The sequence below is a fragment of the Streptomyces sp. NBC_01465 genome (genome assembly GCF_036227325.1).
In the GTDB taxonomy this organism is placed as follows: Bacteria; Actinomycetota; Actinomycetes; order Streptomycetales; family Streptomycetaceae; genus Streptomyces.
This window is the reverse complement of record NZ_CP109467.1, coordinates 7,485,081-7,598,366: the sequence shown is the minus strand read 5'-3', so window position 1 is coordinate 7,598,366 and position 113,286 is coordinate 7,485,081. Positions and strand designations below refer to the sequence as shown.

General features: G+C 71.2%; 102 protein-coding genes and 1 pseudogene (2 of these 103 running past the window's edge). 40 read left to right on the top strand and 63 right to left on the bottom strand.

From position 1 onward, the window contains the following. Together OG707_RS35400 and OG707_RS35395 are read left to right on the top strand one after the other, a co-directional pair. A protein-coding gene (locus tag OG707_RS35400) for a glycoside hydrolase family 2 TIM barrel-domain containing protein (RefSeq protein WP_329125764.1) crosses the window boundary here: on the top strand, positions 1-2,096 show its 3' portion. The gene continues 754 nt to the left of window position 1, outside the view; 2,096 of the gene's 2,850 nt are visible here — the last part of the coding sequence; the start codon falls outside the window, past its left edge; the stop codon is at positions 2,094-2,096. Then, the gene (locus OG707_RS35395; protein ID WP_329125762.1) at positions 2,093-3,265 is read left to right on the top strand and encodes an MFS transporter; all 1,173 of its coding nucleotides are present in this window, start codon (positions 2,093-2,095) and stop codon (positions 3,263-3,265) included. The genes OG707_RS35400 and OG707_RS35395 overlap by 4 nt, the downstream gene beginning before the upstream one ends. A 6-nt stretch (positions 3,266-3,271) precedes the next feature. Here the strand turns inward: OG707_RS35395 and OG707_RS35390 are convergent, their stop codons facing one another. The 3 genes from OG707_RS35390 to OG707_RS35380 all read right to left on the bottom strand — a co-directional run bounded on the left by OG707_RS35390 (position 3,272) and on the right by OG707_RS35380 (position 7,340). Continuing rightward, the gene (locus OG707_RS35390; RefSeq protein ID WP_329125761.1) at positions 3,272-4,693 is read right to left on the bottom strand and encodes an RICIN domain-containing protein; all 1,422 of its coding nucleotides are present in this window, start codon (positions 4,691-4,693) and stop codon (positions 3,272-3,274) included. 109 nt (positions 4,694-4,802) lie between these two features. After that, on the bottom strand, positions 4,803-6,347 hold the full coding sequence (locus OG707_RS35385) for a hypothetical protein (RefSeq protein WP_329125759.1): 1,545 nt from the start codon (positions 6,345-6,347) through the stop codon (positions 4,803-4,805). A gap of 21 nt (positions 6,348-6,368) precedes the next feature. Further along, positions 6,369-7,340, bottom strand: a complete 972-nt coding sequence (locus tag OG707_RS35380) for a GlxA family transcriptional regulator (protein ID WP_329125756.1) — start codon at positions 7,338-7,340, stop codon at positions 6,369-6,371. Between the two features lie 70 nt (positions 7,341-7,410). Between OG707_RS35380 and OG707_RS35375 the strand changes: the two genes are divergently transcribed. Further along, a complete protein-coding gene (locus OG707_RS35375) occupies positions 7,411-7,740 on the top strand; it encodes a cupin domain-containing protein (RefSeq protein ID WP_329125754.1) in 330 nt (109 codons plus the stop codon). 43 nt (positions 7,741-7,783) lie between these two features. Further along, positions 7,784-8,620, top strand: a complete 837-nt coding sequence (locus tag OG707_RS35370) for a sulfurtransferase (RefSeq protein ID WP_329125752.1) — start codon at positions 7,784-7,786, stop codon at positions 8,618-8,620. Here OG707_RS35370 and OG707_RS35365 read toward each other — a convergent pair. Next, entirely contained in the window at positions 8,613-9,446 is an 834-nt protein-coding gene (locus tag OG707_RS35365) for an SDR family oxidoreductase (RefSeq protein ID WP_329125750.1), read from the bottom strand. The two genes, OG707_RS35370 and OG707_RS35365, sit on opposite strands and share 8 nt — an antisense overlap. Positions 9,447-9,541: 95 nt before the next feature. Here OG707_RS35365 and OG707_RS35360 point away from each other — a divergent pair, with 95 nt between their 5' ends. Next, a complete protein-coding gene (locus tag OG707_RS35360) occupies positions 9,542-10,495 on the top strand; it encodes a helix-turn-helix transcriptional regulator (protein ID WP_329125748.1) in 954 nt (317 codons plus the stop codon). 10 nt (positions 10,496-10,505) lie between these two features. Here the strand turns inward: OG707_RS35360 and OG707_RS35355 are convergent, their stop codons facing one another. The 8 genes from OG707_RS35355 to OG707_RS35320 form a co-directional block, all read right to left on the bottom strand. After that, positions 10,506-10,820, bottom strand: a complete 315-nt coding sequence (locus OG707_RS35355) for an SCO5918 family protein (RefSeq protein ID WP_329125747.1) — start codon at positions 10,818-10,820, stop codon at positions 10,506-10,508. A 46-nt stretch (positions 10,821-10,866) separates the two neighbouring features. Continuing rightward, a complete protein-coding gene (locus OG707_RS35350) occupies positions 10,867-12,330 on the bottom strand; it encodes a DEAD/DEAH box helicase (protein WP_329125745.1) in 1,464 nt (487 codons plus the stop codon). 158 nt (positions 12,331-12,488) lie between these two features. Next, positions 12,489-12,692, bottom strand: a complete 204-nt coding sequence (locus OG707_RS35345; RefSeq protein WP_018536328.1) for a cold-shock protein — start codon at positions 12,690-12,692, stop codon at positions 12,489-12,491. Between the two features lie 190 nt (positions 12,693-12,882). Beyond that, positions 12,883-14,289, bottom strand: a complete 1,407-nt coding sequence (locus OG707_RS35340; RefSeq protein ID WP_329125743.1) for a sensor histidine kinase — start codon at positions 14,287-14,289, stop codon at positions 12,883-12,885. Then, positions 14,286-15,032, bottom strand: coding sequence for a response regulator transcription factor (locus tag OG707_RS35335; RefSeq protein WP_329125741.1), 747 nt, complete (start codon positions 15,030-15,032; stop codon positions 14,286-14,288). Before OG707_RS35335 ends, OG707_RS35340 begins: the two co-directional genes overlap by 4 nt. A gap of 28 nt (positions 15,033-15,060) precedes the next feature. After that, positions 15,061-17,139, bottom strand: a complete 2,079-nt coding sequence (locus tag OG707_RS35330; protein WP_329125739.1) for an ArnT family glycosyltransferase — start codon at positions 17,137-17,139, stop codon at positions 15,061-15,063. 4 nt (positions 17,140-17,143) lie between these two features. Beyond that, positions 17,144-18,397, bottom strand: coding sequence for a bifunctional glycosyltransferase family 2/GtrA family protein (locus tag OG707_RS35325; protein ID WP_329125737.1), 1,254 nt, complete (start codon positions 18,395-18,397; stop codon positions 17,144-17,146). Positions 18,398-18,475: 78 nt separating this feature from the next. Beyond that, a complete protein-coding gene (locus tag OG707_RS35320) occupies positions 18,476-19,507 on the bottom strand; it encodes an alpha/beta fold hydrolase (protein ID WP_329125735.1) in 1,032 nt (343 codons plus the stop codon). A gap of 104 nt (positions 19,508-19,611) precedes the next feature. Here OG707_RS35320 and mmuM point away from each other — a divergent pair, with 104 nt between their 5' ends. The 3 genes from mmuM (at position 19,612) to OG707_RS35305 (ending at position 22,651) form a co-directional block, all read left to right on the top strand. After that, on the top strand, positions 19,612-20,517 hold the full coding sequence (mmuM, locus tag OG707_RS35315) for a homocysteine S-methyltransferase (protein WP_329125733.1): 906 nt from the start codon (positions 19,612-19,614) through the stop codon (positions 20,515-20,517). A gap of 76 nt (positions 20,518-20,593) precedes the next feature. Then, positions 20,594-21,925 (top strand): hypothetical protein, encoded by a 1,332-nt coding sequence (locus tag OG707_RS35310; protein WP_329125731.1) that lies wholly within the window; start codon positions 20,594-20,596, stop codon positions 21,923-21,925. Positions 21,926-21,943: 18 nt separating this feature from the next. Beyond that, on the top strand, positions 21,944-22,651 hold the full coding sequence (locus OG707_RS35305; protein ID WP_329125730.1) for a hypothetical protein: 708 nt from the start codon (positions 21,944-21,946) through the stop codon (positions 22,649-22,651). Here the strand turns inward: OG707_RS35305 and OG707_RS35300 are convergent. The 3 genes from OG707_RS35300 to OG707_RS35290 form a co-directional block, all read right to left on the bottom strand. After that, positions 22,631-23,068 (bottom strand): NUDIX hydrolase, encoded by a 438-nt coding sequence (locus tag OG707_RS35300; protein ID WP_329125728.1) that lies wholly within the window; start codon positions 23,066-23,068, stop codon positions 22,631-22,633. The genes OG707_RS35305 and OG707_RS35300 overlap by 21 nt on opposite strands. Before the next feature lie 90 nt (positions 23,069-23,158). Continuing rightward, positions 23,159-24,205, bottom strand: coding sequence for a rhamnogalacturonan acetylesterase (locus OG707_RS35295; protein WP_329125726.1), 1,047 nt, complete (start codon positions 24,203-24,205; stop codon positions 23,159-23,161). A gap of 166 nt (positions 24,206-24,371) precedes the next feature. Beyond that, positions 24,372-27,308, bottom strand: coding sequence for a glycoside hydrolase family 48 protein (locus tag OG707_RS35290; protein WP_329128142.1), 2,937 nt, complete (start codon positions 27,306-27,308; stop codon positions 24,372-24,374). 241 nt (positions 27,309-27,549) lie between these two features. On the opposite strand from OG707_RS35290, the gene OG707_RS35285 reads away from it, so the two are divergent. Next, positions 27,550-29,037, top strand: coding sequence for a cellulose binding domain-containing protein (locus tag OG707_RS35285; protein WP_443071434.1), 1,488 nt, complete (start codon positions 27,550-27,552; stop codon positions 29,035-29,037). A gap of 15 nt (positions 29,038-29,052) precedes the next feature. After that, positions 29,053-30,825 (top strand): glycoside hydrolase family 6 protein, encoded by a 1,773-nt coding sequence (locus tag OG707_RS35280; RefSeq protein WP_329125724.1) that lies wholly within the window; start codon positions 29,053-29,055, stop codon positions 30,823-30,825. Here the strand turns inward: OG707_RS35280 and OG707_RS35275 are convergent. Both OG707_RS35275 and OG707_RS35270 read right to left on the bottom strand, forming a co-directional pair. Beyond that, entirely contained in the window at positions 30,810-31,604 is a 795-nt protein-coding gene (locus OG707_RS35275; RefSeq protein WP_329125722.1) for an alpha/beta fold hydrolase, read from the bottom strand. The two genes, OG707_RS35280 and OG707_RS35275, sit on opposite strands and share 16 nt — an antisense overlap. A gap of 39 nt (positions 31,605-31,643) precedes the next feature. Continuing rightward, positions 31,644-32,123, bottom strand: a complete 480-nt coding sequence (locus tag OG707_RS35270; RefSeq protein ID WP_329125719.1) for a MarR family winged helix-turn-helix transcriptional regulator — start codon at positions 32,121-32,123, stop codon at positions 31,644-31,646. 50 nt (positions 32,124-32,173) lie between these two features. Here OG707_RS35270 and pip point away from each other — a divergent pair, with 50 nt between their 5' ends. Together pip and lepB are read left to right on the top strand one after the other, a co-directional pair. After that, the gene (pip, locus tag OG707_RS35265; RefSeq protein ID WP_329125716.1) at positions 32,174-33,133 is read left to right on the top strand and encodes a prolyl aminopeptidase; all 960 of its coding nucleotides are present in this window, start codon (positions 32,174-32,176) and stop codon (positions 33,131-33,133) included. 51 nt (positions 33,134-33,184) lie between these two features. Continuing rightward, positions 33,185-33,901 (top strand): annotated as a pseudogene (gene lepB, locus OG707_RS35260) (signal peptidase I); the annotation flags it as partial. Here the strand turns inward: lepB and OG707_RS35255 are convergent. Continuing rightward, positions 33,897-34,553 (bottom strand): TetR/AcrR family transcriptional regulator, encoded by a 657-nt coding sequence (locus OG707_RS35255; protein WP_329125714.1) that lies wholly within the window; start codon positions 34,551-34,553, stop codon positions 33,897-33,899. The pseudogene lepB and the gene OG707_RS35255 overlap by 5 nt on opposite strands. 57 nt (positions 34,554-34,610) lie before the next feature. On the opposite strand from OG707_RS35255, the gene OG707_RS35250 reads away from it, so the two are divergent. Next, complete coding sequence (locus tag OG707_RS35250) at positions 34,611-36,071, top strand: MFS transporter (protein WP_329125711.1); 1,461 nt, start codon at positions 34,611-34,613, stop codon at positions 36,069-36,071. A 52-nt stretch (positions 36,072-36,123) separates the two neighbouring features. Next, positions 36,124-37,911, top strand: a complete 1,788-nt coding sequence (locus tag OG707_RS35245) for an ABC transporter ATP-binding protein (RefSeq protein ID WP_329125709.1) — start codon at positions 36,124-36,126, stop codon at positions 37,909-37,911. Here OG707_RS35245 and OG707_RS35240 read toward each other — a convergent pair. The 5 genes from OG707_RS35240 to OG707_RS35220 form a co-directional block, all read right to left on the bottom strand. Then, positions 37,903-39,105 carry an RNA polymerase sigma factor gene (locus OG707_RS35240; RefSeq protein ID WP_329125707.1) on the bottom strand — a complete coding sequence of 401 codons (1,203 nt, stop codon included), beginning with the start codon at positions 39,103-39,105 and terminating at the stop codon, positions 37,903-37,905. The two genes, OG707_RS35245 and OG707_RS35240, sit on opposite strands and share 9 nt — an antisense overlap. 17 nt (positions 39,106-39,122) lie before the next feature. Then, positions 39,123-39,470, bottom strand: a complete 348-nt coding sequence (locus OG707_RS35235; protein WP_329125705.1) for a YciI family protein — start codon at positions 39,468-39,470, stop codon at positions 39,123-39,125. Positions 39,471-39,488: 18 nt separating this feature from the next. Continuing rightward, positions 39,489-40,919, bottom strand: coding sequence for an MFS transporter (locus OG707_RS35230; protein WP_329125702.1), 1,431 nt, complete (start codon positions 40,917-40,919; stop codon positions 39,489-39,491). An 84-nt stretch (positions 40,920-41,003) separates the two neighbouring features. Further along, the gene (locus tag OG707_RS35225; protein WP_329125700.1) at positions 41,004-43,748 is read right to left on the bottom strand and encodes a carbohydrate-binding protein; all 2,745 of its coding nucleotides are present in this window, start codon (positions 43,746-43,748) and stop codon (positions 41,004-41,006) included. Then, a complete protein-coding gene (locus tag OG707_RS35220) occupies positions 43,697-45,445 on the bottom strand; it encodes a DUF2264 domain-containing protein (RefSeq protein ID WP_329125698.1) in 1,749 nt (582 codons plus the stop codon). The genes OG707_RS35225 and OG707_RS35220 overlap by 52 nt, the downstream gene beginning before the upstream one ends. 84 nt (positions 45,446-45,529) lie before the next feature. On the opposite strand from OG707_RS35220, the gene OG707_RS35215 reads away from it, so the two are divergent. After that, entirely contained in the window at positions 45,530-46,558 is a 1,029-nt protein-coding gene (locus OG707_RS35215; protein WP_329125697.1) for a LacI family DNA-binding transcriptional regulator, read from the top strand. 77 nt (positions 46,559-46,635) lie between these two features. Beyond that, entirely contained in the window at positions 46,636-48,540 is a 1,905-nt protein-coding gene (locus tag OG707_RS35210; protein WP_329125695.1) for a M64 family metallopeptidase, read from the top strand. A gap of 3 nt (positions 48,541-48,543) precedes the next feature. Here OG707_RS35210 and OG707_RS35205 read toward each other — a convergent pair whose 3' ends face one another. The 3 genes from OG707_RS35205 to tdh form a co-directional block, all read right to left on the bottom strand. Then, positions 48,544-49,458 carry a LysR family transcriptional regulator gene (locus OG707_RS35205; RefSeq protein WP_329125693.1) on the bottom strand — a complete coding sequence of 305 codons (915 nt, stop codon included), beginning with the start codon at positions 49,456-49,458 and terminating at the stop codon, positions 48,544-48,546. Then, positions 49,455-50,636 (bottom strand): glycine C-acetyltransferase, encoded by a 1,182-nt coding sequence (locus OG707_RS35200; RefSeq protein WP_329125690.1) that lies wholly within the window; start codon positions 50,634-50,636, stop codon positions 49,455-49,457. Before OG707_RS35200 ends, OG707_RS35205 begins: the two co-directional genes overlap by 4 nt. Positions 50,637-50,900: 264 nt before the next feature. Beyond that, positions 50,901-51,929 carry an L-threonine 3-dehydrogenase gene (gene tdh, locus OG707_RS35195; RefSeq protein WP_329125688.1) on the bottom strand — a complete coding sequence of 343 codons (1,029 nt, stop codon included), beginning with the start codon at positions 51,927-51,929 and terminating at the stop codon, positions 50,901-50,903. Between the two features lie 210 nt (positions 51,930-52,139). On the opposite strand from tdh, the gene OG707_RS35190 reads away from it, so the two are divergent. From OG707_RS35190 to OG707_RS35160, 7 genes are all read left to right on the top strand, one after another. Further along, positions 52,140-53,021 carry a ribonuclease HI gene (locus tag OG707_RS35190; protein ID WP_329125686.1) on the top strand — a complete coding sequence of 294 codons (882 nt, stop codon included), beginning with the start codon at positions 52,140-52,142 and terminating at the stop codon, positions 53,019-53,021. A gap of 122 nt (positions 53,022-53,143) precedes the next feature. Further along, positions 53,144-53,539 carry a ribonuclease gene (locus OG707_RS35185; RefSeq protein WP_329125684.1) on the top strand — a complete coding sequence of 132 codons (396 nt, stop codon included), beginning with the start codon at positions 53,144-53,146 and terminating at the stop codon, positions 53,537-53,539. A gap of 94 nt (positions 53,540-53,633) precedes the next feature. Further along, on the top strand, positions 53,634-53,921 hold the full coding sequence (locus OG707_RS35180; protein WP_329125682.1) for a hypothetical protein: 288 nt from the start codon (positions 53,634-53,636) through the stop codon (positions 53,919-53,921). After that, on the top strand, positions 53,918-55,486 hold the full coding sequence (locus OG707_RS35175; protein ID WP_329125680.1) for an amidase: 1,569 nt from the start codon (positions 53,918-53,920) through the stop codon (positions 55,484-55,486). The genes OG707_RS35180 and OG707_RS35175 overlap by 4 nt, the downstream gene beginning before the upstream one ends. Positions 55,487-55,773: 287 nt before the next feature. Continuing rightward, positions 55,774-55,992, top strand: a complete 219-nt coding sequence (locus tag OG707_RS35170; RefSeq protein WP_329125678.1) for a 1-deoxy-D-xylulose-5-phosphate synthase N-terminal domain-containing protein — start codon at positions 55,774-55,776, stop codon at positions 55,990-55,992. A 6-nt stretch (positions 55,993-55,998) separates the two neighbouring features. Next, positions 55,999-57,006, top strand: a complete 1,008-nt coding sequence (locus OG707_RS35165; protein ID WP_329125676.1) for a terpene synthase family protein — start codon at positions 55,999-56,001, stop codon at positions 57,004-57,006. Positions 57,007-57,025: 19 nt separating this feature from the next. Further along, positions 57,026-58,402 carry a cytochrome P450 gene (locus tag OG707_RS35160; RefSeq protein ID WP_329125674.1) on the top strand — a complete coding sequence of 459 codons (1,377 nt, stop codon included), beginning with the start codon at positions 57,026-57,028 and terminating at the stop codon, positions 58,400-58,402. Here OG707_RS35160 and OG707_RS35155 read toward each other — a convergent pair. The 5 genes from OG707_RS35155 to OG707_RS35135 all read right to left on the bottom strand — a co-directional run bounded on the left by OG707_RS35155 (position 58,399) and on the right by OG707_RS35135 (position 61,856). After that, positions 58,399-58,803 carry a YchJ family protein gene (locus OG707_RS35155; protein WP_329125672.1) on the bottom strand — a complete coding sequence of 135 codons (405 nt, stop codon included), beginning with the start codon at positions 58,801-58,803 and terminating at the stop codon, positions 58,399-58,401. The two genes, OG707_RS35160 and OG707_RS35155, sit on opposite strands and share 4 nt — an antisense overlap. Before the next feature lie 24 nt (positions 58,804-58,827). Next, positions 58,828-59,910 (bottom strand): Gfo/Idh/MocA family protein, encoded by a 1,083-nt coding sequence (locus OG707_RS35150; protein ID WP_329125669.1) that lies wholly within the window; start codon positions 59,908-59,910, stop codon positions 58,828-58,830. Beyond that, positions 59,895-60,554, bottom strand: coding sequence for a ThuA domain-containing protein (locus OG707_RS35145; protein WP_329125667.1), 660 nt, complete (start codon positions 60,552-60,554; stop codon positions 59,895-59,897). The genes OG707_RS35150 and OG707_RS35145 overlap by 16 nt, the downstream gene beginning before the upstream one ends. 52 nt (positions 60,555-60,606) lie before the next feature. Continuing rightward, positions 60,607-61,113 (bottom strand): DinB family protein, encoded by a 507-nt coding sequence (locus tag OG707_RS35140; RefSeq protein ID WP_329125665.1) that lies wholly within the window; start codon positions 61,111-61,113, stop codon positions 60,607-60,609. 131 nt (positions 61,114-61,244) lie between these two features. Then, positions 61,245-61,856, bottom strand: a complete 612-nt coding sequence (locus tag OG707_RS35135) for a TetR/AcrR family transcriptional regulator (protein WP_329125664.1) — start codon at positions 61,854-61,856, stop codon at positions 61,245-61,247. A 140-nt stretch (positions 61,857-61,996) separates the two neighbouring features. Between OG707_RS35135 and OG707_RS35130 the strand changes: the two genes are divergently transcribed. From OG707_RS35130 to OG707_RS35120, 3 genes are all read left to right on the top strand, one after another. After that, positions 61,997-62,812 carry a phosphatase PAP2 family protein gene (locus OG707_RS35130; RefSeq protein ID WP_443071433.1) on the top strand — a complete coding sequence of 272 codons (816 nt, stop codon included), beginning with the start codon at positions 61,997-61,999 and terminating at the stop codon, positions 62,810-62,812. Next, positions 62,809-63,813: a DMT family transporter gene (locus tag OG707_RS35125; protein WP_329125660.1), complete on the top strand. Its 1,005-nt coding sequence runs from the start codon at positions 62,809-62,811 to the stop codon at positions 63,811-63,813. The genes OG707_RS35130 and OG707_RS35125 overlap by 4 nt, the downstream gene beginning before the upstream one ends. 83 nt (positions 63,814-63,896) lie before the next feature. Further along, complete coding sequence (locus tag OG707_RS35120; RefSeq protein WP_329125658.1) at positions 63,897-64,859, top strand: fibronectin type III domain-containing protein; 963 nt, start codon at positions 63,897-63,899, stop codon at positions 64,857-64,859. On the opposite strand, the gene OG707_RS35115 is transcribed toward OG707_RS35120, so the two are convergent. From OG707_RS35115 to OG707_RS35090, 6 genes are read right to left on the bottom strand one after another with little or no spacing between them, the layout of a single operon-like run. Further along, entirely contained in the window at positions 64,856-65,542 is a 687-nt protein-coding gene (locus OG707_RS35115; protein ID WP_329125655.1) for a GntR family transcriptional regulator, read from the bottom strand. The genes OG707_RS35120 and OG707_RS35115 overlap by 4 nt on opposite strands. A 59-nt stretch (positions 65,543-65,601) precedes the next feature. Next, positions 65,602-66,603 (bottom strand): proline racemase family protein, encoded by a 1,002-nt coding sequence (locus OG707_RS35110; RefSeq protein WP_329125654.1) that lies wholly within the window; start codon positions 66,601-66,603, stop codon positions 65,602-65,604. Then, on the bottom strand, positions 66,603-67,496 hold the full coding sequence (locus tag OG707_RS35105; protein WP_329125651.1) for a dihydrodipicolinate synthase family protein: 894 nt from the start codon (positions 67,494-67,496) through the stop codon (positions 66,603-66,605). The genes OG707_RS35110 and OG707_RS35105 overlap by 1 nt, the downstream gene beginning before the upstream one ends. Then, positions 67,489-68,907: an FAD-dependent oxidoreductase gene (locus OG707_RS35100; RefSeq protein ID WP_329125648.1), complete on the bottom strand. Its 1,419-nt coding sequence runs from the start codon at positions 68,905-68,907 to the stop codon at positions 67,489-67,491. The genes OG707_RS35105 and OG707_RS35100 overlap by 8 nt, the downstream gene beginning before the upstream one ends. Then, positions 68,894-69,211 carry a (2Fe-2S)-binding protein gene (locus OG707_RS35095; protein ID WP_329125646.1) on the bottom strand — a complete coding sequence of 106 codons (318 nt, stop codon included), beginning with the start codon at positions 69,209-69,211 and terminating at the stop codon, positions 68,894-68,896. Before OG707_RS35095 ends, OG707_RS35100 begins: the two co-directional genes overlap by 14 nt. Further along, on the bottom strand, positions 69,208-70,374 hold the full coding sequence (locus OG707_RS35090; protein ID WP_329125643.1) for an NAD(P)/FAD-dependent oxidoreductase: 1,167 nt from the start codon (positions 70,372-70,374) through the stop codon (positions 69,208-69,210). The genes OG707_RS35095 and OG707_RS35090 overlap by 4 nt, the downstream gene beginning before the upstream one ends. A 129-nt stretch (positions 70,375-70,503) precedes the next feature. On the opposite strand from OG707_RS35090, the gene OG707_RS35085 reads away from it, so the two are divergent. Further along, positions 70,504-71,874, top strand: coding sequence for an aminopeptidase P family protein (locus OG707_RS35085; protein WP_329128137.1), 1,371 nt, complete (start codon positions 70,504-70,506; stop codon positions 71,872-71,874). 12 nt (positions 71,875-71,886) lie between these two features. On the opposite strand, the gene OG707_RS35080 is transcribed toward OG707_RS35085, so the two are convergent. From OG707_RS35080 to OG707_RS35055, 6 genes are all read right to left on the bottom strand, one after another. Continuing rightward, the gene (locus OG707_RS35080; protein WP_329125641.1) at positions 71,887-73,383 is read right to left on the bottom strand and encodes a cytochrome P450; all 1,497 of its coding nucleotides are present in this window, start codon (positions 73,381-73,383) and stop codon (positions 71,887-71,889) included. Positions 73,384-73,424: 41 nt separating this feature from the next. Continuing rightward, complete coding sequence (locus OG707_RS35075) at positions 73,425-74,039, bottom strand: GTP-binding protein (RefSeq protein ID WP_329125639.1); 615 nt, start codon at positions 74,037-74,039, stop codon at positions 73,425-73,427. Beyond that, positions 74,020-74,406 (bottom strand): DUF742 domain-containing protein, encoded by a 387-nt coding sequence (locus OG707_RS35070; RefSeq protein WP_329125637.1) that lies wholly within the window; start codon positions 74,404-74,406, stop codon positions 74,020-74,022. Before OG707_RS35070 ends, OG707_RS35075 begins: the two co-directional genes overlap by 20 nt. Further along, positions 74,403-74,810, bottom strand: coding sequence for a roadblock/LC7 domain-containing protein (locus OG707_RS35065; protein ID WP_329125635.1), 408 nt, complete (start codon positions 74,808-74,810; stop codon positions 74,403-74,405). The genes OG707_RS35070 and OG707_RS35065 overlap by 4 nt, the downstream gene beginning before the upstream one ends. After that, positions 74,807-76,411 carry a sensor histidine kinase gene (locus OG707_RS35060; protein WP_329125633.1) on the bottom strand — a complete coding sequence of 535 codons (1,605 nt, stop codon included), beginning with the start codon at positions 76,409-76,411 and terminating at the stop codon, positions 74,807-74,809. The genes OG707_RS35065 and OG707_RS35060 overlap by 4 nt, the downstream gene beginning before the upstream one ends. A gap of 262 nt (positions 76,412-76,673) precedes the next feature. Further along, on the bottom strand, positions 76,674-79,304 hold the full coding sequence (locus tag OG707_RS35055; RefSeq protein ID WP_329125631.1) for an ATP-binding protein: 2,631 nt from the start codon (positions 79,302-79,304) through the stop codon (positions 76,674-76,676). 133 nt (positions 79,305-79,437) lie between these two features. On the opposite strand from OG707_RS35055, the gene OG707_RS35050 reads away from it, so the two are divergent. Continuing rightward, a complete protein-coding gene (locus OG707_RS35050; RefSeq protein WP_329125629.1) occupies positions 79,438-80,208 on the top strand; it encodes a DUF2127 domain-containing protein in 771 nt (256 codons plus the stop codon). Here OG707_RS35050 and OG707_RS35045 read toward each other — a convergent pair. The 6 genes from OG707_RS35045 to OG707_RS35020 form a co-directional block, all read right to left on the bottom strand. Continuing rightward, on the bottom strand, positions 80,198-80,818 hold the full coding sequence (locus OG707_RS35045; RefSeq protein ID WP_329125627.1) for a histidine phosphatase family protein: 621 nt from the start codon (positions 80,816-80,818) through the stop codon (positions 80,198-80,200). The genes OG707_RS35050 and OG707_RS35045 overlap by 11 nt on opposite strands. 75 nt (positions 80,819-80,893) lie before the next feature. Then, positions 80,894-81,682, bottom strand: a complete 789-nt coding sequence (locus OG707_RS35040) for an amino acid ABC transporter ATP-binding protein (RefSeq protein ID WP_329125625.1) — start codon at positions 81,680-81,682, stop codon at positions 80,894-80,896. Next, positions 81,679-82,545, bottom strand: a complete 867-nt coding sequence (locus OG707_RS35035) for an amino acid ABC transporter permease (protein WP_329125623.1) — start codon at positions 82,543-82,545, stop codon at positions 81,679-81,681. The genes OG707_RS35040 and OG707_RS35035 overlap by 4 nt, the downstream gene beginning before the upstream one ends. After that, positions 82,542-83,417 (bottom strand): ABC transporter substrate-binding protein, encoded by an 876-nt coding sequence (locus tag OG707_RS35030; RefSeq protein ID WP_329125621.1) that lies wholly within the window; start codon positions 83,415-83,417, stop codon positions 82,542-82,544. Before OG707_RS35030 ends, OG707_RS35035 begins: the two co-directional genes overlap by 4 nt. 371 nt (positions 83,418-83,788) lie before the next feature. Next, positions 83,789-84,445: a response regulator transcription factor gene (locus tag OG707_RS35025; RefSeq protein ID WP_329125619.1), complete on the bottom strand. Its 657-nt coding sequence runs from the start codon at positions 84,443-84,445 to the stop codon at positions 83,789-83,791. Continuing rightward, positions 84,442-86,427 (bottom strand): sensor histidine kinase, encoded by a 1,986-nt coding sequence (locus OG707_RS35020; protein WP_329125617.1) that lies wholly within the window; start codon positions 86,425-86,427, stop codon positions 84,442-84,444. The genes OG707_RS35025 and OG707_RS35020 overlap by 4 nt, the downstream gene beginning before the upstream one ends. Before the next feature lie 175 nt (positions 86,428-86,602). Here OG707_RS35020 and OG707_RS35015 point away from each other — a divergent pair, with 175 nt between their 5' ends. Then, positions 86,603-87,268, top strand: a complete 666-nt coding sequence (locus OG707_RS35015; RefSeq protein WP_329125615.1) for a hypothetical protein — start codon at positions 86,603-86,605, stop codon at positions 87,266-87,268. Here OG707_RS35015 and OG707_RS35010 read toward each other — a convergent pair. After that, positions 87,235-87,531: a hypothetical protein gene (locus OG707_RS35010; protein ID WP_329125612.1), complete on the bottom strand. Its 297-nt coding sequence runs from the start codon at positions 87,529-87,531 to the stop codon at positions 87,235-87,237. The two genes, OG707_RS35015 and OG707_RS35010, sit on opposite strands and share 34 nt — an antisense overlap. A 170-nt stretch (positions 87,532-87,701) precedes the next feature. Here OG707_RS35010 and OG707_RS35005 point away from each other — a divergent pair, with 170 nt between their 5' ends. Continuing rightward, positions 87,702-89,090, top strand: coding sequence for a hypothetical protein (locus tag OG707_RS35005; protein WP_329125610.1), 1,389 nt, complete (start codon positions 87,702-87,704; stop codon positions 89,088-89,090). Here the strand turns inward: OG707_RS35005 and OG707_RS35000 are convergent. Continuing rightward, the gene (locus OG707_RS35000; protein ID WP_329125608.1) at positions 89,074-91,179 is read right to left on the bottom strand and encodes a tetratricopeptide repeat protein; all 2,106 of its coding nucleotides are present in this window, start codon (positions 91,177-91,179) and stop codon (positions 89,074-89,076) included. The genes OG707_RS35005 and OG707_RS35000 overlap by 17 nt on opposite strands. Positions 91,180-91,369: 190 nt before the next feature. Here OG707_RS35000 and OG707_RS34995 point away from each other — a divergent pair, with 190 nt between their 5' ends. Further along, positions 91,370-92,356, top strand: coding sequence for a cytochrome c oxidase assembly protein (locus tag OG707_RS34995; RefSeq protein ID WP_329125606.1), 987 nt, complete (start codon positions 91,370-91,372; stop codon positions 92,354-92,356). A gap of 15 nt (positions 92,357-92,371) precedes the next feature. Here OG707_RS34995 and OG707_RS34990 read toward each other — a convergent pair whose 3' ends face one another. Next, positions 92,372-93,016, bottom strand: a complete 645-nt coding sequence (locus tag OG707_RS34990) for a hemerythrin domain-containing protein (RefSeq protein WP_329125604.1) — start codon at positions 93,014-93,016, stop codon at positions 92,372-92,374. A gap of 172 nt (positions 93,017-93,188) precedes the next feature. Here OG707_RS34990 and qcrB (OG707_RS34985) point away from each other — a divergent pair, with 172 nt between their 5' ends. Both qcrB (OG707_RS34985) and OG707_RS34980 read left to right on the top strand, forming a co-directional pair. Further along, on the top strand, positions 93,189-94,805 hold the full coding sequence (gene qcrB / locus OG707_RS34985) for a cytochrome bc1 complex cytochrome b subunit (protein WP_329125602.1): 1,617 nt from the start codon (positions 93,189-93,191) through the stop codon (positions 94,803-94,805). Positions 94,806-94,953: 148 nt separating this feature from the next. Further along, positions 94,954-96,213, top strand: a complete 1,260-nt coding sequence (locus OG707_RS34980) for a ricin-type beta-trefoil lectin domain protein (RefSeq protein ID WP_329125600.1) — start codon at positions 94,954-94,956, stop codon at positions 96,211-96,213. Positions 96,214-96,253: 40 nt separating this feature from the next. Here OG707_RS34980 and OG707_RS34975 read toward each other — a convergent pair whose 3' ends face one another. Next, the gene (locus OG707_RS34975; RefSeq protein ID WP_329125598.1) at positions 96,254-97,180 is read right to left on the bottom strand and encodes an EamA family transporter; all 927 of its coding nucleotides are present in this window, start codon (positions 97,178-97,180) and stop codon (positions 96,254-96,256) included. Positions 97,181-97,290: 110 nt separating this feature from the next. On the opposite strand from OG707_RS34975, the gene OG707_RS34970 reads away from it, so the two are divergent. Beyond that, complete coding sequence (locus tag OG707_RS34970) at positions 97,291-97,818, top strand: MarR family winged helix-turn-helix transcriptional regulator (RefSeq protein ID WP_329125596.1); 528 nt, start codon at positions 97,291-97,293, stop codon at positions 97,816-97,818. A 26-nt stretch (positions 97,819-97,844) separates the two neighbouring features. Then, the gene (locus OG707_RS34965) at positions 97,845-98,495 is read left to right on the top strand and encodes a class I SAM-dependent methyltransferase (protein ID WP_329125594.1); all 651 of its coding nucleotides are present in this window, start codon (positions 97,845-97,847) and stop codon (positions 98,493-98,495) included. A 10-nt stretch (positions 98,496-98,505) separates the two neighbouring features. Here OG707_RS34965 and OG707_RS34960 read toward each other — a convergent pair whose 3' ends face one another. The 3 genes from OG707_RS34960 to OG707_RS34950 all read right to left on the bottom strand — a co-directional run bounded on the left by OG707_RS34960 (position 98,506) and on the right by OG707_RS34950 (position 101,918). Continuing rightward, complete coding sequence (locus tag OG707_RS34960) at positions 98,506-99,744, bottom strand: cytochrome P450 family protein (protein WP_443071432.1); 1,239 nt, start codon at positions 99,742-99,744, stop codon at positions 98,506-98,508. Beyond that, positions 99,741-100,997 carry a cytochrome P450 gene (locus tag OG707_RS34955; protein WP_329125592.1) on the bottom strand — a complete coding sequence of 419 codons (1,257 nt, stop codon included), beginning with the start codon at positions 100,995-100,997 and terminating at the stop codon, positions 99,741-99,743. Before OG707_RS34955 ends, OG707_RS34960 begins: the two co-directional genes overlap by 4 nt. A gap of 153 nt (positions 100,998-101,150) precedes the next feature. Then, positions 101,151-101,918, bottom strand: coding sequence for a YhjD/YihY/BrkB family envelope integrity protein (locus OG707_RS34950; protein WP_443071431.1), 768 nt, complete (start codon positions 101,916-101,918; stop codon positions 101,151-101,153). Positions 101,919-102,072: 154 nt separating this feature from the next. Here OG707_RS34950 and OG707_RS34945 point away from each other — a divergent pair, with 154 nt between their 5' ends. Further along, complete coding sequence (locus OG707_RS34945; RefSeq protein ID WP_329125591.1) at positions 102,073-102,522, top strand: hypothetical protein; 450 nt, start codon at positions 102,073-102,075, stop codon at positions 102,520-102,522. Between the two features lie 14 nt (positions 102,523-102,536). On the opposite strand, the gene OG707_RS34940 is transcribed toward OG707_RS34945, so the two are convergent. Further along, positions 102,537-103,331 carry a maleylpyruvate isomerase family mycothiol-dependent enzyme gene (locus OG707_RS34940; protein WP_329125589.1) on the bottom strand — a complete coding sequence of 265 codons (795 nt, stop codon included), beginning with the start codon at positions 103,329-103,331 and terminating at the stop codon, positions 102,537-102,539. Between the two features lie 222 nt (positions 103,332-103,553). On the opposite strand from OG707_RS34940, the gene OG707_RS34935 reads away from it, so the two are divergent. The 3 genes from OG707_RS34935 (at position 103,554) to OG707_RS34925 (ending at position 106,302) form a co-directional block, all read left to right on the top strand. After that, positions 103,554-104,822, top strand: coding sequence for a VWA domain-containing protein (locus OG707_RS34935; protein ID WP_329125587.1), 1,269 nt, complete (start codon positions 103,554-103,556; stop codon positions 104,820-104,822). Beyond that, on the top strand, positions 104,822-105,589 hold the full coding sequence (locus OG707_RS34930; RefSeq protein WP_329125585.1) for a hypothetical protein: 768 nt from the start codon (positions 104,822-104,824) through the stop codon (positions 105,587-105,589). Before OG707_RS34935 ends, OG707_RS34930 begins: the two co-directional genes overlap by 1 nt. Positions 105,590-105,660: 71 nt before the next feature. After that, entirely contained in the window at positions 105,661-106,302 is a 642-nt protein-coding gene (locus tag OG707_RS34925; RefSeq protein WP_329125583.1) for an Ada metal-binding domain-containing protein, read from the top strand. On the opposite strand, the gene OG707_RS34920 is transcribed toward OG707_RS34925, so the two are convergent. Both OG707_RS34920 and OG707_RS34915 read right to left on the bottom strand, forming a co-directional pair. Next, complete coding sequence (locus OG707_RS34920) at positions 106,289-107,053, bottom strand: glucose 1-dehydrogenase (RefSeq protein ID WP_329128132.1); 765 nt, start codon at positions 107,051-107,053, stop codon at positions 106,289-106,291. The two genes, OG707_RS34925 and OG707_RS34920, sit on opposite strands and share 14 nt — an antisense overlap. 26 nt (positions 107,054-107,079) lie before the next feature. Next, a complete protein-coding gene (locus OG707_RS34915; RefSeq protein ID WP_329125582.1) occupies positions 107,080-107,871 on the bottom strand; it encodes an SDR family NAD(P)-dependent oxidoreductase in 792 nt (263 codons plus the stop codon). A gap of 141 nt (positions 107,872-108,012) precedes the next feature. Here OG707_RS34915 and OG707_RS34910 point away from each other — a divergent pair, with 141 nt between their 5' ends. Further along, entirely contained in the window at positions 108,013-108,651 is a 639-nt protein-coding gene (locus OG707_RS34910; protein ID WP_329125580.1) for a TetR/AcrR family transcriptional regulator, read from the top strand. Positions 108,652-108,657: 6 nt separating this feature from the next. Here OG707_RS34910 and OG707_RS34905 read toward each other — a convergent pair whose 3' ends face one another. The 4 genes from OG707_RS34905 to frc all read right to left on the bottom strand — a co-directional run. Next, positions 108,658-109,848 carry a hypothetical protein gene (locus tag OG707_RS34905; protein ID WP_329125579.1) on the bottom strand — a complete coding sequence of 397 codons (1,191 nt, stop codon included), beginning with the start codon at positions 109,846-109,848 and terminating at the stop codon, positions 108,658-108,660. After that, positions 109,845-111,488 carry a cytochrome bc1 complex cytochrome b subunit gene (qcrB, locus tag OG707_RS34900; protein ID WP_329125578.1) on the bottom strand — a complete coding sequence of 548 codons (1,644 nt, stop codon included), beginning with the start codon at positions 111,486-111,488 and terminating at the stop codon, positions 109,845-109,847. Before qcrB (OG707_RS34900) ends, OG707_RS34905 begins: the two co-directional genes overlap by 4 nt. 61 nt (positions 111,489-111,549) lie before the next feature. Beyond that, on the bottom strand, positions 111,550-111,993 hold the full coding sequence (locus tag OG707_RS34895; RefSeq protein WP_329125577.1) for a PAS domain-containing protein: 444 nt from the start codon (positions 111,991-111,993) through the stop codon (positions 111,550-111,552). A gap of 77 nt (positions 111,994-112,070) precedes the next feature. Further along, positions 112,071-113,286 carry the 3' portion of a formyl-CoA transferase gene (frc, locus tag OG707_RS34890; RefSeq protein ID WP_329125576.1) on the bottom strand. It continues 41 nt past the right edge of the window, so only the last 1,216 of its 1,257 coding nucleotides appear in the window; the start codon falls outside the window, past its right edge; its stop codon occupies positions 112,071-112,073.

The following is a 113,286-nucleotide window of genomic DNA, read 5'->3' as shown; positions in this document are numbered from 1 at the left end:
TCGAGCCGTGGACCGCCGAGACACCGCGTCTGTACGACGGGGTGCTGGCGACGGCGGGCGAGCGGATACCGGTACGGATCGGGTTCCGTACCGTCGCCCTTGAGGACGGCCTGATCAAGGTCAACGGCCGCCGCATCCTCTTCCGCGGCGTCAACCGCCACGAGTGGCACCCCGAGAAGGGGCGCGCCCTCGACGCGGAGACGATGCGCCGCGACGTCGAGCTGATGAAGAGCCACAACATCAACGCCGTCCGCACCTCCCACTACCCGCCGCACCCCGCCTTCCTGGACCTGTGCGACGAGTACGGGCTGTGGGTGATCGACGAGTGCGATCTGGAGACCCACGGCTTCGTCGAGCAGGAGTGGCGCGACAACCCGGTCGACGACGCCCGCTGGACCCCGGCCCTCGTCGACCGCGCCTCGCGCATGGTCGAGCGCGACAAGAACCACCCCTCGGTGCTCATCTGGTCGCTCGGCAACGAGGCGGGCACGGGCCGCGGCCTGACCGCCATGGCCGAGTGGATCCGCGACCGCGATCCCGACCGGCTGATCCACTACGAGGGCGACGCGGGCTGCCGTGACACGGACGTCTACTCGCGCATGTACACCCCGCACGCCGAGGTCGAGCAGATCGGACTCGGCCTCGACGGCGGCACCGCACGACGGCGCCAACTCCCCTTCATCCTCTGCGAGTACGGACACGCCATGGGCACGGGCCCGGGCGGACTCACCGAGTACCAGCAGCTCTTCGAGGCGCACGAGCGCAACCAGGGCGGTTTCATCTGGGAGTGGATCGACCACGGCATCACGGACGAGCGCTACGGCTTCGCGTACGGCGGCGACTTCGGCGAGGAGCTCCACGACTCGAACTTCGTCTGCGACGGCCTGATCTTCCCCGACCGCACGCCCTCCCCAGGCCTGACCGAGTACAAGAAGGTCGTCGAGCCGGTACGGATCACGGGCGACGGCGAGGCGGGCACGGTCCGGATCACCAACGGATACGACTTCTCCGACCTCTCCCACCTGGCCTTCGAGTGGTCCTACCAGGTGGACGGCGAGACGATCGAGGCAGGCAGCCTCGCCGTGCCTCCCCTGGCACCCGGCGAGTCGGCCGACCTCAAGCTCCCCTCGCCGCCGGTGTCGGGCGGGGACGCCGAGGCGCACTGGACGGTGCAGGCGCAGCTCGCCGACACCCCGGAGCACACGGTCGCCTGGGGGCAGCTGCCCGCAACTCCCCGCAGCGCACTGCCTGTTGTCACCGGAAGCCGCCCCCAGCGGGACGGCGACGGGCTGATCACGCTGGGCCCGGCCACCTTCGACACCCGCACCGGCGCCCTGCGGACGGTCGGCTCCGTCGAGGTCGTCGCCCCGCGCCTGGACGTGTGGCGTGCGCCGACCGACAACGACAACGGCGCGAGCTGGCAGGGCGGCGAGCGCAACGGTCTCCTCTGGCGCGAGCTGGGTCTGCACCGGATGCAACACCGCCTGGACAGCGTGGAGTTGACGGACGAGGCGCTCATCGTCCGCACCCGGGTGGCGCCCGCCGCCCGGGACGTCGGCCTGGCGGTGGCGTACCGCTGGACCAGTGACGGCGACCGGCTGCGGCTGAGCGTCTCGGTCACGCCCGAGGGCGAGTGGAAGGTCCCGCTGCCCCGGCTCGGTGTGCGTCTGGGGCTGCCGGGGAGCACGGACGCGGTCGGCTGGTACGGGGGCGGACCCGGCGAGTCGTACCCCGACACGTCGGCGGCGTCCAGGATCGGCCGCTGGACGTCGACGGTCGACGAGCTCCAAGTCCCGTGCGTACGGCCGCAGGAGAACGGGGCGCGCTCCGACGTCCGGCGCCTGGACATCGGCGGGCTGCGCATCGAGGGCGAGCCCGAGTTCTGGTTCACCGCACGGCGCTGGACCGTCGAGCAGCTCGACGCGGCCGAGCACCTCACCGACCTGACGCCGGGCGACACCGTCTGGGTCAACCTCGACCACGCCCTGCAGGGCATCGGCTCGCAGTCCTGCGGACCCGGCGTGCTGCCCCAGCACGAACTGCACTCCGCACCGGCCGAGTTCACCTTTGTGTTCACCCCGCTGGGCGCGGTGTGACCGAGACCCTCACCGCCACCGCGGCCGGGCGGCTCTTCAGCCGTCCGGCCGCGGTGGCGTCCTGCGTGGCCTTCGTCCTCATCGGCATGGTCCAGGCGGTCTACGGTCCCGCCGTACCCGGCCTGCGCGAGGAGTTCGGGCTCTCCCCCTCCGCCGCCGGACTCGGCCTCAGCCTGCACTTCACGGGCGGCGTCGTAGGGGTCCTGGCCTTCAACTCCATCCACGCGAGGATCAGCAACAGCCGTCTGCTGAGCGCCAGTTACGCCCTGATGGCACTCGGCGCCCTCGGCGTGGCCGTGGCCCCGAACTGGCCCCTGGCACTCCTGGCCGCGTTCGTCGGCGGGCTCGGCTTCGGCGGTGTCGACTACGGACTCAACCAGCTCTTCGCGGTCGGCTTCGGCAACCGCTCCACCGCCATGCTGAACGTCCTCAACGCCCACTTCGGGATCGGCGCCGTGCTCGGCCCCGCGGTCATCGCGGCGCTGGGACCGGAGAACTACCCGTACGCCTTCGGAGCCTGCGCACTCCTGTCGGCGGTCCTGATGTGCTGCACCCGCGGCATCGGCACCGCGGAGCCGGCCCCCGCGAGCGCCGCGGCCCCCGCGAACGGGCAGCGACTGCTCTCCCGCGTCCTCGTCGGCTTCCTCGCCCTCTATATCCTCAATGTGGCCGTGGAGGCGGGCGTCGGCGGCTGGGAGCCGACCCATCTGGAGACGGTCGGCTTCACCGCGGCGGTCGCGGCGTCGGCCACCTCCGTCTACTGGCTGATGATGACGGTCGGCCGCTTCCTGGTCGTCCCCCTCACCCTCCGGTACACCCCCGAGCTCATCCTCACGGTCTGCGCGGCCGGGATGACGGCGTGCCTCCTCCTCGCCCTGATCCCGGGCGCGGCCCCGTACGCGTACGCGGGTGTCGGCCTGTTCATCGCCCCGGTCTTCCCGACCGGGCTGCCGTGGCTCAACCGGGCCCTCCCGCACGCCCGGCGCGCGGGAGCCTGGGTGATCTCCGCGTCGATGATCGGCGGGGTGGCCGCACCGCCCTTGCTGGGCAAGGGAATTGAGCTGTCCGGCATCCGTGCGGTGCCCGTACTCCTGACGGTGCTGTCGGCAGCTTCGCTGCTGGCGACGGTCTGGCTGAAGCGAGCAACGCCGACAGCACCCCAGGACTGAGAGAGGTCAACCCGCGCGCTTCCACTGCTGGTTGGTGGCGCCCGAGCAGGCGTACGTGATGATCGCGGCGGAGTTTGCCGTGGAGCCTCCGGACACATCGAGGCACTCGCCGCTCACCCGGGCGGCGAGTGCCACATATCCGGCGGAGTTCGTGGTCACCTTCCACTGCTGGTCGGTGGTACCCGCGCAGGCCTGCTGCACGACGGCGGTCGAGGTCTCGGTGAGGCAGAGCGAACTCTGCCGGCCCATCAGCCGGACGTAGCCGTCACCGGTGTCCTGGAACCAGAACTTCTGGTTCGCACCGCTGTTGCAGGTGTACTGGCCGACCGCGACGCCGTAGAGGATCGACTGGTCGGGGACGTCCACGCACTTGCCGCTGTGCCGGGCGGTCAGCGTCTCGTAGGCGGCGCTCACCCCGGCGACTGTGCCGGCCGCGGTGTCGACGGTGGTCTGCGGGTACCAGCTCATGGCCATCGAGGTCGAGGTCGGGAAGGTCAGCGGCAGCCAGACATAGCGCGAGTCGTTGACGGTCCGGCCGAAGGAGTTGCCCCACCGGTCGCCCAGGTAGAGGTACGAGGTCCCCGATGTCCCCTGGACCGGAAGGACGTACGCCGTCTGGGAGTTGAAGGCCGTCGAGTCGCCCACGTTCTGCATGGCGCTCCACGGCCCGGCGAGCGAGGTAGCGGTGGCGTACTGCTGCTGGTTGGCGCTCCAGCCCGTCGCGCCGGAGGTCAGCATGAAGTACACGCTGCCCCGCTTGAAGAGCGCCGGGGCCTCGCGGTGGCCGCCGGGCCAGGGGTTGGCGACCAGACTCGCGATGGCCGTGTAGTCGGCGGTGAGGCGGTAGATCTGCAGGTCGTAGTTCTCGTTGGCGGCGGACGCCATGTAGGCGGTGCCGTCGGTGTCGGTGAAGAGAGTGATGTCGCGCGACATATGGGTGCCGAGCGGCCGGAAGCTGCCCTTGTAGGCGTAGTTGCCGTCGACGGTCGACGAGGTGGCGACGGCAGCCCTCGCCTCGCTGTAGTCGGTGGCGCTCTCCTTGTGCATCCACATCACGAACTGCCCGGTCGTGGCGTTGTAGACGACCTTCGGGCGCTCGATGTTGGCCGTGGCCAGTTCGGGATCGGTGGCCTGGGTCAGGACGTGGTGGCGGAACTCCCAGTTCTTGAGGTCCGTGGAGCGGTAGGCGGAGACGTACTTGAAGGTGTTGTCGGTGTTGCGGTCCTCGCCGAACCAGTAGTAGTACGTACCGACCTTGATGACCCCGCCCCCGTGCGCCTGCACCAACGCCCCGCTGGTGTCGGTGACTTGTGTGCCGCTCGTGACGGTCACCGGACCGGTGGCGGCCTGCGCGGCGCCCACGGGGAAGAGGAGCATCCCCGCGAGGCCGGCACAGAGGACGAGAAGCAGTCTGCGTATACGGCTCATACAGTCTCCCCGTGAAGGACAGGACAGAGACGTGCGTTCGGCATTCCGAACGTCATCTGTTGGACCGAACGCCGAAACGGTAAGGGCGGGTCAGGAGGAGGTCAACGGGTCAGGAGATGCGGATTCGCGCGACGCCGAGCGTGGCCGTCGTGGGGGACGATCCGCTGAGGGGACCGGCGTACGAAGGAGCGACCGGGGCGTAGGCCCACGTCAGATCCCCGCCCGGCAGGACCGCGATGTCCCCGGCGATCCGCGCCCGGACGACGGTGTCGGGCGACTGGGCCTTCCCTGTCCAGTCGATCAGCCGCAGATGAGTGCCGGTGAAGGTGCCCGTGCACGTGCCGCTCGCGCACTTCGCGTGGGACAGGGACTCCCAGGAGACCAGCAGCTTGCTCTTCCCGTACGGGGCGATGTGCACATTGACGTTCTCCGTGCCCGCCGCGCCGGTCAGGAGGACCGGCTTCCCCGAGGGCGTGGACCGGTTCTTCAGGAAGGCGACCGCCACCTGGTGGGTCGGGGTCTTCGCCTTCACCGTCCAGCCCCGGCCGCTGGTGTCGGCGGCGTTCTTCTTGGCCGAGGCCGCGCCGCGTGAGGCGAACGCGGTGGCGTAGCGGCCGGTGGCGGACTTCACGATCTGTCCCGTACGGCCGGAGAAGGTGCCGCCGCAGTACCCGGCCCAGCACTGCTCGCGCTGTACGACGGGGGCGGTGTCGGGGGCGCCGATGCCGGTCGAGACGAAGAGCCCCGAGCGCCAGTCGTCGAAACAGAGCGAGGTGAACGCACCCGAGGGCTCGGCGCCCAGCGCGATGCCCTCGTTGTGACTGCACCCCCAGCTCCAACCACCCGACAGCGCGGCCCCGTTGGCGCTCACATAGGAGAGTTTGTCGCCGAAGTGCCCGTCGGCGAACCCGCCCGCGCCGTGCACGACGAAGTACGCGCCGTACTTGGTGCCGTTCCACTTCAGCTGACCGTCGAGCAGGGGCGCCGTGTCATGGCTGGAGGTACCGGTCAGCTTCCGGGTGAAGGCGCGGCCGCCGTTCCTGTAGCGGATGATCGCGGCCGCTGTCTCGCCCCACTTGTTGCTGTCCTTCACCCGGGTCAGCACGGCGAAGCCGTCATGGTGCGCGACGAGCCCGCCGACCTCCTTGGCACCCGGGACGACCGTGTCTGCCGCCACACGCCTGCCTGCGGCGGAGAGCGGGGTGACGTGGATGCCGTCGGCGGCGGGCCAGGCGATGCGCAGGGTGCCGTTGGGTGCGACGGCCGTGTCGATGCGGTTCCATTCGCGGGTGTTGTTGTAACCCGCGGAGAGATAGGGGAACTTCGCGGACAGGGCAAGGCTCGTGGTCGTCAGCCGGGAGGCGAGCGAGGCCGTGGCCGGGGCCTTGGCGGTGGGCGTCGCCGCGGCCCTGGCGGTGGCGCTCGCCGCTGCCGATACGGACGGCGGGACACTCGCGCCCGCACGGGCAGCCGCGCTCGGGGACGTGCTCCCCGACGCCGTCGCGGACGCCGCTGCCTGCGGCGCCCCTGATCCACCGGCACCGCTGAACGCGTCGGCCGTCCCGTACACCACCGCGGCCAGAGCGACGGCCCCGGCGGCGATCGCCGCCGTACGGCCCTTGGCGCGAGCGGGTTTCCGTCTGGCGTGTCTCATGCCTTCCGGTCGCCGCCGGCCTCAGGAAGGTTGCCGTGCCGGCTCCTGGAATGCCCTCCGGTAGGCGGCGGGTGTGGTGCGCAGGGCCCGGTGGAAGTGGCGCCGGAGGTTGATCGCCGAGTGCAGGCCGACGCGGGTGGCGACCGTCTCGACGGGCAGATCGGTCTGTTCGAGGAGTGCCTGTGCGGCGGCGATACGACGGTCGAGCACCCAGCGCCCCGGGCTGACACCGAGCTGGTCGTTGAAGCGCCGCGCCAGGGTGCGCGGCGAGAGCCCGGCGTGGTCGGCGAGCTCCTCGACACCGAGCTGCCCGCCCAGCCGGTCGGCGGCCCAGGCCAGGAGCGGGGCGAGCGAGTCGGGGACCCGGCCCTCGTACGGCGGCAGGTCCACGTACTGCAGCTGGCAGCCCTCACGGTGCGGCGGCATCACCATGTTGCGGGCGATCTGGGCTGCGTAGGCGGCGCCCTGGTCGGCGCGGACCAGATGGAGGCAGAGGTCGATCCCGGCGGCGCTGCCGCCGCTGGTGGCGACGTCGCCGTGGTCGATGTAGAGGACGTCCGGGTCGACCCGGACCTGCGGGGCGTGCCGGGCGAGGGCGTCCGCCAGGCGCCAGTGGGTGGCAGCGCGGCGCCCGTCGAGGAGCCCGGCCTCGGCGAGGAGGAAGGCTCCGGAGCAGATCGCGGCGATGCGCGCACCCCGGGCGTGGGCGCGGCGCAGGGCGTCGAGGACGGCGGGCGACGCGGGGGCGGTGGGTTCGTTCTTGCCGGGGACGACGACGGTGTCTGCGGAGTCGAGGGCTTCGAGACCGTGCGTGACGTTCATGTCGTAGCCCGCGAGCGTGGGGACCGGACCGGGGTGTTCCGTACAGACGCGGAAGTCGTACGCCTCCGGGATGCCGGGGGTCGCGACGCCGAAGACCTCGGCGGCGCAGCCGAGTTCGAAGGTCGACTGCGGCGGAAGGACGAGGGCGACGACCCGGTGGCGGGGGCTCATGGCACGAAAGTACTCAACGATGTCAATCGTGTCACTGGGCCGGTGGTCCGCGCCCGTCCAGGCTGGGCACATGACAACAACGGAGCACACACAGCCCCCCGTCCAGTACGTCAACATCGAGGATGCCAGGCGCAGTTCACCGGGCGAGGGCCTGTCGGTCCGCACGCTCCCCGCGACCGCTCAGGCGAGTTCCTGGGTCCTGGACTTCGCCCCCGGCAGCCGGTGGATGGAGGTCGACCACCATGTGACGGAGGAGCACTTCTACGTCCTCAGTGGCGAACTCGTCGACGGCGACCGCCTCCACCGGGCGGGCGACTACGTGGTGATGGCCGCCGGGACCAGCCACCGGCCGCACACCGAGACGGGGGCCTCGCTCCTGGTCATCAGCCTGAAGGGGTGAGGCCGTAGGATCCGCTGGCAGATCGGCGCGAGCGAGGAGAGCCATGGGAACCGACAGTCACCGCGGGAGCATTCCGGCGCTGGTCCCGGCGTCCTGGCTCGCGCCCCGGCTCGGCGAGCCGGGGCTCGTCCTCCTCGACGCCTCGGTCGGCGCGCACCGGGGCGCCGGTCTGCGGATCCCAGGAGCGCGCGCCTTTGATCTGGACGGGGCCCTGTCCGACCACACCTCGCCGCTCCCCCACACCATGCCCGACGCCGACCGGTTCACGGAGGAGATGCGCGCGCTCGGCGTCGACGACACCTCCACCGTCGTCGTCTACGACACCGTGGGCCTCTACTCGGCGGCCCGCGCCTGGTGGATGCTGCGCGCGACGGGCTTCGACCGGGTGGCCGTACTCGACGGCGGCCTGCCCGCCTGGTCCGCGGCCGGGCACCCCGTGGAGAAGAACACCGCCCAACACCCGGCACCGCGCGGCGACTTCACCGCCCGGCCCCGCCCCGGACTGATCGTCGACAGCACCGAGGTGGTGAAGGCCCTGGCCGACCCCTCCGCCGCCGTCTTCGACGCGCGCTCCCGCGACCGGTTCGCCGGTACGGCACCCGAGCCGCGCCCCGGGCTGCGCGGCGGCCACATGCCCGGGGCCGTGAACCTCCCCTTCACCGAGATCCAGCGCGAGGGGCTGATGCTCCCGGCGGAGGAACTGCGTACCGCCTTCGCCGCGCTCGCCGAGGACCGCAAGAGACTGGTGTTCAGCTGCGGTTCGGGCGTCACCGCCTGCGTCCTGGCGCTCGGCGCGGAGCTTGCGGGCTACCGCGACCTGTCCGTGTACGACGGCTCCTGGAGCGAGTGGGGCCTGCCCTCGGACCTGCCGGTCACCTGAAGGCGGCCGCACTGCGCCCGGCCCACGCGGCGAACGGGCGCGGTGCCCGGCCGAGCACGTCCTCAACCGCAGGGCTCACCCGCAGTTCGTCGTCCGTCGGCTCGCCCAGGATGGAGAGCGTCGTGTCCACCGCCGCCTCGGGCATGAACCGCACCATCTGCTCCCGCGCCTCGGCGCGGCCCAGCGCCACGAAGTGCACCGGTTCGCCGACGGCGTCCGCGATCGCCTGCACCTGTTCGCGCGGGGTGACGGGAGCCGGACCGGTGAGGACGTACGTACGGCCCGCATGCCCTCCCCCGAGCAGCACGGCGGCCGCAACGTCCGCGATGTCCTGCGGGTCGACGACGGGCAGCCCCACATCCCCGAACGGCGCTGCAGCGGCCCGCTGTTCGCGCACCGAGTCCGCCCACAGGTAGGCGTTGGAGGCGAAGCCGCCCGGCCTCAGAACCGTCCACTCAAGACCGGACCCCTGGACCGCCTCCTCGAACGCCCGCAGCTGTGCGTGGACGACGGACTGCGGCCGCGTCCCGACCCCCTGCGAGGACTGCAGCACGATACGCCGCACCCCCGCCGCCCGCACGGCCTCCACGATCTCCTTCGGATCCAGCTCCCCGCCGTCACCGGCAATCAGCAGATAGAGCGCGTCGGCCCCGTCCAGCACGGCTTTCAGATTCGCCGGGTCGGCGAGATCCGCCTGCCGGTACCGTACGCCCGCCTCCTCACGGTCCGGACGCCGCGACAGCGCCGTCACCTCCTCGCCCGCCGCCAACAGCGCCTGCACCAGCGGGCGTCCGACGTTTCCGGTGGCTCCCGTTACAACGATCATCACTGTCTCCCAGGTGGTTTCCGTTGAGCTCTGTGACCATCCTGGAAGCCAAAGTGGCCATCTTCTGGCCAGTTTCCGGAGCAGAATCGACTGCCATGAGAGCTGATCGTCTGGTGGCCGTGCTGCTGTTCCTGCAGACGCGCGGGCAGGTGACCGCGGCGGAGGTCGCGGCCGAGCTCGAGGTGTCCGCGCGGACCGCCCGGCGCGACCTCGAAGCGCTCGCGACCGCGGGCATCCCCGTCTATTCGCAGGCCGGGCGCGGCGGAGGCTGGGCGCTGGTCGGCGGGGCCCGTACCGATCTGACGGGACTGACCGCAGGCGAGTCCAGGGCGCTGTTCCTGGCCGCGGGCCCCTCCTCCGCGACACCCGAACTGCGCACAGCGCTACGGAAGTTGGTGCGCGCCCTGCCCGCCACCCTGCGCGAAGACGCCGAGGCGGCGTCGAAGGCGGGGGTGGCCGACGCCACGGACTGGTCGGGGTCCGCGCTCGCCGCGGACACTCCCCATCTCGCCGCGCTGCAGCGGGCGGTGGTGGACGGGGTGCAGGTGCGGCTGGGATACGTCAGACCCGGACAACCCACCGGTGAACGTACGGTCCATCCGCTCGGCCTCGCCTCCAAGGCGGGCACCGGCTATCTCGTCGCGGGGACCGACAAGGGTCTGCGGACGTTCCGGCTGAGCCGTGTCACCTCGGTCGAGGCGACGGGCGAGCGGGTCGAACGCCCTGAGGGTTTTGATCTCGCCACGGCCTGGCGCTCCCTGGCCGCGCGGATGGAGGACCGAATGCTGGCCGCGACGGTCCGGGCACGGGCGGGCCGGGGCACGGAGCGGATCCTGGAGGGGCTGTTCGGCGGGCGGCTGCGGACCGGAAGTACACAACCCGATGGCTGGAGGGAGATCGAGATCGACGGTCCCTCGCCGGAGATCGTGGCGGCGCAGCTCGCGGGGCTCGGGGCGCGCGTCGAGATTCTGGAGCCCCCGGCGGCCCGGGAGCGGCTCGCACGCCTCGCGTACGAGCTCGCCTCCCTCTACGGGCCGCCGGCCGGCTGAGACCGCTGGGTCAGAGCTGGTCCGGGGCCCCGAGCATCGCCGACGCGGCCTCGACCGGGCTGAGCGCGGGAGCGGGGGCCGGAACGGACGCGGCGGCCGAACGGCAGGTGAAGCCGAGGCTCGTCATCGCCCGGGTCACCTCAGCGGCGGTGAAGTCACGGCGGTCCTGCCGGGTGATGACCTCACCGACCTGCTTGACCGGGTACGTACGCCGGTTGATGATCACGGACTCCCCGGTGACCGGTTCGGGCTTCACGCCCTTCATGGCCGTCTCCACCTCGAGCTTGGTGAATTCGAAGGGGTAACGGGCGATGACGAAACGCATGGAGCCTCGCTTCAGTGACAGGAAGGAACAGGAGGGGGAACGGTGCTCATGCGGCGCGGCGGATGCGGGCCGCCTTGCGCGCCTCCGCAGTCTGGCGTGCCTCGGTGGCCTTGCGCGACTCGCCGCCCGACCGGGTACCCCGGCCGCGGAACGGCGTGCCGCCGCGCTGCTTGGGCCGGTCGTCGGAGACAGGTGCGCTGCCCCTGACGGGGACGCCCGAGGGCGCCTGGGCGCCGGTGATACGGCTCAGTTCCGCGTCGCCGGAACGGACCTGGGTGACGGTCGGCCTGATCCCGGCGTCGGACATCAGCCGGGTCATGTCGCGGCGCTGGCCGGTGGTGACGAGGGTGACGACGCTTCCGGACTCGCCGGCCCGGGCGGTCCGGCCGCCGCGGTGCAGATAGTCCTTGTGGTCGCTCGGCGGGTCGACGTTGAGGACCAGGTCGAGGTTGTCGACGTGAATACCGCGGGCGGCGACGTTGGTGGCGACCAGCGCGGTGACGCTCCCCGACTTGAACTGCGCGAGCGTACGGGTCCGCTGCGGCTGCGACTTGCCGCCGTGCAGCGCCGCTGCGCGCACCCCGCTGGCGAGCAGGTGGCGGGTGAGCTGGTCCACGGCGTGCTTGGTGTCCAGGAAGATGATCACCCGTCCGTCGCGGGCCGCGATCTCGGTGGCGACGGCGTACTTGTCCGTGCCGTGCACCTGCAGGACGTGGTGCTCCATCGTGGAGACCGCGCCCTTGGAGGGGTCGACGGAGTGGACCACCGGGTCGTTGAGGTAGCGGCGGACCAGCAGGTCGACATTGCGGTCCAGGGTCGCGGAGAACAGCATCCGCTGGCCTCCGGGACGTACGAGGTCGAGCAGCTCGGTGACCTGCGGCATGAACCCCATGTCGGCCATCTGGTCGGCCTCGTCGAGGACGGTGATGGCGACCTTGTCGAGCTTGCAGTCGCGGCGCTCGATGAGGTCCTTGAGACGGCCCGGGGTCGCCACGACGATCTCGGCGCCGGAGCGCAGCGCACCGGCCTGCCGGCCGATCGACATCCCGCCGACGACGGTCGCCATGCGCAGCTTCAGTGCCCGTGCGTACGGGGTGAGCGCGTCGGTGACCTGCTGTGCGAGCTCCCGCGTGGGGACGAGGATCAGGGCGAGGGGCTGCTTGGCATCGGCGCGCTGCCCCGCGGTCCGCTTGATCACCGCGAGCCCGAAGGCGAGGGTCTTGCCGGAGCCGGTACGGCCACGGCCCAGGACGTCGCGGCCCGCGAGGGCGTTCGGCAGGGTGGCGGCCTGGATCGGGAACGGCGTGGTCACGCCTTCGACGGTGAGCGCGGCCAGCAGGGGCGCGGGCATGTCCAGATCGGCGAAGGTGGCGGCCGGGGGAAGCCCGGGGGTGACGGTGACGGGGAGCGCGAACTCTCCCTGCGGTGCGGCGGGACGCCGCCCTGCGCCGCCCTGACCGGACCTGCGGGCACCGGGATAACGGCTGTTCGTGCGAGTGGGGCGGTTCATTTCAAGAACCCTTCCTCGATATGGCACGTATCGAGGAATTCCGGGCCGAGAACAGCGGGCCGGGGAATTGCAAGAACGAACCGGGTTTCTTTCCAGAAACAGCGAGCTGGGGCCCGCACCCGAAGGTGCGTGCCCCAGCTGCGTTGAGCGGTCAAGCCTTAGGCGGGAACAATGTTCTCCGCCTGGGGGCCCTTCTGACCCTGGGTGACGTCGAAGTTCACCTTCTGGCCTTCCTGAAGCTCACGGAAGCCCTGGGTGGCGATGTTCGAGTAGTGGGCGAAGACGTCGGGGCCGCCACCCTCCTGCTCGATGAAGCCGAAGCCCTTTTCCGCGTTGAACCACTTCACGGTGCCAGTAGCCATGTCAAATTCTCCTTCGGGGCTGTGCCCCAGAGTCCGCACTGTGCGGAACTCCGGCGTTGCCTCGTGATTGCCCCGGAAAAACAAAAGCGCCTGATGGAGAACTCCCATCAAGGCACTTGAAGTCTATGGGAACCACAACTGCAACTGCCTCGACAGTAGCACGGCGCAAGCGTCCGGGCACGGCATGTACTCACCCGATTGCGGGGAGCAGCAGGCGGAAGGTGCAGCCCGCTCCGGGCCGGGTCTCCAGCTCGAGCCTGCCGCCGTGGCCCTGGGCGATCGCGGCCGCGATGGCCAGCCCGAGGCCGCTGCCGCCGTGATCGCGGGAGCGTGCGGGGTCCACCCGGTAGAAGCGCTCGAAGACACGCTCGGCGTCCTGTGCGCCCAGCCCCGGGCCCTCGTCGGCGACCTCCACCACACTTGTCCCGTCGATGCTTCCCACCCGAACGTGTACCGGAGTGCCGGGCGGGGTGTGGGTGAGCGCGTTGGCGAGGAGGTTGTCGAGGATCTGGCGCAGCCGGTGCGGGTCGCCGTCGGCCGGTACGGAGGGAACCTCCGCGTCGGCGTCCGGGCCCAGCGGGCCCAGGTCCACCGGGTGGTCGGCCTGCCTCACCACCGCCTCGCTGACCGTGTCGGCCGCGAGAAGCGCCAGGTCGACGGGGTGTGCGCGGTAGCCGGGCTCCTCGTCGAGCCGGGCGAGGAGCAGCAGATCGTCGATGAGCAGGGCCATGCGCTCCGCGTTCTGCGCGATCAGCCGGTTCGCCTCGTCGCGCTGGTCCTTCGGCAGGTCGTCGTGGAGCAGGGCGAGCTCCGCGAAGCCCTGGACGGTGGTCAGCGGGGTGCGCAGTTCGTGGCCCGCGTCGGCGACGAAGCGGCGCAGGCGGGCCTCGGAGGATTCTCGTACGAGCAGCGCCCCCTGCAACCGCTCCAGCATGGTGTTGAGCACCTGGCCGAGCCGGCCGGTCTCGGTACGGGGGTCGGTGTCCACGAGCCGCAGGTCCAGGTCGCCTGCGGTGATGTCCTGGGCGGTGCGTTCCATCCGGGTCAGCGGGCGCAGGCCCAGGCGTACGACCCAGGCGCCGGCCGCGAGGAGGGCCAGGACGGTGGCCGCGAGGACCGTCCCGTTCAGCCAGAGCAGCCGGGAGGTGGCCCCGTCGACGGTGTCCAGGGGAAGCGCCACCGCGAAGACGGCGCCCGAGGGAGCGGTGGCGAGCAGGACCCGCCAGCGGCCGGCCCCCGAGACGGCGGGGACGGTGAACGGGCGGCCGTGCCGCAGATTCAGGTCCGTGGCGGATTCCGGGAGCCGGGGGCCCGGCTTGTCGCCCGTGGAGATGGTGGCCCGCGTCCGGTTCGTCGCGTCGTAGATCAGCAGGCGGAAGTCGGAGGGGAGGCTGTCGGAGGTGTCCAGGCCGGGCAGTCCTCCGGCCGCCATCTGTTCCACCAGCCCGAGCTGGGCGGGGACGGAGGTGATGAGCTGCTGGTCGACGCGGTCGAGGAGCCAGCCGCGCAGCGTGAGGAAACCGATGGTCTGCGCGGCGAGCACGGCTGCGGCGGCCAGCAGGGTGACGCCCAGGACCAGGCGCCGGCGCAGCGTCACCGCTCGCCCGTCCGGCCGCCGCTCTCGCGCGGCAGGCGCAGGCAGTAGCCGACGCCGCGCACGGTGTGGATGAGCGGAGGGTCGTAGCAGTCCACTTTGCGGCGCAGGTACTTCATGTACGTCTCGACGATCCGGGCGTCGCCGTTGAAGTCGTAGCGCCACACGTGGTCCAGGATCTGGAATTTGCTCAGGACCCGGTGGGGGTTGGCCAGGAGGTAGCCGAGCAGGTTGAACTCGGTGGGCGAGAGCTGGATGTACTGGCCTGCGCGGTGCACTTCGTGCGCGGCCTCGTCCCACTCCAGGTCGGCGTAGCGCAGTATGGTGCCGCCGCTCGACCCGGCGGGGGTTGCGGGGTCGGTGCGGCGGAGGATGGCGCGTACCCGCAGCAGTACCTCCTCGATGCTGAACGGTTTGGTCACGTAGTCGTCGCCGCCCGCGCTGAGCCCGGCGATCCGGTCGCCGACCTCGGCGCGGGCGGTGAGGAACAGGACCGGGGTGCGCACCCCGGCGGCCCTCAGGGTGCGGGTCACCTCGATGCCGTCCAGGTCGGGCAGCATCACATCGAGCAGCAGCAGGTCGGGGGCCGAGCGCTCGGCCTCGCGCAGGGCCTGCTGCCCGGTGCCCGCCGCGAGGACCTGGTATCCGGCGAGCCTCAGGGTGGATTCCAGGAGGGTACGGATGCCGGGGTCGTCCTCCACCACGAGGATGGTGTGGCGGGCGCCGGCGGCGGGCTGCTCGGTCATGGCGGGCCGAAGTCCCCTTTCCTCAGCGCTACTTGGGGGCGCAGTCGTAGAGCGTGCTGTCGGAGGTGCCACCGTAGGCGGAGGCGGGCACCTTCGTGCAGTGCTTGTCCATCCAGGCGGAGCGCGCGGCGGCCGTGCCCACGGGCTTACCGGTAGGGCTCATGCGCACCGCGCCCGCACCGGTGCCCGGGGACATGGCCCGGTCGGGGCGGAGGACGTAGCGCAGCTCGCCGTTCGCGGCCCATCGGGCGAGTTGCTCGACGGACGGTGCGTCGTCGGTGCCGCCGAAGCCGCCCATGCCGATGACGGTGAGGTCGGTGCTCAGGATGAGCTCGGTGGCGTTTCCGCCGTCGCCGACGGCGAGGGCGATGCGGGCCGAAGGGGCTTGCGTGCGTACGTAGTTGAGGATTCTGCTCTGGTCTTCACCGCCGGCCGGTCCTCCGTTGGCGGTCACCGACTTGCCCGGCTTGTCGCCCTGGGGTGCGGGTTGCGGGCCTGTGGCTGCGCCGCCCTTCGCGCCGGGCTCGATCTGCACCACCTTGGGCGTTCCGCCGGGCAACTTTTCGACGATCATCCCTGCGCCTCCCGACTGGAGGGGGCCCGCGTTCACCAGGGCGCCGCCTGCGGCCGCCGCGTTGCTGCCGAAGGGCACGATCGCCGACCAGACTCCGGGGGCGAGGAGGACCGCGACGACCGCGGTGCCCAGCGCGGAAGGAAGCAGCCGGGTCCAGCGCCAGGCGGCGAGGATCAGCAGGATTCCGGCGGCGGCGCCCGCTGCGGCGACCGGCCACACCAGCCAGCCGTGCCAGGTCGGCACACGCCGGATCACGACGGCCGCCCAGGCCGCCGTCCCGAGCACGGTCACCGCCCCGACGGCGCCGGGCCACCGCGCGCCCGCCCGGTGTGCCCGCACCAGCTGCGCCAGGAGGCCGCCTGCCAATGCGCCGACGGCCGGGGCGAGTTGAGTGGAGTAGTACGGGTGGAAGATGCCCCGCTGGGTGGAGAAGACCGCGGCGCAGATCAGCAGCCAGCCGCCCCAGAGCACCCAGCCCGCCGCGGCGAGGGGCTCGCCCGCCGTACCGCCGCGCCTGCGCAGGACCGCGGTGGCGACGGCGACCAGCAGGGCCGCCGCGCACACCGGGAACAGCCAGCTGATCTGGCCGGCGTTCTGGTCGTTGAAGAGCCGGGAGAGACCGGCAGGGCCGCCGAAGGTGGAGCCGTTGCTGTTGGCGGGGCCGTCGCCCTCGCCGAAGATCCGGCCGAGCCCGTTGTAGCCCATCACCAGGTCCCAGGCGGAGCCGTCCTTGCTGCCCCCGATGTACGGGTGGTCGCCCGGCCAGAGGGCGACCAGGGCCACCCACCACAGGGAGGAGGCGGCGAGTACCGCCCCTGCCGCGAGGAGCCGCCGGAGGCGCGTGAGCCACGGTCCGCCCGCGCCGATCAGCCAGGCGGCGGCGAAGACGGGTACCACCATCCAGGCGGCCAGCATCTTGGTGAGGAAGCCGCCGCCGATGAGGAAGCCGCTCGCGCACAGCCACCAGGTCGCCTCCCGGCCCCGGTCGCTCTGCAGTGCGCGGGTCAGCGCGTACGCGGCCGCCACGAGCAGCAGGACCAGCAGGGTGTCGGGGTTGTTGTCGCGGTTGATGGCGACGGTGATGGGCGTGAGGGCCAGGACGAGTGCGGCGAGCAGCGCCGCGCCCTCGCCTGCCCAGCGTCGTACGGTGCGGTGCAGCAGCGCCACCGTGGCGACGCCCTCGATGACCTGGGGCAGGATCAGCGCCCAGCCGTGCATGCCGAAGATCTTGGTGCTGAGCACCTGCGGCCACAGGGCTGCAGGGGGTTTGTCGACGGTGACGACGCCGGCCGGGTCGTAGGCGCCGAAGAGGAAGTTGGTCCAGTTGCGGCCCATGGATTTCACGGCGGCCGCGTAGTAGTCGTTGCCCCAGCCCAGGGAGGTGATCGCCCACCCGTAGAGGACCGCGGTCACGAGCAGGATCGCGGAGAGGGCGAGGGGTGCGGCCCAACGGGGCGTCGTGCGAGGGGTGTTGACGGGCGGCGGCGGGGCGGAGGAGAGGGGCGGGGACAGCACGTCGGGCTGTTCGGTCATGGTGTTACTCGCTCTCATCGGTGAAGACGGCCCGCCGCAGTACGGCGAACCGGACGACGGTCACCAGCACGGAGGCGGCGGTCAGGACGGCGGCCTCGGCGGCATGCGAGGCGGTGGGATCGGCCCTGCGCAGCAGCAGGACCGCGGCGGAGGTGACCAGATAGCCCAGGAGGAACAGCACGCCCGCGCCCAGGTGCGCACGCCGGGCGCGGGTCGCGGTGTGGCGGAACGTGAGCCTGCGGTTGGCCTCGGTGTTGAGGAGGGTGAGCACCAGCAGCGAGAGGGCGTTGGCGAGGACGGGCTGCCACCACTGCCTGAGCAGCCAGTACGCACCTGCCTGCCCGGCGGTCGACAGGACACCGATCGTCGCGAAGCACATCAGCTCCCAGGTCAGCCGCGCACGGGCGGGCGCGAGGACCGCGTCGGGGTGCTCGGCGGCCGGCCCCGGACGGCGGGGCAGTGCGACCTTCGCCGCCCCCGACGCCTTGAGGCGGGCGATGCGCCACAGGCCCTTGAGGTCGGCGCGGACGGTGGCGGCGACGTCGACCCGCGTGTCCAGGTCCTCCACCCAGTCGACCGGCACCTCGTGGATGCGCAGACCGTTGTGCTCGGCCAGGAGCAACAGTTCCGTGTCGAAGAACCACCCGTCGTCGCGCGTCACTTGGAGCAGCGGGCGCAGCACGTCGGTGCGGGCCGCCTTGAATCCGCACTGGGCGTCGCTGAACCGGGCGCCGTGACTGAGCCTGATCAGGGTGTTGTAGCAGCGGGAGATCAGTTCGCGGCGGGGGCCTCGTACGGTACGGGCCCCGGGCGCGAGCCTGGTGCCGACGGCGAGGTCGGAGTGGCCGCTGGCGAGGGGCGCGATCAGCGGCAGCAGCCCCTGCAGGCCCGTGGAGAGGTCCACGTCCATGTAGACCACGATGTCCGCGTCACTGGCCGCCCAGACCGTACGCAGGGCAAGACCGCGGCCTTTGCGGTCCAGGCGTACGACGCCGACTCCGGCCAGCTCGGCCGCGAGGCGGCGGGCCAGCAGAGGTGTGTCGTCGGTGCTGGCGTTGTCGGCCACGGTGATCCGCCAGGGAAAGGGGCACTGCTCCCTCAGCCGGGCGTGCAGGGTGCGCAGACAGCCGGGGAGCGCACGCTCCTCGTTGTGGACGGGGACGACGACCTCGACGGTCGCCGCACCCGGCGCCGCGGGGGGACGGCTCGCGGGCTGGAAGCCGCGGGCCCGGTCGGTGGTGCCGGTGGCTGGAGTCACGACGGCGACACTGTCGCCCCCGTCGGAGGAACAGCGGGGAGAATGCTGGGAATTCGCGGAGAGTCCTGAACCCGCAGGTCAGGTGGCGCTGCGCTCGCTCGCCTCCTGGTAGTCGCGCTCCACCGACCGGTTGAACGCGTCGTCGGGCTGCCCGACCTCCGTTCCCGGGCGGCCGTCGCGCAGCAGGCGCCGCCACTCCTCGACGCTCCAGTCGCCCGGGGCCGTGGAGGCGATGAACTCCTCGATCAGGGCCTGGAAGCGGTCCGGTTCGCTGTGGTGCGGGAAGTGGCCCGCCCCCTGGAAGACCGCCAGCCGGCTGCCGGGCATCGCCTCGTACGCCGTGTGCGCATGCCGTACGGGAAGGACGGAATCCCTGGCACCCCAGACCAGCAGCGTCGGGATCCCCTGGGTCAGATAGCAGCGGTCCAGCATGGTGACGACCTGGCCGCGCCAGTCGACGACCGCCCGCAGAGTACGGGTGAAGGCGCTGCGGGAGCGGGCGTCGGGCAGGGCGTCGACCAGGCCGATGAGATCGGGGGCGTCCAAACCCAGGCCGGTGTCGAGGAGTTGGAGCGCTCTTACGGCGAGGCGCACCTGCAGGCGTGAGCCGGGGAGCTTCAGCAGGGACATCACGAGGTCGGCGCCGGGCAGGGTCGCCGCCCGCAGTACGGGGGTGACCTGGCGTCCCACACCGCCGGTGCTCACCAGTACCAGGCGGTCCACGCGCTCGGGGAACTGGTAGGCGAACTGCATCGCCACACCGCCCCCGAAGGAGTGCCCGACCAGCGTCACCCGGTCGATGCCGAGGACGCCCAGGAGGTCGCGGACGCCGTTGGCGTAGGCCGCCACCGAGTAGTCGGCGCGCGGTTTGTCCGAGTGGCCGTGACCGAGGAGGTCGGGGGCGATGACCGTGTGGTGCCGGGCGAGGGGGCCGACGAGACGGGACCAGGTCGCCGAGGAGTCGCCGATGCCGTGGACCAGGAGGACGGCCGGGCCCTCCCCGGCGATCCGGAAGGCGCGGCGGTAGCCATGGACCGTACGGAAGCGCAGTGCGGTCTCCTCGGCGGCCGGGCGTGGCTGCTGGGTACGGAACGGCAGGATCAGTGCCATGGACGGCCTCCCTGTGGCGGCCACCGGTACCACCGATTCCGAGTGTAGGAAGGGCCGGGTTCGGGCGGGTTTCCGCACCGTTTCCCCGAGGTAGCGTCGTCGCCATGACCAGCACACCGGATCTCTCCCGCGCCCTCGCCGAAGGCACCGTCGTCCTGGACGGCGGGCTCTCCAACCAGCTCGAGTCCGCAGGGCACGATCTCAGCGACGCGCTGTGGTCGGCGCGGCTGCTCGCCGAGGAACCGGAGGCGATCGTCGCGGCACACCTCGCCTACTACGAGGCGGGGGCGAGTGTCGCCATCACGTCCAGCTATCAGGCCACCTTCGAGGGGTTCGCTCGGCGCGGGATCGGCCGGGGGCGGGCCGGCGAACTGATCGGCCTGAGTGTGGAGTTGGGGCGGGAGGCGGCGCAACGGGCCGGGGGCGGGCGGCCGTTGTGGGTGGCCGCGTCCGTCGGTCCTTACGGGGCGATGCTGGCCGACGGTTCGGAGTACCGGGGGCGGTACGGGCTGAGCGTGGCAGAGCTGGAGGCCTTTCACCGGCCCCGGCTCGAGGTGCTGGCGGCCGCAGGGCCCGACGTGCTGGCGCTGGAGACCGTGCCGGACGCGGACGAGGCGCGGGCGCTGCTGCGGGTGGTGCGGGGCCTCGGGGTGCCGGCGTGGCTCTCGTACAGCGTGGCCGGGGAGTTCACGCGCGCCGGGCAGCCTCTGGAGGAGGCTTTCGCGCTCGCCGCGGACGTGGAGGAGATCGTCGCGGTGGGGGTGAACTGCTGCGCTCCCGAGGACGCCGACCGTGCGGTGGAGCTGGCGGCCCGTGTCACCGGCAAACCGGTGGTGGTGTACCCGAACAGCGGGGAGAGCTGGGACGCGCAGGCGCGGGCGTGGCGCGGGGAGTCGAGCTTCTCGGCGGGACGGGTGGCGGGCTGGGAGCGGGCCGGCGCGCGGCTGATCGGTGGATGCTGCCGGGTGGGGCCGGGCGCGATCGCGGAGTTGGCGCGGCAGGTGGGCTGACGGGGCCACCCGATCAACTCCCCCGCCGCCAACTACACTTGGTGTCCGACGGCACACCGGGGGAGGTGGGGAATCTGTGACGCGATCGCCGCTGCCCGGGCAGCCGGAGCCCGTTCCCTTTCAACTCCTCGGCTGGCTGGGGCGGTTCGGGTCGCTTGCCGCGGCCTACGCGGTGTTCCAGGCTCTTGTCGGCGTCCTGCCCGACGACCTCTCCGGGGCCGTCTCCCGCTACTGCATCGCCGGGCTGGCCGGGATCGCCGTCGGCTCCGTCGCCTTTCTCTCCGGATCGCTGCTGAGGGCGCGTACGACTGCCGCCGCCGCGGTGGAGGCGGCGCGCGAGGCGCCGGGGCCGCTGCCCGCCGTGATCGAAGCCGCCTGCACGGGGCTCGCCGCAGAGCTGGTCACCGTGGACGATCCCGGGCGCGGGCATCTCACGGGGTGGCCGCACTCGCTGGGCGAGAGCGATCCTCCCGTACGGCCGACCGCGTACGGCACCGTCTACGGCCTGCTCATCAGTCTCGAACTCGGCCTGCCCGACGCCCGGTTGAAGGCGCCCGAGCTGGTCGACACCCTGTGGCGGCTGCGGCTCGACGGCGGCGGCTGGGCGGCCAGGTCACAGGGGGCGATGGCGCGGGCCGAGCTCACCTCGCTGGTCCTGGGCGCGCTCGCACGGGCGGGCGCCGATCCCGTACGTCTCGCCGAGGAGGCCGCCGTCTGCGAGACGCTCCTCACCCAGGACCGCGACCCGTCCGGCTACGACGTCAGTTTCGTCGTGTCGACCGTGATCCGCGGACTGCTCAAGGCCGCCCCGTCCGCGGCCGCACTCCCCCGGCTGCGCGACGCCCTGGTGGACGGCGCCGTCGTCGACCCGGACCGCCGCCATCTGCACGCCTGGGGCTCACGGCTGACCACGCCCCGGGGCGAGACCCTCACGCCGACCGCCGTGCACACGGCGCAGGCGATCGTGGCGCTGGAGCGCGCGGCGAAGACCCTCGGAGAGGACTCGCACACCCGCCTGGTGCGCGAGGACGGCATCCGCTGGCTGCTCAGCTGCCCGGCGGCCGAGCACACCGACTGTTCCGATCTCGCGAACAAGTACGGGGTGGTGCGCCGCCGCAGCCCCCATGACCCGGACCAGCGCGAGCAGTTGACGGTACGTCACTTCGGCGCGGCCTGGGTCGCCCGCGCCCTGATGAGCACCGGCGCGCGCGAGCTGGCCGCCGCGGACCAGCGCGAGGACGTCTGGCAGCGCCAGCTGACCGGCGCGGTCGCCGCGGTGTGGGCGCAGCAGCAGGAGGGGATATGGCGGTGGTCCGACGGCGATCTGGACCGCCCGCTGTGGATGACGTATCAAGGCCTTTCCGTACTGCGTCGGCACGCCCTCCTGGTCTACCGGCCGCACCCCTGACCGCTCCCGGGAGTCCCCATGCACGTGGCCGCCGCGCTCGACCTGCTCCACTCCGCTCTCGGCCCCGGCCGGACCCTTCCTCCGCAGGACACCGCCCGGGAGATCCTGGCCGAGCTGGCCCGGCCCGAACTCCTGCTCCCCCTCTTACGTGAACTAGCCGACGGGGACGGTGACTTGGAGCAGTGCGCCCGGCTCTCGTACCGCCACGCCCTCGGCTTCGACAAGCTGCTGCTCCTGCCGGGGAAACCGCACTTCATGCTGCGCGCCCACATCTGGCGCGCACCGGACGGCGAGGCGCCCGAGGACATCCACAACCACCGGTGCGCGATCGCCTCGTACGTGGCACTCGGCGGGGTGCGGATGGAGCTGTACGAGCAGGCCGACCGGGGAATCGCCGCGACCGGCTTCCTGGAGACCCTGGAGGGTCCCGATGAGGACTGGCGCCTGCAGCCCACGGGTGAGGCGCGGCTGCGGCGGCTGTACTCCGCCCACCATGCGACGGGCAGCGGTTACGCCCTGGCGCCGCACATGCTGCACCGGGCGCACAACGGCGGGGACGGCACCGCGGTGACGCTGTTCCTGGAGACCGAGAACGTACGGGACAGGACCCAGGTGTTCAGGACCGCGGCGAGCCCCGGCCAGACGGGACGCACGGCGAAGTCGGTCCTGTCGGTGAAGGAGTATCTGGCCGAACTGGACGCCCTGTCAGAGCTGTTGGAGCCCTGAGTCCGTGTCGAGCACCTGCTGGATGACAGTGCGGTTGTAGGCGTCCACGGGGACCGAGTCGAGCTCGTCGGGCTTCACCCAGAGGGCCTTCTGATCCGCGTGGGGCAGCCGCACCTCGGTGGTCAGCGGGCGCACCAGGAAGTTCGACTGGTGGTTCCTCACCGGGCGGCCCCGGTACTCGCTGTCGAAGTCCGAGGTCCCCGCGAGCCGTACGACCTCGCCGCGGATCCCCGTCTCTTCTTCCAGCTCGCGCAGCACGGCGGCCGCGGGCGTCTCACCGGGATCGAGCTTCCCGCAGGGCACCCCCCACACATTGGGAAGGAACCGCTCGGTCTTGCTTCGTCGTACGACAAGGACCAGGCCGTCGTCGACGACGACGGCCGCGGCCAGCCGGTTGGAGTCCACAGTGCCTCGCACAGCGGGAGGAGGGGCCGAAGCCCTGGGCGTTACTACGCTACCCGGCTCGGGCCCGGACCTCTCGCTGTGCGACGTTTGGGTACCCGATGGTTACGAAGCCGGACGCACGGCGCGGTCCGGAACCAGGTGCTGGGCGCGCAGCTCACCCAGGACGAGCTGCGCGAACGCGGCCGCGCCGGTGGCGGAGGTGTGGGTGTTGTCCTTCTTCTCGTTGTAGAGGTAGTACGCCTTGGAGCCCTCGGGGCCGAGCGACTCGACGCGGGCCTTGCTGAGGGCGGTGAGGTCGACGAGCGGGGTGTGCTGTTCTGCGGCGAGGGTGCGCATCTCGGCGGGGAGGTCGACGCCGAGGCCGTTGACGATCAGGGCGATGCCGTTGTCGAGGGTGCCCGCGGTGAACCAGCGGCGGACGATCGGGGTGACCAGGACCGGGCGGCCGCCCTTCGCCCGTATGCCTTCGATCATGGTGGTGAGGTTGGCCCGGTAGGTGTCGCGGTCGGTCTGCTTGTCGTTGTGGGCGAGCTGGATGAGGACGAGGTCGCCGTGGTGGATGCGCGTCCGGAGGGTGGCGAAGAGGAGGGGGTTGTCGAGGTAGGTCTGCGAACTCTCGCCGGAGTCCGCGTAGTTGGCGACGGAGATGCGGTCGGTGAAGTACTGCGGGAGCTCCTGGCCCCAGCCGACGTAGGGGTCGCCGGGCTGGTCGCAGACGGTCGAGTCGCCGGCGAGCAGGATCTGCGGCGTACGGACCCGGTTGACGCGGAGGCCCGCGAGCTGCGGGGCTGCGCCGTCGAAGGTGAGGTCGAGTCCCGGGGTTCCGTCGGGGCCGGTGGGCTCACCCTCGGGGGTGCGTACGTCGACGGTGAAACTGCGGCGCACGCTCTCGCCCGCCGCGTTCGGGGTCTCGGCGAGCACGGCTCTGCGGGTCTCGGCGGTGACGCGGGTGGAGCCGGCTTCCGTACCGCCGCCGAGGAGGGCCGAGACGCGGTACGTGCCGGGCGCGACGTCGAAGTGGCAGACGTACGGGGCCGTCGCGGTGCAGTGTTCGAGACCGTCCGGCCGGGGATGGGCCTGGGCGGGGACAGCGGTCAGTGCGGCTGCCGCGGTGATGGCGGCCAGCAGTGCGGTACCGGCTCGGCGCATGGCGAAGCTCCTCTGATCGACCCGATTGAAAGGTTTCAGAGGCGGACCGTACCGCGTGCGGGCAAGCGCTTTCTACTGGTGTGACGGCGAAAGTTGGGACAACGAAAGCCGGGCAGGACCGCGGGGAGGCGGTCCTGCCCGGCCCCGAACACGGAGCCCAGCGGGGCTATTCGAGGAGCTCCGCGTACGAGCCCATGGCCATGGCGATGTCGGCCTGGGCCCAGAACCGGTGGTACGTGAAGGTCGGCGCGGCGCCGCCCTGCAGATAGGCCTCGACCTTGGACCAGGCCGGGTCGTTCTTGTAGAAGGAGCGGATCGACTCGAAGGTGGAAGTGGAGTTCACCTTGTCGCCGTTGGGCATGGTGCCGGTCCAGGTGCTCGGCACGTAGACCGGGTCGTCGAAGCGGCTGTAGTCGGTACGGGTCTCGGGCACCGCGATGCCCAGAGCGTCCTGGTTGTGGTCCCACATGCCGTCGAGCAGCGCCTTCGCCGTGGTCTTCGCGGCCGCGTTGCCGGACTTGGCCGCGTAGTAGGACAGGGTCTTGGCGTACGCGGCGGCCACACCCACGTCATTGGTGTAGTCGGCGACGGTGACGTGAAGTCCCGTGTTGGCGCCCGGAGTTGTGGCGTTCCAGTTGTCGGGCGCGCCCGACCACTTCAGCGTCGAGGGGATCTGGTAAGTGCCGTCGGGGTTGATGGTCGTCTTGGAGAGCGCCCAGGCGACCCACTTGTCGAGCACGGCCTTCGCGCTCGCGTTGCCCGTCTGCTGGTAGTACTCGGCGACGCGCTCCATCGACCAGGCCTGGAAGCCGAACCACTGGTTCGACGGCGGGTCCTGGTAGACGGGTGCCTCGTCGTAGTACATCCCGTAGAAGGTCGGCGTCCCTGTCGGCGGGGTGGCGTACCTGCCCTGCCAGCTGTTGGTCGCGCCGCCGGCGATGGCGCCCTCGGACGACTGCAGCCAGCGGTAGAACTCCAGCTGACGGCCGAGGCTGGTGTTCCAGTCGGCCGCCCCGGTCGCGGACTTGGGCTTGAGGTCGGCGTAACTGCTCAGCGCGTAGGCGGCCATGGGGTTCTGGTAGCCGCCGTGGACATGGCTGGATCCGATGCGCCAGGCCCAGCCCGCCGAGGTGTCGGTGGCGCCGCCCCAGGCGTAGTACCAGGAGAGGAGGTAGCTGGAGCTGTTCTTGCCGGTGCCGGCCGGGCAGGTCGTCGGGCCGACGCAGTTGCCGATTTTCTTGAAGTACTTGTCGTACATGGCGTAGCGCAGGTAGTCGCCCATCTTGGCCGCCTTGGCGACGGTCGCGGTGACCTGACTGTCCTTGCCCTGCTGCTTGGCCCAGACGTCGGCCCAGTAGGCGGCCTGGACGGCGCGGGCGTCCGCGTCGGGGGCGTCCGTGTACTTCCACTGCTTGGAGTACGAGGAGTCCCCGGTGAAGAGGTCCAGATAGCCGTTCTTGCCGCCGTACGTGAAGTTGTCGCAGGTCGGCTGGGGGACGGTCTCCCAGACGGACTCCTGGGGGCCGCGCTGGAAGGTGTTGATGTAGGAGGGTCCCGTGGCGGTCGGGCCCGCCTCGCACTTTCCGGGCTCGTTGCCGAAGCCGTAGGTGTTGTCGACGTCCTGGATCCAGTGCATCCCGTAGACGTCGTCGGTGCCGTACGCGCTCTTCAGCTCACCGGCGATCGGGTCGCTGCCGACGGAGACGCCGGTGTCGAGCGCCGCGGGGTACTGCGAGGGGAGGTCCCACTCGGGGGCGTACGTCGCGGGCTTCGATGCGTTGTAGAAGCTGTTGGTCGGCTGATCCGCGTGGGTGGGGATCATGTACTTCTCCATGGTCGCCCACGCGGCGTTGAACTGGGTCCAGTCGCCGGAGATCCTGCCGTACACGGCCTGCAGCCAGATGAGATAGCTGTACGCCTCGGACGTCGTCTCATGGCCGTAGTCCGGGGCCTCGACGATCAGGGTCTCGACGGAGTGGTACGGGATGCCCTCGGGCGAGAAGTAGCCGTTCGCCGGGTTGGTGATCTTGGCGTAGAGGTCGAGGAAGCGCGCGTCGTACGCCTTGGTGGCGGCCAGCTCGGTCGCCGTGACGTCGGCCTTGGTGTAGCCGGGGGCTGTCACCGTGAAGGTGGCGGCTCCCGTGCCCGAAGCATTGGCGGTGACGGTCACCTTCTGGGCGGTCGACCAGTTGGCGGACGTGAAGGTGAGGGAGGCGCCCGAGGTGACGGAGAGGCCGGTGTTGCCCGAGGTGCGGGCGACCGCGGCCGTCACGTTGGCGGTGGGCTGGGAGGAGAGCTTCACGTCGAAGGTGGCCGACTTGCCCTGCTGGACGCCGAATTGGGACGGGGTGGCGACCAGGGACGGGCCGGCTGCGACCGTGATGCCGACCGGAGTCGACTCGGCGGAGGCTCCCAGGCTGTCGTACGCCTTCGCGTAGAGGGAGTAGCTGCCGGCCGGGACGTTCGCGTAGTCGAAGGTGTAGGGGGCTGTGGTGTCGGTGCCCAGCAGGGTGGTGTCGCTGTAGAACTCCATCTTGCTGATCGTCGCGCTGTCGGCCGCGGCCGCGGTGGCGGCCATCGGGACGGTGGCGCCCGCGGTGTAGACGGTGCCGGCTCCCGGGCTGGTCAGGACGGTGATGGGGGGCTGGTGGGCGCCGGTGCAGGGGGTGCCGTTGATGGCGAAGGCGGTCGGTGCGGTGTTGGTGCCGGTGTAGTTGAAGTTGGCACCGATGGAGGTCCCGGCTCCGGGGGCGAGCGTCTTGTTCCAGTCGAGGTTCTTCGCCGTGACGTTCTTGCCCGACTGGGTCCAGTTGGCGCTCCACCCACTGGTGAGCGTCTGGGTTCCGGCGTACGCGTAGGTCAGGGTCCAGCCGTCGACCGCCGTGGTGCCGCGGTTGGTGACGGCGAGGTTGGCGGTGAAGCCGCCGCCCCAGTCGTTCACCGTGTAGTCGACGCTGCACTGGACCGTCGCGGCCTGGGCCGGACTGCCGCCGGCGGCGGTCATCGCCAGCGGCAGGGAGAGTGCTGCGATCAGTGCGGTGAAGAGCCGTCTGGCTCTTCTCGTACGGGGACTTCGCGAGCGTGGTCTTCGTAAGGCAGCCATGGGGAGGGCCTCCTCGCGGTTCTTGGTGGGGGACGTCATTGGACAACTCTTGAACCAGTGGGAGCGCTCCCAAGGTGCAGGCGAGGCGAAAGAGTGTCAAGGGCTCGCACAGCGATGCAGGTGTCGAACTCATTCGATTGAGAAGTTTTTCAACTCCCCTGTACGAAAGGGGTTGTTGTGGCTAACCTCCGAACAACCAGTGGGAGCGCTTCCATTCGTCGGGAACGTAAGGACGCGCTCCATGAGCCCACCCCGCTTACCTCTTTTCGCCGCCGCCTCCACGCTCTTCGTGGCGGCGGCGGCAGCCCTGCTCCCCATGCTCAGCGCCTCCGGGGCCACCCCCGCCTGCTCCGTCGCCTACACCGTCACGAACCAGTGGGACAACGGCTTCCAGGGCAGCGTGACGATCACCAACAACGCGGCCTCCATGAGCAGTTGGAAGCTGTCGTTCGACTTCCCGGGCACCCAGAAGGTGACCCAGGGCTGGAACGCCAAGTGGTCCCAGTCCGGCACGACCGTCACCGCCGTCAATGAGTCGTACAACGGCTCGCTGGCGACGGGCGGATCCGTCACCGCCGGGTTCCTCGGCTCCTGGTCGGGCTCCAACCCCGCACCCGCCACGTTCACGCTCAACGGCGTCACCTGCAACGTGGATTCAGGGACGGATCCGCCCCCCACGCCGACACCGACCCCGACCGGCACACCCACCGATCCGGGACCCGCGTCCGCGATCCACGTCTCGGGCAACAAGCTCGTCGACGCGGCCGGCGCCGAGCGCCATCTGTACGGCGTCAACCGCTCCGGTGCCGAGTTCATGTGCGTCCAGGGCTACGGCGTCTTCGACGGCCCCGTCGACGACGCCTCGATCGCCGCGATCGCGGACTGGAAGGCCAACACGGTCCGCATTCCGCTCAACGAGGAGTGCTGGCTGGGCACTTCGAACATCGACCCGGCCTACGGTGGCACCAACTACATCAACGCCATCAAGGGGTTCGTGACCCGGCTGGAGGCCCATGGCATCACCCCGCTCCTGGAGATGCACTGGAGCTACGGCCAGTACACCGGCAACTCCTCGGGCTGCGCCGACCTCCATGCGAGCTGCCAGAAGCCGATGCCCGACGCCCAGTACGCACCGGCGTTCTGGACCTCGGTCGCCTCCACCTTCAAGGACGACCCCGCGGTCGCCTTCGACCTGTTCAACGAGCCCTATCCGGACCGCGCCACCTCCACGCTCGACCAGGCGTGGGCCTGCTGGCGCGACGGCGGGACCTGCCCGGGCATCGGCTACGAGGTGGCCGGAATGCAGGACCTGCTGGACGCGGTTCGGGGCACGGGCGCCCAGAACCTCGTGCTGGTCCCGGGCATCGCGTACTCCAACGACCTGAGGCAGTGGCTCGACCACAAGCCGACGGACCCGGCAGGGAACCTGGCCGCGGCCTGGCACTCGTACAACTTCAACACCTGCTCCTCCGCGAGCTGCTGGGACTCCCAGCTCGCACCCGTCGCCGCCCAAGTCCCCCTCGTCGCGGGCGAGATCGGCGAGAACACGTGCGCGCACGGCTACACCGACCAGGTCATGGCCTGGCTGGACGCGCACGACGCCTCGTACCTCGGCTGGACCTGGAACACCTGGGACTGCTCCTCGGGCCCGTCCCTGATCAGCAACTACGACGGCACCCCCACCGCATACGGAACCGGGCTGCGCGACCACCTGCGCGCCCTGAGCTGAAAGGAAGCACCATCGATGAGCCGCACTTCCGTACCACCCCGACGTGCCCGTACGGCACTGCTCGCCGCCGGAGCCCTGGTCCTGGCGGGCCTCGGCGCCGTGTCGGTCATGCAGTCCCCCGCCTCCGCGGCCGGCCTGCAGTGCAGCGTCGGGTACTCGGTCAACGACTGGGGCGGCGGGTTCACCGCGAACGTCTCGGTCACCAATGCCGGCACGACGGCGATCGACGGCTGGGCCCTGACCTACGCGTACTCCGGCAACCAGACGCTCACCAGCGGCTGGAGCGCCAACTGGACCCAGTCGGGCAAGAACGTCACCGTCACAAACCTCGACTGGAACAAGACCCTCGCCCCCGGCGGGTCCACGTCCTTCGGCGGCAACTTCAACTACAGCGGCACGAACACCGCACCGACCGCTTTCGCGGTCAACGGCACGCCCTGCAACGGCGGTACGTCGACGGGCAGCCCCACGCCGACGCCCACGGACAGCACGAGCCCCTCCCCCAGCCCCTCCACCTCGACGCCTCCCGCCACCGGTGACCTCGTCGACAACCCCTACGTCGGGGCCGGGGTCTATGTGGACCCCGAGTGGTCGGCCAAGGCCGCGGCCGAACCCAGCGGCACCAAGATCTCCAACCAGCCCACCGCCGTGTGGCTCGACCGGATCGCCGCGATCAACGGGGCGAACGGCTCCATGGGCCTGCGAGCTCACCTGGACGAGGCGGTCAAGCAGGCCGCGGGCAAGCCGCTCGTCGTCCAACTCGTCATCTACGACCTGCCGGGCCGCGACTGCTCCGCGCTCGCCTCCAACGGTGAGCTCGGCCCGACGGACATCGACCGCTACGAGCACGAGTACATCGACCCGATCGCCACGATCCTCTCCGACCCGGCCTACAAGGACCTGCGGATCGTCAACACGATCGAGCCGGACTCGCTCCCCAACCTCGTGACCAACGTCAGCCCGCGGCCAACGGCCACCCCTGCCTGCGACGTCATGAAGGCGAACGGCAACTACGTCACCGGTGTCGGGTACGCGCTGGCCCACCTGGGCGGCGTCGGCAACGTCTACAACTACCTCGACGCCGGACACCACGGCTGGATCGGCTGGGACGACAACTTCGCCCCGACCGCCCAGCTGATGCACCAGGCGGCCACCACTTCGGGCGCCACGGTCGACGACGTCCAGGGGGTCATCGCCAACACCGCCAACTACGGGGCCACCACCGAGCCGTACTTCACCATCGACGACACGGTGAACGGCACCTCGGTGCGCCAGTCCAAGTGGGTCGACTGGAACCGCTACGTCGACGAACAGACCTACGCGCAGGCCTTCCGTACCGCGATGGTGACCGCGGGCTTCAACTCCTCGGTCGGCGCGCTCATCGACACCTCGCGCAACGGCTGGGGCGGAGCGAACCGGCCCACGGGACCGGCGGCCAAGACCACCCTCGACGGATACGTCGACGGCAGCCGCACCGATCGCCGGTTCCACCTCGGGAACTGGTGCAACCAGTCCGGCGCGGGCATCGGGGAGCGGCCCAAGGCGGCGCCCGCCGTGGGCATCGACGCCTATGTGTGGGTAAAGCCTCCGGGCCAGTCGGACGGCGCGAGCAGCGCCATCGCCAATGACGAGGGCAAGGGGTTCGACCGGATGTGCGACCCGACGTACACGGGCAACGTCCGTAACGGCAACAGCATGTCGGGCGCGCTGCCGAACGCGCCGCTGGCAGGCCACTGGTTCTCGGCCCAGTTCCAGGAGCTCCTGAAGAACGCCTACCCGGCGCTCTGAGCACCTGAGCCGAGCGGCATGAGCTTCCTGGTCTGTTCGTCGGCCAGGAAGTCCAGCAGCAACTGACCGACCAGCGCGGGCTTCTCCAGCGGGAGCGCGTGCGAGGTGCCGGGGACGACGGCGAGCTGGGCGCCGGGCACGGCGGCGGCGAGAGCCGCGCTGTGCTCGACGCGTACGCCGTCGTCGTCCCCCTGCATCACGAGCGTGGGCATCGGCAGCGCGGCGAGCTCGGAGAACGCCAGGTCCGGCTCCGTGCGCCACATCTCGAGGAGCTTCGCGAAGACCACGGGGAAGTGACCGGGACCGTCCGGGGAGAGCGGCTCGTACTGGGGGCGGAACATCTCCTCGAGCGCCTGCTCCGAGCCCGGTCCGTGCATGAGCTCGGCGGCGGCCGGGGTGTCGCCGTCGCGGGAGACGCTCAGCCCGATCACGACCAGTTTGCGGACGAGTTCGGGCCGGTCGAGCGCGAGGCGCAGGGCGACTTTCGCTCCGTCGCTCCAGCCGATGACATGGGCGGGTCGTCCGTCGCAGAGTGTCTCGATGAGGGCTGCCGTGTCGGCGGCCATCAGGCGTGAGGTGATGGGGCCTTCGAGGTCCTGCGTACGGCCGTGACCGCGCCGCTCGGGGGCGTACACCCGGTAGTGCTCGGACAGCGCCGGGATCTGCCCCCACCAGCTGTCGGCGGTGACGCCGCCGCCGTGCAGGAGCAGGACCGGGTCGCCCGCGCCGTACGCCTCGTAGTAGGTGCGCAGACCGTTGAAGGTCCCGTACTCCCCCATGCTCAACTCCCTGTGCCGTCCGCCCGCATGCCGATCGGATCAAGTGTCCATCATGGCGTCGGCGATCCGCCGGCGCATCGGACGCCGGGCGAGGGCGTCGAGCGCCTCGCCGACGAGGCGGCTCAGGGGGTAGCCGAGTTCGGCCTCCAACTCGGCGGCGGCTGCGGTCGTGGCGGCCGATTCCGCGTCCAGCACCGGCAGGAGGGCCTCGGCCTTCGGCGTCGGGCGGGCGATGCGGCTGCGGGCGTCCGCGCCCGGTTCCAGCACCACGAGGCCTTCCTTCACCATCTGCGCCACGGTCTGGCTGGCCGCCGAGTGGGTCACTCCGGTCGCCCGGGCGAGGTCACGGATGGAGCTGGGGCCCGAGGCCGCCAACTCCCTTACGACCGGGGCGTACCGGGGCCGGAACCACTCCAGTCCCCGGTCGGCGTAGACGGCCGCGACGTCTCCGTCGAGTTGGTCGAGGAGGTGGCGCAGCCGGGTTCCCAGGAGTTCGGGGCCGGGGGCTGAGGAGGACATGACTGCTAATGTAACAGCGCTGTTGTATCTCCGTCGAAAGGGTCCTGGTCATGGCCGACCGCTATCCGCCGATCGAGCCGTACGCGCACGGAATGCTCGATGTGGGCCACGGCGACCTCGTGTACTGGGAGGCCTGCGGCAACCCCGAGGGCAAGCCCGCGCTGGTCGTCCACGGGGGCCCGGGGTCCGGCTGCTCGGCCGGGTGGCGGCAGCTCTTCGACCCCGAGCGGTACCGCGTCGTCCTCTTCGACCAGCGCAACTGCGGGCGCTCCACCCCGCACGCAGCCCACCCGGAGACGGATCTGACGCACAACACCACACATCAACTCGTCGCCGACATGGAGCAGTTGCGCGAGGATCTGGGCATCGAGCGGTGGCTGCTGCACGGCGGTTCGTGGGGGTCGACGCTGATCCTCGCGTACGCCGAGGCGCACCCGGAGCGGGTGTCGGAGATCGTCATCGCGAGTGTCACCACGACCCGGCGCTCGGAGACGGACTGGCTCTACCGGGGTGTCGGGCGGTTCTTCCCCGAGGCCTGGGACCGGTTCGCCGCCGGTGTTCCGGAGGCGGGGCGGGAGGGGGACGTCGTGGGCGCGTATGCGCGCAGGGCCGCCGATCCCGATCCCGACGTACGGGCGAGGGCGACCGCCGACTGGTGCGCCTGGGAGGACGCGGTGCTCTCGGGGGAGCCGCACGGGGCGGCGCATCCGTACGGCGACCGGCCGTCGGCGGCACGGGCCGCGCTCGTCCGTATCTGCTCCCACTACTTCTCCCACGGCGCCTGGCTGGAGGAGGGCGTCCTGCTGCGCGACGCGGGGCGGTTGAAGGGGATTCCCGGAGTGCTGATCCACGGCCGACTGGATCTGAGCAGTCCGCTGGACACCGCGTGGGAGCTGGCCCGCGCCTGGCCCGACGCCGAACTCACCGTGATCGAGGACGCCGGGCACAAGGGGAGCGACGCGACGAGCGAGCAGGTCGTCGCGGCACTGGACCGTTTCGCGCGAGGCTGAACGTCCATCGGGAACTCCCGCTCGTTAGGGAGGTGGTGGCCCGTCCCGATCATGGGCGGGCGCAGTTCGGAGCGAGGAGCGGGCGACGTGTCGGGTACCAAGGTCAAGAAGCAGCGTTCCTGGTGGAAAGAACTGCCGATTCTCATCGGCATCGCGCTGGTGCTCGCCCTGCTGATCAAGACCTTCCTGGTGCAGGCCTTCTCGATCCCCTCCGGATCGATGCAGAACACGCTGCAGGTGGGCGACCGCGTGCTGGTCGACAAGCTGACTCCGTGGTTCGGTTCGAAACCGGAGCGCGGGGAGGTCGTGGTGTTCAAGGACCCCGGCAACTGGCTGAAGGACGAGCCGACTCCGCATCCGAACTCGGTGCAGAAGGCGCTCAGCTTCATCGGGCTGATGCCGTCGGCCGACGAGAAGGACCTCATCAAGCGGGTCATCGGGGTCGCCGGGGACACCGTGGAGTGCAAGGGCACGGGTCCGGTGAAGGTCAACGGCAAGGCGCTCTACGAGCCGTACGTCTTCAAGGGCAACACCCCGTGCAGCACGGACCCGGATGGCCAGTTCAAGATCACCGTGCCAAAGGACTCGATCTGGGTGATGGGCGACCACCGCCAGGCGTCGGCGGACTCGCGCTACCACCAGCGCGGGCCCGGCGGCGGTGCGGTCCCGGTGAAGGACGTGATCGGGCGGGCGATCGTGATCGCGTGGCCGCTCGGGAACTGGTCCACGCTGCCGGTCCCCGACACGTTCGACCAGGCGGGCATCAACGGCAATTGAGCGATTCGATCGCGGCGACGGTCTGGTCGAGGACCGTCTCGTAGAGGCGCGCGTGGGCCGCGGGGAGGTGCGGGAGGAGCGGTGCCGTGGTGCGGCGTTCCTCCTCCGGGCGCAGCGCGAGGCCCTCCTGGAGTACGGCCGCGATCTCCTCGGCGGGGCTGCGGCGGGATTCGTAACTGGCGAAGCCCATGGTGGTCGAGCCGATGAGGACGACCGCCAGGGTCAGGTCCTCGTCGCTCAGGCCGAGCGGGCGCAGCACCTCCGCGAGGCGGCCCAGGGTGCGCAGGCCCACCGGCTGTCGGGTGGCCGCCATGTAGGGGAGCAACTGGGCGTACGGCAGCAGCCGTTCGCGGCTGGCGCGCATCCAGTGGCGTACCTGCTCCTGCCAGGTGTCGCCGGCCAGGGGGTCGGGCTCCAGACGGGCGATGACGTGGTCGGCCACGGCCTGGAGGAGGGTGTCGCGGTCGGGGAAGTGGCGGTAGAGCGCCATGGGCGCGGAGCCGACGGCCTCGGCGACGCGCTTGATGGTGAGCGCCGACTCCGGTTCCTGTTCCAGGAGTTCACGGGCGGCCTCGACGATCCGCTCCGGCGAGAGGCGCGGCGGGCGGCCCCTCCTGCCGGTCGTAGATTTTGTGTACGCCATACGCAAACTCTGCCAGACTTGCCGCGCCCGCAGAACGCCCGAGACGGAGGCACCGCCGTGTCCGCAGCAAGCACTGCTCCGCAGGACCTCGGGGGACCGCCGCGCGTGGACGCGGTCGTCGCCGTACTGGCCTTCGGCGGCATTGTCGTGTCGGTGATGAACACCCTGGTGGTGCCGCTCATCTCCCAACTGCCCACGCTGCTCAGCACGTCGGCGTCCGACGCCTCCTGGGCCATCACCGCGACGCTGCTCGCGGGCGCCGTCGCCACCCCGGTGATCGGGCGCCTCGGCGATATGTTCGGCAAGCGGCGGATGCTGCTGATCAGCCTCTGTGTCCTGCTCGCGGGCTCGGTCGTCTGCGCGCTCAGCGACTCGCTCGCCCCGATGGTCGTCGGCCGTGCGCTGCAGGGCTGCGGCGTCGCGGTCATCCCGCTGGGCATCAGCATCATGCGCGACGAACTGCCCGCCGAGCGCCTCGGATCCGCGATGGCGCTGATGAGTTCCTCGCTGGGGGTCGGCGGCGCCCTGGGACTGCCCGGGGCGGCGCTGCTGGCCCAGCACGCCGACTGGCACCTGCTGTTCTGGGCGTCGGCGGGGCTCGGTGCGGTGGTGATCGTCCTGGTGACCGTGTTCGTACCCGAGTCCAAGGTGCGCAGCGGCGGCCGGTTCGACGTGATCGGGGCGCTCGGTCTCTCCGTCGGTCTGGTCTGTCTGCTGCTCGCGGTCTCCAAGGGCGCGGACTGGGGCTGGGGCAGCACGCTGACGGACGGGCTCTTCAGCGTCGCGGTGATCGTCCTGCCGCTGTGGGGGCGCTGGGAACTGCGCACCGCACAGCCCCTGGTGGACCTGCGCACCACCGCGCGCCGACAGGTGCTGCTGACCAACCTGGCCTCCGTGGTCCTCGGATTCGCCATGTACGCGATGTCCCTGGTGCTGCCGCAGCTGATCCAGCTGCCGGAGGCCACCGGGTACGGGCTCGGCCGGTCGATGCTGGTGGCGGGGTTGTGCCTGGCGCCCGGCGGGCTGGTGATGATGCTGATCTCGCCGCTCTCCGCGAAGATCACGGCGACCCGGGGTCCGCGGATTTCGCTGATGCTGGGGGCCGTTGTGGTCTCCGCCGGGTACGGCATGGGCACGGTGATGCTGGACGCCGTCTGGCAGCTGGTCCTCGTCGGTTCCGTGATCGCCGCCGGGATCGGCCTCGCGTACGGCGCCATGCCCGCGCTCATCATGTCGGCGGTACCGCTCTCGGAGACCGCGTCCGCCAACGGCCTCAACAGCCTGATGCGGTCCATCGGGACCTCGTCGTCCGCCGCGGTGGTGGGGGTGGTCCTGGCGCACATGACCACGCCGTTCGGCTCGCTCTCGCTGCCTTCGGAAGCGGGATTCCGTACGGCGATGATCATCGGCTGCGGTGCTGCCGCGGCGGCGGCCGTGCTGACCGTCTTCCTGCCAGGCCGCAGCCGCCCCGCGGCAAACGCCCCGGTCGGGGCGGCCCGTGAGCACTCCGTAAAATGAACGGCATCCAAAGGGGGTTGCACGGCGGTCGGCCGCGGGTTTGGCTTCTTCCATGCAGAAACCGCTTTCCCCTCCCCCGCCGCACGGCACCCTCGACCACCGCTACCGGGGCGAACACCCGCTGCGCACCCTCGGGTATCTGCTGAGTCCCGACCGCGCCCGACTGCTGCTCGCGGTCGCCGTGTTCGTGGTCAAGCACAGCCCCGTCTGGCTGCTCCCCCTCATCACCGCCAACATCATCGATGTCGTCGTCGAGCACCAGCCGGAGTCCCGACTGTGGGCCAACGCGGGCGCGCTCCTCGTCGTCCTGCTCCTCAACTATCCGATGCACCTGCTGTACGTACGGTGCGTGGGCAGCAGTGTGCGGCGCATGGGAACCGCCCTGCGCGACGCGCTCTGCCGCCGGATGCAGCAGCTCTCCATCGGCTATCACGCACGGACCAGCGCGGGCGTTCTGCAGGCCAAGGTCGTCCGGGACGTGGAGACGATCGAGCAGGGGGTGCAGCAGTCCGCCGACATGGGGCTCGCCGCGGTGACCACCCTGGTCGGCGGGCTCGTCGTGATCGCGCTGCGGGTGCCCTCGTTCCTGCCCGTCTTCCTGGTCGTCGTCCCGCTGGCCGGTTTCCTGGTGATGCGGCTGCGCGGCCGGCTGCGCAGCCACAACGAGTCCTTCCGCCAGGAGGTGGAGCGGCTCTCCTCGCGGGTCGGCGAGATGACGAGCCTGATCCCCATCACGCGCGCCCACGGCCTGGAGCGGGCGGCGCTCGGCCGGGTCGACGGCTCGGTGCGCCAGGTGTACTTCGCCGGGCTGCGCCTGGATCTGCTCAACGGCCGCTTCGGCGCGCTCGCCTGGATCCTCCTCAACACACTTGGCGTCACCTGCCTCGCGGGCTCCGCGCTGGCCGCCTATCACCACTGGATGTCGATGACGGCGGGCGACGTCGTCATGCTCAGCGCGTTCTTCACCGTCCTGACCGGCTCCATGACGACGCTCCTGGGCCTGACTCCCGTCATCAGCAAGGCACTTGAGTCGGTGCGCTCGGCAGGTGAGGTGCTGCAGGCGCCCGACCTGGAGATCAACGCGGGGAAGGCGGAGGTCGAACAGGTCGGCGGGCGCGTCGACTTCGAGCAGGTCGGCTTCGCGTACGAGGGCGCCGACGGGCCCGCGGTCGAGGACTTCACCCTCTCGGCCCGGCTCGGCGAGACCATCGCGCTCGTCGGGGCGTCGGGTGCGGGCAAGTCGACCGTACTCAATCTGCTCATCGGTTTCATCCGGCCCACCTCGGGCCGCATCCTGCTCGACGGCACCGACATGGCCACGCTCGATCTGCGCAGCTACCGCCGTTTCCTGTCCGTCGTACCGCAGGAGTCGATCCTCTTCGAGGGCTCGATCCGCGAGAACGTCACGTACGGCATGGGCGAGGTGCCCGAGGACCGGGTGCGCGACGCGCTGCGGGACGCGAACGCCCTGGAGTTCGTCGACCGGCTGCCGCTGGGGATCGACACCGTCGTCGGGGAGCGCGGCTCACGCCTGTCCGGGGGCCAGAAGCAGCGTCTGGCCATCGCCCGCGCCCTCATCCGCGACCCGCGGGTCCTGGTGCTCGACGAGGCGACCTCCGCGCTCGACACCCGCTCGGAGGCGCTGATCCAGGAGGCACTCGCCCGGCTGGTCAGGGGCCGCACCGTGTTCGTCGTCGCGCACCGGCTCTCCACGATCGAGGGCGCCGACCGGATCGTGGTGATGGACGGCGGCCGGATCGCGGAGGTCGGTACGCACGAGGAACTGCTGAGCCACGGCGGGGCGTACGCAGGGCTGCAGCTGGCCCGGCAGTCAGGTTGAGTTCAACCGGTCGGTGAGGAAGGCCCGTTCGGCGCCGTTGCGGGTGAGGAGGAGTGCTTCCTCGTACGCGGCCCTGGCCCGGTCGCGGCAGCCGAGGCGGCGCAGGAAGTCGGCGCGGGCCGCGGCGAGGTAGCCGTACGAGGCGAGCTGCGGTTCGCCGGCGAGGAGGTCCAGGGCGCGCAGTCCGGCGGCGGGCCCTTCGGCGAATCCGACGGCGACGGCGCGGTTGAGGGCGACGACGGGGGACGGCCAGGTGCGCATCAACAGGTCGTAGAGGGCGACCAGTTCGCGCCAGTCCGTCTCCTGCTCGGAGGCCGCCTCGGAGTGCACGGCGGCGATCGCGGCCATCAGGGGGTAGCGGCCGGGCGGGCGGGTGCGCAGCGACCACCGTACGAGCCCGGCTCCCTCCTCGATCGCCTTGTGGTCCCAGAGCGTGCGGTCCTGGTCGGCGAGGAGCACGAGGCGGCCCGCGCTGTCGGTACGGGCGGCGCGACGGGCGTCGGTGAGCAGGATCAGCGCGAGAAGACCGGCGGCTTCGGCGCTCTCCGGGAGCAGGCAGTGCAGCATCCGGGCAAGGTCCTGCGCGCGCTCCAGGAGGTCGGCACGGAGGAGTTCGTCGCCGACCGGGGCCGTGTGGCCGGTCGTGAAGAGAAGGTGGACGACGTCGAGGACGGCGGTGATCCGGGCGGGGAGTTCGGCCGCGGGCGGCACCCGGTAGGGGATGCCCGCTCCGGCGATCTTCTTCTTGGCGCGGGTGATGCGGGCGGCCATCGTGGGCTCGGCGACCAGGAAGGCGCGGGCCACCTCGACCGTGGTGAGCCCGCACAACAGACGCAGGGTGAGCGCCACTTGGGCCTCGACGGCGAGCGCCGGGTGGCAGCAGGTGAAGATCAGGCGGAGCCGGTCGTCGGGGATGTCGCCGTCGTCGTCGGGCTCCTCGTGCGTCTCGTCGAGGAGCAGCAGCGGCAGGGTCCGCCGCAGTGCGGACTCCCTTCGTACGACGTCCAGGGCGCGGTTGCGGGCGACGGTGGTCAGCCAGCCGCCCGGGCTGCGCGGCACCCCGTCCTCGGGCCATTTGACCAGCGCCCTGGCGTACGCGTCCTGGACACACTCCTCGGCCAGGTCCAGGTCGCGGGTGACGCGCACCGTCGCGGCGAGCACGAAGGCCCACTCGTGACGGTGCGCGTCGGCCACGGCGCGGGCGGCGCCGTTCAGTGGAAGTCCCGGATCGGCCGCACTTCCACCCCGCCGTACGGTGCGGGGACCTCCTTGGCGACGGTGATCGCCTCGTCGAGGTCGGCGGCCTCGATCAGGTAGTAGCCGGCGAGCACTTCCTTGGTCTCGGCGAACGCGCCGTCGGTGACGGTGAACTCGCCTCCGGCATCCGTGCGGATCGAGGTCGCGGTCGCCCCCTCCTGCAGGGCGTTGGCGCCGAGGATGCTCTCCGCCCGGTCGGCATGGAGGGTGTTGTGGTCCTTGAGGCGCTGCTGGAAGGCCTCGTTGCCCGCTGCTTCCCTGGACTGCTCGTTGTCGTAGATGAGGATCAGGTACTGACCCATGATGTGAAGTCCTCTCGGTCAGACGGAGGCGCCGGGCAGGGCACCAGTGTGCTCCAGCGGCCGGGGATCTGCCGGGGCCGCCGGATGTTCTTCGGGGCGTACGGGTGCGAACAGTGCGGCGACGACACCGGCGGCGGACAGCGCGGCGGCGACCCACACGGCGGGGACGAGACCGTCGGTGAAGTGCTGCGGTGTGCCGTATCCGCCGTTGGCGGTGAACACCGCGGCCACCAGGGCGACGCCGAAGACTCCGCCCAGTTCACGCACCGCACTGTTGGTGCCCGAGGCGACTCCGGCCTCGGGCAGGGGGACCGACCCCATCACGGCGTTGGCGACGGTGGGGAAGCACATGGAGATGCCGATGCCGGACAGGGTCAGGGCCGCGCCCAGCCAGCCGTATCCCATTCCCGGGGCGGCGATGGCCGCGACCCAGGCGTAGCCGACGGCCTGCAGGGCCAGGCCGGCGGCCATGAAGGGCCGGTTGCCGTACCGGTCGGCGAGGGCGCCCGCGATCGGCGCCACGATCATCGGGGCGCCCGCCCAGGGGAGCATGCGCACCCCTGCCTCCAACGGTGTGTATCCGAGGGCGAGTTGGAGGAACTGGGCGATGACGAAGAGGGCGCCGAAGAGCGAGGCGAAGCTGAAGAAGGCGACGCCGTTGGCGGTGGAGAACGTACGGCTGCGGAAGAGTCCGAGGGGCAGCATCGGCGTCCTGGCCCGCTGCTGCCAGCGTACGAAGGCCAGGAGCAGCAGGGCCCCCGCGGCGAACGCCGTGACGACCTCCGCCGAGCCCCAGCCCACGGTGCCACCGCGCACCAGCCCCCAGGTCAGCCCGAAGAATCCGGATGCGGCGAGCGCGAGTCCCGGCAGGTCGAGATGGGGCCTGGGCCCGTAGCTCTCGGTCAGACAGCGGAGGCCAAGCGGGGCGAGCACCAGGCCGATGGGTACGTTGATCCAGAAGATCCAGCGCCAGTCGCCGCCCTCGGCGATGGCGCCGCCGACCAGCGGACCTGCGGCGACGCCGAGTCCGGTGATGCCGCCCCACAGCCCGATCGCCGCGCCCCGCTTCTCCTTGGGGAACGCCTCGCTGATGAGGGTCAGGGTGAGCGGCATGACGATCGCGGCCCCGGCCCCCTGGACGACACGGGCGGTGATGAGCATCCCGACGCCCGGTGAGCAGGCGGCGGCCGCCGAAGCGGCGGTGAAGACGAGCAGGCCGATGGCGAACATCCGCCTCCGGCCGAACCGGTCGCCGAGCGCGGCGCCGGTCAGCAGAAGGCAGGCAAAGGAGAGGTTGTAGCCGTTGACCGTCCATTCGAGGTCGGCGAGGCGCGCGCCGAGATCGGCGCGGATCACCGGCAGTGCGGTCGCGACGACGAGGTTGTCGAGCGCGGTCATGAACAGCCCGAACGAAACAATGATGAGGGTCCAGCTCTTGCGAGGCCCCATGAGTGACAAGTCCTTCCCTCAGACGGCCCGCTTTCCGGGCTGCCTGAGGGAACGACGTACGCGCTGCGCCGAAATCGACAGGTCTCAGGAACCGAATGTCAGCCGGTCGAGGGCGGCGACGCGGTGGCCGCCTTCCGCGACGAGGTAGACGTCGTGGGTGCCGGTCAGCGGGTGGGTGAGGTGCACCGACTGCTCCTGCCAGGTGTCGGCGCCGCCCGTGCCGTGCACGGGGAGGGTCGCTGCGACCGGTCCGTGCGGTGAGCCCAGGCGCAGCTGGAGCGAGCAGCCGCGGCCGCAGCCCGCGGAGGCGAGGCGGACGGTCAGGGTGTCGGCGCCCGCTGCGAACTGGACCGAGCGGAAGCCGATGCTGTCCCCGGCGCCGAGGGTCCCGGTCGCCGCGTCCTGCCGTACAACTCCCCTCGTGTATGTGGCCTGTTCGGCCTGGAGGGTGGAGGTGGCGTCGGGTCCGTCGGCGTACAGCCGGATCTCGTTGATCTCCCAGGGCGTGTCGCCCGGGGCGGTCAGTTCGACACGGAGATAGCGGACGGTGGTCTGCGGGAAGACGGCGTCCTGGGTGAAGGAGCGGCCCGCGATGCGGGCGACGGGCGCGGTGAAGTGTGTGCCGTCGCTGCTCGTCGAGACCGTGAAGCCGTACGGGTGGCCGGTGGCGTCCAGGCCCGCGTCGAGGGCGAGCCGGCTGACGGTCTTCGGGGTCCCGAGGTCGAGGGTGACGTACTGGCCGGGTGTCTGGGCGCCGGCCGCCTTCCACTGGGTGGTCTGGTCGCCGTCGACGGCCGACGAGGCGTCGGTGCCGTCGGACGCGGTGGCCTTCCAGGCGGTGTTGCGGACCCGGGACTGGCAGCCGGGCAGGGTGCAGCCGCTGGCCCAGACCGGGGCGCCGTACTCGTACGCGCCCTGGTCGGGGGCCGTGCCCCGCACCCCCTCGGTGACACCTTCGACGGTCTCGCCCGCGTCGATGGCCGGTGAGCCGTCGCGGAGCCAGAGTTCACCGTTGCGGGCGTCCGCGTAGCCCGGGTCGACGGGCGGCAGGAGATTGGAACGGACGACGGGGGCGGGGTTGCCCGGGCCCGAGATCTCCAGCGGGGTCAGTGCGATGTCGTTGCTGACGTAGGTGCCGGTCGCGTCGGTGGCACCGCTGAGGCGGACCGCGGCGGTCGTGATACCGAGGCCGTAGGACGAGTTGTGGTCGCGGTTGCCGAGGCTGACGCTGCTGTGACCGTTGAAGAAGGTGCCGCGGGTGCCGGTGTTGTACGCGACGTTGTGGTGGAGGAGGAACTGGGAGGAGGAGTTGTCGATGTAGTAGCCGACCTGGCCGTCCGCGTCGTGGACAGTGTTGTGGTCGATGCTGGTGCCGGTGGCGTCCAGGTTGCAGCAGACGTAGAAGGGGCCGCCGTCGCGGGAGGTGCGCATCGCCTCGGAGAGGTCGTTGTAGGCGATGCGGTTGTCCTGGAAGGGGACGCCGTTGAGCTGCCAGGAGACGTCGATGCTGCCGCGTCCTGTGCGGCGGACGGTGTTGTGCGTGATCGTGTGGTGGGAGCCGTTGATCTCGATGCCGGGGGTGTAGCTGCCCATCCAGCCGACGTCGTGGACATAGGTGTTGGTGACGGTGTTGCCGCTGCCGCGCACGAGGATTCCGGTGCCGGCCGAGTATCCGATCTCGCTGTCGCGGATCTCGTTTCCGGTGCCGAGGAGCTGGACTCCGGAGTCCAGGACGCGCGAGTCGACGATGTTGCCCTCGGTGGGCGGGATGGACAGGTCGGAGTCGGCGGGCATGGGGAGCGTGCTGAACTCGGAGACGTAGCGGGCGTGCAGGCCGCTCACGCGGACGCCGGTGGAGTTCTTTCCCGTACGGAGCGAGGTGCCCCACAGGTCGAGTCCGCGCACGGTGACGTACGAGCTCCCCGAGAGGTCGAGGCCCCAGTCGCGCCGCTTGGCGGTGACGGTGTGGCCCGCGATGCCGCCTGCGGGCGGGACGAGGTAGAGCTTGCGGGCCGTCTTGTCGTAGTACCACTCCCCCGGCCGGTCGAGGGTGGCCTTGGCGCCGACGAGGTAGTAGTTGCGGAACGTCTGGCTGCCCATGCACAGGGGCGGGCAGCGGTAGTTGCCGCCGGTGAAGTCCAGGGCGCCGGACGTGGTGGCGGTGACGGTGCCGGTCTGCTGGCTCCAGGGGTTGGAGCCAGCCCAGATGTGGACCGTCGCGCCGGTGAAGTCGCCTGTCGGCAGGGCGGGGTCGTTGATGTGCTGGTCGGTGGAGGTCTTCTCGGCGACCGCCCAGGTCGGGTTGAGCGGGTCGCTCCCGGAGTTGGGCCAGCGGCCCTCCATGGCCCGGCCGCCGTCGAGGAAGAGCGCGTTCTCGGACGGGTCAAGTGGGAGGGTGATGTCGGCGGAGACGAGGCCGTCGCCCGCGTCCTGCCAGCCGGTGACGGTGTCGGTGCCGTCGACAGTGACCGTGCCGTCTCCGTACGCGGCGAACGTGATCGGCGCCGCCTTGGTCCCGGAGGGCGGGGTGATCTGTTCGCGGTAGGTGCCCCGGTGGACGAGGCAGGTGTCGCCGGGCTTCACCAGCTCCGCGCAGCGGGCGATCGTGCGCAGGGGGTGGCGGGCCGAGCCGCTCGCGTGGTCGGAGCCCCAGGAGGCGACTTCGTACGTACGGCCGCGGGTGCCCGCGTCGGCGGACGCGGCGCCCGGGAGGGCGAGGAGGGCGGTGGCTGCTGCGGCGACTGCTGCCAGCAGCGCCTTGGGTCTGCGCGGGACTCTCACGTACGGCCTCCGGTCTTCGGTGTCGGTGGTGCGGGCGGGTTCTTCCATGCCGTCTCGCCCTCGGGTCCTGCGGCGGTGCCGAGTACGGCGCAGCGCAACCAGTGCTCCCCGGGCGGGAGTTCGGCGGTCAGCAGGGGCATCGCGGTGCGGCGGGCGAGGACGTTGGTGCCGGGCAGGCAGTCGACGGTCTCGCCGGTTCTGCGGCCGTCGCTGTCGATGAGTCCGGTGAGTCCGGCCGGGGAGAGGATGCGGGCGCGGGCGGCGCCCGTCCTGCGGTCGGTGCCGGCGTCGCGGTCGACGGCGAATCCGCCCTCGGCGGTGTGCAGTCGGCGTGCGGTGCGGATGCGGTGGACGCGCAGGTGCCAGGGCGGGGCCGCGGTCAGCCAGGTGGTGATCTCCACGTCGGGCCAGGGGTGCCAGGCGGAGCGCACCGTGCCGTCCGTGACGGCGGAGTCGGCGGGCTCTTCCCGTACGCGGTAGTGGTCGCCGTCCTCGCTGAGGGCGAGCATCGAGTCGTACGCGCCCTGGTCGAGGCCGACGGGCCCGGCGGGGAGGCTGAAGCCGAAGCGGGTGGAGTACGCGAACTTGGCGTACTTCTCGGCGCCGTGGCGCACCCAGGAGTGGTGCTGGCGTCCGGCGAGGAGCGTCACGTCGCCGCCCGCGCGCATCAGGACGGCGCCCGCGTGGGGCTGTCCGGAGACGGATGGGACTGCGGGGGCGGGGAGTTCGGGGGCGCTCCAGAAGGGGTGGCTCTCGGGGAGCGCGAGGGGGAGGAAGGTTTTCAGGGCCCAGTACGGGGATCCTGGTGCGTTGTACTGCTCGGCGAGTGCGGGCTGGGGGTAGCCGTAGCCGATCGTGAGCAGTCCTTCGGGTGTGGTGATGGGCTGCTGCCGCCACCAGCGGAGGTGGCGCAGGTAGTGGCCCTTGACGACGCCCCAGGGGAGGGCTTCGACGCCTGCGTACGGGAGGGCGCCCCAGTAGGCGGCCTGGGCGAAGCGGTAGGTGAGGCTGCGGCCGTAGGGGACGGCGGTGCCGTCGTCGGCGAACCAGTGCTGGAAGTCGCGGGCGAAGAGGGAGGCGCGCATCCGGAAGCGGACGGCGCGCTCGGGGTCGAGGTCGCCTGCGACGGCGGCGTAGAGCAGGCCGTAGAAGTGCATCGCCCAGGGGACGTAGTAGTCGCGGCGCTCGGTCGGGCCGTCGGAGTACCAGCCGTCGCCGAGGGAGAAGGTCTCCAGGCGCTCGAGGCGGGTGCGGACGGTCTCGCGGTCGTACGGGACGCCGACGCGGTCGAGGCCGAGGGAGATCAGGACGGGGAAGAAGAGCCAGTTGTTGGCGGTGGTCGGCCGGTCGAGTGCGGAGCGCAGCCAGTGGGCGACGCGGTCGCGTTCGGGGCCTGTGAGGGGGTCCCAGAGCCGGTCGGGGGCGAGCGCGAGGGCGAAGCCGATGGCGGCCATTTCGACGATGCGCTGGTCGTGCGGGCCGGGTTCGCCCCAGTACTCGGGGTGGTCGGGGTCGGTTCCCGCGGCGAGTCCCCGGACCCAGTGGTCCCAGTGATCGAAGGGGCCGCCGCCCGCCGCGAGCGGGGCGAGTCCCCACAACGGGCGTGCGAACGCTTCGAGTTCGGCAGCCGTGTCGTCGTGGATCGCGGTGTTGGCGCCGAGCCGCAGCCGGGCGCGGCCCTCGCTGAAGTACGGGAGGAGCGGCTCGGCGAGGGAGGTGACACAGCCCTGCAGCCAGCGCCTCATGAAGTCCACCCCTGGGAATGGGAGTTGATGTTGCGATAGTTTTCGCAACAACGGGAACGCCACGAAACGTAGGAGAAACATCGGATGACGTCAACGGGTGGGGAGGAAACCGCTGGGAGCACCCTGGCCGAAATAGCTCATGAGGCCGGGGTTTCGGTCTCGACGGTCTCCAAGGTGCTGCACAACAGATCCGATGTCTCTTCGAAGACGCGCACCAAGGTCCAGCGCCTTCTGGAGCAGCACGGATACCGCCCCGGAGGGGCACGCCCAACGGACCCCGCGCTTCCCCGGGGCGGGCTGATCGACTTCGTCATCAACGAGCTGGACAGCCCCTGGGCGGTGGAGCTGATCCGCGGCGCGGAGGAGACCCTGCACGACGTGGGGATGGGCCTCGTCGTCTCGGCCACCCACGGCCGCAGCCGACTCGCCCGCCAGTGGCTGGATTCGCTCGCCACCCGGCCCACCCGCGGCGCGATCCTGGTCGTGCCCGAACTCACCGCCGCCCAGCACCGGGAGCTGCGCCGCCTCGCGCTCCCGTTCGCGCTGGTCGCGCCCATCGACGAACCGGCACCGGGCGTGCCGTGGGTGGGTGCCACCAACTGGCCCGGCGGCCTTGCCGCGACCCGCCATCTGGTCGGGCTCGGCCACCGGCGGATCGCCCTCATCAGCGGCCCCGAGCGCCGGCTCACCTCCCGCGCCAGGGTGGGCGGATACCGTACGGCGCTGGAGGAGGCCGGCATCCCGTACGACGAAGAGCTCGTGCGCTACGGGGACTTCACCCATGGCCCGGCCCACCGGCACGCCCTGGATCTGCTGCGACTGCCCGACCGCCCGACCGCGGTCTTCGCGGGCAGCGACCACCAGGCGCTCGGCACCTACCGGGCCGCCGCCGAGCTGGGGCTGCGCATCCCCGAGGACCTCAGCGTCGTGGGCTTCGACGACCTGCCGTTCGCGGACTGGGTGACCCCCCGGCTGACGACGGTCCGCACCCCGCTCGCCGAGATGACCGCGCTGGCCGCCCGCATGGTCCTGCAGCTGATCGCCGGGGAGACGCCGCCCACCACCCGCGTCGAGGTCGCCACCGAGCTGATCGTCAGGGAGTCCACCGCCTGATACCACCTGATACCACCTGGCCGAACTCAACTCGGGGCTCTTTACGGCCCATTGGCCCCACCCGTACGCTCCGCCGCATGAAAGCTTCCGGCAGAAGGGCGGGGGTGCTCGCCGCGGCGGGCGCGCTCCTCGCCGCATGTGTCCTCGGCTCCACTCCGTCCCCGGCCGCGGCCGCCGGCACCGGCGGGACGCCCGTGACCGCGAACGCGACCGTGCTGCCCGTCCAGAACACGGGTCCGGCCGACAAGCGCTTCAACATCGTGGTGCTCGGCGACGGCTACACGGCCGACGAACTGCCCGCGTTCCGGGCCGATGTCGAGAAGCACATGAATGTGCTGTGGTCCACCGAGCCCTTCGCCTCCTACCGCTCGTACATCAACGTCTGGGCGGTCGAGACACCGTCCCCCGAGTCCGGCGTCGACTGCGACCCGGGCCTCGACGCACCGCGCCGCGACACCGTCCTCGACATGGGCTTCTGGGGCGGCTGCAACGCAGGCAGCGTGCAGCGGCTGCTCACCATGAACAGCTCCAAGGCGAGCGCGCTCGCCGACCTCGTGCCCGGCACGGCCGGTTCGAACCGGCAGATCGTCGCCCTCGCCAACAGCAAGACCTACGGGGGCGCGGGCGGCACCTACGCGACGGCCTCCGGCGGCAACGCCCTCTCCTCGCTGATCACCCCGCACGAGATAGGCCACTCGCTCGGCGGCCTCCAGGACGAGTACGACTACTACGCGCGCGGTGTCGCGGGCGGCACCTACGAGGGCGGCGAGCCCGACTCCGCCCACCACACGCTCCTCACCGAGCAGCAGATGAAGGACCAGCAGGCCAAGTGGTGGCGCTGGCTGGGCGAGACGAGCCTGTCCGGCGGCACCATCGGCCGCTACGAGGGCGGGATGTACGACACCAAGGGTGTCTGGCGGCCCAGCAAGCACTCCATGATGAAGACCCTCGGTTACGCCTTCGACCAGGTCGAGCGCGAGGTGATGACCCGGGCGATCTCCGCCAAGGTCAACCTGATCCAGGACCACACCCCGAGCGCGGACCCGGTCGGCGCCGACCGGTCCGTGTGGGTCGACACGCTGCACCCGGTGGGCGGCGCCCTGGACGTCGGCTGGCAGCTCGACGGCCGTCCCGTACGGTCCGCGGCCGGCGCCCGCACCCTCGATCTGCGCGCGCTGCATCTGCGGGGCGGGACGCACCGGTTGACGGCCACGGTCACCGACCCAACGCCGTTCGTACGCGACCCCGCGATCCGCGCCTCCAGCGCGCTGACCAGGACCGTGACATGGACGGTCGACACGGCAGTCCACACGCAACAGGCCGCCGTGGCAGCCGAGTTCACCGACCACACCGCCACCACCGCCCCGGTCGGCGCGTCCTCCGTCGTGTACGCCGACACCTCCCACCCCGCCACTGGCCGTGCGCCCGCCGTCACTTGGTCCCTCGACGGGCGCCCGGTGCACACCCGCGGCAACGACCGCGATCTCGACCTGGGCGCCCTGAAGCTGCGCCCCGGCACGCACACTCTGAAGGCGCGGATCGCGGGGACCTCCCAGCAGCTCGCCTGGACGGTCGACGCGACCCCGGCCACGGCCGCGTACGCGCTCTCCGAACCGCTCCGTACGGTCAGCCGTCACGGGAAGCCGACGGAGTACGTCTACGACGGCGCGTTCACCATGAAGCTGACCGCCACCGACGACCAACAGGGTTATGTGGTGCAGCAGTTCAGGGTCGACGGCGACGGCTGGTACACCTACTACGGCTGGCCGACGGACGCCTCGGCGCCGTACCTCTTCACACCCGGTGGCACGAACATCGACAACCTCGTCTACGGAAAGCTCGGGAAGACCCGGGCCGTGCCGTGGGACGACGCGACGCCGGACTACGGCACCCACACCGTCGAGTACCGGACGATCGACCCGGCGGGGAACGTCGGCGCCGCGAAGAAATTCCTGGTGACCTTGGTGCCGCCGAAGGGGTGAGCCTCAGCCGGTGGTGAGTCCGGCCGCCGCGTCGGCGAGTGCGTCGAGGAGGGGTCGCAGCAGCGGGTGCTGCTCGGCCCCTCTCCGTACGGCCGCGAAGACCCGGCGGGTCGCGGCCTGCCCCTGTACGGGGCGTACGACCGCCTCCTTCAGCTCCATCCCGCGCAGCGCGGAGCGCGGCACGAGCGCCACGCCCGCGCCCGCCCCCGCGAGGGCGACGACCGCGCGGTAGTCGTCGGAGGAGTGGGTGAGGCGGGGCTCGAATCCGGCGAGTTCGCAGGCGAGCAGCATCACGTCGTGGCAGGGGTTGCCGGGGTACTGGCCGATCCAGTCGGCGCCGGCGAGGTCGGCGAGCTCGACGGTGGGGGCCTGGGCGAGGGGGTGCCCGGCGGGGAGCACCGCGTCGAAGGGCTCGGCGTAGAGCGGGACGCGGGCCAGGCGGCGGTCGTCCTCGTGGGGTGCGCCCCGGTACTCGACGGCCAGCGCGAGGTCCGCCCGGCCGTCCAGGACGAGGGTCAGGCTCTCGTCGCCCTCGGCGTCGCGTACGTGGATGCGCAGGCCGGGGCGGGTGTCCGCGAGGTCACGGATGGCGGGGGCGAGGACCTCTGCGATGCCCGTCGCGAAGGCGGCGACGGTGACCTCGCCGGCGGCGCCGTCCGCGTAGGCGGCGAGCTCGGCCTCGGCGCGCTCCAGCTGCGCGAGGACCTCATGGGTGTGGGTGAGGAGGATCTCTCCGGCCGCGGTGAGGCGCACGCCCCGGCCGCTGCGGGTCAGGAGGGCGTGCCCGGTCTCCTGCTCCAGCGCGGCGAGCTGCTGAGAGACGGCGGAGGGGGTCAGATACAGCGCTGCGGCCGCGGCGGTCACCGTTCGGTGGTCCGCCACGGCCCGCAGGATGCGCAGACGGCGGGGGTCGATCACCCGGCCATTGTCGCCCGTGCGTCGATGAAGGCCGCAATCGCCCGCTCGACGTCGGCGGTGGAGTGCGCGGCGGAGAGCTGGACGCGGATGCGGGCCTTGCCCATCGGGACGACGGGGTAGGAGAACCCGATCACGTAGACGCCCCGCTCCAGGAGCAGCTCGGCCATGCGGCCCGCCTCGGCGGCATCGCCGATCATGACGGGGGCGATGGCGTGGTCGCCGGGGAGGATCTCGAAGCCGGCCTCGGTCATCTTCGTACGGAAGAGCGAGGTGTTGGCGGCGAGCTTGTCGCGCAGGTCGCCCGCGGACTCCAGGAGGTCGAGGACCTTGAGGGAGGCGGCGGCGATGACCGGGGCGAGGGAGTTCGAGAAGAGGTACGGGCGCGAGCGCTGACGGAGCAGCGCGACGATCTCCGCGCGGGCGGCGACGTAGCCCCCCGAAGCGCCGCCGAGGGCCTTGCCGAGGGTGCCGGTGATGATGTCGACGCGGTCCATCACGCCGTGCAGCTCGGGGGTGCCGCGGCCGCCGGGGCCGACGAAGCCGACGGCGTGGGAGTCGTCGACCATGACCATGGCGTCGTAGCGGTCGGCGAGGTCGCAGATCTCGGCGAGGGGGGCGACGTAGCCGTCCATGGAGAAGACGCCGTCGGTGACGATGAGGCGGCGGCGGGCGTCCTGGGTGTCCTTGAGCTGCTGCTCCAGGTCGGCGAGGTCGCGGTTGGCGTAGCGGTGACGGCGGGCCTTGGAGAGGCGGATGCCGTCGATGATCGAGGCGTGGTTGAGGGCGTCGGAGATGACCGCGTCCTCGGCGCCGAGGAGGGTCTCGAAGACGCCGCCGTTGGCGTCGAAGCAGGAGGAGTAGAGGATCGTGTCCTCCTGGCCGAGGAACGCGGAGAGGCGGGCCTCGAGCTCCTTGTGGACGTCCTGGGTGCCGCAGATGAAGCGGACGGACGCCATGCCGTAGCCCCAGCGGTCGAGGGCGTCCTTGGCGGCGGCGACGATCTCGGGGTGGTCGGCGAGGCCGAGGTAGTTGTTGGCGCAGAAGTTCAGGACGTCGCCGGAGGGGACGGAGACGGTGGCGCTCTGGGGGGTGGAGATGACGCGCTCGGGCTTGAAGAGACCCGCTTCGCGGATCTCGTCGAGGGTGGCGCGGAGGTCTTCGCGGACGGTGCCGTACATGCGTGCTCCCGGGGTGCGGTAGTTGTGGTGGGTGCGGGTCGGTGGGCGGGCCGGGGTCGCAGACGGAGGGGTTCCCCGATCCCGCCCCTTCCCGAGACCGGGGGCTCCGCCCCGCAGACCCCCGCTGGGGCTCCGCCCCGCAGACCCCGCTCCTCAATCGCCGGAGAGGCTTGATTTTGCTGCGCGTGCGATTCAAGTTCAGCAAAAACCAGCCCGTCCGGCGATTGAGGACCGGGGGCCTGGGGGCGGAGCCCCCAGCGGGGATCAGGCCGTCCAGTCGAGGATGATCTTGCCGCAGCGGCCCGTCGCCGCCTCGTCGAACGCCGCCTCGAAGTCCTGGAAGCCGTAGCGGTTCGTGATCACCGGGGACAGGTCCAGGCCGCCCTCCAGCAGCACCGTCATCGCGTACCAGGTCTCGAACATCTCGCGCCCGTAGATCCCCTTCACGGTGATCATCGACGTCACGATCTTCGACCAGTCGACCGCGAACTCCTCCGCCGGAAGGCCGAGCATCGCGATCCGCCCGCCGTGCGTCATGTTCGCGACCATGTCCCGCATCGCCTCGGGGCGGCCGGACATCTCCAGGCCGATGTCGAAGCCCTCCCGCAGCCCGAGCTGTCGCTGCGCGTCGGCGATCGACGTCTCGGCGACGTTGACCGCGAGCGTCGCGCCCGCCTTGGTCGCCAGTTCGAGGCGGTACGGACTGACATCCGTGATGACCACGTTGCGCGCACCCGCGTGCTTGGCGACCGCCGCCGCCATGATGCCGATCGGGCCGGCGCCCGTGATCAGGACGTCCTCGCCGACCAGCGGGAAGGAGAGCGCGGTGTGGACCGCGTTGCCGAAGGGGTCGAAGATCGCGGCGACGTCCAGGTCGACCGGGGAACGGTGCACCCACACATTGGAGGCCGGCAGGGCAACGTACTCCGCGAAGGCACCGTTGCGGCCGACGCCGAGGCCGATCGTCGAGCGGCACAGGTGGCGGCGGCCGGCCAGACAGTTGCGGCACTTGCCGCAGACCAGGTGCCCCTCGCCGCTGACCAGGTCGCCCACCGCGATGTCGCGCACGTCGGCGCCGACCGATGCGACCTCGCCCACGAACTCGTGCCCGAGCACGAGCGGCGTCTCGACCGCCTGCTGCGCCCAGCCGTCCCAGGAGCGGATGTGCAGGTCGGTGCCACAGATCCCCGTACGCAGCACCTTGATCAGCACATCGCCCGGGCCCGTCTCCGGCTCGGGTACGTCCATGAGCCACAGCCCGGGCTCGGCGTGCTGCTTGACAAGTGCCTTCATCGCGGCGGCTCCAGGCGTGGCGGTGGCGATCAGTGAACAGCACCAATCTGCCGAGTCCGGGCGGATCGGTCCATCGAGGTTTTCTTAAGCGGGCCCACAGCGGAGCTTCACACCCCGCTTCCCGCACCCCGGCCCGGGAACCTCAGGCGTCGCTCGCACGTCATGGAGTACACCGCGCACTCGTGTCCGCTACGAGCCCGGAGGTCCGCCATGACCACCGCCGCCACGCCCCTGCCCACGCTCACCGCACTCGTCGTCGCCAAGCGTGCGGGCCGCCGCGCCTGGGCGCTGGCCGAGGCGGGCGGCTGGCACACCGAGACGCTCTGCCCTCCGGGCCTGGACCATCCCCACGCGCTGCTCGACGCCATGGAGTCGCTGCTGCGGCGCCCCGCACTCGTGGACCGCAGCCGGGTCACGCTGCTCTGCAACGACCAGCTGCTCTCGCTCACCCTGACCGAACTCGCCTCCCGGATCCCGTACTTGACGGTCTGCGCACCCCAGGACGTGATCGGTGGCAGTCTGCTGCACTGCCGCGCCAGGGAGGCCGCGACGCGCCTGGTGCGCGAGGCCACCGAGCAGCGTCCGTCGCTGACCGCCGCGAGCGACGGTTCGCATGCACAGCACACCAGGGACGGCGGCTGGGCGTGGCTGGACGAGAACGGCGCGTACGGGTTCGGTCCTGCGGTGTGCACCGAGCCGCTGGAGGCCGAACTCTTCGGCATCCAGGAGCTGTTGAGGGCCGCACCGCGCACCCACGACCTCACCGTGCTGTGCGACAGCCGCGCGGCGATCCATCTGGTCGACAGCCTCCGCCCGGAGCGGCCCGGCGGGCCGTGGCGCGCCCCTTCGCCGCGCAGCGCACGGGTGCACGGGACGCTGATCGTGATACGTCAGGAGCTGACCGTACGGCCGCCGGTCACCCTGCGCTGGGTGCGCGGCCACGACGGCCACCCCCTCAACGAGGGCGCCGACCGGCTCGCCCTGCACGCCCGCCGGACCGCCACCGGCGGGGTCCCGGCCGCGACGGCGCGCGCGACAGCCGCCGCCATCGCGGCGGAATCGGTGGCCCAGTGGCAGGAATCCGCCGCCTGAACCCTGCCCGGGGTGAAGGTCCGGTGAGGGTGGATTTCCTTCAAGTAACACGAAGTAAAGCGGAAGTGACGGTTCATCATGCCTCTTCCCCTGTGGCCCCGCGCGCCCCCATCCTGGTCCACATGCGAATCACTCTACGCGCGTTGCGCACCCGTGCCGCTGCCGTCGCCGTCGCCACCGCGGTCGTCATGGCCCCCTCCGTCCTGGTCGCCACCGAGGCGCATGCCACCGTCAGCGGGACCGTCTGTTACACGGCCCTGCCCTCCCAGGCGCACGACACCCTCGACCTGATCGACGCGGGCGGCCCGTACCCGTACTCGCAGGACGGTGTCGTCTTCCAGAACCGCGAAGGAGTCCTCCCCTCCCAGTCGACCGGCTACTACCACGAGTACACGGTCATCACTCCGGGCAGCTCCACGCGCGGAGCGCGCCGCATCGTCACCGGCAGCAAGACCGCCGAGGACTACTACACGGCCGACCACTACGTCACGTTCCGGCTGGTCGACTTCGGCTGCTGAAGCGGAAGTTACACGTGTGAAGCGTGAGGTCAACGGGGTCTTCATGAACGGCTGATGAGGTCGCAGCACCCACACAGTGATCATGGAGGCCCCCTTGAGCGCGCCCACGACCAAACAGCTCGACGCCTACATACGCACCCGCCTCGCCCTGGCGGGCGTCGACCTCGACAAACTCCCCGAGGTGTCCGACCCCGCCACCGGAGCACCCACCCGGGCCGAGGCGCTCCGCTCCCTGCGGAGCTTCGTCGCCTCGACGCCCGCCGCGCTCGCGGGGTGGGGCGCCGAGGCGCGGCCGGAGTACGCGCAGCAGGCCTCACCGCCGCTGATCTATCCGTCGATCACCGAAGCCTGGACGGCCGACGCGACGGGCGGCGCCCGATGAGCCGTTCCCTCAACCGCCGGACCTTCCTGGCGAGTTCGGCCGCGGCCGCCACCGGCATCGCGCTCCCGCAGGCCGCCGAGGCACGTACGTCCTCCGCCTCGCATCCGCTCGCCGTCCCCGACATCGAGGTACGGGAGGCGGCGAGGCAGGATCCGACGGAGGCCACCGTCGCCGAGGCCGTGGTGCTGATGCGAGGCGGCAAGCTCACCTCCGCCGCACTCACCCAGGCGTACCTGGAGCGGATCGCGGCCTACGGTTCCACCTATCAGGCGTACGCCGAGGTGACGGGCGACGCGGCGCTCGCCGCGGCCCGCAGGGCCGACCGGCGCGGCGGGGCGCACGGAATCCTGAAGGGCATTCCGCTCTGCATCAAGGACAACTACTTCACCGCGGGCGTCCCCACGCGCTGCAACTCCTTCATCTTCCAGGACTTCGTGCCCGACCACGACGCGACGGCCGTGGCCCGGCTGACCGCGGCGGGCGGCATCGTGCTCGGCAAGGGGCAGATGGGCCCGCTCGCCACCACACGCGCCACGACGCCCGACGGGACGGTCACCACGGTCAACGCCTGGACTCCGGACGACCCTTCGGTGGATCCGGGCGGTTCGTCGACCGGCCCCGCATGCGCGGTGGCGGGGCGGATGGCCGCGTCGTCGATCGGCACACAGACCGGCGGGTCCATCGTCCTGCCGTCCAACCAGCAGAACCTGACGGGGCTGAAGCCCACGATGGGCCGGGTCTCGATCCACGGCGTGATCCCGCTCTCGTACACCAGGGACCACAGCGGGCCGCTGGCGCGCGACGCCATGGATGCGGCGATCATGATGTCCGTGATGGCGGGGCCCGACCCGAAGGACCCGCGCACGCTGGGGCTTCCCGCGGTGCCCGATCTCATCCGTTCGGCGACACCAGTGGTCTCGCGGGGCGGGACGGTGCGGATGCGCAGGGCGGTACGGGTGGGGGTGCCCGCCGACTTCCTCGCCTCGGCGTCCGATGTGCGCAAGGCCTTCCTGGACACGCTGGACGGGATCTCGGGGGTGACGCTCGTGGACGTCACCTATCCGGCTGACTGGGCTCTGCTGACCGGGACGTTCAACGCCGCCCGGCTCTCCGAGCGGACGGAGCCCTTCCGGCACTGGCTGCAGGAGGACCCCGCGAAGTTCGGGGTGTCGCTGCTGAGTTGGCTGCAGGGCCTGATGATCTCCGGCGACGAGTGGATCACGGCCCAGCGGGCCAAGAACCACCTCCTGAGGGAGGTCCTGGACGGGGTCATGGCCCACTGCGACGTCCTGCTGCAGACGGGGCCCGTGCCCTTCGACATCCTCGGACTGCCGGAACTCGCCTTCCCCGCGGGCTTCACGGACGGGATCCCGCAGGGGGTGATCCTCGGCGGGCAGCCGTACGAGGAGGACCGCCTCCTCGAAGTCGCCGCCGCCTATCAGGCCGTCACGGACTGGCACACCCGCCGCCCGGCGGACCCCGCACCGCATCAGGGTCTCAGCAGGCAGGCGCCCGCCGCCCGGCCGCGGCTCACCGCCGAGGAAGCGGCGGCTGCCTCGGCCTAGGACTGTTCGGAAGACGCCTGTCGCAGCTCAACGACTGCGGCCTGCACTGTTGGCCGCCCTGCCCATTTTTGCCGTCTTCGTTCCGATCGGACGCCCACCTGAGTGCACAACCACGCCATGTTGTACCGGTTTTGGCGATTCCATCACCAGGGCCCTCTGTTCGAACGAACGCATGAGCGGTGTACTAGTTGTACGGGGCGGCTGCCAGCCTCCAACAACCGGTGCAACACACCGGGTTGGTGATGGCTCCGCCCCCGCCCCAGACCCCGGCGACAGGAACGCGCCCGATGAGCTCTCCGACACGTGACCGCCTCGGCGGCACGGCTCCGGACCTGCACCGGGTCCGCCGCTCTCCCCGGGACACGCTCGTCGTCGACGCCGGGCACCAGACGTACGCACACCAGCCGCTCACCTGCCGCCACAGGGATTTCGCATGCCTGCGTCAGGCCGACTCACTGCTCGGACACCCCTCGCGCAGCGTCGGGCAGCAACGACACGAGAGGTAAAAGATGATGGCGATCAACATCCCGGAGCGGGCCACACTTCCGCGCTTCGACATGCCGTTTCCCAGCATGGGGTGCAACGCCCTCATGAACGAGGCAGCCGTGGAGATGTGGCAGTGGACGGACCGTTTCGACCTGTGCCCGACACCGGAGGTCCACGAACAGGTTCGCCAGGCCCGTCCCGAGCTCTGGGCGTCCCTGATCTATCCCGCAGCAGAGCTGGCCGACCTTGTGCTCTTCTGCGAGTGGACCGTCTGGTCCTTCGTTGTCGACGACATGTTCGACGACGGCCCGCAGGGGCGTGACCCGGCCCGGTGCGAGGAGGTCATCGTCCGGCTGATCGCCGTGATCGACGGGAAGGAAGCCCCGGCCGGCCCGCTGGAGCACGCACTCTCCGACTTGTGGCAGCGCATCTGCTCGAACCGCTCGGCCGGGTGGACCAAGGTGTTCCGCCGGGACACCTCGGGGTGGCTGTGGACCTACTACACGGAAGCTGCCGACCGGGCCTCCGGCCATGTTCCTGAAGTCGAGGAGTTCAGCCACCACCGGCGCGATGCCATCGCCATGCGGGGATTCCTGGACCTGTACGAGATACCCGCCCGGATCGACCTTCCGGAGGCGGTGAGGAACCTTTCCGGATTCATCGCCCTGCGCAACGCGGCGACCGACCACATCGCCCTCTACAACGACATCTGCTCGACGCAGAAAGAGCAAGAGGTCGGCTATTACCACAACTCCGTCTGCCTGATCCAGCATCATCGCGGATGCTCGCTGCAGGAAGCCTTCGAAGTGGCGAACGACATGCTCGCCGTGTATATCGAGCGCATCCAGAAAGCCGAGCGACAGCTGACTTCCCAGCTGAAATCCATCGGGGCCGGCAGCAACGTCCTGGCGGATGTCGAGCAGTGCGTCCACGACTACCGCATGCTCGTCCGCGGAGACTTCGACTACCACCTCCGTGCCGAGCGGTACCAGACGTCGCGGCACGACGCCCTCCCCTCGCACAGCCGCGCCTGACCAGGCAGGAGGAACCACCATGCTCGGACACGCGCCTTCGGCCGCCCAACTCACCTCCGGCACCGCACCCGGGGCACATCCCGCCATCGGTCACGGATGGCAGTTGTGGAGGCAGCCCCTGGAATTCCTCGAGTCGCTCTCCACGATCGGCGACCTGGTCGAAATCAGGCTGGGACCGCAACCGGCCTTCGTACCGTGCCATCCCGAGATTGTCTGGCACATCCTGACCAATGACAGCGTCTACGACAAAGGAGGGCCGGTCATGGACCGGCTCCGCGATTTCGTGGGCAACGGTCTGGGAACATCGACCCACAAGGACCATCGGCGGCAACGCCGCCTCATCCAGCCCGCCTTCCACCCGGCGCTCGTCGAAGGTCATGCCGCCGTGATGGGGGACGAGATCTCCACGCTGACCCGGGACTGGAAAGACGGCCAGGAAATCGACGTATTTCCTCAGCTGTACGGATTCGCCCTGCGGACCGTGACACGGACCCTGTTCTCCACCACCGTCGACGCGGAAACCATCGAAGTGGTCCGCCGCTCGTTCGACACCGTGTTCAACGGCAGTTTCCTGCGGATGCTCACCCCGCCCGCTCTGCGCAGGATCCCCACCCCGGCGAACCGCCGCTTCCAGACCGCCGTCAAGAACCTTCTCGACACCGTCGATCGCATGATCGAGGCGCACCGGAAGGAGGCGACGGACTCCGGCGGCATCCTGCCCATCCTCCTCGACTCCGGTTCCGGGCCGGACGGCCAGGAGATGAGCAATGCGGAGATCCGCGATCACCTCATCACCATGCTGCTGGGGGGAGGGGACACCACCGCTGCCGCCCTCGCTTGGGCACTTCACCTGCTGTCCACGAATCCCGAAGCCGAACGCCGGCTCCAGGAGGAGGTCGACCAGGTCCTCGGCGGGCGACCTGCCGAGTGGAAGGACCTGTCACAACTGACCTTCACCAGCCGCGTACTCACGGAAACGCTGCGCCTGTACCCGCCCGGCTGGCTGCTGACCCGCACCACGACCCAAGAGGTCGAACTGGCCGGCCGGCACCTGCCCCCCGGAACCGCCATCCTGTTCAGCCCTGTCACCGTTCAACGGCGCCCCGACCTCTTCCCGGACCCCCACGCATTCGATCCGGACAGATGGCTGCCCGAACGTGCATCCGGCCTTCCGCGCGGAGCCTTCGTCGCCTTCGGCGGAGGAGCACGCAAGTGCATCGGCGACACCTACGGCATGGCCGAGACCGTGCTCGCACTGGCCACGATCGCGTCCCGGTGGAGCCTGTCTCCCGCCTCCGGAGTCCAGATCCGCCCCTCCCGGCTGTCGGTCAGCCTTCATCCGGAACATCTGCCACTGCGGCTGCACGCCCGCAGGCAGGCCGCCGCGGCCTCCTAGGCGGACTCCTCGAAGGTTCCGTCCACGTACACCCAGGCGCCGTCGACCCGCTCGAAACGGCTGCGCTCGTAGAGCGAGTCGGCCTCGCCTTGGTACGTCCAGCGCGCGCGGAAGGTGACCGTCCCCTTCGTGTGGAAGGCGGTGCCCTCCGTCGCCTCCAGGATCTCCAGCCCCTGCCACCGCTGACCCGCGTCGAATTCGATGCCGGGCGGCCGGGTCGTGGGGTGCCAGGTCCGCAGCAGGTACGCGGCGTCCTGGACGACGAAGGCGCTGTAGCGCGAGCGCATCAGCGCCTCCGCCGTGGGGGCCGCGGCCGCACCGGAGTGGTAGCGGCCGCAGCAGGAGGCGTACGGGGCGGGAAGCCCGCAGGGGCAGGGAGACGTGGCAGTGGTACGGGGCATGGCGGTCATTCTGCCGGTGCCCGGCTACCGCATGTGCACCGGCTCGGGGCGTTCGCAGCTGCTCCGCACGGACAGTGCCGCACCCTCCCGCGCCGCGTCCAGCAGCGTGAGCATCACATCGAGCACGTGCCGGGAGAGACCGGCCGAGGCGCGGTGCGGACGGCCCGCCGACAGCGCGTCGGCCAGATCCACGAGCCCGGTGCCGCGTCCCGCGCCCCGGTAGCCCGCCGAAACGGGCAGCAACTGCCATTCCCCGCCTGCCCGGTGGTACTCGACCAGGCCGTCGAATCCGTTGGGGTCGGGGACCGATAGCGAGCCTCCGGTTCCGTGCACCTCTATGCGCGGGAGCCGCGCCGCCTGGATGTCGAAGCTCATCAGGAGGGTCGTCAGGGCGCCGCCCGCATGCTCCAGGACCCCGGTGACATGGGTGTCCACCTCCACCGGGAAGTGCGTCCCCGCCCGGGGTCCGCTGCCGATGTCCCGTTCGGTACGGGTGCGCGACGCGGCGCCCGTGACGCGGACGACCGGGCCCAGGACATGGACGAGGGAGGAGAGGTAGTACGGACCCATGTCGAGCAGCGGTCCGCCGCCCGGCCGGTAGTAGAACTCCGGGTCGGGGTGCCAGGATTCGGGGCCTGCCGAGGCCATGAAGGCGGTGGCGGCGACGGGCCTGCCGATGAGCCCGTCGTCGACGGCCTTGCGTGCGGTCTGCGTACCGGTGCCGAGCACGGTGTCCGGTGCGCAGCCCACGCGCAGCCCGCCCGCACGGGCCGCGGCGAGGATCGCGTCGGCCTCCTCCCGGGTGGCGGCCAGGGGCTTCTCGCCGTAGACGTGCTTGCCCGCGGCGAGGGCGGCGAGGGCCACCTGGGCGTGCACGGCGGGGACGGTGAGGTTGAGTACGGCGTCGACGTCGTCGCGTACGACCAACTCCGCGAGAGATCCGGCGACTTCGGCCCCCGGTATCCGGTCGGCGGCCGTCCGGGCGCGGTGCGGGTCGAGGTCCGTGACGGCGGTGAGCCGTACGGAGTCGCTTTTCACGAAGGTGTCCAGGTAGGCCCCGCTGATCTTGCCCGCGCCGACCATGCCGATCCTCAGCGGCTCGCCCACAGCAGCCCCCTCTCGGTGAGGGCCCGCACCTCGGGCACGTCGAAGTCGTCCGGCTTGTGGCCGATGGTGGAGACGAAAACGCGGCCCGCGCCCCAGTTCCTGGTCCAGACGGCGGGCATGGTGACCGGACGGTCGTACTCCTCGCCCGGCGGGAAGACGGTGGTGGCGAGGACGTCGATCAGTGGGTCCGTGGACATCCAGTACTGCTCGGTGTGGACACGGAAATCGGCGAGGCCGGTGACGACGGGGTGGTTCGCCCTGCCGGGTACGAAGGTGACCTCGTGGTCGTGGAATCCGGGCGGGTGCATGAGGAACTGCCCGCCGGTCAACCGGTGGTAGCCGATGTCGCCGCGGAAGGCGTCGACGATCCCGCCGTGCCAGCCGGCCAGGCCGGTCCCCGCGCGTACGGCGGCGGCGAGTCCCTCGCTCTGGGCGGCGGTGATCTCTCCCATGGACCAGCACTGGACCACCAGATCGGTGGCGGCGAGGCGTTGAGCGTCGGCGTACACCTCAAGGGTTTCGCTGACATCGATGTCGAAACCGTGGGAACGGAGGAAAGGCACGAACAGCTCGGTGATCTTCACCGGCTGGTGCCCTTCCCAACCGCCGCGCACGAGGAGGGCCTTACGGGATTCCGAAGTCATGCTCCCCACCCTCCCCGCGCAGCTCGGCGCTCAACCGGCGAATCGTTCCTTCTCAGGCCCCGACGGTCCCGTCGATCCCCTCGCGGAGGAAATCGGCGTGGCCGTTGTGGCGTGCGTACTCGTGGATGAGGTGGAGCATCACCAGCCGGAGCGACACGTCCTCGCCCCACTTCTTGTTGTAGCCGGTGACATCGAGGGACTCCGCCTCCCGTTCGATGCGCCGGGAGTGCTCGACTTCCGCCTCCCAGGCGGCGAACGCCTCGGAGCGGGTGGAGGCCTCGGCGTCGTACGCGACCTGGTAGTCGTCCTCGGCCGACCAGACGAGGTGGATGTCCTCGCCGTTGATCACCTTGCGGAACCAGGTGCGTTCGACCTCGCACATGTGCCGCACCAGGCCAAGCAGCGTGAGCGTCGACGGCGGCATCGACCTGCGCTTCAGGTCGTCGTCGATGAGCCCCTCGCACTTCATGGCCAGCGTGGCCCGGTGGTAGTCGAGGAAGGCGCGCAGGGTCTCGCGCTCGTCGCCGCGCAGCGGCGGTCCGATCCGGTTGTCCGTCATGGAGCGCGATCATACGGAGCGCCGGAGGGCGCCCTGCGTGCAGGGCGCCCTCCGGTTCACGGGGTGCGCCGCCCCCGTCCCCACGGTGCGGCGCCGGCTGTCGTCGTTCCGCTCGGACGACGGCAGCCTGTCTAGGGGGACTCGGTGAGTCCGAGCGCGGGGAAGAGCGCGCACTCGATGAAGCTGGTGAGGAACGCCTCGTCGGCGTCCTTCCCCTCGAACATCGGCCGGGTACGGATCACACCCAGCAGCTGCGCCGCGACGAACTCCTTCGCGGGGTTGTCCGCCGCGATCTCGCCGCGCTCCACCCCTCGGGCGAGCATGGCGTCGAAGGCCGCCGCGAACGGCGCGATCAGCGCCTCGCGCAGCGCTTCCATCAGCTCCGGATTCTGCAGGGCCGCCTGGCTGATCGCGTGCATCAGCGGGGTGTCGTGCCCGGCGTGGTCGCCGAGCGCCCGCGCCACCTGGCGCAGGTCCCCGGCGAGGGTGCCGGTGTCGATGTCCGCGATGGTGGCGGCCTTGTTCCCGCGCAGCGCGCAGGCCACCAGCTGGGGCTTGGTCCCCCACTGCCGGTAGAGCGTGGACTTGCCGCAGCGGCTGAGTGCGGCGACGCCCTCCATGGTCAGCGCGTCGTAGCCGCCCTCCCTGAGGAGGGTGAGCACCGCGTCGTAGAACTCCTGCGCCCGCTCGGGCGTGATCTTGGAGCGCGACGACGTGATCGCGGAGTCCTGGGGCGACGGCATGAGCTCTCCCTTTCGGTGTGACGAGCAGCATCGATACGCCAGTGTACCGATACGCAGCCGTATCGGTACACTGGCGTATCGATACGACGCGTTCTGGCGTCTTGTCGATCTGTCGATGACTGGAATGCAAAGGGGCACGGGTGATGCACGCCCGACATGAGCCTGCCGAAAGGGAGACGGACACTTCTGCCCGCCCGCCCCTCGTGCGCGAGCTGCTGCTCGTCGCCGGACTCTTCCTGGTGTACAAGTTCGGCAGGCTCGCTGCCAATGGCCATCTCGGCGAAGCCTTCCGCAACGCCGGGCACGTCTGGAACGCCGAGCGCGATCTGCACCTGCCCAGCGAGGCCGGAGTGCAGCACCTGCTGCTGCACGGCGACGCGCTCATACAGGTGGCGAACACCTACTACGCGACCGTCCACTTCCCGGCCACCATCGCCTTCCTGGCCTGGCTGTACTGGCGCAGGCCGCTCTTCTACACCCCGGTCCGGCGTGTCCTGGCCGCACTCACCGGCGCCGCGCTCGCACTGCACCTCCTGTTCCCCCTCGCTCCCCCGCGCATGCTCGCCGCGACGCACCTCGTCGATACGGCACAGGTCTACGGACCCTCGGTGTACGGCGCGAACCCGGACACCGACTCGATGGCCAACCAGTTCGCCGCGATGCCCTCGCTGCACTTCGGCTGGGCACTGATGGTGGCCATCGGCCTGATCGCAGCGACCCGCTCGCGGTGGCGCTGGCTCTGGCTGCTGCACCCGCTGCTGACGCTCCTGGTGGTCGTCGGCACCGCGAACCACTACTGGCTGGACGCGATCGCGGCGACCGCGCTGCTGGGCATCGCGCTGGCGGTCTTCCGCCTCCCGCGCGCCGAGCCTTCCGTACGCGAAGAGCCCGAGCCCGCGCCCGTACCCGCTCAAGAACCCGTGCGTGAACTCGCCGGATCGGGGGCCGCCCGATGAACGCCACCGTCACCGCCGTCGTCCTCTCACTGCTCTCCGCGATCGGTTACGCGACCGCCGCCGTCGCCCAGGAGCGCCTCGCCTCCCGCACCGCACCCTCCGCCGGCGTCCTGCGGCTGCTCGGGCGCGGCGCCTGGTGGGCCTCGGTCGGGCTCAACGCCACCGGCGCCCTGCTGCACGTGGCGGCGCTGAAGTACGGCTCGCTCACCCTCGTCCAGCCGCTCGGCGCGCTCACGCTGGTCGCCGCGGTCCCGCTCGGCGCGCGTCTCGCGGGCCGGCGCGTGGGGCGCTTCGAGTGGCGCGGCACCGTGCTGACCCTGGTGGGCCTCGGCGCACTCCTGCTGACCGCGGGCGGTCACGCTCCCGACGACACCCTGGCCGCCCCCGAGGCGCTGGGCGTCGCGGCCGTCACGATGGTTCTGGTCGCCGGTCTCTCCCGCCGGGGCCGGCACTCGGGGCTGCGGTTCGCGGCCGCGTCCGGGATCGCCTCCGGGGTGGCTTCGGCCCTCACCCAGACCGTGACGGTCTCGGTCACCGAGCGCTCGGGCCCGCTGCTGACCTGGCAGGTCGTCCTGGTGGCGGTGCTGGTCGCGGCCTTCGCCGCGGGCGGGCTGCTGCTCTCGCAGACCGCCTACCGCGACGGTCTCGGCGCACCGCTCGCCGTGGTCACCCTGGCCAATCCGATCGCCGCCTCGGTGATCGGACTGACCCTGCTCGGCGAGCAGCTCACCGGTGGCGTCGCGGGGCTGCTGCTCGCTCTGACGGGTGCGGGGGCCGCCGCCCTCGGCGTGTTCCTGCTCACCCGGACCGCTCCGGTCGAGACGCCGGCCGCCGTACCCGCCGCCGTACCCGCAGCGCTGCCGCCAGCGCCCTCGTACCCGGATCTCGTCGGGCTGCCCGGCATCCCGGTGCTGCCCGGTGTGCCGGTGCAGCGGACCACGATTCCCTTCCCGCCGGCACCGGCACTCTCCCACTCCTCCTCGGCGCCGCCCGGCAGGTAAGTACGCGTACACGCCCCCTTGTTGACGGGCGCGCTCTGTGCCATACATGGTCCAGACCATTCCCGTCGGACGGAGGCCCGCGCGTGCGCCGCATCCCGACCCTCGCCGCCGCAGCACTCGGACTGCTGCTGCTCGCCGCCTGTTCCGGGCAGCAGCCGGACACCCAGCGCCCGCCCGCGCCGGGCGGGGTGAGCGTGCAGGCGAGCAGTGCGACGTCGGCGCATGTGATGTGGGGGCAGGCTGCGAAGCAGGACGGCGTGACCCGCTACGAGGTGTTCCGGGCGGGCGTGCGGGTCAAGACCGTCGGGGCCGGCACGACCATGGTCGACATCGGCGGGCTCTCGGCGTCGTCCACGTACACCTTCACCGTGCGCGCCCTGGACGCGGCGGGCAACGCTTCGCCGGCCGGCAAGGAGGTCGCGGTGACGCTGCCGGCGGAGGTCCCCGACGACCACAAGGCGCCCTCCGCGCCCGGGAGTCTGCGGGCTGTGGCCGACGGGGCGCGGGCGGCGACGCTGCAGTGGGGTGTCGCGCGGGACAACGTGCGCGTGACCTCGTACGACATCTACCAGGGTCAGTCGAAGATCCACACGGTCGGCGGGAACGCCACGGCGGCGCACCTCACCGGACTGCGCCCGGCCACCGTCTACACCTTCACCGTCAGGGCCAGGGACGGCGCGGACAACGCGTCCCCGCCCAGCCCTTCGGCCGACCTCACCACCGCGTCGGCCCCGGGCCAGGGCCCCAGCACGGAGCCGACCGCGTTCACGGCGACGGCCCGCACCGCCAAGGGCGAGCGGGCCGTGGAGCTGGCGTGGACGGTGCCGCGTACGGGCGGCGAGGTGAAGGAGTATCAGATGTACCTGGACGGGCGGCTGACCACGACCATCGCGTACGGCGCCGCCGCGCCGCGGGACCGGGCGACGTACCGCTTCGTCGTCACCGAGAAGGCCGGCACCTCGTACGCGGTGAAGATCCGTGCCAGGCTGCCGGACGGCGACTGGGGGACCTTCTCGGCGGAGCGGACCGTGGTGACGCCGCGCTAGTGCGCCCAGAGGCCGCGGACGTGGCCGATGTGGCGGGTGATCACTTCGCGTACGGCGTCGGTGTCGCGGGCCAGCAGCGCGTCGAGGAGTTCGATGTGTTCCTGGCCGGAGGCCTCCAGACGGCCGTGCTTCACCAGCTCGGTGAGGCCGAACAGGCGGGCGCGCTTGCGGAGATCGCCCACCACCTCGACCAGGTGCTCGTTGCCGGAGAGGGCCAGCAGGCCGAGGTGGAAGCGGGTGTCCGCCTCGACGTACGCGATGAGATCGCCCGCCGCCGCCGCGGTGACGATCGCCTCGGCGACCGGGCGCAGCGCCTCCAGGGCGGCCGGATCGGCGCTCTCCGCGAGGCCGATCGTCGTGGGGATCTCGATCAGGCGGCGGATGTGCGTGTATTCGTCGAGCTGCTTCTCCGAGACCGCGGTGACCCGGAACCCCTTGTTCGGGACGGTGTCGACCAGGCCCTCCTTGGCCAGGTCCAGCATCGCCTCGCGCACCGGGGTCGCCGAGACGCCGAAGCGGGCGGCGAGGGTGGGTGCGGAGTACACCTCGCCGGGCAGCAGTTCGCCCGCGATGAGCGCGGCCCGCAGCGCGTCGGCGACCCGCTCCCGGAAGCTCTCGCGCCTGCCCCCGAGCACGGGCAGTTCGGGTGCGGGGGAAGCGGCGCGGTTGCGGGTCGCGGCCATCGGGGGGCTCCTTGCGGCAATGTCATGTACTGCATGAACTGACGGTCATTATGCGCTGATCAGAGAAGGAATCCGGCCGGGAACGGGTCGGTGGGGTCCAGCAGGTACTGCGCGGTGCCGGTCACCCAGGCACGGCCGGTGATGCTCGGGTGGACCGCGGGCAGGCCTGCCACCTCGGTGGTGCCGGTGAGGCGGCCCGTGAAGGAGGTCCCGATGAAGGACTCGTTGACGAAGTCGGTGTCCAGGGCGAGTTCGCCTCGGGCGTGCAGCTGCGCCATGCGTGCGCTCGTGCCCGTACCGCAGGGGGAGCGGTCGAACCAGCCGGGGTGGATGGCCATCGCATGGCGCGAGCGGACGGCGTCCGACCCGGGGGCGAGCAGGGCGACGTGGTGGACGCCGCGGATGGAGGGGTCCTCGGGGTGGACGGGCTCCTCGTCCAGGTTGATGGCGTCCATCAGGGTCAGGCCCGCGGCGAGGATCTCGTCCTTGCGGTCGCGGGTGAAGGGGATGCCGAACTGGTCGAGCGGGAGGATCGCGTAGAAGTTCCCTCCGTACGCCAGGTCGTAGGTGACGGTGCGCCCGTCGGGGAGGACGGCCTTGCGGTCGAGGGCGACGGAGAAGGAGGGGACGTTGCGGATGATGACGGAGCGCGCGGCGCCGTCCTCGACGGCGACCTCGGCGACGACGAGCCCGGCCGGGGTGTCGAGGCGGATGGTGGTGACCGGTTCGACGACCGGGACCATTCCGGTCTCCACGAGGACGGTCGCGACGCCGATGGTGCCGTGGCCGCACATCGGCAGGAGACCGGAGACCTCGATGTAGAGGACGCCGAAGTCCGCGTCGGGGCGGGTCGGCGGCTGGAGGATCGCGCCGCTCATCGAGGCGTGGCCGCGCGGTTCGTACATCAGGAAGGTGCGCAGTTCGTCCATGTGCTCGATGAAGTGGTTGCGCCGTTCCATCATGGTGGCGCCGGGGATCACCCCTACGCCGCCGGTGATCACCCGGGTGGGCATGCCCTCGGTGTGCGAGTCGACGGCGTGCAGGACGAGTTTGCTGCGCATCAGCTGAGCCCCTCCGCGACGGCCTTCTCGGTGGCGGCGCGGATCGCCTTCTCCTGCTCGGGCAGGAGCGGGACGCGTGGCGGGCGGACCGGGCCGCCGTGGCGGCCGACGATGTCCATGGAGAGCTTGATGGCCTGGACGAACTCGACCTTGGAGTCCCAGCGGTGGAGCGCGTGCAGCTGCCGGTAGAGCGGGAGCGCGGTGGTGAGGTCGCCTGCCGTGGCCGCCTTGTAGAGCTCGACGGTGGAGCGCGGGAGGGCGTTGGGGTAGCCGGAGACCCAGCCCTTGGCTCCGGCTATGGCGAGTTCCAGGAGGACGTCGTCGGCGCCGATCAACACATCGAGGCCGGGGGCGAGTTCGGCGATCTCGTAGATGCGGCGGACGTCTCCGGAGAACTCTTTGACGGCGCGGATGTGTCCGGCCGCGTGGAGCCGGGCGAGCAGGGCGGGGGTCAGGTCGACCTTGGTGTCGTGCGGGTTGTTGTACGCGACGATGTCGATGCCCGCCTGCGCGACCTCGGCGTAGTGCGCGAGGACGGAGCGCTCGTCGGCGCGGTACGCGTTCGGCGGGAGCAGCATCACGGACGCGCAGCCCGCGTCGCGCGCCTGCTCGGCCCAGCGGCGGGCCTCGGCGGATCCGTAGGCGGCGACTCCGGGCATCACGCGTGCACCGCCGACGGCAGCCACGGCGGTCTCGACGACCCGGATGCGCTCCTCGTCGGTGAGGACCTGGTACTCGCCGAGGGAGCCGTTGGGGACGACGCCGTCGCAGCCGTTCGCGATCAGCCAGCGGCAGTGCTCGGCGTAGGCCTCGAAGTCGACGCTCAGGTCGTCGCGGAGAGGGAGGGCGGTGGCGACGAGGACGCCGTGCCAGGGGTGGGTCGTCTCAGTCATGCGAGGCCTCATTTCGTGATGGGTTGCCCGGCTGGGCGAGTACGTCCAGCGGTACGGGGCGGGCGAAGGGCCGTCGGGCGGTGTCCGCGGGGCAGCCCGCGACACCCGCGACCCCGGGGGCGCAGACTCGGCCCTGGCACCAGCCCATTCCGGCGCGGGTGAGGAGTTTGACCGTACGCAGATCTCCGGCGCCGAGTCCGTCGACCGCCTCGCGGATCTCCCCTGCGGTGACCTCCTCGCAGCGGCAGACCACGGTGTCGTCGGTGACGGACTCGGCCCAGTGCGCGGGCGGGGCGTACACGGTGTCGATCGCGGCGAAGAAGGCACGGAGCCGGGTGCGGACGCTCTCGGCGGCGGACAGCACGCGGGGGTCGGGGGCGGCGCCCAACAGCCGTGCGGCGACGGAGAGTCCGGCGATCTCGCCCTCCGCGCGGGAGAGCACCGCTCCCCCGATGCCGGTGGCCTCGCCGGCCGCCCAGACTCCGGGGACGTCGGTGCGCTGCTCGTCGTCGACGGCGACGTTCACTCCGTCGAGGGTGCAGTCGAGCGCCTGGGCCAGGTCTGTGTGCGGCAGCATGCCGTGGCCGACGGCGAGGGTGTCGCAGGGGATGCGCCGCGCGGTGCCGGGCCTGATGCGGCCGTCCGCGTCGAGGGCGGCGACGGTGACGGCTTCGAGCCGGCCGGTGCCGTGTGCCCGTACGACGGTGTGGCGGGTCCGCACGGGGATGCGGCGGCGGGCGAGCGCGGCGCCGTACTGTGCGCCCTCGGCGAGCTTCGCCGGGTTCCGAACGAGCGTGGAGGCGTGCCGCGCAAGGGACTTGGGGTCGGCGGACTCGATGTACGCGGCGATGGTGGCACCCGCAGCGGCGAGTCCGGCGGCGACCGGCATCAGCAGCGGCCCGGTCCCGGCGACGACAGCGGTACGCCCGGGGAGCACGAGCCCGCCCTTGAGCATGGCCTGCGCGCCGCCCGCGGTCACGACGCCGGGCAGCGTCCAGCCGGGGAACGGAAGGACCTTCTCGTACCCGCCGGTGGCGAGCACCACGGCGTCGGCGGTGACGGTGTCGGGCTCGGTCTGCTCGGGACCGATGAGCGCGTGCACGGTGAAGCGGGTCTCCAGGCGTTCCACGAACCAGACATGACGGTCCGTCACATGCCGTACGCGGCCGGCCTCGACATGTGCCCGGAGGCGGGCGTTCAGTGACTGCCAGGTCCCCCACGCGTGGTGCAGCGCCTGCGGGCGCCGTGCGCCGAGTCCGGCGGCGGGGCGGCGGTAGAACTGGCCGCCCGCCTGCGGTGCGGAGTCCAGGATCGTCACACGTGCGCCCGCGTCCGCGGCCGCCAGGGCGGCGGCGACCCCGGCCGGGCCCGCGCCGATCACCGCGAGGTCCTGGTGCTCAGCGGAGTTCATCGTGGCCGGTCCCTTCCTGTGTGGTGATGGCGTCGCCGGGCTCCGCCGGGACGAGGCAAGCCCGTTGGTTGGGGCGGCCGTTGACCGTCACCAGGCAGTCGAAGCAGACGCCGATTCCGCAGAAGACTCCGCGCGGCTCGCCGGTCCTCCGGGTGGTGCGCCAGGACGTGACACCTGCGGACCAGAGGGCGGCCGCGACCGTCTGGCCGGGCAGCACCTGGATCTCGCGGCCGTCGAAGGTGGCGGTGTACGCGGGTCCGGGTTCGGCCCGTACCAGGTCGAGAGGGGTACGACGGTCGCTCACCTCTGGCCCTCCTCTGCGGGGAAGCGGTCGGGCCCGAACGGGGCGAGGTCCAGGTCCGGGGTCTTGTCCGTGAGCGACTGGGCGATCAACTGCCCTGTACCCAGGCTCAGTCCGATGCCCGCGCCCTCGTGTCCGCAGGCGTGGTACAGCCCGGGCAGCCGGGGGTCGGGGCCGATCGCCGGGAGGTGATCGGGGAGGTACGGGCGGAAGCCCAGATAACTGCGCATCGCCCGCACCTTTCCCAGTACGGGGAAGAGCGCGGTGGCCTGCGCCGCCAGGATGCGGGCCGCGGGCAGCGAGAACGTGCGGTCGAATCCGACCCGTTCGCGCGTCGCGCCGATCAGCACCGGTCCCGCCGCGGTGGACTCCACCACGGCCGAGCTCTGCAGCGAGGCCGAGTCGCTGGCGACATCGGCCACGTAGTCGGCGTCGTACACCTTGTGGCGCACGACCCCGGCGGGCAGCGGTTCGGTCACCAGGACGAAGCCTCGGCGCGGCAGCACGGGCAGGTGGACGCCCGCGAGCGCGGCGAATTCGCCGCCCCAGGTGCCCGCCGCGTTGATGACGGCCGGGGCGTGGATGTCGCCACCGTCGGTGCGTACGCCCGTCAACCTGCCGTCGGCGCCACGCAGTACTCCCGTGACGGCCCGACCCGTGTGAAGCGAGGCCCCGGAGCGGCGGATCAGGTGGGCGGCGGCGAGGGTGGGCATCACCTGGCAGTCCTGCGGGTAGTACATGCCGCCGCCGAGCCCGTCCGCGAGGTGCGGCTCCAGCTCGTGCAGTGCGTCCGCGGCGACCGACTGCGCCTCGACGCCGTGGGCGCGCTGTCCGGTCGCGAAGACCTCCAGCGCGCGCATCCCGGCGGGGTCGGAGACGACCATCAGGCCGCCCTTGGGCTCGAACTCGACGGCTTCGCCCAGTCCGGGTTCGGCCGCGACGTCCTTCCACAGCCGGCCCGAGTACAGCGCGAGATCGAGCTCGGGCCCCGGCTCCTTGTCGGAGACCAGCAGATTCCCCTCGCCCGCCCCCGTGGTGCCGCCGGCCACGGGACCGCGGTCGACGACGGTCACGCACAGGCCGGCCCGGGTGGCGTAGAAGGCGCAGGCCGCACCCACCATTCCCGCCCCGACGACCACAACATCGCAGGTCAGTCGATTGCTCACGCCAGTACTATGTCACATGTTTCCATTCCGCCCAAGGGTCTCTAGGCTGGAATCCCCGACGACGAAGGAGCCCCCGTGGCCCGCAAGAACAGCCTCTATCCCTCCGTGCCCGACGAGCTCGCCGCACTGATGCGCAAGGACTGGGCCGATACGGAGCTCCACGACCTCGACCCCGTCGAGCAGGCCCCGTACGCCGCCGCCCGCCGCGCCGCCCTCTCCGCCCGCTTCCCCGGCGAGCGCCTGCTGATCCCGGCCGGCCGGCTCAAGGTCCGCTCCAACGACAGCGACTACCCCTTCCGCCCCTACAGCGGTTACGTCCACCTCACCGGCGACCAGGGCGTCGACGGCCTCCTCGTCCTGGAGCCCAGGGCCGGCGGCGGCCACGACGCGTACTGCTTCCAGCTCCCCCGCTCCTCCCGCGAGGACGGCTCCTTCTGGCTGGGCGCCTCCACCGCCGAACTCTGGGTCGGCCGCCGCCACTCCCTCGCCGAGCAGGAGGCCCGCCTCGGCATGCCCGTGCACGACGTACAGGAAGCCGCGGCCGAGCTGGCCGCGCTCCCCGAGGCGCCGACCCGCATCATCCGCGGCCACGACGGCCGGCTCGAGGCCGCGGTCACCACCGACCCCGAGCGCGACGCCGAGCTGGAGGAGGCGCTCTCCGAGCTCCGCCTCGTCAAGGACGCCTGGGAAATCGGCGAGATGCGCAAGGCGTGCGACGCGACGACCCACGGATTCACCGATGTCGTCAAGGAGTTGGCGCACGCGGTCGCCACCTCCGAGCGCTGGCTCGAAGGCACCTTCTTCCGCCGCGCCCGCGTCGAGGGCAACGACGTCGGCTACGGCTCGATCTGCGCGGCAGGCGAGCACGCCACGATCATGCACTGGATCCGCAACGACGGCCCGGTCCGCCCGGGCGAACTCCTGCTGCTCGACGCGGGCGTGGAGACCGACACCCTCTACACCGCCGACGTCACCCGCACCCTCCCCGTCTCCGGCACCTTCACCCCGCTCCAGCGCAAGATCTACGACGCGGTGTACGACTCCCAGCAGGCCGGGATCGACGCCGTGGTCCCCGGCGGCCACTACCGGGACTTCCACGAGGCCTCCCAGCGCCTCCTCGCCGAGCGCCTGGTCGAGTGGGGCCTCCTCGAAGGCCCCGCGGAGCGCGTGTACGAACTGAACCTGCAGCGCCGCTTCACGATGGCCGGGACCGGACACATGCTCGGCCTGGACGTCCACGACTGCGCCCAGGCCCGCAACGAGGCCTATGTGGACTGCGTCCTGGAACCGGGCATGGTCCTCACCGTCGAGCCCGGCCTCTACTTCCAGGCCGACGACCTCTCCGTTCCCGCCGAGTACCGGGGCATCGGCGTGCGCATCGAGGACGACATCCTGGTGACCGAGGACGGCAACGAGAACCTGTCGGGCGCGCTGCCGCGCCGGTCCGAAGAGGTCGAGGCATGGATGGCCGGTCTGCAGGGGACTCCCATCACCCCCTGATCCCGCCCGGGTTCAGTAGCCGCGCCACCAGCGGGAGACGGACTGCCACAGCCGCTTGGGCGCGGAGGGCCTGCGCTGGGCGGGGATGTACGCCGCGGGCTGCGGCTGGTGCGGCGCCTCGAAGGGCGCGGCCTGCGGCGGCACCGGCGCGGATCCGTTCCCCGCCTGCGGATCCATGGTGACCTCCCACTCCGGCACCGGCCGCCGGGAGGCCGCCGGGTCGGGCGGCATGGTGATGTCCTGCGGCGGCTGCGCCTGGAACTTCACCGGGAGTTCGACCAGATGGCGCGACATGAGTGCGCTGATCCAGCGCAACTCATGTTCCTCCACGGCCAGTTCGATGTCCGGGAGGCGCATCAGCAGGGCGTCGACGCCGACTTCGGCGATGGCGCGTCCGATGTCCTGCCCAGGACATTCGTGCGCGCCGCCGCTGAACGACATATGGGCGCGGTTGCCCATCATCGAGGCGTGCGGGTCGGGGCGTACGACCGGGTCGACGTTGGCCGGGGCGATCCCGACGATCAGCGCGTCACCGGCCTTGATCTGCTGGCCGCCCAGTTCGGTGTCGCAGGTCGCCCAGCGGCCGAGGATCGTCGTGAACGGCGGCTCGTCCCACAGGGTCTGCTCCACCGCCTCGGGAACGGTCATGTGGCCGCCGCTGAGCTGGGCGCGGAAGCGGGGGTCGGTGAGGACCATGCGCAGCACATTGGCGATGAGGTTCGCCGTCGTCTCGTACGCGGCGATGAGGGTGAGGCGCAGGTGCTGGCCGACCTCGTCGTCGGTGAGTCCGGCCGGGTGCTGGATGAGTCGGCTGGCGAAGTCGTTCTCCGGGGCGGCACGGCGCGCGGAGACCAGGCGCATCAGCGCGGCCATCACATAGGCGTTGGAGGCGATCGCGGTCTCGGTGCCCTTGATCATGTCGCGGGCGGCCTGCACGAGGCGCTCGTTGTACTCCTCCGGCATGCCGAGGATCTGGCAGATCACCATCATCGGCAGGTGCTCGGCGAACCGGCCGACGAGGTCGGCGCGGCCCTGCTCGCAGAAGTCGTTGACGAGCCGGTTGCTGTAGCGGTTGATGAAGCGGCGGGTGCCCCGGGTGTCGATCCGGTCGATGGCGTGGGTGACGGCGCTGCGGGTGCGCTCGTGCTCGGCACCGTCGGCGAAGACGCACATGGGCTGCCAGGTGAAGACCGGGGTGAGCGGGTTGTCGGGGGCGATCGAGCCGTCGTGCAGGCGGGCCCAGCGGCGGGAGTCGCGGGAGAAGAGCGAGGGCGTACGCGTCATGTAGAGGTTCTCGGTGTGACCGAGCACCAGCCAGGCGGGGACGTCGCCGTGGATGAGTACGGGGGCGACGGGGCCGTGCTCGGCGCGCAGCTTCTCGTAGACACCCATGGGGTCGTTCTCGGCCTCGGCCCCGTACAGCCTGCGCAGTCCGCCGGCGCCGAGTCCGTGCGCGGGGCACTGCGGGGGCGGTTCCTGGCCGGGTTCAAAGTCGTAAGGCGTGGTCACGATCGCTCCAATTCGTGCGTACGGGAGTGAAGTTGAGGGGGTCAGGCCCGCTGCATGGCCAGGGAGTGCAGATAGCGCATCAGCGTCATGAGGGTGTCGCGGCTGGAGTCGCGCCGGCGGGCGTCGCAGTCGACTATCGGGACCTCGGGGGGCAGGTCGAGTGCGGTGCGCAGGCTCTCCAGCGGGTGGCGCGGCGCGTCGGGGAAGGTGTTGATGGCGACGACGAACGGCACCCCGCGCTCCTCCAGGCGCCCGATGACGTCGAAGCTGACTTCGAGGCGGCGGGTGTCGACCAGGACGACGGCGCCGAGGGCACCCTCGAAGAGGCCGTTCCAGAGGAACCAGAAGCGTTCCTGGCCGGGTGTGCCGAAGAGATAGAGCACCAGTTGTTCGCTGATGCTGATGCGGCCGAAGTCCATCGCCACCGTGGTGGCGGTCTTGTTCTCCACGCCGCGGTTGTCGTCCACGCCGACCCCGGCCTTGGTCATGGTCTCCTCGGTCGTCAGCGGACGGATCTCGCTGACCGAGCGCACCATGGTCGTCTTGCCCACCCCGAACCCGCCGACGATCACGATCTTGACCGCGGCGGTGGCCGTGTCCGGGAGCACGTCCTCCTTCCGGGGGCCCGGGATCGTGTCAGAGCTTCTGGAGTCCATGCATCACCGCTTCGAGAAGGGCCCGGTCGGGGAGCGCGGCGCGGACGATGGGCGCGCGCGACTCGACCAGTTCGGCCGCGAGGAGATCGGTCAGCAGCGCGGTCACCACGCTGAACGGCAGGCTCAGATAGGCCGAGACCTCGGCCACCGACAGGGGTGACGTGCAGAGCCTGACGATCGCGGCCTGTTCCGGCTGGACGGTCGGGGTGGGTTTGGCCCGGGCGACGACGATGGTGACCAGATCGAGCGCGGCACGCTCGCCGCCGTCCGGTCCGCCGGTGATCACGTACAGCCGTTCCGGGTCCTGTTGGGCCTTGACCGGCTTCCGGCGTTGCCTGCGTTGTCGACGGGGGTCGTCGTCGCTCATCCCGCCTTCCCGTCATGGCGCGGCGGACTCGCCAGATGCGCCCCGATCCGTACGACCATGTCGCGCATCGCGGCCCCCACCAGGCCGGCGTCCACGTGCTCGTCGGTGAGGACCGCGAGGTACGAGCCGGTGGAGACCGCCATCAAGTAGAAGTAGCCACCGGTGATCTCGATGACGACGAGTCTCATCCGTCCGTCGCTGTCGGGAATCTCGGTGGCGACCGCGGCGGCCAGCGACTGGAGCCCGGCGCAGGCGGCGGCGAGCCGGTCGGCCCCGTCCGGGTCGCCGCCGTGCCGGGCGATGCGCAGTCCGTCCGCCGAGAGGACCACGATCTGGTGGACGCCCGGAACGTTGTCGGCGAGGTCCTTGAGCATCCAGTCCATGCTGCCCAGTTGCTGAATCACTTCGGGTCCCCCTCTGACGGATCCTGCGGCACACCGTTGACGGCTTTGGTGAAGGCATCGAGCCAGATGCCCGGACCGGGCTCGTCCTCCGTCTTCTTCTCGTCGTACTCGTCGAACTCGTCGTGCCCCTGGGGCTGTTCGGGTGTGTACGGCTCGGGCGTGTACGGCTGCGGGATGAACGGCTCGGCCGGTGCCTGCGGGACCTCCGCCGGGAGCGGTGTCCGCAGCCGGGAGCGGCGCTGCGGGAGTCCGTTGGGGGTCCACTCGGTCACGACCGGGACGTCGTCCTCCATGGAGAGCGACGCGGGCAGCGACACGGGGGCCGGCAGGGTGGTGCGCTGGGGACCGGCGGGCTTGCGCGGCTTCTTGCGCCCGTGGTTGCGGCCCTCGAGCGGGTCGGGTCCGGGGGCGGCGTTGGCGATCGCCGTGGCGCCGATGCCGTGGGCGATACCGGGGGCAGGTCCCGAGGTGATGACCTCGCGCGGCACGATGAGCACCGCGCGGACGCCGCCGTACGCGGACTGGCGCAGTGCGATCTTGAAGTTGTACTTCTGGCAGATACGGCCGACCACGGCGAGCCCGAGTCGGGGCGAGTCGCTGAGGTCGTTGAGTCCGCCGCCGGCCTGGGCCCTGGTGATCATGCCTTCGGCACGCCTGCGGGACTCCTCGCTGAGGGAGACGCCCCCGTCCTCGATCTCGATGGCGATCCCGGTCTGCACCTCGACGGCGGTGACATGGACGCGGGTCTGCGGCGGCGAGTAGCGGGTGGCGTTGTCGAGGAGCTCGGCGCAGGCGTGGATCAGCGGCTCGACGGACGGGCCGACGATGGCGACCTTGGCGATGGAGTGCAGATCGACACGCGGGTACTCCAGGATGCGGGACATCGCACCGCGCAACACGCTGAACAGCGGGACCGGGTTGGGCCACTGGCGTCCGGGGCGTGCGCCGCCGAGCACCGAGATGGAGTCGGCGAGGCGGCCGATCAGGGCGTTGCCGTGGTCGATGCGGAGCAGGTCGTCGAAGACCTCGGGCTGGCGCCCGTGCTCGTCCTCCATGTCCCGGAGTTCCGTGGCCTGCTGGCGCACGATGGACTGGACGCGGCGGGCGATGCCCACGAAGGCGTGCTGGGATCCCTCGCGCTGGGCTTCTTCGTCGTCGACGATCCGCAGCAGGGAGTGCAGGATCTCGCGCTGCGCGGGCGGGAGGTCCCGGTACGTGTCGTTGTTGTCGACCAGGACGCGCATGACCTCCTCGGGCGATTCACCGTGCTTGAGCCGGTGGACCGCCGCGGGCATGAGCTCCTTGGCGAGCCGTACGGTCTCGGCGTCGTGCGCGGCGAGCCTGCGCTCCAGGAACGCGAGCCGCTGGCCGTAACTGTGGTGCAGGTGCCGCGCGACGCCGGCGCGGCGGATGATCTCGGCGACCAGTCCGGCGACCACGACGGTGGCCGCGGCTCCGGCCCACACGAGCGGTATCCGGGCGGGCTCGGTCACCGCGATCACGCCGGCGGCCGTGGCCGCGGACGTGAGGACGACGGAGAGCAGAAGCGCGCGAACTAGCGGGAGTGTCCTGTCGGTTGGAGGCGCCTCAACGCGAACCATGTGATCCCTCTGGCAGTTGACGGGGGGAGGTAATCGAACTATCAAGACATGTGGGAACAAGTGCATGAATACACGCCAACCCATGTCGTAGTGAGCGAGCGTAGCCCCATGGGATCAGCGCTGAGGCATATTCACGCAACGCCGGACAGGGGACGCTCAAGAGGAATAGACTCGCTTCTTTTTGCACACTCAGCGTCGACCTGTGCACCGGGAGTAACCGAACAGGAGCACCCAACAGCCCTTCAGATGGGGCGAATTGGTATCAGCTCAGGGCGATACGGGCCCGCTCGGCCAGCCCGTCGGCGCCACAGGCCTCGGCCAGCGTGAGACCGCGGGTCAGCTCGGCCGCCGACCGAGCGGCGATGCCGTACTCGACGCGGGCCAGGGCGTGTTCGTATGCGCACGGAGAAGCCTCCAGATACGCGACGGCCCCCCTCAGCAGCTCCACGGCGCGCGGCCCTTCCTCCAGCGCCGCCGCGCAGCGCAGCGCCTCACCGATGGCCGTGTCCGTGCCGAAGCGCTCCGCGCGGTCGCGCGCGTACGAAGCCAACTCGGCCGCCCGGAGGGGGTCTTCGTCGGCCAGAGCCCTGGCCAGGTCGCAGGCCCAGGGTGCCAGGATGCCGTTGTGGCGCCCGCGCTCCTTCAACGCCTCGCCCACCGCCTCCAGTTCGGCCACGGCCTCCTTCGTGCGCCCCTGGGCGAGCAGCAGCCGGCCGCGCACCGAGGGCGCATCGGGGATGACGATCGTGGAGGGGTAGGGCGGGACGAATCCATAACTGTCGGCCGCCTCCTGGGCCTCTTCGACATGGCCGCGGGCGAGCAGGATGTCGATGAGCATGCAGGCCGCGTCCCAGTTCATGGGCAGGCCGTTCCCGACGCGTTCGGCGAGTCGCAGGCTCTCGCGCACATACGTCTCGGCCTCCACGAGCCGGCCGCGGCGGCGCATGACATAGCCGACGAAGCAGTTGGCGAAGGAGAGATGCCCACCGCTCCAGCCACTGATCTCGTAGGAACGCAACGCCTCCGCGAACAGGCTCTCCGCCCGGTCGAGCCGGTCGGCGAAGGCATAACTGAGCCCGAGCATGGCCAGCGGCTCGAACCCCCAGGCGGGATCGGTCCAGCCGAGTCCGGGCGCGAGGCCCCCGTTGACCAGGGCGCGGTCACAGATCTGGACGATCTCGACGGCACTCTCGCCGCGGTTCGTCGCGTCCCAGGCGCGCAGCATCAGCAGCACCCGCTCGGAGGTGTCGCGCCCGCTCAGCCGATCGGCCGTCGCGGCCAGCCGGCGCGAGCGCCCCGGCCCGTCGTCCTCGACGGCCTGGACGCTCTCCCAGAGGAAGTGCGCGGTCTGCAGTCTGATCCGTGCGGGACCCTCCGGGGTGCGTTCCGCCTCGGCGGCCACCACGCGTGCCGCTTCCCGCATCTCGTTGTTGTGCGCCAGCGCCTGGGAGAGCCGGAAGACGGCGTCCACGCGCAGATCGCCCTCGAGGCCCGGCAGGGCGAGCGCATCCCGCAGATGGCCGACGGTGGTGGCGGGCGAGGTCAGGAGTGTGGCGCAGCCCAGTTCGTACAGAACCTCCGCCCGTACGTCGGTCAGCGGCGGCTCCTCCAGAGCGCGCTCCAGACAGCGGCGCGCGGCGTCCGGGGCGCCGACGGCAAGGTGTTCGGCTGCTGCCGCACGCAACTGCTCGACCAGCTCCGGGTCCTGGTCGGGGTGCACCTGGAGCAGATGCGGGGCGGCGGCCGCCGCGGGGCGTCCGGCCCGGCTGACAGCCCAGGCGGCCCGGCCGTGCATGGCGGTCCTCACCCCTGCGGGGATGGCGCGGTAGACACCACCGGCGATCAGCGGATGGACGAACTCCATCGGATCCTGGCCCACCAGGATCCGGGCGGCCCGCAGCCGCTGAGCGCAGGCTCCCGCCTCGGCCGGACCCATCCCGGCCAGGGCCGCCGCCAGGTCCAGCGAGATGTCGGTGCCCAGGATCGCCGCGGCCCACGCGAACCGCGTTGCCCCGGTGCCCAGTTCCTCCAGCCGGGCGATCAGCCCGGAACCGCGCGCCCCGGCTCCGATGGCGCGCAGGGCGCTCGCGGAGTCCTCGACCGGTTCCAGGGAGTCGTCCTGCACTTTGGCGAGGAGCTCGACGGTCTCGTACGGGTTTCCGCCGGTGACCGCCCACACCTCGCGGCAGAACGGGTCGTCGCTGTGCTCGCCGAGCGCCGCACGGGCCAGCGTGGCGGTGGCGTCGGGGGTGAACGCGCGCAGCGTGCTGCGGTTGCCGGCGGCCTCCCCGAGCGTGCTCAGGTGCTCGGCGGTCTCGCCGACGGGGTCTTCGGTGCGGTGCGCGACGACGATCAGGACCGGGAGTCCGTCGGGCCGCCGGGCGAAGGCGGCGAGCCAGGCGAGGGTCTCCAGGTCGGCCCAGTGCGCGTCGTCGACGACCAGGACCAGCGGCCGGTGCATCCCGGCCAGTTTCACGACCACCGCGTCCAGGCCGTCCCTGACACCCTGCGGGTCGGCGAGCTGCCCGCTGGGCGGTGCGACCCCGAGCGCCGGGCCCACGATCTCGTACCAGTCGCCGAGCAACTCCCGCACGTCGCACGGCGCGTGCTCGTTCAGGGCGGGCTGCAGCAGCTGGCGTACGACATGGAAGGGGACGGAGGTGACGGCCTCGCCGCCGCGCGCCGACCAGACCGTGCAGCGGCCTGCGGCGCTCCGGCGCAACTCGTTGAGCAGGGCCGTCTTGCCGAGACCCGCCTCGCCGCTGTAGATCAGCAGCCCGCCGGACGACTCGCCCGCGCACAGCGCCTCGACGGCCCGCGCGCCCGCGGCGAGTTCGGCCTCCCGCTCGAGCAGCGGGATGGCTTCCGGGTCCTCCGGCCGGGTCACCGTCATCTCAGCCTTCCCCAAGGTGTACTGGCTTACGAGCGTAGCCCGGCGGTGGTCCTCCGCGGGAAGGTCTGCGCGGATCCGCCCGGTTCAACCCCTGCCGCACGGGCGGCCGGCGGCCTCCGCTACCTTCCGGTCCATGAAAATCGACTGGGACCGCCGTACGTGTGCACGCAAGGGGCACGTCACCTACGCACCGCAGGAACCGGACCTGCGCAGCCGGCTGCGCGCCGAGACCGGTCTGGGCGAGGCCTGGCGCTGTCTGCGCTGCGGGGACTTCGCGCTCGGCGACCCGCACGGTGCGGGCCCGGCCGAGAACGCCCCGCTGGTGCCGCGCGGCAAGGTGCTGCGCGATCTGTTCGTGCTGCGGTTCCTGGCGCTGGAGCGGGCGGTGCGCGGGGTGTTCATCGTGCTGGCCGCGGCCGCGGTGTGGAAGTTCTCCAACAGCCAGGACTCCGTACGCCGCTTCTTCGACCAGAACCTCGAGGTCTTCCGCCCGGTCTTCCGGCACTTCCACTACGACCTCGACCACTCCCCCGTGGTCGACACCATCCAGAAGACCTTCGGCTACAAGCACTCCACGCTGATCCTGGTGGCCACCGCGCTGCTCGTCTACGCGCTGATCGAGCTCGTCGAGGCCGTCGGACTGTGGCGGGCCAAGCGCTGGGCGGAGTATCTGACCGTCGTCGCCACAGCGGCCTTCCTCCCCCTGGAGATCTACGAACTGACGGAGAAGATCAGCTGGTTGAAGATCGGCACGCTGAGCCTGAACATCCTCGCCGTGCTCTACATCCTGCTGACCAAGCGGCTGTTCGGGCTGCGCGGCGGCCACCCCGCCTTCGAGGCGGAGCGCCACAGCGCGTCCCTCATCGAGGTCGAGGCGACCGCGGGGGTGCCGCTCACTGCGTGACGGCGGGGGTCTCGTTCCAGGCGGCGACGACCGGGCGCCCGTGCTCGGTGCCGAGCCTGCTCACCGAGCCGGTGTCGAGCCGGAAGAGCGCGCCCGCGGACGCCGGCAGCCCGAGCCTGCGGGCGGCGAGCACCCGCAGGAAGTGTGCGTGCGCGACCAGCACCACGTCTCCGCCGTCCCCGTCGAGGTCGGCGTCGCGCAGCGCGGCGTCGACCGTCTTCAGGACGCGGTCGGCCCGCTCGCCGACCTCCTGCGGGGTCTCGCCGGGGTGTTCGGGCGGCCCCTCGGCGACGCCTTGCGTCCACAGGTCCCAGTCGGGCCGCTCCCGGTGGATCTCCACGCTGGTGATGCCCTCGTACGCCCCGTAGTCCCACTCGTGGAGATCGGCGTCGACGAACGTGGGGCCGAGCCCGGCCAGCTCGGCGGTGCGCCTGGCCCGCGCGAGCGGACTGGTGAGCGTCAGCGCGATCCGCCGCTCGGCGAGCAGCGGGGCGACCGCGCGCGCCTGCGCCTCGCCCGCCTCCGTCAGCGGCAGATCCGTCCAGCTGGTGTGTTTCATCGTGCGGCTCCAGCTCGTCTCGCCGTGCCGTACGAGAATCAGCTCACCCATGGCCGTCGCCTGCCCTCTTTGCCGCTGTTGATGTTGTACCTATCGGTCAGCGTGCCACGGCGGCCCGGCATTCCCTCAGAGGCGTCCCGCCTCGGTGATGCGGCTGAGGAAGCGCCGGGTGCGCTCGTGCTGCGGGTCGCCGAAGACGTCCGCGGCGGTGCCGCGCTCCAGGACGACACCGCCGTCGAGGAAGCAGACCTGGTCGGCGACGTCCCGGGCGAAGCCCATCTCGTGAGTGGCGAGGATCATGGTCATCCCGTCCTCCTTGAGGTCGCGTACGACCGTGAGCACCTCCCCCACCAGCTCCGGGTCGAGCGCCGCGGTGATCTCGTCGAGGAGCAGCAGCCGGGGCCGTACCGCGAGCGCGCGCACGATCGCGGCGCGCTGCTGCTGGCCGCCGCTGAGCCGGTCCGGGTAGTCGCCCGCCTTGTCGCCGAGGCCGAGCCGCCCGAGCAGTTCGCGCGCCCGTTCCTCGGCCTCCTTCTTCGGCACGCCGTGGACGCGGCGGGGCGCGAGGGTGATGTTGTCGAGCACGGACATGTGCGGGAAGAGGTTGTACGCCTGGAAGACCACGCCGATCCTGCGGCGTACGGAGTCGGCGTCGACCCGGGGGTCGGTGATCTCCTCGCCGTCGAGGTAGATCGCCCCGTCGTCGATCTCCTCCAGAAGGTTCGCGCACCGCAGCAGCGTCGACTTGCCGGAGCCCGAGGTCCCGATGAGGGCGGTCACGGTGTGCGGGGCGACGTCGAGGCTGACGTCGCGCAGGACGAGGGTGTCGCGGCCGAAGGTCTTGCGTACGGAGTCGAGCCGCAGGACGGGGGTCGGAGTCGCGCTCGGGGTCGCCTTCGCCTCGGTGGTCGTCATACGGTTCCTCCCTGGGCGCGCCGGCGGTCCATCCGGGCCGTCACCCAGTCGGTGAAGCGGGTCATGGGGATCGTGAGGGCGACGAAGACGAGCCCGGCGACGATGTACGGCGTGAAGTTGAAGTCCTTGCCGACGACGATCTGCGCCGCGTAGACGGCGTCGATCGCGCCGCCGATCGAGACGAGGCCGGTGTCCTTCTGCAGCGACACCAGGTCGTTGAGGAGCGGCGGCACGACGCGCCGGACCGCCTGCGGCAGGACGACGTGCCGCAGGGACTGCCAGTGGGAGAGGCCGAGCGAACGGGCGGCGGAGCGCTGCGAGGGGTGGACGCTCTCGATGCCCGACCGGACGACCTCGGCGACGTACGCGGAGTAGGTGAGCACCAGGGCCGCGCCGCCGAGGACGATCGGGTCGGTGGTGACGCCGGTCAGCCGCAGGGCGGGGACGCCGAAGATCATCACCAGCAGGTTGATGATGAGCGGGAGTCCGCGGAAGAAGTCGGTGTACGCGGCCGCGAGCGCGCGCAGCGGGAAGAAGACCGGGCCGCGCAGGGTGCGGGCGACGGCGATCAGTAGCCCGAAGAGGAAGGCCAGCGCCCCGCAGATCACCATCAGCCGGAGGTTGAGCCACAGCCCCCGCATGATGTCGGGGAACGAGGTGCGGGCCTCGTCCAGGCTGAGGAAGGTCTCGCGGGTGCGCTGCCAGCCGGGCGAGCTGACGATGCCGGCGTAGAGCGCGACGGCCACCACCAGGGTGGAGACGGCGGCGATCGCCGTGGCGCGGCGGGTGCGGACGCGCCTGTAGCGCTCCCGCTCGGTCCGCCGCGCCGACGGTACGTACAACTCCTGCTTGTCGAGCGTCACTTGAGCACCGGGGCGTCGACGGCCTCGGAGAGCCACTGCTTGTCGAGGGCGGCGAGCGTGCCGTCCTTGCGGAGAGCGTCGACCGCGCCGCTGACGCAGGAGGTGAGCTTCGATCCCTTGTCGAGGACGAGCCCGAACTGCTCGGTCTTGCCCCCGGTGCTGTCGAACTGGCCGACGATCTTCGCGTCCGTCACCTCGGCGGAGGTGATGTAGAAGGCGGTGGGCAGGTCGACGACGATCGCGTCGACCTGGCCGTTCTTCAGGGCGGACTTGGCGAAGTCGTTCTTCTGGAAGACGGCGGGGGTCTGGGTGGGCTTGATCGTGTCGTTGATGACATCGAGACTGGTGGTGCCGACCTGGGCGCCGAGCTTGGCGTTCTTGAGGTCGGCGACGGTCTTGGCGCCGTACGCCTTCGAGCCCTTGACGGCGATGACGGCCTGGCGGACGTCGTAGTAGCCGGAGGAGAAGTCGACGGCCTTCCTGCGGGTGTCGCTGATCGAGATCTGGTTGAGGTCGAAGTCGAACTTCTTCACGCCGGGCGAGAAGGCGTTGTTGAAGGGAACGGTCTGCCAGACGACGTCGGCGGGCGCGTAACCGAGCTGCTTGGCGACGGCGTACGCGACGGCGGACTCGAAGCCCTTTCCGTTGGCGGGCTTGTCGTCCTGGAACCAGGGGGCGTAGGCGGGCTTGTCGGTGCCGACGGTGAGCTTGCCGGCGGTCTGGGTGCTCAGCTTGCCGGGGGCGCAGGAGGTTGTGGTGGTGGGCGACGAGGCGGAGTCCGACGTGCCGTCGCTCTGCGGGGCACAGCCGGCGGCGGTCGCGGCGGCGAGGAGGGTGGTCGCGGTGCAGGTCGCGAGGCGTATCAGGCGCATGGCGGGAGAGTGGCAGGGGGCGGGGCGGTCTGTCGAGGCGGCACGGAAATCGTCCGCATGGTGGGAACTTGATTGCGGTGCCGTGACAATTGTGTGGCGAGGTGGGCGCGGGTCCGGCTGCGCGGTGGCTTCGCCCCCGAGCCCCCGGTAAGCGACCTCCGGCCGCTTGTCCTCAATCGCCGGACGGGCTGGATTTGCCCACCTGAGCTTGCATGTGCGGGCTCGTACAGCCCGCAGAAATCGAGCCCACATCGGGCAAAATCAAGCCCCTCCGGCGATTGAGGAGCGGGGGTCCGGGGGCAGCGCCCCCGGGACGGGGGTGCACCGTCGCAGCCCCCGGTTACGAGGTACCCAGGAGCCGCGCCAACCCGTCACCCCAGCCCCGCGTCCCGCGCCCAGTTCACCGCCTCCCCCCGGTCCGCCACCCCCAGCTTCGTCAGGATCGCCGACATGTGGTTGCCCACCGTCTTCGGCGACAGGCCCAGCCTCGCCGCCACCGCCGAGTTGGGGCTCCCCACCGCGATCAGGCCCAGCACGTCCCGTTCCCTCGGCGTCAGTTCGGGGCACGGGTCCGCCACCGGCTGCGGGCGGCTCAGGAAGCCGAGCACTCTCCGCGCCACCCCGGGGCCGAAGATCGCCTCGCCCGCAGCCACCGCCCGGATCGCCCGTACGATCTCGTCCTGGCCCGCGCCCTTGAGCACATATCCCCGCGCCCCCGCCCGCATCGCCGCGAACACGGAGTCGTCCTCCTCCACCATGGTGAGCATCAGGACCGCCACCGCCGGAGCGGCCCGGGCGATCTCCCTCGCCGCCTCGATGCCGTTCATCCCCGGCATCCTGATGTCCATCACCACCACCTGCGGCCGCAGCGTCACCGCCGCCCGCACCGCCTCCTTCCCGTCCGACGCCGTGCCCACGACGTGGACGCGCGGTTCCTCCTGGACGGACTCCAGGAGGGCGGCAAGTCCCGTACGTACGACGGGGTGATCGTCCGCCAGCACCACCGTCACCGCTTCGCGCCCGCTCATACCGGCTCCCCCAGCGGCAGCATCGCCACCACTCTCCCTCGCCCCGCCTCGCAGCTGCCGCCGAGTTCGGCGGCCCGCTCCTGCATGGAGGAGATGCCCACTCCGGGCCGCCACGACGACCCCGCCGAGCCGCCGTCGTCGCACACCTCCACGCGCAGGCCGTCCCCGACCACGATCCGCAGCTCCACCCTCGAAGCCCCCGAGTGCCGGGCGGCGTTGGTCAGCGCCTCCGTCGCGATGCGGTACGCGGCGACCTCGACCGCCGCGGGCAGCACCGGCATCAGCGGCGGCACCTCCATCCGTACCTCGATCGGCACGCCGTCCGCCCGCCAGGCCAGCCTCTCCGAGCGTTCCCTGAGTGCCCCGATCAGCCCCAACTGGTCCAGATCCGGGGGCCGCAGACCGTCCACCAGCCGTCTGATCTCCTGGACCGCCCCGCCGATCTCGGCCCGCAGCTCGGTGAGGAGTTCACCGGTGCGCTCGGGGGCCACCAGAAGCAGATTGTGCGCCGCGTCCGCCTGGAAGGCCGCCCCGGCGAGCGTGGGGCCGAGCCCGTCGTGCAGATCGCGGCGGATCCTGCGGCGCTCCTCCTCGCGGGCGGCCACGATGCGCTCCCGGGACTGCTGGAGCTGGGCGGAGAGCACGGTGGCGTGCAGGGCGGCGGCGAGCGGTACGGCGAGCAGTTCTAGTACGGCCAGGTCGGCAGCGGCCAACTCCCTTTCCCCCGGCCGGAGTCCGACGACCAGGTCTCCCACGCCGCGCCCCTCGTAACCGAGGCAGAGGGTGTGGGTGCGTTCGGTCCGCGTGCCCCAGGAGCTCTCTGCGACGGCGGCGTACGGCAGCCGCAGTGCCTCGCACACCGCTTCCGGTACGTCCCCGATCCCGGCCCCCGCCAGCCGTTCGCCGATCCGGGACACCGCACGCATCGGGTCGGTGCGCTCCCCGTACAGCGCCCGTTCGACCGCCGCCTGGAGTCTGCGGCGCGCCGGGTTGAAGGCGAAGGCGACGGCCAGGGTCGCGAACGCCGAGCCGATCAGGCCGGGTTGACGGTGCATCAGGACGTCGAAGACCGCGACGAGGCCCACGTAGGAGGCGACGACCGCGCCGGTGAGGAGCGCGTACAGCAGGGCGCGCGAGACGACGAGGCGGATGTCGAGGAGCTCGTGGCGCAGTACGGCGATGGCGATCGCGACGGGGAGGAGCAGGACCACATAGCTGAACTGCGGGATGCGCACCCCCGCTCCGAGCATCGCCAGGTTGAGCGCCTCGGGCAGGATGCCCAGGATCAGCCAGAGCAGTTGGCGCCGCTCCCGCTCGCCGCCGCGCCGGTAGCGCACGGAGAGCGAGGTGAGGGCGGCGAGCAGCGCGGCGCAGCATTTGGCGATCTCGAACACGAGCAGCCAGGACGGGACGGTCGGCAGCAGCGGTTCGGCGCGTGTGCCGTGGAAGAGGCCCCAGTCCCAGGTCGACCAGACCACGATGTCCAGGGGTGCGGTGAGGAGTTGGACCAGCACCACGTACCGCCAGCGCGGCCCGGTCAGCCGCCCGTCGGGGAAGAGGAAGACGGCCAGTACGAAGGCGGTCGACGAGCCCGTGATCCAGGTGTAGCGGCCGACGGTGGTGAGGGTGCGGAGCAGGGCCGTCGGCCAGCCGTCCTCCAGGCCGAGTGCGGTCAGGCCGATGGAGAGCCCGGTGAAGGCGTGGCCGAGGCCGTACGCGATGAGCAGCCAGCCCGCCGGATTGCGCGGCCGGTGCAGGGCGATGAGCGCACCGCACCCGGGGTAGGCGAGCGCGATGGCGAGGTCGGCGATCATGTCGTAGCGGAGTGCGTCGCCCATGCCGACGCCGGCCAGGGCCAGGCCGAGGATTCCGGTGAGCACCTGTGCGACGGAAAGCGCGAGCAGCGACCAGGCGAGCGCGGTGCGCCGCGGTGTCCTGCCGAACACGTCCTGTTCGTACGGCTGTTGACGGTGCGGGTCCATGGAGCCATCGTCCCGGCCCGCTTCCCGGGTGTCATGGGTGGAGTTCCCGGGTGGACCGGGAAACTTCCCGCCGGCCGCCCGGCCGTACCCCCTCAACGCCCGGTGCCCCGCGGCCCGATGCTCGATTCAGCGAGCCGGGGGACGAGCCTCCGGCCCACTCAGGGGGAGAACGACCATGCACACTCTCGACCGCAGCCGCACGCACCGCAGCCACCGCGTCCGCAACGCCGCCATCGGTCTGGCGGCCGCGTCCGCCGTCGGCCTGGGCGTGACCGCGGCGATCCCGGCGGACCCGCCGCCGAAGCCGGCTTCGCACACGGCCGCGCAGAAGGCCCCTGACGTACGGGCCCTGTCGGCGCCGGGGCAGTCCGCACAGGCCGCCTGCAATACGGGGTACACCTTCGGCAACAGCCTGATCAAGGCGCGGTGGCAGCGCCTGGGCGGCAGCGGGAGCGGTCTCGGCTGCCCGCGGAGCAATGTGAAGACCGTACGGTCGAACGGGATCTGGAAGGGCGAGCGGCAGTACTTCGAGCACGGGACGATCACCTGGTCGCCGAGCCAGGGCCCGCGCATGGTGCTCGCGGCCTGGGACACCAACGGCTACGCCATCCTCAACTGGAGCACCACCAACCCGTTCAGCTACAAGCAGTTCCTGGTCCGCTACTACAGCGCGGCCGACTTCGGGGGCACTCAGGTCCAGGTCGGCAGCGGCACTTCGGGCGGCACGTGGGTGCGGAAGCACACCACAGGCGAGTACAGGTTCATCGTCGAGGGCTGCGACGACGGACGGTTCGGCAAGGTCTGCCGTCAGGGCTGGACGCTGTCCGCCACGACCCGCTGACCACTGCCGATACGGGGAGGGCCGCTGCGCGGGCAGCGGTCCTTCCGTACGCTGTGGCCTCCGGGCGACGAGTAACGGGGGCAGCGGGTGGGCGAGGGGTGGGTGCGGGTGCCGGTGGGGGCCGAGGCGTCCCGCTGGGCGACGCGCGGGGACTGCCGCACGGTGCTGTTCGTCGTGCACAACGTGACGTCGGCGACCCGGCTCCTCGATGTGCTGCCGCTGTTCCGGAACGACCTGCGGGTGCAGATGCTGGTGACGTGCACGGGGTCCTCGGCCTTCCAGGCCGGTGTGGGCGAGCTGCTGACCGGGACCGGTCTGGTGGTCCTGCCGTGGGAGCAGGCGCTCGCCACCCCGGTGGACCTGGCGATATCGGCCAGCTTCGGGGGTCAACTGGACTCCGTATCAGGGAAGTTGACCGTGCTCTCGCACGGCGTTGGGTACACTAAGAGGCTGGCAACACCGGACACCGGACACCGGACACCGGACACCGGACACCTGTCGCCCTTCGGCCGGCCCGCCGGTCTTCGGCCTCTCCCCCGAGTGGGTTCTCTCCGAGTCCGGCACCCCCGTCGCGGACGCCCTGGTCCTCTCCCACCCCGAACAGCTGGAGCGCCTGCGCGCCGCCTGCCCCGAGGCGGCACCCACCGCGGTCCTCGCCGGTGATCCGTGCTTCGACCGGATCCTCGCGGCCCGCCCGTACCGCGACCGCTTCCGCCGGGCCCTGGGTGTGCGCGAGGGCCAGCGGCTCGTCGTCCTGAACTCGACCTGGAACCCCGAGTCCCTCTTCGGCGACGGCGGCGACCAGGACGTCCTCGCCGCCCTGCTCCCCCGCCTCACCGCCGAACTCCCCGCCGACGAGTTCCGCATCGCGGCCGTCCTGCACCCCAACACCTGGCACGGCCACGGCCCCGGCCAGATCCGCGCCTGGCTCGACCGTGCCCGGCGCGGCGGTCTCACCCTGATCGACCCGCTGCACTCCTGGCGTCAGGCGCTGATCGCGGCGGACGCGGTGATCGGCGACCACGGCGCGGTCACCTATTACGCCGCCGCCCTCGCCACCCCCGTCCTGCTGGGCGTGGCTCCGCTCGACGGGCTCGACCCGCGGTCACCGCTGGCCGAGTTCGTCCGAGAGGCACCGCGCCTGGACCCGTACGCACCCCTGCGCGCCCAGCTCGACGGCCTGTTCACCGCGTACGCAGCACCGAAGGGACCGGCCGAGCTGACGACCTCGTCGCCCGGCGAGTCCGCCGCGCTCCTGCGCCGTCTCTTCTACGGACAGATCGGCATCCCCGAGCCCGAGGACCCCGCCCTCCTCGACCCCCTCCCGCTGCCCCCGTACGAACCCCCGCTCCGCACCGCCCCGTTGCGCGTACTGACCCGCCTGGCAGGCCCCGCCGAGATCACCGTCGCCCGGTACGCCGACCCGCGCCACGAACCGGACGGCGAGGGCGACGCCCACACCGCCGTGCACGAGGACACCCTCGATCCCGGCCGCCTCGCCCTGGCCGACGTGATCCTCCGCCACGGCGCCCCGGACGACCCGCGCCTCGGCACGCCCGCCGACTGGGCGGCCGAGGTCCTCGCCCGCCACCCGCACTGCGCACTCGCTGCGTACGTCACGGGGCCCGGCACCTGCACGGCCCTCACCCGCGCCGGAGCCCTGGTCCGTATCGCCTCAGCCGGCGTGGATCCCGGCGCGGCCGCCTCCGCACTGCACGCCTGGCTGGCGGCGGGCAAGTCGCTGGACGAGCTCAGGCACCACGGGATGACGGTGAGGACCGGCGTCACCGCCCACCGCGTACAGGTCACTCCCGTGCGCTGACGCACCGTGCCCGCAGGTCCCGCAGCACGGCCAGATGCGGCTCGGCGCGCTCGCGGGCGAGCGCGGCCACCGCCTCGTCGATCAGCGGGAGCGCCGCCTCGCTCTCCCCCGCGTCGAGCCTGACCTCGGCGAGGTCGGTCAGTGTGCGGGCGGTGTTGTACGCCTCCCCCTCGCCCCGGAAGAACCGCAGCGCCTCGCCGAGCCGTTCCAGCGCCTCCGTCCGCCGGCCGGGGATCCCGCGCAGCGCCCGTCCCTTGTGACGCTGGACGAGGGCGCGCGCCCGGGGGAGGTCGGCCGCTCCCTCGTCGCCGTCGCCGATCGTGTCGTAGACCGCGCCCGCCTCGCCGAAGAGGGCGTACGCCTCCTCGTACCGCCACTGCCCCAGCCGCAGCAGCCCGAGCGCCTCGACGGCCGAGGCCCGGCCCCGTACATGACCGGCCTCCCTCTCGGCCTCGGCGGCGGCCCGCAGTTCGCGCTCCGCCGCGTCGAAGTCCTTGAGCGCGGCGAGCGCCATGCCCAGCTGGAAGTGCAGCTGTCCGGCCCGGCGGCCCGTGGCGGTGCGCACCCCCGCACGCAGGACGGGCAGCAGTTCCTCGTACCGTCCGGCCTTGAGCTGGTACGGCCAGAGCGCGTGCCCCAGCAGCTCCGCCGTGTCCGTGTCGCCCAGGTCGGCGGCCGCGCGGGCCGCCTCGACGAGGTTGCCAAGATCGGCGGAGAGCGCGGCGACGGCCTCGCCCGCGTCGCGGTGGGGACCCGGGCCGAGTTCGCGGGCGCGCGAGGCGGTGCGCCAGCTCTGCGGCAGTGCGACGAGCCCGGCGCGGAGCGCGAACCGGAGGTGCCGGTCGACCTCGCGCCGCACCGCCGCCTCGCAGGCCGCACGGCCGTCCTCGCGCTCGGCCGCGGCCTGGGCGTGGCGGCGTACGGCCGGGCGGTAGCGGTGGCGTCCCGCGCCGGCGGGTTCGAGGAGTTGGCGGTCGGCGAGTTCCGCGAGATGGCGCGCGGCCTCCGCCTCGGTGATGTCCGCCGTGGCGGCGACAGCTGCAGGGCCGAAGTCCGTCCAGGCGCGGAGCGCCATCAGCCGGTAGACGCGCGCCGTGTCCGGCGCGAGCCGCCGGTGGCCGAGCTCCGCGGCCCGCTGTACGGGATCGCCCGCCGGCGCCCCGGCAGTCCCCCACGTACCGTCGCCGAGCCAGGGCGCGGCGACCCGCAGCGCGTACGGCGAACCCCCGCACTCCTCAAGGAGACCGGGCAGCTCCTGCCGCGCACCGCCCGGGACGGAACCCCCGGCCAGCAGCGTCAGGAGTTTCGCCGCGTCCTTGCGCCCCAGCGGCCCGACCGGCACCGGCAGTGCGTCGAGTCCGGGCAGCGGGCGCCGGGCGACGACCACCGTGAACACGCCGGGCGCCGCGGTGAGCAGCGGTGCGACCTGTGCCGCCGAGTACGCGTGGTCGAGTACGAGCAGCAGCTTCAGCTCGGCGACGCACTCCCGGAAGCACCGGGTCCGGTCGTCCGCCGCGGCAGGAATCTCCTCGTCGGCGAGGCCCAGTCCCGCCAGCGCCCGGTACAGCACGGCGGCCGGGTCGAGCGCGGTGTCGGCCGAGGAGCCGCGCAGGTCGATGCGGAGCTGCCCGTGCGGGAAGCGCTTCGCCTCGCGGCTGCCCAGGAACAGTGCGAGCTCACTCGTACCGATGCCTTCGGGGCCGTGCAGGAGCGCCACGCGCGGCCTACCGTCGGCGCGGCGTCCGGCCTCCCGTACGAGCTCCTTCAGCGGCCCGTCCCGGTCGGTGAAGAACCGGGTCGGCGCGGGCAGCCGGGGCACCCTGCGGACCTCGGGCCCCGCCGGGGCGGTGCGGGCGAGGACCGTCCAGGCGCGGGCGAAGGCGGGGTCGCGCAGGGCGCCCTCGTGGACCATGCGTGCGACGGCCGTCAGCTCCGGGTCCGTCGCCGGGGCCGTCACCTCGCGTCCGGCGATCCGCCTGACCAGCACCCCGGCGGTCTCCAGGCCGCGCTTCCCCGCCTCGCCCGCCGCACCCGTGGCCATGGCGCTCAGCACGCCGGTGACCGCCGACAGCGAAATGAGATCCAGCATGTGCTCCCCCGCCCGTGACTGCACTCCGAGGGCAACCGTAGCCAAACGCGGATCACCGTAAACAGACAACGCCCTTTGCAGACGGCCGAGTTCACTACGACTCACCCCCCACCGGCCGGTGCCCTCGGGTCCCCGGCTACCGTGATTCCGGCCCGCAGCGCTTTGCGGGCCAGTGAGGAGAATGGACCGGATGTCCGCTGTGAACCTGCCAGAGCTGACCTGGGGCAGCTTCCCGTCCGCCTGGCAGTGGGACGTTCCGGCGATGCTGCTGGTCCTCGTCCTGGGCGGTCTGTACGGCTGGGGCGTGGTGCGGCTGCACCGGAGCGGCGAGCGCTGGCCCGTCGCGCGTACGGCGGTCTTCGCGCTGCTCGGCCTGGGCGCGATCGTGGTCGCCACGATGTCGGCGCTCGCCGTCTACGACGAGGTGCTGTTCTGGCCGGCCGCGGTCCAGAACATCCTGCTCGACCTCATCGCCCCGCTCGGCCTGGCGCTCGGCGACCCGCTCGCCCTGGCCTGCCGTGCGCTGCCCGACCGGGTGTCGGGGCGGGTGCGGCGCGCGATGAGCGGCCGGCTCGCGCGGGTGCTGGCGTTTCCGCTGGTGAGCTCGGTGCTGGTGCTGGTCTCGGAGCTCTGCGTGTACTTCACCCCGTACTTCGAGACGGCGCTGCGCCACGGCGCGCTCCATCAGCTGATGTATCTGCAGCTGCTGCTGGTCGGCAGCCTCTTCGTCCTGCCGGTGCTCACCCAGGAGGAGCTGCTCCCCCGCTGGTGCAGTCATCCGGTGCGTGCGGCGATGGTCTTCCTCGACGGGCTGATCGACGCGGTCCCCGGCATCGTCGTGATGACCGGTTCGACCCTGATCGCGGGCACCTGGTACACGCAGCACGCGCCGCCGTGGGCGCAGGACGTGCGGGCCGACCAGCAGCTCGGCGGCGGCGCGATGATCACGATCGCGGAGCTGGTCGGGGTGCCGTTCCTGCTGGTGATCTTTGTGCAGTGGGTACGCGCCGAGCGGTCCAGGACGGCGGCGCTGGACCGCCGCCTGGACGCCGAACTCGTCCCCGCGGCCCCGGCCGCCGCGGCCGCGCCCTCCTCCCCCGAGCCCGATCTCCAGCGCCCGTGGTGGGAGAGCGACGGCGGCGTCATCGGCGACCGGATCCGGCGCGAACGCCCGTGACCCGTATGCCGTGACTCATGCGCCCCACAGCTCCCGCTTGCGGTAACGCGGCTCCCAGAGAAGCCGGTTGAGGACCCTGACCGGCGGGGGCATCGCACCGAAGAACCGCTGCCGCCCCTCCGCGGGGATGCCGTCGACGATCCACGGCACGTACACCGCGGCCCCCTTGATCCCCTGCTCCTCGCGCATCTTCCCCGCGAAGGCCTTCCAGTCGGCGGGCCCGAGCAGCTGCTGAATCAGCGGGAGGGCGTCCCGTTCCTCGTGCTCCAAGTGATGCACGAGGACCGTCCTCGCCTCCGCCGCCCGCTCGGCGAGGCCGCGCCCGCCGTCGGCCAGCGACCGGTCGATCGCGGCGAGGAGCGGGTCGATCCGGGCGTGCTCGGCCTCCATCTCCGCCAGCAGTTCGAGGGCGAGAGGACTCTTGCCCGCCTTGGCCTGCATGCGCGGCCACAGTTCGGAGTCCTCGACGCTGTGGTGGAGGTGGAGCTGTCGCTTGAAGTTCTCCCAGCCCTCGCGGACCTGGGGTCCGGTCGCCCGGCCCGCCGCGGCGGCCGCGACGAGGCGGTCCAGATCGCGGCGGAAGGCGTCGTGGGTGACGTACATCATCGTGAAGTCGATGGTTCCTGAAGCGTTCGGAGTGCCCTGCTGTGTGTCGGCCATGAGGCGGCTCGACCTCCATTCGTCCGGTCCTGCCCCTGAGAGAGCCGGGCGCACCGAATCTGTGACATCGCGGGCGCGGGATGAGACGCGGGTCACATTGGGCGCCGTTCATGTCACATTCAGGAGGGCTGTCCTGTCTCCGTTGTGAGCGCTCACGACGGGGAGGCACCGCATGTCCACGAGCCCGGCGAAGGAATCCTCCGGGGAACGGCTGGCCGACTGGGCCGACGCCCGACTCGGCACGCACACCCTCGGCAGGAAATACCTGCGCAAGATCTTCCCGGACCACTGGTCCTTCATGCTGGGCGAGATCTGTCTCTACAGCTTCATCGTGCTGATCATCACGGGCGTCTATCTGACGCTGTTCTTCCACCCGTCCATGAACGAGGTGGTCTACCACGGCAGTTACGCGCCCCTGAACGGCATCCGGATGTCCGAGGCGTACGCCTCCACGCTCGACATCAGCTTCGAGGTGCGCGGCGGTCTGCTGATCCGGCAGATCCACCACTGGTCCGCGCTGATCTTCATCGCCGGCATGTTCGTGCACATGATGCGGCACTTCTTCACGGGGTCGTTCCGCAAGCCGCGCGAGATGAACTGGCTGTTCGGCTGGCTGCTCCTGGTCATCGGGATCTTCGAGGGACTGCTCGGCTACTCGCTCCCCGACGACCTCCTCTCCGGCACCGGGCTGCGGTTCGTGAACAGCGCGATCCTGTCCACGCCCGTCGTCGGCACGTACCTGTCCTTCTTCCTCTTCGGCGGCGAGTACCCGGGCCACGAGGTCATTCCGCGGTTCTACTCGATCCACGTCCTGCTCTTCCCCGGGCTGATGGCGGCGCTGGTCGTGGTCCATCTGATCCTCGTCGTCTACCACAAGCACACCCAGTTCGCCGGCCCCGGACGCACGGAGAAGAACGTCGTCGGCGCCCCGCTCATGCCGGTGTACGTGGCGAAGGCGGGCGGCTTCTTCTTCCTGGTCTCCGGGATCCTGACGATCATCTCCGCGATCGCCGCCATCAACCCGGTCTGGGTGTACGGCCCCTACCGCGCCGACCAGGTCTCCACGGGCGCCCAGCCCGACTGGTACCTGGGCTTCGCGGAGGGCCTGATCCGCACCATGCCCGGCTGGGAGATCAACATCTGGGGCCATACGCTCGCCCTCGGCGTCCTCATCCCGCTCGGGCTCTTCCCGCTGATCCTGGCCGCGATCGGTGCGTACCCCTTCATCGAGTCGTGGATCACCGGCGACAAGCGCGAGCACCATCTCCTGGACCGCCCGCGCAACAGGCCGGTCCGCACGGCGCTCGGCACCTCGTGGCTCTCGCTCTACCTGATCATGCTCGTCGGCGGCGGCAACGACCTGTGGGCGACGCACTTCCATCTGTCGGTCAACACCATCACCTGGGCGATCCGCATCGGGTTCTTCGTGGTCCCGCCCGTCGTCTTCGTCGCAACGAAGCGCATCTGCCTGGGACTTCAGCGCAGGGACCGCGACCTGGTGCTGGACGGCCGCGAGACCGGCATCGTGAAGAGGCTGCCGCACGGCGAGTTCGTGGAGCTCCACAAGCCCCTGTCCCCGGCGGAGTTGCACCGCCTGACCGCGCACGAGCAGCCCGCCCCGCTCGAACTGCCCCCGGCGACCGACGCCCATGGCGTACGGAGCCGGGTGCCACGCCGCGAGCGGCTGCGGGCCCGGCTCTCGCGTGCGCTGTACGGGGAGGGCACCCAGGTCCCGAAGCCGACCGCCGAGGAAGTCCACGGTCCTGTCGAGCAGAAGGAGCTCAGGTAGGGCCGCCCCGAGCCTTCAATTCCTGAACGCAGCATGGTCCATACCAAAGCCTTGACAGGCGCTTAGTTCACTTCTTAAATCACGCAGTGAACTAAGTCGTCATGCGCACGACAGACGTCATCCCCCACGTGCAATCGAAGGGAGAGTCATGGACTTTCCGCACTCCGCACGGCGCCTGCTCCTCGCAGCGCTCTCCGCTCTCGCCCTCGCGACGGCCCTTGCCGTCCCCACGGGCAGTACCGCATCGGCAACCACCGCCCAGGCCGCCGCAGTCACGTTCTCGGACACCTTCGACGGGCCGGCAGGGTCCGCGGTCGACGGATCCAAGTGGCAGATCGAGACCGGCGACAACGTCAACAACCACGAACGGCAGTACTACACGTCGGGCAACAAGAACGCCGCCCTCGACGGCCAGGGCCATCTGGTCATCACCGCCCGCCAGGAGAATCCGTCCAACTACCAGTGCTGGTACGGCACATGCCAGTACACCTCCGCCCGGCTGAACACCTCGGGCAAGTTCACCTCCACGTACGGGCACGTCGAGGCGCGGATGAAGATCCCGCGCGGCCAGGGCATGTGGCCCGCCTTCTGGATGCTCGGCAGCGACATCGGGCAGGTCGGCTGGCCCAACTCCGGCGAGATCGACGTCATGGAGAACGTCGGCTTCGAGCCCTCGACCGTCCACGGCACCATCCACGGGCCCGGCTACTCGGGCTCGGCGGGGATCGGCGCGGGCTATACGCTCCCCGGCGGCCAGGCCTTCGCCGACGCGTTCCACACCTTCGCCGTGGACTGGGCGCCCAACTCCATCACCTGGACCGTCGACGGAACCGTCTACCAGCGGCGCACCCCGGCCGATGCGGGCGGAAACCAGTGGGTGTTCAACAAGCCGTTCTTCCTTATCCTCAACCTCGCGGTCGGCGGCTACTGGCCGGGCGACCCCAACTCCAGCACCACCTTCCCGCAGCAGCTCGTCGTCGACCAGGTGCAGGTCAGCACCAGCGACACCACTCCGCCCGCCACGGCCGGCACCATCACCGGCATCGGCGGCAAGTGCGTGGACGTGGCCGCGGGGAGCACGGCGAACGGCACCGCGGTCCAGCTCTACGACTGCAACGGCACCACCGCCCAGAAGTGGACCGTCGGCTCCGACGGGACGATCCGCGCCCTGGGCAAGTGCCTGGACGTGGCGAGCGGCGGCACCGCCGACGGTTCCCTCGTCCAGCTCTACGACTGCAACGGCACGGCGGCCCAGAAGTGGACCGTCACCGGCGCGAAGGACATCGTCAACCCCCAGGCGAACAAGTGCCTGGACGCGACGGGCAATTCCTCCGCCAACGGCACCCGGCTCCAGCTGTGGACCTGCGGCGGAGGCGCCAACCAGAAATGGACCGTCACCGGCGGCTGACAGCCGCCGGCACACGGTCCGTACGTGCGGTCCGGTCCTCTCAGGACCGGGCCGCGCGCTGTCCGAGCAGCACACTCGCCAGCACCAGGACCAGACCGCCCACCTGCCAGAGGGTGAGCGTCTGACCGAGCACCACCAGACCGACCAGGGTCGCCATGATCGGGTTGGCAAGCCCGAGGAAGGAGACCGAGGACGCGGGCAGCCGCTCGATGCCGCGGAACCACATCGCGTACGCCAGGGCGGTGCCGATCAGGCCGAGGTAGGCGAACCCGGCGATGTTGGCGCCGCTCAGCGCGGGCGGCATCCCCTCGACCCCGAGCGCGAGGGGCACCAGAACAAGGCCGCCCGCGGTCAGCTGCCAGCCGGTCATCGCGAGGAGCGGTACGCCCTCGGGCCGGCCCCAGCGCTTGCCGAGGAGTACGGCGAGCGCCATGAGGGAGGTGGCGAGCAGCATCGCGCCAAGACCGAGCGGGTCGATCGCGGCCGAGCCGCGCAGGACGAGCAGTCCCACCCCGATCACTCCGACCACACCGGCCCCCAGCGTGCGCCGGGTCGCGCGGACCTTGAGGACGAAGGCGCCCAGGACCGCCACCAGAAGCGGCAGGATCGCGCCGATCGTGCTGGCCACACCGCCCGGCAGCCGGTACGCGCCGAGGAAGACCAGCGGGAAGAACGCGCCGAAGTTGAGCATGCCGAGGACGGCGGACTTCCACCACCACGATCCGCTCGGCAGCCGCCGCGTGAAGGCGACGAGCACCAGTCCGGCGGGCAGGGCCCTCAGCATCGCCAGCAGCAACGGCCGGTCCGGAGGCAGGAGTTGGGTGGTGACGACGTACGTGGTGCCCCAGGTGAGCGGGCCGATCGCGGCGAGCGCGGCGTTCACGGCGGCGGAGCCGCGGGCCGGTGCTGCGCCGGGTCCGGCTGCGGTGGCGGTGGCGGTCTTCCGGTGCGGTGCGACGACGGACATGACGTTCCCCCTCAAGATTGATAATCTCAACGTTGAGATAAATCATCGCCCGCCATTAGGCGAACGTCAAGTATCTCAACGTTGAGAGATTCCGAGGATCGGAGCGGACCGTGCCCGAGAAGCCCCAGCAGGAAGCCGGCGATGCCGTCGACGTGGTGGCCGCCCAGTGGCGCCGCGAGCGGCCCGATCTCGGCCATCTGGACGCGATGGCACTGGTCGGCCGCATCAGCCGGGCCAACAACCTGATGCAGAAGGGCATGAAGCCGGTCTTCGCCCAATTCGGCCTGGAGTTCGCGGAGTTCGACGTCCTGGCGACCCTGTGCCGCACCGGCGCCCCGTACGAACTGACCGCCGGCGGGCTGCTCCGCTCGGCCATGGTCACCTCGGGCGCGATCACCAACCGGCTCGACAGGCTGGAGAAGAAGGGCCTCATCGAGCGCATCCCGCACCCCGGCGACCGGCGGGCGATCAAGGTCAGGCTCACCACCGAGGGCTTCGACCTGGTGAACGCCGCCGTCGAGGCCCATGTGGCGAACGAGGCGCGGATGCTGGAGGGGCTGACGCAGACCGAGCGGACCGCCCTCGACACGGGGCTGCGCCGTCTGCTCGTATCGCTGGGCGACACCGAACTGGGCTGACCGCACCGCCGAAGGAAGGAACCGCCATGTCCGACGACCTCGACACCCAGATCGCGTACTGGGACGCCGCCGCCACGACGAAGACCTTCACGCATCCGCTGCATCTGCCGTGGCTGGAGGACCTGGACCGGAACGCCGCGGTCCTCGACTACGGCTGCGGATACGGCCGGGCCCTGACCGCGCTCCAGGAGCAGGGCTTCGCCGATCTCACCGGGGTCGACACCTCACCCGAGATGATCGCCGAGGCCCGCCGCCGACAGCCCGGCGCGTTCTTCGCCGTGCTGGACGCGCCGCCGGCGCTGCAAGCCCCGGACGACAGTTTTGACCTCGTGCTGCTCCTGGCCGTACTGACCTGCATCCCCGGCGACGACGCCCAGCACGGGCTGATCCGCGAGGTGGCCCGCGTCCTGCGGCCCGGCGGGCTGCTGTACGTCAGCGATCTGCTGCTCCAGGAGGACGCCCGCAGCCGGGAGCGCTACGAGCGGTTCGCCGGGCCCTACGGAACCTACGGCGTCTTCGAGACCAGCGACGGGGCGGTCTGCCGCCACCACCCCGCCGACCACCTCACCTCGCTGCTCGACGGATTCACCGTCACCGGAACCCGGCGCCCGACCGTGGCCACCATGAACGGCCGCACCTCGGCCGCCGGGATCCAGCTCCTCGCCCGTAAGGACTGAGCGCAGGGAGTCAGCCGTTGAGCAGGACCGGGAAGGCCGCCTTGTCGTTCTGCGTGAGAACGGGCAGGTTGCGGATCTCCTCCGCCGGAACGGCCAGGCTCAGCCCGGGGAAACGCTCGAAGAGCGCGGGCAGCGCGATGGCCGCCTCCAGCCGGGAGAGCGCGGCGCCGGGGCAGATGTGCGGGCCGTGCCCGAACGTCATGTGGCGGATCGGGGTGGCACGGGTGATGTCGAAGGAGTCGGCGTCCTCGCCGTGCTGCTCCGTGTCGCGGCCGATCGCCCGGTAGGAGATCACCACGCCCTCGCCCTTGTGGATGACATCGTCGCCGACCGGGATGTCCTCGGTGGCGAACCGCATCAGCAGGTGCGTGATGGAGGGGTCCCAGCGCAGCGACTCCTCGATCACCGTCTCCCAGGAGACCTCGCCCGAGAGCACCAGCGCCAGCTGGTCGGGGTGGGTCAGCAGGGCGCGTACGACATTGAGAATGAGGCCGATCGTGGTCTCGTGCCCGGCCGCCACCATCGCCTTGAGGTTGCCGACGACCTCCTCCTCGGTGAGCGGCTCGCCGCCCTCCTCGGCGAGGATCAGCCCGCTGGTGAGGTCGTCGGTGGGGCGGGCGGTCTTCTCCCGTACCAACTCGGTGTAGAAGACGTCCAGTTCGGCAAGGACCGCCATGCGCTCCTCGTGCGGGGTGAGCATCGAGAAGAAGGCCTTGTACGCCTTCATCAGCATGGGGTGCTGCGCCTCGTCCACGCCCATCAGGTGGCCGACGACCCGCATCGGCAGGGGCTGCGCGAAGACCGCCTTGAGGTCGACCGCGCCGTCGACCGCCTGCTCCGCCAGCGCGTCGAGCAGCTCGTGCGTGAACTTCTCGATGTCGGGGCGTATCGCCTCGAGGCGGCGCGGGGTGATCGCCTGGGAGGTCTTGGTCCGCAGCCTGCGGTGCTCGGCGCCGTCCACGGTGAACATGGAGCGGCCCGCGTCGATCATCCCGATCAGCGGCCAGGCGTGCGTGACCGCGCCGGTCTGCCACAGGGTCCAGGCGTCCAGGTCCTTCACCAGGCGCTGGTCGGTGAGGAGTTGGCGCGCGTCGGCGTGCCGGGTGACGGCCAGCGCCGGGACGCCGAGCAGCTCGATCGTGACGAGCGCACCGGCCTCGCGCAGCCGCGCCGTCTCACCGTCCAGGTCCTGGACCATCGGGTCGATGGCGAGAGCCGATGCAGCGGCAGCGGCGTGTGGGCAGGTCACAGGTGGCCTCCAGTCGTACGTACGGGGGTGAAGCTGACCGGCAGCGAGGTCATCCCCCGAAGGAAGGAGGACGGCCGCCGGACCAGCGCGTCTGCGGGCACCGTGAGATCGATGTCGGGCAGCCGGTCGAGCAGGACCTCGATCCCGGTGCGGGCGAGGATCTCGGCGATCTCCTGGGCCGGGAAGGGACAGCGGTACTCGCCGTGCCCGAAGGAGAGATGGGCGCTGTTGCCGCTCTGTCCCGAGCCACGGGGCGAGAGGTCCTGGCGGATCAGCGGGTCGGCGTTGGCCGCGGCCAGGCCGAGGAGCAGCATGTCGCCCGCGCGCACGGACTGTCCGCCCAGCGTGGTGTCGCGGACGGCCCAGCGCCCGGCGAGGATCTGGGTGGGCGCGTCCTCCCAGAGGACCTCGTTCATCGCCTCGGCGACGCTGTGGCGGCCGCCGGAGAGGGCTGCGGCGAAGCGGTCGTCGGTGAGCATCAGGCGGATCGAGTTGCCGATCCAGTCGGCGGTCGGGAGGTGGCCCGCCGCCGTGATCGCCATCAGGTCGAGGGCGTACTCCTCGTCGGTGAACGGCGCGGGGTCGGCGATCATCCGGGAGGTCACGTCGTCGCCGGGCTCGGCGTGCTTGGCCGCGACGAGCTTGAACATGTGCTCGGCGAAGCTGATCTGCGCCTGCTGGGCGCCCGGGCCGCCGTCGGCGAGCTCGTTGATGACCTTCGCGATCTGTGCGCCGTCCGCGTCGGGGAAGCCGACGAGGCGGGCCAGGACGAGGACGGGCAGCAGCATCGAGAACTCCGCGACCAGGTCGGCGGTGCCGCGGTCGCAGAAGGCGTCGATGAGACGGTCGGCCAGTTCCTCGCTGTGGCGGCGGAGTTCGAAGGGGTCGACCTCCTCCAGGGCGGGGCCGACCATGGCGGCGTGCCGCCGGTGCTCGGTGCCGGCGGTGAAGTAGATGGACGGTGCGGGCCGGCCGACCATGGGCAGCAGCGGCCAGTCGTCGGGGACGTTGCCCCATTGGTTCCACAGGCTCACGTCGCGCGGGAACAACTCGCCGTCGCTGGCGACCTGGTGCAGTTCCCGGTAGCCGATGACGAGCCACGCGGGGATGGAGCCGGGCAGTTCGACCGGAACGACCGGGCCCCGGTCGCGGCGCATGTCGCGGTAGAGGCCGAGCGGGTCGGTGTGGAAGCGGTCGCCGCTGAGCGGGACGGCGGGGCAGCCTGCGCCGTGCGCGGGCGTGGGGTGCGTCATCGTACGGACTCCTGGGGCGACGGTTCAGCGCGTTGCGGGCCAAACGATCAACGCTGGACCACTATAAGGAAGTTGGGTGACCAGACTGCTACCTCAGTCTTCCACTTGTGTCACTTCCGTGATCACAAAACCCCCACATCCACACATGGGCGATCACATCACCTCGTCGTGCAGCAGCTTCCCGGCCAGTGCTCCACCGAGCACCACCACGCCCACACCGACCAGCCAGGACTGCAGGACCAGGACCGTGCCGAACGGCCCGTAGGTGACGGCACTGGAGGCGATCAGGGGCGAGAAGACCAGCCGGGAGAAGACCCGCAGCCCCAGCAGGCCGAGCACCGTGGCAACCGCCCCCGGCAGCAGGGCTCTCCACGCGATCCGCCCGCCGAGCAGCAGCCGTTGCGACCACCAGAAGAAGACCGTCGCGGTGACCGCACCGGCCAGCTCACCGCCCCAGCTCCGGCGCCACACCGTGGTGGTGGCGGAGACGAAGATGGCGCCGATCAGCACGGCGAGCCAGAGCACATGGCGCCATCTGCCGTACCAGCGCCCCGGATCCAGCTCCCAGATCTTCTCGTAGAACGTCTGGACCGAGGAGCCGAAGCTCAGCCCGAAGACCGCGAGCGCGGCGAACCCGAACGCCGTGGTGGTCCGCAGCACTTGGCCCGGTACGGCGAAGATCTGGTCGATCCGCACCCGGGCCGCGTGCGACACCCCGAGCGCGTCCCCGAGCCACTCGGCGAACCCGCGCCCGTGCCCGGGGTCGGCCGCCGAGACGACGATCAGCAGCGGCACCAGCGTGAGGAATCCGAGCGCGGCGAACCCCATGGACCGCGCCATCAGCTCCAGTTCGCGTACGGCGTCCCGCAGCCGCGCGTACAGCGGCGGGCGTTCCCCGGCATCGGCCTGATCCTGAGGCATGTCACGAACTATCTCCCCGGAACGTCATCAGGGACAGGTGGGGGACAACCCCCACTCAACTACGGGGCCACCCCGGTCGTGCGCGGACCGGGCGCTGCCTAGGTTCGTAACTGTCCCCGCAACGCCCGCTCAACTCCCCTTCCGGAGGCTCCCCGTGACCACCCATCGCCCGCTCGTCGCGGCCTTCCTGCGCTTCGTCGTCTGCGGCGGCGGTGTGGGCCTGGCCTCCAGCGGCGTACTGATCGCCCTGCACGGCCGGATGCCGATGGTGCTCGCCAACGCGCTGGTCACCGTCGTCTCCACCGTGATCGCGACGGAGCTGCACGGCCGGATCTCCTTCCGCAGCGAGCGCCGCGGCTGGGGCGTCCACCTCCAGTCGGGGATGACGGTCGCGGTGAGCTACGCGTTCACGACGGGCGCCCTGCTCGCGCTGTACGCCGTCCACCCGGCCCCCTCCCCCATGACCGAACAGGTCGTCTACCTCTCGGCGTCGGCGCTGACGGGCATCGGTCGGTTCGTGGTGCTGCGGGCCGTGGTCTTCGCCCGCCGTACGACGGCCGTCGAGGTCCCGCTCGGCCGGGCCTCGGTGGCGATGGCGGCCTGAGCCGCCCGGCCGCCTCAGGGCGCGACGAACAGCGCGGGGAAGCGCGGTGCGAGCCAGGGCTTGCGGCCCCAGGTGAAGACGTGGCCGCGGGCCATCGCGCCCCACGGCCCGCGCCGGCCGAGCGCCATGAGCAGGAAGTCGACCGGCTCGGTGAGGATGGTGCAGTCCGGCCGGGCCGGCGGCTCCTCGGTCACCGACACGCCCCCGTCCGCGAAGACCGCACCGAACCGGCTGCCGCCCCACAGCCGGACCTCGAAGGCGGCGCTCAGCCCGGCGCTCGCCGCCCGGTCGACCACCCTCGGCATGGCCGTGAGCATGAAGGGCAGCGTCAGCTCCACCCTGCGCCGGTCGAGCATGTGCGGGCGCCCCAGCGCCCGGGCGAGGTCCCAGCCGTGGCCCAGCATGTGGGCGAGCAGGTACGAGGCGAGTACGTCCAGGCTCATCGGGCCCAGCGGGGTGACGATCGTCCCCTGCACCGGGTTCCCCTCCACCGCGCCGAGGAACGCCTCCGCCTGCGTCTCGATCATCGCGGCCAGCGGCTCCGCGCCCCGCTCGTCGAAGACGGCGAGCGAGCGCTCATTGGCCTCCGCCAGGCTCCCCGGCGTGCCGTCCCCGTAACTCCGCTCGTGGCCCGCCGCCAGCTCCGCCATCAGCCGGTTGGCCAGCGCCAGGTGCGCCGCCGCCTCCCCCACGGTCCACTCCGACCCCGGGACGGCACCGCCGGTGCCGGGGGCGGCCCGCAGCAGCGCGGCGATCTCTGCGGCGGTGTCACGTATCGCGTCGCGGATGTCCGGCCCGGTTTTCGTCATTGGCCGACTATCGCCGATCGGCCTGCCATCGAGGAAGTCGGAGCATGCGAGATCTTCCCTGCAGGAGAGCTGCGACATGGCATAGATCCTTTTCGTCCTGACGGGCGCGGACCAGGTGCCAGGAGGGGTCTGACGGCACACACCGCCCCGGCGGATCCACGCCGAACTGCTTTCCAGGACTCAGGATTTGGGCCGGGAAACGATCTTCCGTAGGATCCGGCGATGATCATAAGCAAACGGCTGGCCGCCGGGGTGTGCGCGCTGCTCGCCGCCCTGACCGTCGGCTTCTCCCCCATCGGGGCCGCAGCCGACGAGCCGGACGCCAAGCCGTCCCCCAAGGTCGATCTCGTGCTCGACGTCAGCGGTTCGATGCGGACGCGCGACATCGACGGCCAGTCGCGGATGACCGCCGCCAAGCAGGCCTTCAACGAGGTACTCGACGCGGTCCCCTCCGACGTCCAGCTCGGGATCCGCACCCTGGGCGCCAACTACCCGGGAAACGACCGCAAGACCGGCTGCAAGGACACCGCGCAGCTCTACCCGGTCGGCCCGCTCGACCGGACCGAGGCGAAGACCGCCGTGGCCACCCTGGCCCCCACGGGCTGGACGCCGATCGGGCCCGCGCTGCTCAAGGCGGCGGACGACCTCAAGGGCGGTGACGCCACCCGCAGGATCGTGCTCATCACCGACGGCGAGGACACCTGCGCCCCGCTCGACCCGTGCGAGGTGGCGCGTTCCATCGCCGCGCAGGGCACCCATCTGGTCGTCGACACGCTCGGCCTGGTCCCCGACGCCAAGATCCGCAAGCAGCTGACGTGCATCGCGGAGGCGACCGGCGGCACGTACTCCTCGGTGCAGCACACCGACGAACTCACCGGCAGGGTCACGCAGTTGGTGGACCGCGCCGCCGATCCGGTGGTCGTCCCCGTGGCGACCGAGGGCGCGGCGCAGTGCACGGACGCGCCGCAGCTGAAGGCCGGTCTGTACACCGACCGCGAGAAGTTCTCCGAGCACCGCTGGTACCGGGTGGACGTCCTTCCAGGACAGGAGCTGCGTGCCTCGGTGAGCGTCGCGGCCGACCGTGAGGTCAACCCCGACTACGGCGTGCTGCTGCGGGCGGTGACGCTCAGCGGCCGCGAGATCGTACGCGGCGAACAGTCGGGCACCGGCAGGACCGATGTGATCTCCTCCGGCCTGCGCTACCCCAAGGCACCGCAGGACGACGACGACAGCGAGCCGACGCCCGAGACGGTCTGCCTGCAGGTGAGCAACTCCTACTCGGCCCCCGCCTCGGTCAAGACCGCGCCCGGACTGCCGGTCGAGCTGACCGTCGACGTGGTGAAGGCCCCCGACGCGGCCTCCGACGTCGCCGCCTTCGGCCTCGGCCGCGGCTGGTGGCTGCTGGGCGCCCTGGTGCTCACGGGCTTCGTCGCGGGTGTGCTGTGGGGCTGGATCTCGCGCTGGCGCGTGGCCGTATGGAGGACCAACTGATGCGTACGACCCGAATTCTGACCGGCGCCGCACTGGCCGCACTGGCCCTCTTCACAGCGGCGGGCCCGGCTGCGGCCGACACCCCCTCGCCGAGCCCGTCGGCGAGCGGTGACACCTCGTCGCCGACGCAGGCCGGCACGTCCTTCCGTACGGCGACCGCCCTGAAGCAGGACCAGTCGGGCACCGCCGACGCGTCGACCGGCGACTACCTCTACTGGGTGTTCCCGGCGGACGCGGGGCAACGGCCCACGGTGAAGGCCACGGTGAAGCTCCCCGAGTCGGCGGCCCGGCACGGCGCCTCGACCTGGCAGATCGACGTCTACGACGGGCTGCGCCGGCGCCAGGCGTGCATGTACGGCAGCCAGACCAGGACAGCGGCGGCCGAGGCGGCCGCCGTCGAGCTGAAGTGCGTACTGCGGCCCGTCCGAGCGCTGGCCGAACCCTGGGCGAACGACCCGCTGCCGGGGAGCTACTACATCCGCCTGACCGCCGTCTCCATGCCCGAACAGGACCAGGGCCTGCCGGTGCACACGGAGGTCGAGGCCACGTCCATCGACGCGGGCGGCGCCCACGCGGTGGACGGCAGTCTGGCGACACCCCTCGTCCCGGGGACCACGGCCGCCGCGGAGACCGACGACGACAGCTGGACGTCGGGTTGGTGGACGGACCGCTGGCTGTGGACGGCGGTCGGCGGCATCCTCGCCGCGCTGGCGGGAATCGGCGGCTATGCGCTGACCCGCGGCAACGGGCGGCCCGTGCGCAACTGACCGTTGTGCGGGCCGCGGTGCCTTTCCGAAGAGACGAACGGCACCGCGGCCCGCAGGCGATGATGTGCCGCATGACACGCACGTACACCCTGCTGGGCGCGGACGGCCGCCCCTATCTGACGACCGTCCCGGGGACCTTCGGCGGATACCGTCCTGACCGCATCTACGGTCGTCTCGACTGCTGGTCGGCGCGGAACGCGATAGCCCGGGGCGGCTACACCGCCCAGCGCGTCTTCTTCGCGCACGAGAGCGATGCGGTCGCCGCCGGATACCGGCCCTGCGCCAAGTGCATGCCGGACGCCTACGCGGTCTGGAAGGCGGCGGAGGCCGCCGACGACCGGCTCGCCGCGTACACCGACACAGCGCCCAGCGGCCGGGACCTCCCGCAGGTGGCCTGGTCCGAGGCGGACCTGGCATCGCTGCGGCGCGCGGAGCCGGAGTCCCTGCGCACGGTGGCCCAGGTCCTCGACATCCTCTCCGCGGCTCCTGGCGAGCCCGTCTCCCTGAGCGGCCTCGCCACCGAGCTCGGCCTCACATCCGCCGAGTTGAGCGGTCGCCTCGGCTACCTGAGCAAGTGGACGTTCGCCGAGCGCGGCCGGGGCAACTGGCCCCTGCTCTGGGCCGACGTCCCCGCGAGCAGCACCACGAGCGAGTGCTGGTACGTGGCCACCCCGGAAGCCGCACGGCTGTGGCTCGAGGTCACTGGCCCATGACGTACTTCACCGTCGGGCCCGTGGTCCAGCCGCCGTCCACCGCCAGCTCCGCGCCCGTCACATAGGACGCCGCGTCGGAGAGCAGGAACAGCACCGCGTCCGCGATCTCCTGCGGCTCACCGACCCGCCCCATCGGTGCGTTGGGGTAGTTCCCCTCGCCCTGCGCGATGCCGACACCGGCGGTCATCGGGGTGTACGTCATGCCGGGGTGGACGGAGTTGACGCGGATCCTCGCCACCCCCTGCTCGACCGCGGCGATCTTCGTCAGACCGCGTACGGCCCACTTGGAGGCGCCGTACGACGAGGTCATCGCGAGGCCCATCAGCCCTGCCGCGGACGAGATGTTGACGATCGAGCCGCCACCGTTCTCCTTCATCGCGGGGATCGCCGTCTTCAGGCCGATGAAGACGCCCGTGAGGTTGATGTCGATCACCTTGCGGAAGTGTTCGACGGTCTCGGTGTCCAGGGGCTGCCCGGTGGAGACACCGGCGTTGTTGACGAGACCGTGCAGCGCGCCGAACTCGGCGGCCGTGAAGGCGGCCGCCTCCTGCCAGTCCTGCTCGGACGTCACGTCGAGGTGGAAGTAGCGTGCCCGGTCGCCGAGTTCGGCGGCCAGGGCCGTGCCGTCCTCGTCCAGGACGTCGCCGACCACGACGTTCGCCCCGGCCGCGACGGCCCCGCGTGCGATGTCGGCGCCGATGCCGCGGGCGCCGCCCGTGATCAGGACGGTCCGGCCGGTGAGATCGATGATGCCGTTCATATGAGGTGCCCTCTCCGTCAGAAGTGTGTGCCGCCGTCGACACGGATCTCCGTGCCGGTGATGAACCTGCCGTCGTCCGAACCGAGCAGCGCGACGACGGACGCCACGCTCTCGGGGCCCGCGAAGCCCTGCCCGATGGCCGGGGCCAGCTTCATGAACAGGGACATGTCGGCGTCCTCGGGCAGTCCGGGGCCGACGCTCTGCCGGCTGGCGCCGCTGCCGTCGGTCATGCCGGAGGAGATGGAGCCCGGCTGTACGGCCGTGAAGCGGATGCCCTGCTTGCTGTACTCGCTCGCCAGTGCATGCGTCATGGACTGGATGCCGCCCTTGCTCGCCGCGTACGCCGCCATATAGGGGTGCGCGAACGTCGCCGAGGTCGAGCTGAAGTTGACGACGGCGGGGCCGTTGCCCGCCAGGAGGGCGGGGAGCGACTCGCGGATCATCAGGAACGTGCCGGTGAGGTTGATCCGCAGCACCTGCTCGAAGTCGGCGAGCGCCGTCTCGTGCGTGTGCGAGGAGCGCAGGATGCCTGCCGCGTTGACCAGGACGTCCAGACCGCCGAGGGTCTCGACGACGGCGGCGACCCCGGCGCGTACGGAAGTCTCGTCGGCCACGTTCACGACGGCCGTGGTCAGCCGGTCGGCGGTGCCCGCGGCGACGGCCTTGGCCACGGTGTCCCGCAGACCCGGCTCGCTGACGTCTGCGGCCACGACACGGGCGCCTTCCGCGAGGACGCGCAGCGCGGTGGCCTGGCCTATGCCGGAACCTCCGCCGGTGATGAGAACGCGACGGCCGCCGTAACGGTTCATGGCATGTGCTCCATTTCCTTCTGTCCTGCTGACCTGTGGTGCGCGGAACTGTCGTTCCGTCGGCCACCATACGACTGGGTGGCACGTTTTGCCACTATGTCATAGTGTGCATCCTCACATTCCTGCGCATACGCTTCACAGGTGAGTCCCCAACAGCCCCAGCCGAGCCTGACCGAGCGACGCAAGGCCGCCACCCAGCTGGACATCGCCCGCGCCGCCGCGGCGCTCTTCGCCGAGCAGGGCCCCGAGGCCACCACCGCCGAGGAGATCGCCGTCCGGGCCGGGGTGGCGCTGCGCACCTTCTACCGGTACTTCCGCAACAAGCAGGACGCGATCGGCCCGCTCCTCGCGGCCGGCGGCGACGCCTGGCGGGCCCTCCTGGAGGACGCACAGCCGGGCGCCGATCTGCGGACCACCCTCGAACAGGCCGTCACGGCCACGCTCTCGGTGACGGGCGAGTACGGCGACGAGCAGTTCGAGACCACACGCGGGCTGCTGCGCGCGGCCGAGGACGACGCCGCGCTGAGGGCGGTCTGGTACCGGGTGAACCAGGAGTCGGAGGAGCGCCTCGTACCGGTCCTCGCCCGGCTCGCGGGCAAGGACGCCGACCCTCTCGAAGTACGCCTGGCCGCGGCCGCCGCCACCAACGCGATCCGCATCGCCATGGAGACGTGGGCGGCGACCGACGCCCCCGCGACCGGCACGAAGCGCTCCCCCGCCGCCCTCGCCCTGCGCTGTCTGCGCGAGCTGACGGGCGGCATGAAGTGGCCGGCTGCCTGAGTACGGCTACACCGCGCGCCGAGATGCCCTGATCTGCACCCTGGTGCTGTCGGCGCGCAGCCCGCCCAGTTCGATCGTGTCTCCCGACAGGCTGTCCACGTAGACCCGTTCGCGCGGGAAGTGCGTATGCAGCCACTGGGCCAGGGCGGAGGCGTCGAGCGGTCCTGGCTGCAGCCGGCCGGGCGGCGGACCGAAGACGCGCCACCGTACGGGGGCCGCACCGAACACGGCCTTCTGCAGCTGCTCCAGCCAGGTGGCGAGACCGCGCCGCAGACCCGCGTACGCGTCGTCGTGCACGGCCGGGTCGAGCAACGGCCGTGCCCAGTGGGCCAGTTCACCGACCGGCCCGGTGGCGTCGATTCCGAACCTGCCCTTGCGCGAGATCCTCAGCCGGGCGCTGCCGTGCTCGATCCGTACCACTTCGATACGGCTCCCCGGAGCCAGCGGTTTCGCACCGGCCCACCACCCGAGCCGGGTGAACGGCGAGTCCGCCTGCGACGGCACCGCGCTCCAGATGGACTCCAACCCGGCGAGTACGGCGGCGAGTTCGCTCACGGCGGGCACCGGCTGCTCTTTGAGTACGCAGGGGTGGCGGAGCAGCGCCGCGTCCTGGCCGAGGCGGTCGGCGGTCGTGGTCAGTTCCACCACCGAGCTCGGGTTGCCGGGGCGCACCCTGGTGTCCAGGGTGTCCACGCAGACCATGAGGCGGTCGGGGCGGCAGAGGAGTCCGGTGGCCAGGGGCCGGGCGAACGGCTCGGCGGATCCCTCGCGTACCGGGACCGGTTCGGGAAGCAGCGGGGAGAGCTGCCGCAGCCAGCGGTCGAGGTCGGCGGGGCTGAGGACCGGAGCCGCCAGCCGTACGCGGCCCGAGGGGGTGGCCCGGGCCCAGAGCAGCGGCGGTCCCAGCTGGGGGTCGTCAGGCACCGGAATGATGTCGACGGTGGGCGAGGACAGTTCGAGGCCTCGCGTCGTGGAGACGTACAGGGCCTCGATCCCCGCTTCCGCGAACACCTCGGCGAGTGCGGCCGCGTCGATCCCCGAGTGCAGTGTCCTTCCGTAGGGCTGGTCCTCCTGGCGGACCTCACCGATGACGGTGAACCGCGAGTCGCCGATCAGACACTCGCGCACCCACTCCAGCCAGGCCTCGAGCGGCTGTTCGCCTGCGCGCCAGACGATCCCCCGTCCGCTGTGCGTCAATGGTGCTGGTCTCCTCCGTCGAGCGCCTTGTACTCCTCGACCGTGACCTTGGGGACCTGGGAGCCAGGGCCGTACATGGCGTGGGCGAGCCTGGCCCGGAGCCTGTCGGACCGTTTGACCTTGCGCACGACCCCGTTGGCGTCGACCAGCGGACCGAGCTCGAAGGGCCGGGGCTGCTCGTGCGCGGTCAGTTTGTGCAACTGCGCCTGGGTGAGCGGCTCGTGGACCTCCACGAACTCGCCGTGCGGCAGCCGCTTGAGCGTACCGCTCTCCCGTCCGTGCAGGGCCAGTTCGCGGTCACGGAGCTGAAGCCCTTGACAGAACCGGCGGGTGACGACGAAGGCCACGACCGGGGCGAGGAAGAAGGCGATCCGTACGAACCAGGTGATCGAGTTGATCGAGAGGTGGAAGCGTGTGGCCCACAGGTCGTTGCCGCCTCCGATCAGCAGGACCGCGTACAGGGCGAGCCAGGCGGCTCCGAGCGCGGTACGGGTCGGTGCGTTGCGCGGGCGCTCCGCGATGTGGTGTTCGTCCCTGTCGCCGGTGACCCACGCCTCGATGAACGGATAGACCGCGATCAGCATCATGATCAGCGGGAAGAGCGAGAAGGGGATGAAGACGCCCAACTGCAGGGTGTGACCCCAGGCGTTGATCTCCCATCCCGGCATCACCCGGATCAGCCCTTCGGAGAATCCCAGGTACCAGTCGGGCTGGGCTCCGGTGGAGACGTAGTCGGGGCGGTAGGGGCCCATCAGCCAGACCGGGTTGATGGAGGCGATCGCGCCCATCACGGACAGCACCCCGAAGACGAGGAAGAACATGCCGCCCGCCTTGGCCATGTAGATGGGCATGAAGGGCGCCCCGACCACGTTCTTCTCCGTACGTCCGGGCCCGGCGAACTGGGTGTGCTTGTGGTAGAAGACCAGGATCAGATGGGCGACGACCAGGCCCAGCATGATCCCGGGCAGCAGCAGCACATGGACCGGGTAGAGCCGCTCGATGATGTCGTGCCCCGGGAACTCCCCGCCGAAGAGGAAGAAGGAGAGGTACGTCCCGACCACCGGGACCGAGAGGATCGCGCCCTGCGCGAAGCGGATGCCGGTGCCGGAGAGCAGGTCGTCGGGGAGCGAGTAGCCGGTGAGGCCGGTGATCAGGGCGAGCATCAACAGGGTCCAGCCGAGCAGCCAGTTGACCTCGCGCGGCTTGCGGAAGGCGCCGGTGAAGAACACCCGCATCATGTGCAGGAGCATCCCGGCGACGAAGACGAGTGCGGCCCAGTGGTGGATCTGCCGGATGAGCAGCCCGCCGCGCACGTCCATGCTGATGTCGACGGTGGACTCGTAGGCCCGGGTCATCCGGACGCCGTTGAGGGGCGCGTACGAACCGTGGTAGACGACTTCCGCGCCGCTCGGCTCGAAGAAGAGGGTCAGATAGATCCCGGTGAGGATCAGCACGATGAAGCTGTAGAGGCAGATCTCGCCCAGCATGAAGGACCAGTGGTCGGGGAAGATCTTGCGCAGATTGGCCTTGGCGATCTGCCGCAGACCGACACGGCTGTCCGCCCAGTCCGCCAACCGCTCGCCCCTGCCCGGCGGTTCGGACCTTCCGCTGTGCTGGGTGCGCTCGATGCTTCCGCTCATGCGAAACCCCCTCAGGCGGCTACCAGAGTGCCACGCCGCCCCGCCCCAGCCAACGGCGCGGTCAGGGCGTCGTGCCGGCCGGTGCCGTTTCCAGCAGTCGGCGGCGGATCTCCTTCTCCTGCGCCCTGCGCGCCGTGACGTCGCGGATGACCGCGCCGACGTGCGAGGCCTTTCCGTCGGCGTCGGTCAGCAGGACCACGCTGAACTCGATCGACACGGTGGTGCCGTCCGCGGTGAGTGCGGGGACCGCGAGGAGGTCGTCCGCCCCGTACCGGGAGGTGCCCGAGGCCATGGCCGCGGTGAAGCCGTCGTCGTGTCGCTTGCGGTGCTTCTCGGGGATGATCACGTCCAGGCCTCGGCCCGTGATCTCGGCCGCCGTGTACCCGAAGATCCGCTCCGCCCCCTGGTTCCAGTAGCGGATCAGTCCTTCGCTGTCGACGATCACGATGCCGTCGGGCGCTTCGGCTGCCATCGCGAGGACGACGCCTGCGTTCAACTCTTCCATGGGGTCTCCGAGTGGGGATGGCCGGCGCCCGGCGCGAGTGCGCGCGCCGGGCGCCGGAGCGGTTCGGGGCACCGGTGTCAGACGACGACCTTGCCCTCGTGCAGGGCGCGGATGGCGTCCGCGTCGTAACCGAGTCCGGCGAGGACCTCGTCCGTGTGCTCGCCGAGCAGCGGTGCGCCGGTGATGTCGGGGGTGAATCCGGAGAACTTGATGGGGCTGCCCACGGTCAGGTAGGTGCCGCGCTCCTTCTGCTCGACCTCGACGATCGTGCCGCTCTTGCGCATGTCCGGGTCCTCGGCGAGCTCCTTCATGGACAGGACGGGCGCGCAGGGGACCTCCCACTTGCGCAGGATGTCGACCGCCTCGTACTTCGTCTTGTCGGCGAGCCACTTCTCGATCTCGCCGAAGATGTCCATGATGTGCGGCTGGCGGGCCTTGGCGGTGTTGTACTCGGGGTCGTCGACCCACTCGGGGTGGCCGATGGCCTCGGCGGTGCGCTTCCAGTTCTGCTCCTGGACCGTGAAGTAGATGTACGCGTTGGGGTCGGTCTCCCAGCCCTTGCACTTCAGGATCCAGCCCGGCTGGCCGCCGCCGCCCGCGTTGCCGCCGCGCGGGACCGCGTCGCCGAACTCGCCGTGCGGGTACTGCGGGTACTCCTCCAGGTAGCCGATCTTCTCCAGGCGCTGCTGGTCGCGGAGCTTGACGCGGGTCAGGTTGAGGCAGGCGTCCTGCATGGAAACCGAGACCTTCTGGCCGACGCCCGTCGCGTTGCGCTGGATGACCGCGGTCAGCAGGCCGATCATCAGGTGCATTCCGGTGTTGCTGTCGCCGAGGGCCGAACCGCTGATGGTGGGCGGGCCGTCCCAGAAGCCGGTGGTGGACGCGGCACCACCGGCGGCCTGGGCGACGTTCTCGTACACCTTGAGGTCGGACCAGGACGAGGAGTCGTTGAACCCCTTGACCGAGCCGAAGATGAGGCGCGGGTTGAGCTCGTGGATGTGGTCCCAGCCGAGGCCCATCCGGTCCATGGCGCCGGGCGCGAAGTTCTCCACCAGGATGTCCGCCTCGCGGATCATCTTCTCCATGACCTCCTTGCCCTCGGGGGTCTTGGTGTTGATGGCCAGGGAGCGCTTGTTGCTGTTCAGCATGGTGAAGTACAGGGCGTCGAGCTCGGGGATGTCCCGCAGCTGATTGCGGGTCACGTCGCCGCCCTGCGGGCGCTCGACCTTGATGACGTCGGCTCCGAACCAGGCGAGCATCTGGGTGCAGGCGGGACCGGCCTGGACCCCGGTG

Coding starts and splice junctions, on each gene's coding strand:
- OG707_RS35055 (WP_329125631.1), bottom strand. CDS start 79,304: ATGACGGTGACCCGGCCGGAGGACCCGGAAGCCATCCCGCTGCTCGAG.
- OG707_RS35060 (WP_329125633.1), bottom strand. CDS start 76,411: ATGGTTCGCGTTGAGGCGCCTCCAACCGACAGGACACTCCCGCTAGTT.
- OG707_RS35350 (WP_329125745.1), bottom strand. CDS start 12,330: ATGAACCGCCCCACTCGCACGAACAGCCGTTATCCCGGTGCCCGCAGG.
- OG707_RS35125 (WP_329125660.1), top strand. CDS start 62,809: ATGAACGCCACCGTCACCGCCGTCGTCCTCTCACTGCTCTCCGCGATC.
- OG707_RS34955 (WP_329125592.1), bottom strand. CDS start 100,997: ATGACGCACCCCACGCCCGCGCACGGCGCAGGCTGCCCCGCCGTCCCG.
- OG707_RS35210 (WP_329125695.1), top strand. CDS start 46,636: ATGAAAGCTTCCGGCAGAAGGGCGGGGGTGCTCGCCGCGGCGGGCGCG.
- OG707_RS35040 (WP_329125625.1), bottom strand. CDS start 81,682: ATGACGACCACCGAGGCGAAGGCGACCCCGAGCGCGACTCCGACCCCC.
- qcrB (WP_329125578.1), bottom strand. CDS start 111,488: ATGAGCGGAAGCATCGAGCGCACCCAGCACAGCGGAAGGTCCGAACCG.
- OG707_RS35110 (WP_329125654.1), bottom strand. CDS start 66,603: ATGCGCAGCAAACTCGTCCTGCACGCCGTCGACTCGCACACCGAGGGC.
- OG707_RS35000 (WP_329125608.1), bottom strand. CDS start 91,179: ATGCTGGATCTCATTTCGCTGTCGGCGGTCACCGGCGTGCTGAGCGCC.
- OG707_RS35165 (WP_329125676.1), top strand. CDS start 55,999: ATGGCGATCAACATCCCGGAGCGGGCCACACTTCCGCGCTTCGACATG.
- OG707_RS35155 (WP_329125672.1), bottom strand. CDS start 58,803: ATGCCCCGTACCACTGCCACGTCTCCCTGCCCCTGCGGGCTTCCCGCC.
- OG707_RS35305 (WP_329125730.1), top strand. CDS start 21,944: ATGCACGTGGCCGCCGCGCTCGACCTGCTCCACTCCGCTCTCGGCCCC.
- OG707_RS34975 (WP_329125598.1), bottom strand. CDS start 97,180: ATGTCCGTCGTCGCACCGCACCGGAAGACCGCCACCGCCACCGCAGCC.
- OG707_RS34935 (WP_329125587.1), top strand. CDS start 103,554: ATGATCATAAGCAAACGGCTGGCCGCCGGGGTGTGCGCGCTGCTCGCC.
- OG707_RS34940 (WP_329125589.1), bottom strand. CDS start 103,331: ATGACGAAAACCGGGCCGGACATCCGCGACGCGATACGTGACACCGCC.
- OG707_RS35105 (WP_329125651.1), bottom strand. CDS start 67,496: ATGACTGAGACGACCCACCCCTGGCACGGCGTCCTCGTCGCCACCGCC.
- OG707_RS35175 (WP_329125680.1), top strand. CDS start 53,918: ATGAGCCGTTCCCTCAACCGCCGGACCTTCCTGGCGAGTTCGGCCGCG.
- OG707_RS35335 (WP_329125741.1), bottom strand. CDS start 15,032: ATGACCGAGCAGCCCGCCGCCGGCGCCCGCCACACCATCCTCGTGGTG.
- OG707_RS35285 (WP_443071434.1), top strand. CDS start 27,550: ATGAGCCCACCCCGCTTACCTCTTTTCGCCGCCGCCTCCACGCTCTTC.
- OG707_RS34925 (WP_329125583.1), top strand. CDS start 105,661: ATGACACGCACGTACACCCTGCTGGGCGCGGACGGCCGCCCCTATCTG.
- OG707_RS35290 (WP_329128142.1), bottom strand. CDS start 27,308: ATGGCTGCCTTACGAAGACCACGCTCGCGAAGTCCCCGTACGAGAAGA.
- OG707_RS35355 (WP_329125747.1), bottom strand. CDS start 10,820: ATGCGTTTCGTCATCGCCCGTTACCCCTTCGAATTCACCAAGCTCGAG.
- OG707_RS34930 (WP_329125585.1), top strand. CDS start 104,822: ATGCGTACGACCCGAATTCTGACCGGCGCCGCACTGGCCGCACTGGCC.
- OG707_RS35230 (WP_329125702.1), bottom strand. CDS start 40,919: ATGGGGCCTCGCAAGAGCTGGACCCTCATCATTGTTTCGTTCGGGCTG.
- OG707_RS35100 (WP_329125648.1), bottom strand. CDS start 68,907: ATGAACTCCGCTGAGCACCAGGACCTCGCGGTGATCGGCGCGGGCCCG.
- OG707_RS35170 (WP_329125678.1), top strand. CDS start 55,774: ATGAGCTCTCCGACACGTGACCGCCTCGGCGGCACGGCTCCGGACCTG.
- OG707_RS35140 (WP_329125665.1), bottom strand. CDS start 61,113: ATGACGGACAACCGGATCGGACCGCCGCTGCGCGGCGACGAGCGCGAG.
- OG707_RS35360 (WP_329125748.1), top strand. CDS start 9,542: ATGAGAGCTGATCGTCTGGTGGCCGTGCTGCTGTTCCTGCAGACGCGC.
- OG707_RS35375 (WP_329125754.1), top strand. CDS start 7,411: ATGACAACAACGGAGCACACACAGCCCCCCGTCCAGTACGTCAACATC.
- OG707_RS34995 (WP_329125606.1), top strand. CDS start 91,370: ATGTCCGCTGTGAACCTGCCAGAGCTGACCTGGGGCAGCTTCCCGTCC.
- OG707_RS35385 (WP_329125759.1), bottom strand. CDS start 6,347: ATGAGACACGCCAGACGGAAACCCGCTCGCGCCAAGGGCCGTACGGCG.
- OG707_RS35190 (WP_329125686.1), top strand. CDS start 52,140: ATGACCACCGCCGCCACGCCCCTGCCCACGCTCACCGCACTCGTCGTC.
- qcrB (WP_329125602.1), top strand. CDS start 93,189: ATGTCCACGAGCCCGGCGAAGGAATCCTCCGGGGAACGGCTGGCCGAC.
- OG707_RS35160 (WP_329125674.1), top strand. CDS start 57,026: ATGCTCGGACACGCGCCTTCGGCCGCCCAACTCACCTCCGGCACCGCA.
- OG707_RS35135 (WP_329125664.1), bottom strand. CDS start 61,856: ATGCCGTCGCCCCAGGACTCCGCGATCACGTCGTCGCGCTCCAAGATC.
- OG707_RS34980 (WP_329125600.1), top strand. CDS start 94,954: ATGGACTTTCCGCACTCCGCACGGCGCCTGCTCCTCGCAGCGCTCTCC.
- OG707_RS35275 (WP_329125722.1), bottom strand. CDS start 31,604: ATGGGGGAGTACGGGACCTTCAACGGTCTGCGCACCTACTACGAGGCG.
- OG707_RS35070 (WP_329125637.1), bottom strand. CDS start 74,406: ATGAGCGACGACGACCCCCGTCGACAACGCAGGCAACGCCGGAAGCCG.
- OG707_RS35015 (WP_329125615.1), top strand. CDS start 86,603: ATGCACACTCTCGACCGCAGCCGCACGCACCGCAGCCACCGCGTCCGC.
- OG707_RS35050 (WP_329125629.1), top strand. CDS start 79,438: ATGAAAATCGACTGGGACCGCCGTACGTGTGCACGCAAGGGGCACGTC.
- OG707_RS35215 (WP_329125697.1), top strand. CDS start 45,530: ATGACGTCAACGGGTGGGGAGGAAACCGCTGGGAGCACCCTGGCCGAA.
- OG707_RS35270 (WP_329125719.1), bottom strand. CDS start 32,123: ATGTCCTCCTCAGCCCCCGGCCCCGAACTCCTGGGAACCCGGCTGCGC.
- OG707_RS35045 (WP_329125627.1), bottom strand. CDS start 80,818: ATGGGTGAGCTGATTCTCGTACGGCACGGCGAGACGAGCTGGAGCCGC.
- OG707_RS35370 (WP_329125752.1), top strand. CDS start 7,784: ATGGGAACCGACAGTCACCGCGGGAGCATTCCGGCGCTGGTCCCGGCG.
- OG707_RS35365 (WP_329125750.1), bottom strand. CDS start 9,446: ATGATCGTTGTAACGGGAGCCACCGGAAACGTCGGACGCCCGCTGGTG.
- OG707_RS35075 (WP_329125639.1), bottom strand. CDS start 74,039: ATGGACTCCAGAAGCTCTGACACGATCCCGGGCCCCCGGAAGGAGGAC.
- OG707_RS35390 (WP_329125761.1), bottom strand. CDS start 4,693: ATGAGCCGTATACGCAGACTGCTTCTCGTCCTCTGTGCCGGCCTCGCG.
- OG707_RS35200 (WP_329125690.1), bottom strand. CDS start 50,636: ATGTACGGCACCGTCCGCGAAGACCTCCGCGCCACCCTCGACGAGATC.
- OG707_RS35320 (WP_329125735.1), bottom strand. CDS start 19,507: ATGGCACTGATCCTGCCGTTCCGTACCCAGCAGCCACGCCCGGCCGCC.
- OG707_RS35295 (WP_329125726.1), bottom strand. CDS start 24,205: ATGCGCCGAGCCGGTACCGCACTGCTGGCCGCCATCACCGCGGCAGCC.
- OG707_RS35185 (WP_329125684.1), top strand. CDS start 53,144: ATGCGAATCACTCTACGCGCGTTGCGCACCCGTGCCGCTGCCGTCGCC.
- OG707_RS35145 (WP_329125667.1), bottom strand. CDS start 60,554: ATGACTTCGGAATCCCGTAAGGCCCTCCTCGTGCGCGGCGGTTGGGAA.
- OG707_RS35245 (WP_329125709.1), top strand. CDS start 36,124: ATGCAGAAACCGCTTTCCCCTCCCCCGCCGCACGGCACCCTCGACCAC.
- OG707_RS35225 (WP_329125700.1), bottom strand. CDS start 43,748: ATGGAAGAACCCGCCCGCACCACCGACACCGAAGACCGGAGGCCGTAC.
- tdh (WP_329125688.1), bottom strand. CDS start 51,929: ATGAAGGCACTTGTCAAGCAGCACGCCGAGCCCGGGCTGTGGCTCATG.
- OG707_RS35380 (WP_329125756.1), bottom strand. CDS start 7,340: ATGAGCCCCCGCCACCGGGTCGTCGCCCTCGTCCTTCCGCCGCAGTCG.
- OG707_RS35030 (WP_329125621.1), bottom strand. CDS start 83,417: ATGCGCCTGATACGCCTCGCGACCTGCACCGCGACCACCCTCCTCGCC.
- OG707_RS34950 (WP_443071431.1), bottom strand. CDS start 101,918: ATGCCTCAGGATCAGGCCGATGCCGGGGAACGCCCGCCGCTGTACGCG.
- OG707_RS35280 (WP_329125724.1), top strand. CDS start 29,053: ATGAGCCGCACTTCCGTACCACCCCGACGTGCCCGTACGGCACTGCTC.
- OG707_RS35220 (WP_329125698.1), bottom strand. CDS start 45,445: ATGAGGCGCTGGCTGCAGGGCTGTGTCACCTCCCTCGCCGAGCCGCTC.
- OG707_RS34915 (WP_329125582.1), bottom strand. CDS start 107,871: ATGAACCGTTACGGCGGCCGTCGCGTTCTCATCACCGGCGGAGGTTCC.
- OG707_RS34965 (WP_329125594.1), top strand. CDS start 97,845: ATGTCCGACGACCTCGACACCCAGATCGCGTACTGGGACGCCGCCGCC.
- mmuM (WP_329125733.1), top strand. CDS start 19,612: ATGACCAGCACACCGGATCTCTCCCGCGCCCTCGCCGAAGGCACCGTC.
- OG707_RS35115 (WP_329125655.1), bottom strand. CDS start 65,542: ATGGCCGCGACCCGCAACCGCGCCGCTTCCCCCGCACCCGAACTGCCC.
- OG707_RS35345 (WP_018536328.1), bottom strand. CDS start 12,692: ATGGCTACTGGCACCGTGAAGTGGTTCAACGCGGAAAAGGGCTTCGGC.
- OG707_RS34990 (WP_329125604.1), bottom strand. CDS start 93,016: ATGGCCGACACACAGCAGGGCACTCCGAACGCTTCAGGAACCATCGAC.
- pip (WP_329125716.1), top strand. CDS start 32,174: ATGGCCGACCGCTATCCGCCGATCGAGCCGTACGCGCACGGAATGCTC.
- OG707_RS34895 (WP_329125577.1), bottom strand. CDS start 111,993: ATGGAAGAGTTGAACGCAGGCGTCGTCCTCGCGATGGCAGCCGAAGCG.
- OG707_RS35020 (WP_329125617.1), bottom strand. CDS start 86,427: ATGGACCCGCACCGTCAACAGCCGTACGAACAGGACGTGTTCGGCAGG.
- OG707_RS35255 (WP_329125714.1), bottom strand. CDS start 34,553: ATGGCGTACACAAAATCTACGACCGGCAGGAGGGGCCGCCCGCCGCGC.
- OG707_RS35025 (WP_329125619.1), bottom strand. CDS start 84,445: ATGAGCGGGCGCGAAGCGGTGACGGTGGTGCTGGCGGACGATCACCCC.
- OG707_RS35235 (WP_329125705.1), bottom strand. CDS start 39,470: ATGGGTCAGTACCTGATCCTCATCTACGACAACGAGCAGTCCAGGGAA.
- OG707_RS35330 (WP_329125739.1), bottom strand. CDS start 17,139: ATGACCGAACAGCCCGACGTGCTGTCCCCGCCCCTCTCCTCCGCCCCG.
- OG707_RS35085 (WP_329128137.1), top strand. CDS start 70,504: ATGCGCAAGGACTGGGCCGATACGGAGCTCCACGACCTCGACCCCGTC.